This window comes from Streptomyces sp. NPDC058464, from assembly GCF_042721035.1.
In the GTDB taxonomy this organism is placed as follows: Bacteria; Actinomycetota; Actinomycetes; order Streptomycetales; family Streptomycetaceae; genus Streptomyces.
Map to the genome: position 1 here is coordinate 90,733 of NZ_JBHXMA010000024.1, position 101,340 is coordinate 192,072.

Genomic DNA, 101,340 nt, shown 5'->3' on the forward strand with positions numbered 1-101,340 from the left:
GCCGCCGACAAGATCCTGCCCGAGGTCGGCCCCAAGCTCGGCCTGTACGGCAAGGAGCACCTGGAGAGCCGCGGTGTGGAGATCTACCTCTCCACGTCGATGGACTCCTGCGTCGACGGGCACGTCGTGCTCAAGAACGGCCTCGAGGTCGACTCCAACACGATCGTGTGGACCGCCGGTGTGAAGCCGAACCCGGCGCTGGCCCGCTTCGGCCTGCCGCTCGGCCCCCGCGGCCACGTGGACACCGCCCCGACCCTCCAGGTGCAGGGCACCGACTACATCTGGGCCGCGGGCGACAACGCCCAGGTGCCGGACGTCGCCGCCCGCAAGGCCGGCGTGGAGAACGCCTGGTGCCCGCCGAACGCGCAGCACGCGCTGCGTCAGGCCAAGGTCCTCGGCGACAACGTGGTCTCCGGCATGCGGGGCTTCCCGCAGAAGGAGTACAGCCACGCCAACAAGGGCGCGGTCGCCGGTCTGGGTCTGCACAAGGGCGTCGCGATGATCGTCCTGGGCAAGACGAAGATCAAGGTCAAGGGCCGTCTGGCCTGGTACATGCACCGCGGCTACCACGGTCTGGCCATGCCGACCTGGAACCGCAAGATCCGCATCTTCGCCGACTGGACCCTCGGCATGTTCCTCAAGCGCGAGGTCGTGTCCCTGGGTGCCATGGAGAACCCCCGCGAGGAGTTCTACGAGGCCGCCAAGCCGGCGCCGGTCGCCGCTCCGAAGGCCGAGGAGAAGGCCAAGGCCTCCTGACCCCGGTCACCGGTCGCTGAACCGTCCGAAGGACCTCCCGCCATCCGTGGTGCGGGAGGTCCTTCGGCGTTTCCGGGCGCGGGGGCAACAGGGCGGCAACAGGCGGGCAGTAGAACTGGGAGCAGTGCCGGGTAGTGCATGGTGCATACAACGGTTTTGCCCAGTCGTAACTCCTTTGCGGGACTGCGCCGCTGCCCTCACGGTGTTTACGTGGTAACCGGCATCCGGGATAGACGTCTTGGAGGTGTGCGCCATGGCCGACGCCGCGTCGCGGCTGAGGAGTGTTGCCGAGCAGGTACTGGGAGTCCCGCTCCCGGTGCGGCTGCGGGCCTGGGACGGATCGCAGGCCGGACCGCCGGACGCGCCGACGCTCGTCGTGCGCAACCGCCGCGCCCTGCGCCGCATCCTGTTCAAGCCGGGCGAACTGGGCCTGGCCCGCGCCTGGGTCGCCGGCGACCTGGACATCGAGGGCGACCTCTACAGCGCCCTCGCCGCGATCTCCGGTCTGATCTGGGAGCGCGGGGAGGACGGCCGTACGGTCCTCCAGGCCCTGCGCGACCCCGCCGTACGGGCCGCCGTGGGCGAGCTGCTGAAGCTCGCCGGGCCGCCCGTGCCGCCCGCCCCGCCCCGCGAGGAGGCGCGCAGACGGAGCCACCTGCACACCCGCCGCAGCGACAAGCAGTCCATCAGCCACCACTACGACGTGGGGAACGACTTCTACGAGCTCGTCCTCGGGCCGTCGATGGTGTACTCGTGCGCCTACTGGGAGGACGACGGGAGCCTGGAGGAGGCCCAGCGCGACAAGCTCGAACTCGTCTGCGCCAAGCTCGGCCTGACCCCCGGTCGGCGGCTGCTCGACGTGGGCTGCGGCTGGGGCTCCATGGCGATCCACGCGGCCCGCGAGCACGGCGTGAGCGTCGTCGGGGTCACCCTCTCCCAGGAGCAGGCCGCGTACGCCCGTAAACGGGTCGCGGACGAGGGTCTGACGGACCGGGTGGAGATCAGGGTCCAGGACTACCGGGACGTCCGGGACGGGCCGTACGACGCCGTCTCGTCGATCGGGATGGCGGAGCACGTGGGGGCCGAACGGTACCTGGAGTACGCGGAGAACCTGTACGGGCTGCTCAAGCCCGGCGGCCGGCTGCTCAACCACCAGATCGCGCGGCGGCCGCAGCGGGACGAGTCGACGTACCACGTGGACCGGTTCATCGACGCCTACGTCTTCCCGGACGGCGAACTCGCCCCGATCGGCACCACCGTCACCCAGCTGGAGCGGGCCGGGTTCGAGGTGCGGGACGTGGAGTCGATCCGTGAGCACTACGCCCGCACCCTGCGCCGGTGGGTGGTCAACCTGGAGGCCGACTGGCCGCGGGCCATGCGGCTGACCAGCCCCGGCCGGGCCCGCGTCTGGCGGCTCTACATGGCCGCCTCCGCCCTCGCCTTCGAACACAACCGCATCGGCGTCAACCAGGTGCTGGCCGTCCGGACCCCGGAGTCGGGCGCCTCCGGGCTGCCGCTGCGCACCCGTACCTGGAACAGCTGACGGCACCCGAAAGGGGCCCCACAGCGCGCGTGGGGCCCCTTCGCCGTACCTGCTGCCGTTCGCCGCCCGCTACTCGGACTTGATCGCCGCCAGCACGTTCAGCTTCGCCGCGCGCCGGGCCGGCCACAGGGCCGCCAGGACACCGACCGTGGCGGCCAGGAGGAGGAAGACCGCCATCCTGGTCCAGGGCAGCACCAGTTCGTACGTCGGCATCCGCGAGCCGACCAGCTGACCGGCCGCCCAGCCGAAGAACACGCCCAGGCCGATGCCCAGCACCCCGCCGAAGAGGGAGATGACCAGGGACTCCAGGCGGACCATCCGCTTGACCGCCTTGCGGTCCAGGCCGATCGCGCGGAGCATGCCGATCTCCTGGGAGCGCTCGAACACCGACATGGCCAGGGTGTTGATGACCCCGAGGACCGCGACGATCACCGCCATCGCGAGCAGGCCGTAGACCATGTTCAGGATCAGCGTGAACGCCTGTGCGATGGAGTTCGACAGGTCCTGCTTGTCCTGGACCTTGATCGCCGGGTTGGAGCCGAGGGCCTTCTCCAGCCTGTCCTTGGTCGCGCTCGACGCGCCGTCCGCCGTCCTGACCATGACCTGCATGTCGGCGGGGTCGGTCACGTGCGGGGTGAGGACGGCGTTGTCGAGCATGATCCCGCGGATGAGCTCGTTGCCCTCGTAGACCGCGGCGACCGTCAGCCGCTGCGCCTTCCCGTCCTCGTAGTGCACGGTGAAGGCGGAACCGGCCTTCCAGCCGTGCGACTTGGCCGTGTCGTCGTCCACGACGACGTCCGGGCCACCGACCCTGAAGGTGCCGCTGTCCACCGTGAGGTCGGTCAGCTTCCCGATCGCCGAGCCGTCGACGCCGGTCAGGAACTCGGTGTCGCCGTCGATCCGGGAGGCCGCGTTGCGCAGCGGGCTGGAGGCGGTGACGCCGTCGGTGGCCGCGACCTTCTTCGCCACGTCGGGGGAGAGGGCGTTGCCGTTGGCCATCGAGACCACGTAGTCCGCGCGGATCGCCGCGCTCGCCATCTTGTCGATGGACTTCTGCAGGCTGCCCGCCATCACCGTCATGCCGGTGATCAGGGTCAGGCCGATCATCAGCGCGGACGCGGTGGCGGCGGTACGGCGCGGGTTGCGCACCGAGTTCTGCCGGGCGAGCTTGCCGGAGACGCCGAACCCGCGCAGCAGCGGGGCCGCGGCCGCGATCAGCGGACGGGACAGGAGCGGGGTCAGGACGAAGACGCCGATGATGAGCAGGACCGCGCCGAGGCCCATCGGGGCCTGGCCGTCGCTGCCGCTCATCGTGGTCGCCGCCAGGATCACCACCACGCCCGCCGCCGAGAACAGGGCGCCGATCGTGTTGCGCAGCACCAGCGACTTGGTGGTCGGGGCGGCGTGCAGGGCGCTCATCGCGGCCACCGGCGGGATCTTCGCGGCGCGGCGGCCGGGCAGCCACGCGGCCAGCATGGTGATGACGATGCCGACGGCGAGCGCGGCCGCGACCGTGCCGGAGGTGACGACCAGCGGGCCGTCCGGGACGGTCGCGCCGATCGAGCCCAGCAGCGAGCGCAGTCCGGCGCCGATGCCGATACCGGCGACCAGACCGGTCACGCCGGCCACCGCGCCGACCACGAGCGCCTCGATCAGCACCGAGCGGGTGACCTGGCGGCGGGAGGCGCCCACCGCGCGCAGCAGCGCCAGTTCCTTGGTGCGCTGGGCGACCAGCATGGTGAAGGTGTTGGCGATGATGAACGTGCCGACGAACAGCGCGATGCCGGCGAAGACCAGCAGGCCCGAGCGCAGGCCGCTCATGCTGCTGGAGATGGCCTCGGCCTGGTCGTCGGCGAGCTTCTGGCCGGTGGTGGTCTCCACGAGCTTCTTCGGGAGGGCCTGGTCCAGCTGGGACTTGAGGGCGGCCTGCCCGGTGCCGGACTTCGCGGTCACGTCGATCTCGTCGTACGCGCCCTTCGTGCCGAACAGCTGCTGCGCGGTCGCCGTGTCGAACAGGGCGAGGCTGCCGCCGGCCGCGACGTTGCCGTCGTCGGTGGTGAAGATGCCGGCGACGGTGGGGGTGAGGACCGGGCCGTTCACCGAGATGCGCACGGTGTCGCCGACCTTGTAGCCGGCCCGTCCGGCGGTCTTGGCGTCGATCAGCACCTCGTTCGCGCCGCTCGGCGCGTGACCGCTGGTCAGCGGGTAACGGGAGTCCTTGGTACCCCAGTAGTTGCCGCCCTCGGACTGCCAGCCGCCGCCGATCAGCTTGCCGTCCTTGTCGGCGATCGCGGTGAAGCCGGAGACGACGCCGGTGGCGGAGGCGGCCCCGGGGACCTTCGCCGCCTTGTCGAGCAGGGCCTGGGTGAGGTCGGGCGTCTTGCCGACGGTGTTGCCCTGGTCCGCCTGGCTCCTGGCGGTGACGGCCACGTCGACGCCCTTGAAGCCCTTGGCGGAGCTGTTCTGGAAGGCGTCCGAGATGGTGTTGGTGAAGACCAGGGTGCCGGAGACGAACGCGACGCCGAGCATGACGGCGAGCACGGTCATCAGCAGCCGGGCCTTGTGCGCGAGTACGTTGCGCAGGGCGGTGCGGAACATCAGCTGGTGCGGCCCTTCGCGTCGAACTGCTTCATGAAGTCCAGGACCGTCTCGGCCGTGGGCCGGTACATCTCGTCGACGATCCGGCCGTCGGCGAGGAAGACGACGCGGTCCGCGTACGAGGCCGCCACCGGGTCGTGGGTGACCATGACGACGGTCTGGCCGAGCTCCCGCACCGAGTTGCGCAGGAAGCCCAGCACCTCGGCGCCGGAGCGGGAGTCGAGGTTTCCGGTCGGCTCGTCACCGAAGATGATCTCCGGCCGGGAGGCGAGGGCGCGGGCCACGGCGACGCGCTGCTGCTGGCCGCCGGAGAGCTGCGAGGGGCGGTGGCCGAGCCGGTCCCGCAGACCGACCATCTGGATGACGGAGTCCAGCCACTGCTTGTCCGGTTTCCGCCCCGCGATGTCCATCGGGAGGGTGATGTTCTCCAGTGCGGTCAGCGTCGGCAGCAGGTTGAACGCCTGGAAGATGAACCCGATCTTGTCCCGGCGCAGCTTGGTCAGCTGCTTGTCCTTGAGGGAGCCCAGCTCGGTGTCGCCGATCCGCACGGAGCCGGAGGAGAAGGTGTCGAGGCCGGCCACGCAGTGCATCAGCGTGGACTTGCCGGAGCCGGACGGCCCCATGATCGCGGTGAACTCGGCCTGCCGGAACTCGACGGTGACCCGGTCCAGGGCGACCACCTGGGTCTCGCCCTGGCCGTAGATCTTCGAGAGGTCCGTGGCACGTGCGGCCACGGAAGTGGTCCGCCGGTCGGCGATGTGTGTGGTGGACACGGAAGGGTGCTCCTGTCGGGACGACGGCGTTCATGGGGACCGCACCATCGTCTCGGCCGAACCGGCCCGTGTAGTCAGCCGCAGTTCCGGTTCCGGGGGCCGACTGGGGTCGGACCGCGGGGGCCCCGAGTCATACCTGGGGATGACGGCCGACCCCGAGGCCGGCGATCCGGAATCACAGACTCCTGTTCGTCAAGAACGGGTGGAGCCCCCTTGTTCGGACGGTGAAATTCCGTCATTCCGCGTACGCGGTCACCCACCGCGCGTAACGCTATTGGCAAGTGCGGATGGCTCGTTCCGGGGGCTGATGCTCCCTCAGACGTCAATAAAATAAGACAACATCGGGTCGTCCGTCCGCTGTTCGGGGGACGCCTCCCGATAGGGTCGGAACCTCGTAGCGGAGCCCATGGCCTGCCCGGATGGTGGAATGCAGACACGGCGAGCTTAAACCTCGCTGCCCCTCGCGGGCGTACCGGTTCAAGTCCGGTTCCGGGCACTTCCCGCGCCTTTCGCGGGAGGCGTCGACTCACCCCTCGTAGACCGTCAGGACCGCCCCGTCGACCTCGACGCGGCGGCCCGCCCGCATGCCGTTGTGGCGCAGGGTGCGCAGGCACTCCTCGAACAGGGCGAGTTCGCCCGGGTCCAGGATGGCGGCCGCCAGGTCCAGGAGTTCGGTGACCGAGGCGTCGGTCAGCACCTCGGGCAGTTCCCCGGACAGCAGGACGACGGACTCTCCGTCGGGTTTCCGGACCACGGCCGTCGCGGGTCCGCCGTGCACGAACAACACATCTTCCCCCTGAGAGCCCGTGGTCGTGCGGCTCTCGCGGCCCGGGCAGATCGAGAGACTAGCCCTGGATCTTCACGGTTTCGTGCGGAGTCGGATTCTTTTTCCGACTTGACGGAAGAACGTCCGGGAGTGGTCCGGCCCCGGTCACTTCTCCTCGGCGGACCGGGACGGCCCGGCGGGGCGGGAGGAACGGTCCAGCAGGGACTCGACGAGCGCGGTGACATGCCGGCGGTCGTCGGCCGAGAGTTTCTGGACACTCGCGATGAGCAGCGCGACCTCGGGGTCGGCGGCGCGGGCGGCGCTGTTCGGGTCCGCGGCCGGCGAGGTGTCGTACACGTGGATCCCGCAGGCCTCGGCGGCGGCGCGGCGCACCGCCTCCAGCGGGAGTTCCAGCCCCTTGGCCAGGCCCTCCAGGGTGGTCGCCTGGGGCATCCGGACCACGCGGTCGGTGGTGGCGAGGTGGTGCACGGTGGAGCGGGGGATGCCGCCGCGCCGCGCCACGTCGCCGTAGGACCAGCCCTTGCGGTCGAGGTGCTCACGGATCAACTGCTGCAGTGCGTTGGCCACTGACCGTCACTTCCTGCTCGCCACCTGCGGAGTCCGCCATGTCGCGGCCGATTCTACGGGCGGGTCCGCGATAGGCCGAGAGGGTGATTTCCAGAAGGGGTTGCGCGGTGGGTTCCCGAGCCCGTAGTGTCCAATCTCGTTGGACAGCACGTCCGACCAGATTGGACAGAGTCCGGGGGGAACCTGACTCGGTCCGATCGGAAATGTCTATCCCTGAGGGGGAAAAGATCATGATGGACGCCCACGAGCTCGAGGCCGAGTCCGCGGAACTGCTGCCGGGTCGCGAGGCCCTCGGTCGCCTGAAGTTCGGCTTCGGCAAGACGGTCAACGTCACCAAGCACGTCGCGAACATCAGCGCCCACAACGAGTCCGCCGCGCTGAACGACCACTCGTCGTGGTCGGTGGCCGACTCCGGCGCCGGTCAGAGCATCAGCGTCACCCAGTAGCACCGCCCTGGCGCACGGCGCCGGCACCGAGATCGACCTCAACCTCATCGCACACGAAACGAAGGGACATCCGTCATGAGCATGGACATGAACGAGCTGGAGAACGAGTCCGCCGAGCTGCTGCCGGGCCGTGAGGCCCTCGGTCGCCTGAAGTTCAGCTTCGGCAAGACGGTCAACGTCACCAAGCACATCGCGAACATCGACGCGTCCAACCAGTCCGCCGCGCTGAACGACCACTCCGCCTGGTCGTCCGCCGAGTCGTCGGCCGCGCAGACGATCAGCGTCACCCAGTAGTTCCCAGGGGCGCCGCCGCCGTCGCCCCGGCGGTGGCGCCCCCGGCTGTCGGGGGGGGGAAACACCGGGCGGAACACCATGGGGACTCGGGGGGAGACCACATATGACGGTGCTCGGAGACGGGGCCGCCGCAGTGTACGACACGGGCCCGGTGCCCGGACCCGGCGGCTGGCCGGTGACCTACGAGCAGGTGGCGACGGGCAACCTGCCGGTCGTCGACCAGCCGTCGCCGGCCCCGAGGCTGAGCGCGGGGCTGCGGCTGCACGGCGAGTACCAGGGATCGGGTTTCACCGAGCCCAAGTACATCGCCCGTCGGGGGGACGGGCAGGTCGTGCAGCTGTCCAGGCTGCTGTACCTGGTGGCGTCGTCGGTCGACGGCGTCCGCGATGCCGAGGCCATCGCGCACCGGGTCAGCGCCCGCTTCGGTCGCGAGGTCAGCGGGGAGAACATCCGCTTCCTCGTCGAGAAGAAGCTGGAACCGCTGGGTGTGACGGTCCCGGAGGGCCAGGAGGACGACGAGGTCGACGCCCCGCGCTCCGACCTGCTGCTCGCCCTCAAGGGCCACCGGGTCATCTTCAACGAGCGGCGGACGGCGAAGATCGCGCGTTCGCTGGCGTGGCTGCACCGGCCGGCCGTGGTCGCACTGGTGCTGGGCTCGGCCATAGCCATGGACGTCTGGCTGTTCGGGTTCTTCGGGGCGATCGAGCCCGTCCTGGAGGTGCTCGACCAGCCGGTCCTGATCCTCGTCGTCTTCGTGCTCACCGTGGCCTCCCTCGTCTTCCACGAGTTCGGACACGCCTCGGCGTGCAGATACGGCGGAGCCCGCCCCGGCTGCATCGGGTGCGGGCTCTTCCTCATCTGGCCCTCGATGTACACCGACGTCACCGACGTCTACCGGATCGGGCGGGCCGGCCGGCTCCGCACCGACCTGGGCGGCGTCTACTTCAACGTCGTCTTCATGCTGGCCATGGTCGGCGCCTACTTCGCCACCGGGGCACAGTTCTTCCTGGCCACGGTGTATCTCGGGCACTTCGAGATCATGGAACAGCTGATGCCGGCCGTACGGCTGGACGGCTACTACATCCTCGGCGACCTGGCCGGGGTCCCGGACCTGTACGGCAAGATCAAGCCGATCCTGCTGGGCCTGGTACCGGGGCGGAGGGGGGACCGGGCCCGCCAGGAGGTCGCCGGGCTGAAGAAGTCGGCGCGGGCCATCGTCGCCACCTGGGTGCTCACCATGGTCCCGCTGATCATCGGCGAACTCGGGTACGCGCTGTGGAACCTGCCGCGGATCCTCACCACGATGATCCGCTCGCTGACCGAGCAACTCGTCGGCACCGGCTCGGCGTTCGTGGACGGGAAGATCGTCGAGGGCCTGGTCGGGACGATCGGCTGCGTGATGCTGCTCTGCCCGATGGCTGGTGTCGTCTATCTGTCCGTGAAGATCGGCGGACGCATCATCCGGGCCGCGAAGCGTTCCACGGAGGGCCGCCCCCGGCTGCGGCTGGCCGTCTGCGCCCTCGCCCTCGCCGGGCTCACCGGGCTCAGCTACGCCTGGGTGTCCGGGGTGACCCCGAAGCCGCTGCCCAAGCAGCCGCCGATCGCACCGATCCTCCAGCCGGGGGTGCCGACCGAGGAACCGCCGCCGGCGCGGCAGGCCTCGACCCCGGACCGGCCGGAGGACTCCGGTGCCCCGTCGGACACCGTGTCCGGCGTGCCGGCCGCCTCGGCCGGGGCGAGCGCCGCGCCCTCGGCCGGGGCGGCGTCGCCGGGCGCGTCCGCCTCGGCGTCGCCCTCCGCCTCGGTGCCGGGCAGCCCCGGGCAGGGCGCCAGCGCATCGCAGGCGCCGACCAGCGCGGGACCGGTCACCGCACCGGTGTCCTCGCCGCCGGCGAGCGTGCCGGAGTCCCCGACGCCCACCCCGTCGGAGAGCGTCCCGGTGTCCCCGACACCCAGCCCGTCCCCGCCGCCGGCCAGCGACTCGCCGAGCCCGGCCCCGGCCACGTCCTGACGAGCGGCAGCCAACCACTTACCGCAGCAGCACCGGAGCACAGGAGCACTCCATGAGCAGTCACCGAAAAACCCGCACCACCCCAGGTCCGCTCACCCGGCGGGCCGTCCGGATCGGCCTGTTCGCCGCCGGGGTAGCCGGGGCGGCCACCGCCGTACCCGCACAGGCGGCCACCGCCGCCCCGCACGCCGCGGTCGTCTCCGACCACGTCTTCAGCCACGCCGACCGCGGGCACCACACCCAGGCCAGGGACTCCTTCACGGTCCGCCAGTTCGGCACGGTGAACGCCACCGCCGTACGCAACCAGGCCAACGCCGTCTCGGCCGGCTGCTCGGCGGACGACCACTGCCGCTCGGTGGCCCTCTCCTTCCAGATCGTCACGGTCGCCGGGGAGCACACCCACCTGAACGCCGTGAACCTCAGCGACGCCGCCAACAAGGAGTGCACGGGCTGCCAGACCCTCGCCGGGGCCTACCAGTTCGTGGTCTCCACGCCGACCGCGCTGCGCTTCGACGACGCCACCCGGGGCAGGCTCGACGACATCCACCGCCGGCTCGACGCGCTGACCCGCTCCAGCCTGCCCGCCGCCGAGCTGCGCACGAAGGCCGACGGGCTCGCCGCCGAGGTCACCGCCGTCCTGCACGACGCGGTCGCGAAGGCGCCGAAGGGCGACCCGCAGAAGGACGTCACCCTCCACCGCCACCTGGACGGCTGGCCGGGCCGCTGACCCGTCCGACCGTCCCGTGCACCGGCCGCCGGGCCCGCGACCGCCTCCCGCGGGCCCGGCGGCCTGCGGTGTGCGCCGCCTCGACGGCCGACATCGGGTGTGTCCATTGACATCGGGTATGACCGGACGGAGACTCGACGCAACAAAGTGAAGGAAATTTCACCAGGCGAACAAGGCGACCATGCCGAGCCGGGCGAACCAGACGAACGTCGAAGGGAACGACCGATGCGCACCACCGTCGGCATCATCGGAGCCGGACCCGCCGGGCTCCTCCTCGCGCGGCTGCTGCACAACGCGGGCATCGACTCGGTCGTCCTGGAGAGCCGCGACCGCTCCTACGTCGAGCACCGCCAGCGCGCCGGGATCCTGGAGCAGGGCACCGTGGACGTGCTGCGTGCGGCCGGCGCCGGGGAGCGGATGGACCGCGAGGGCCTGCGCCACGACGGCATCGAGCTCCGCTTCGACCGGCAGCGCCACCGCGTGGACTTCCCCGGCCTCACCGGCGGCCGGTCCGTGATGGTCTACGCCCAGACCGAGGTCTGCAAGGACCTCATCGCCCTCCAGCTCAAGGAGGGCGGCCCACTGCTCTTCGAGGCGGAGGCGCTGGAGGTGGAGGGCGCCGAGAGCGGGCGGCCGCGGGTGCGGTTCCGGCACGAGGGCCGGGAGGACGTCCTGGAGTGCGAGTACGTCGTCGGCTGCGACGGCTTCTGGGGAGTCGCCCGCAACGCGTTCCCGGAGTCCCTCTCCCGGGTCTTCGAGCGGACGTACCCCTACGGCTGGCTGGGCATCCTCGCCGACGTCGCCCCCTCCCACGACGAACTGGTCTACGCCCGCCACGACCGCGGCTTCGCCCTGCTCTCCATGCGCTCCCCGTCCGTCTCCCGTCTCTACCTCCAGGTGCCGGCCGACACGGACGCCGAGGCGTGGACCGACGAGGCGATCTGGGACGAGCTGGAGCGCCGCTTCGAGACCGACGACGACTGGCGCCTGGAGCGCGGCCCGATCACCCAGAAGTCGGTCACACCGATGCGCTCGTACGTCCACGAGCCCATGCGGCACGGCCGGCTCTTCCTCGCCGGGGACGCCGCCCACATCGTGCCGCCGACCGGCGCCAAGGGGCTGAACCTGGCGGTGGGCGACGTCGTCACCTTCGCCCGCGCCCTGGTCCACGAGCGGGAGACGGGCTCGCCGGAGCTGCTCGACGCCTACTCGGCGACCTGCCTGTGCCGGATCTGGCAGGCCGAGCGGTTCTCCTACGACATGACGAGCATGCTCCACCCCGGCCCCGGCGACAGCCCCTTCGACGCCCGCCTCCAGCTGGCCCGGCTCCGCCGGATCGCCTCCTCCCGGGCCGCCGAGACCGACCTCGCGGAGGCCTACACCGGCTTCCCCCTGGACGCCTGAGGGATCTCCGGCCGATTCCGGTCGTGTTCCGGCTTCGTCATGGAATGAAGCCCTCCGTGGCCGGGAATGAGGGCTCCGCGTAGCGTGTTGCGCAGCAGGGTGAGGGAAAGATCCTCCGCAGGTAGTAGGGTCAATCTTTTGCCAATCCATTACTCTTGATGCCAAGGCCGCGCGAGGTGGCCATGGAGGAGTGAAATGAGGAGCAGCAACCCGGTCTTCTCGCGACGGGGGTTCAGCCGCGACAACGGCTACGCGGGCTTCAACACCGCGCCGCAGGCCGGGTACGCACAGGGCAACCCGTACGCGCAGAACCCGTACGCGAACAACCCCTACGCCCAGCAGGACCTCCAGCAGGGCGCCCCGCCGCAGGCCCCGGCCACCACCGGCCGGATGACCATGGACGACGTCATCACGCGCTCCGCGACGACGCTCGGCACGGTCGCCGTCGGCGCGGTCCTCGCCTGGACGCTGCTGCCGATCTCGACCACCAGCTACGGCCTGGCCGTCGGCTCCGCGATCATCGCCTTCGTCCTGGCCATGATCCAGAGCTTCAAGCGCACCCCGGTGCCCGCGCTGATCCTCGGATACGCCGCCTTCGAGGGCGTCTTCCTCGGCGTCATCAGCGAGATGTACAACAGCCAGTGGAGCGGCGCCCCGTTCCAGGCGGTGCTCGGCACCATGGCGGTCTCGGCCGCGACCCTGCTGGTCTACCGGGCCGGCTGGATCCGCGTCACCGCCCGCTACGCCCGCATCGGCATGGCCATCGCCATCGCCTTCGTGCTGGTCATGGCGGTCAACCTGCTGCTGGTCGCGTTCGGTGTCGCCGAGAACGGCGGACTGCGCAGCTTCGGCCCGCTCGGCGCGATCGTCGGCATCATCGCGATCCTGCTCGGCGCGTTCTTCCTGACCCTCGACTTCAAGCAGATCGAGGACGGCATCGCCTACGGCGCCCCGAAGAACGAGGCCTGGCTGGCCGCGTTCGGCCTCACCATGACGCTGGTGTGGATCTACATCGAGATGCTGCGCCTGGTGGCGATCTTCAGCAGCAACGACTAGCCGCGCGAGAAGAGCCTGAACCCAGAAGGGCCCCGGGGTCGTCACCCCGGGGCCCTTCGCCGTCTGTGTGCGTGCGCGCCTAGAGAAGTTTGCGCGCGGCCCTCCTCAGGTCGTACTCGTGGATCAACGCCTTCGCGTGGCCGTACGCGAGGTTGTGCTCGTGGCGGAGCCAGCTGACCTTTTCCTCGAAGCAGAAGAGGGACGGGCCTTCGTCGACGGTACGCAGCCAGTCGGACACTTCACGACCGGTGCAGTGGGGGATGCGGGCGAGCAGGTTGCGATGGGTCTCCATGGAGAAGACTTGGGACATCGGCGCCTCCGGTGCGCAAAGGGGGTTGTAGCCGGTCCTTCACGTCACCGTGCCTGAGTGTTGGCGTGTTGGCAACAGTCGTGACAAGACAGCCGGTGGCACGCGTTACGCTCACGGCGTGGTTGATACGACGCCTCTCACCCGTGCCGTGGAACACTTCGCTGACAAGCTGAGGGCGGCACCGCAGAGCCGGTTGCAGCGGGGCGCCGCCGCGGAGGCGCTGGGGCTCGCGAGGGAGTTGGCCCGGTGGGCGCAGGCCGTCGAGGAGCCGGGCACCGAGAGCCGCGAGATGCCGGACGCGGGGATGTTCGCGGTGGCCGACCAAATCACTGTGGCCGGGAACGACTTGGCCGTGGTGCTGGAGAACGAGGCCGAGGTGGGGGATGCGGTGCGGCTGGTGGAGGAGGCGCAGAAGAGGGCGGGGGTGTGAGGCGGCGGTGCGTTGCCGGGTGCGGCGCCGTCGTGGTTGCTCGCGCAGTTCCCCGCGCCCCTGAAAGCAAAAGAAGGGGCGCTGCAGTGCGCCCCTTCAGAGGCGCGGGGCTGTGTTGAATTTGCGGCTACCGCCGCGTGGGCGCGACCAGCCCCCACGCACCCGCACCCGACAACGCGCCCCGGAACCTTAGAGCGACGCTATGACCCGGTCCGCCAGGATGTAGACGTTCTCCTCGCCGCACGCGAACGTCAGTGTGTACGCGCCGGAGATCCCCGAACCGCCCAGCAGGTACGGCGTCTCACCGGCGCCCAGGGCGGCAGCCAGCCGCTCCGCCGTCTCCCGGTGCCCCGGCGTCATGCACAGGGTCGTGCCGTCGGCGAAGACGTAGACGTCCAGCGTGCCCAGCGGACCCGGGCGGACGTCGGAGAGCTCGACCTGCGACTCGGCCAGCTGCTCCAGCGCCGCGACCGTGCGCTCGTGGTCGTTCACCACCGGCGACTGCACCGGTACGAAGTCCGGGTGGGACGGGTGGCGGCGGCGGGCCGCGGCCAGCTCCGGGGACTCCCCGGTGAACTCGTCCGTCTCGGCCGCGGGCTCGGCGACCGGCTCAAGACCCACGAAGTCCGTCTGCCGGGGCAGGAACGGCTCGCCGTCCGCCAGACCCAGCAGCGACGGCGCGTCGGAGACGTCACGCGCCTCCTGCGCGGCCCAGAAGGCACGCGCCTCGGCCAGCTCCCGCTCCCGCTCCTCGGCCAGCGCCTCCGCCACGGCGGCACGTATCTCCTCGGCGGCGGCATGGCTCCGGGCCGTCGGCATGAGGGCGCGCAAGGTCGCGGCCTGGTTCTGGGCAAGCTGGGTGTGCAGCTCGGCGACCTGGCGGCGCAGCTTCAGAACGGTGCGCAGGACAGCGACGCCCACGGCGCCCGTGGCGGCCGTGGTGAGCAGCAAGGCGATCGGCATGGCGCTCACTGACGTACTCCCGGTTCAAAGTCGACCCCCGACTTCCTACATCAGCTTGAAGGGTGGACTATCAAGCTGTCAGTGCGTAACGTCACGAAACGGACAGGACTTTGGCCCTGGGGTTTACCGGGACAACGGCGCTGACCTGCGGTGATATCTCCACAGAGGGAGATAGGTCACATCCTGGGGGCGATTGGATCACAAATCGGCCCGGTGTTCGGGGTTTTCTCGAACACCGGGCCGTGGTGTCACGGTGCGTCCCGTGACGGTTACTCAGGGGCTCAGAACGCTCAGCTGAGGCGCTCGATGACCATCGCCATGCCCTGGCCGCCGCCGACGCACATGGTCTCCAGACCGAACTGCTTGTCGTGGAACTGGAGGGAGTTGATGAGCGTGCCGGTGATGCGGGCGCCCGTCATGCCGAAGGGGTGGCCGACGGCGATGGCGCCGCCGTTCACGTTCAGCTTCTCCAGCGGGATGTTCAGGTCGCGGTAGGAGGGGATCACCTGGGCGGCGAACGCCTCGTTGATCTCGACCAGGTCGATGTCGTCGATGGTGAGGCCGGCGCGGCTCAGGGCCTGCTTGCTCGCCTCCACCGGGCCGAGGCCCATGATCTCGGGGGAGAGGCCGGTGACACCGGTGGACACGATGCGGGCGAGCGGGGTCAGGCCCAGCTCGCGGGCCTTGGTGTCGCTCATGATGACGACCGCGGCGGCGCCGTCGTTCAGCGGGCAGCAGTTGCCGGCGGTGACCAGGCCGTCGGGGCGGAAGACCGGCTTCAGGCCGGCGACGCCCTCCAGGGTGACGCCGGCGCGCGGGCCGTCGTCCTTGCTGACGACCGTGCCGTCGGGCAGCGTCACCGGGGTGATCTCCCGCTCCCAGAAGCCGTTCTTGATGGCTTCCTCGGCGAGGTTCTGGGAGCGGACGCCGAACTCGTCCATGTCCTGGCGGGTGACGCCCTTGATGCGGGCCAGGTTCTCGGCGGTCTGGCCCATCGCGATGTACGGGTCGGGGAGCAGGTCGTCCTCGCGCGGGTCGTGCCAGGTGGAGCCGGTCGACGCGGCGGTGGCGGCGGTACGGGCCTGGGCCTCGGCGAAGATCGGGTTCGTGGTGTCCGGGAGGCCGTCGGAGCTGCCCTTGGCGTAGCGGGAGACCATCTCGACACCGGCCGAGATGAAGACGTCGCCCTCGCCGGCCTTGATGGCGTGCAGGGCCATGCGGCTGGTCTGCAGGGACGAGGAACAGTACCGGGTGATGGTGGTGCCGGGCAGGTAGTCCATGCCCATCTGCACGGCGACGATCCGGCCGAGGTTGTAGCCCTGCTCGCCGCCGGGGAGGCCGCAGCCGAGCATCAGGTCGTCGATGTCCCGCGGGTCCAGCTCGGGGACCTTGGCGAGGGCGGCCTGGATGATCGTCGCGGTGAGGTCGTCGGGGCGCAGGTCCTTCAGGGAGCCCTTGACGGCGCGGCCGATCGGGGAACGGGCGGTCGAGACGATGACGGCTTCGGGCATCACGGCTCCATTGGCGTACGAAGGTTGGCAGGGCCGCTTCGGAAGTTACCTGTACGTATGTCATCGGTCACCGGTGTCGGGGTGTGACACTGGCCGCACTTTCTAAGCGCTTGCTTGGCTGGTGTGCCGGGGGTGTGCCGGGGGTGCGTTGTCGGGTGCGGGCCGGTGGGGCCGATCGCGCAGTTCCCCGCGCCCCTTGGTTGGCTGCGGTTCGGGCGTTGGGAAAGTGGCCGTGCTGGTCGCGCCCGCGCGGCGGCAGCCGCAGATCGATACAGCCCCGCGCCCCTAAAAGACAAAGACATAGCTGCGGGCAGGCGTGCCGCAGGGCGGCACGGGTGGGCGCTGGGGGTCCCCCCGGCCGAAGGCTGGGGGAGGCACCCTGCCAGCGCCGGTAAGCGTCCCCGCCCCCCCGGCCCCGGCCCACCCCACCGTCCCCCTACTCGGTCGTACCGGCCCTCGACCTCGCCTCCTCGGAAGCCGAGTCGGGTGGGAGGGCGGGCGGTTCCACGTGCTGGCGCCGCCGGCGTTTCAGCAGGGCCCACGGTCCCCGCGGCCCCGTCGGCATCGCCGCCGTGACCTCCGTGCCGGCCTCGGCCGCCGCCTCCGCCGCGGCCCGCGCGACCGGCAGGAAACCCTCGCGGCGGCTGACGTCGGGGCGTTCCTCCTCCGCCGGCCAGAGGCCCAGCGCCGCGCAGACCGTCGGCAGCACCGCCATCGCCGCCGTGGCGTAGCCCTCCGCCGAGGGGTGGAAGTTGTCGGGGCCGAACAGCTCGCGGGGGTTGGCCGCGAACTCGGGGCCGAGCAGGTCGCCCAGCGACACCGTGCGGCCGCCCTGCTCCACCGTGCCGATCGTCTGGGCCGCCGCCAGCTGCCGGGAGGCCCGCCGGGCCAGCCAGCGCAACGGCTGCCGCACCGGCTCGATCGTGCCCAGGTCGGGACAGGTGCCGACCACCACCTCGGCCCCCGCCGTGCGCAGGCGGCGGACGGCCGCCGAGAGGTGGCGGACCGAGCGGGTCGGCGGCATGCGGCGGGTGACGTCGTTGGCGCCGATCATGATGACGCAGACGTCGGGGACGGGCGAGCCCGTACCCAGCACGAGGGCGACCTGGCGGTCCAGGTCGTCGGACTGGGCACCGGGAAGGGCCACGTTGCTGAGCTCCACCGGGCGTTCCGCGACCGCGGCGAGCCCGGACGCCAGCAGCGCGCCCGGTGTCTGGGCGGCGCGGTGCACGCCCTGCCCGGCGGCCGTGGAGTCGCCGAGCATGGTCAGGCGGATGGGCGGCTCACCGCAGGCGTCGTATCCGACGCCGTAGTGGCCGTCCGCCGCCGGCACCCGGCCGCCGCTGTTGCCGTTGTGCACCGCCGTCCTGGCCATCCGCACCTCGGCCAGCACCAGGCCCACCGTGGCCGCGCCCACCAGCCCGACCCCGCCGCCGCCGTACGCCGCCCCGGCCGCGATCCGCCGGGCCACCCGCGCCCTCGACATGTTCGTCATGCGTCGCCGCCACCTCCTCGTTGCCGCACATCCACTCCTTGCCCCGTACAGCCCGTGCGTCAATCTCAACGGGGAGTGAACCTCCGGAGCGGGGGCCTTAGGCTGGCGGCACCACTAGGACCACCTCTTTTGCAAGCAACCGGAGACAACGGTGCGATTCCACGACTCGATGATCAGTCTCGTCGGCAACACCCCGCTGGTGAGACTCAACAGCGTCACCCAGGGCATCCAGGCCACCGTGCTCGCCAAGGTCGAGTACTTCAACCCGGGCGGGTCCGTGAAGGACCGCATCGCGCTGCGGATGATCGAGGCCGCGGAGAAGAGCGGGGAGCTGCAGCCCGGCGGGACGATCGTCGAGCCGACCAGCGGGAACACCGGGGTGGGGCTGGCGATCGTGGCCCAGCAGAAGGGGTACAAGTGCATCTTCGTGTGCCCCGACAAGGTGAGCACCGACAAGATCAACGTGCTGCGCGCGTACGGCGCCGAGGTGGTCGTCTGCCCGACCGCCGTCGACCCGGAGCACCCGGACTCGTACTACAACGTCTCCGACCGGCTGGTCCGCGAGACGCCCGGCGCCTGGAAGCCGGACCAGTACTCCAACCCCAACAACCCCCTCTCCCACTATCACTCGACCGGCCCCGAGCTGTGGGAGCAGACGGAGGGGAAGATCACCCATTTCGTGGCGGGCGTGGGCACCGGCGGGACCATCTCCGGTACCGGGCGCTACCTGAAGGACGCCAGTGAGGGCCGGGTGCAGGTCGTCGGCGCCGACCCGGAGGGCTCCGTGTACTCCGGCGGTTCCGGGCGGCCGTACCTGGTCGAGGGTGTGGGCGAGGACTTCTGGCCCACCGCCTACGACCGGACCGTCGCCGACGAGATCGTCGCCGTGTCGGACAAGGACTCCTTCCAGATGACCCGGCGCCTCGCCAAGGAGGAGGGCCTGCTGGTCGGCGGCTCCTGCGGGATGGCCGTCGTGGCCGCACTGCGGGTGGCCGAGCGGCTCGGCCCGGACGACGTCGTGGTCGTGCTGCTGCCGGACAGCGGCCGCGGGTACCTGAGCAAGATCTTCAACGACGAGTGGATGGCCGACTACGGCTTCCTGGAGGACGAGGGCCCGAGCGCCCGCGTCGGCGACGTGCTCAGCGACAAGGCCGGAGCCACCATCCCGTCCCTCGTCCACATGCACCCGGACGAGACCGTCGGACAGGCCATCGAGGTGCTGCGCGAGTACGGCGTCTCGCAGATGCCCGTCGTCAAGCCGGGCGCCGGCCACCCGGACGTGATGGCCGCCGAGGTCGTCGGCTCGGTCGTCGAACGCGAGCTGCTCGACGCGCTGTTCAACAAGCGGGCCTCCCTGGAGGACCCGCTGGAGAAGCACATGTGCGCCCCGCTGCCCCAGGTCGGCTCCGGCGAGCCGGTCGAGGACCTGATGACGGTGCTGGGCGCGGCCGACGCCGCGATCGTCCTCGTCGAGGGCAAGCCCACCGGCGTGGTCAGCCGACAGGACCTGCTGGCCTTTCTCGCCAAGGGCGCCAAGCAGTAGCGAACGTCCGGTGAACGGCCCGTGACCCGGGGGAACTTGCTGTTTCCTATCCGAGTGGTGGACTTCGCGGAAGTGGTACGAGCGTGTCACGTGCGCGCAGCACCCGCTTAACACGGGTCCGGCAGATTAGTGGGTGTCGGCAGGGCGGGAGCGGCTCCCCGCCTCGGCCGACACCGAACGTCCAAGGACCTCCGGAGCGGCTCCCGGACCTCCATGGACGCCTGGACGCGCAAGCCCGGCCCTGACCCGGCTGCCGTCCCTCGCGGGGACCGCCGTCGTCCCGCCCCCCGGTAACGGGGGTGCGGCGGTCCCCGCGCATTACTTTTCCCGGGCTTTCCCGGACTTCCCGGTTCTCACGTCCCCCCGGCTCACGCCGTCGTCGCCCAGCTCCCCAGCAGCGCCAGTCGTTCCGCCGTCTCCGAGCCCGGCTCGGGGGTGTACGCCACGATCGTCTGGTCCGGGTCCGTCGGGACCGTGAGGGTCTCGTAGGGGAGGGTGAGCAGGCCCGCCACCGGGTGCTGGATGCGCTTCGTGCCGTACGCGCACTCCTTGACCTCGTGGTCCGCCCACAGCCGGCGGAAGTCCGCGCTCTTCAGCGAGAGTTCGCCGACCAGCGAGGCCATGCGGGGGTCGTCGGGGTGGCGGCCCGCGTCGATGCGCAGGTTGGCGACGGTCTGGGCGGCGACGGCGGCCCAGTCGGGGTAGAAACCCGCGGCGGCCGGGTCGAGGAAGACCTGGCGCGGGATGTTCCGCTCGGCCGGGGCCAGGGCGCTGAAGCCGTTCACCGCGTCGCCGAGCGCGTTCCAGGCCAGGACGTCCATCCTGCGGCCCAGTACGAACGCGGGCGTCCGCTCCATGCCGTCCAGCAGCAGCTGCACGCCGGGGCGGACGCGGGGACGGGCCGGGCGCGCGGTGTTGCCCTTCTTGTGCGGCCGGGCGACCGTCAGCAGATACGCGTGCTCGGTCTCGTCCAGGCGCAGGACCCGGGCGATCGCGTCGAGCACCGCGTCCGACACGCTCGGGCCACGCCCCTGTTCGAGACGGATGTAGTAGTCGACGCTCACGCCCGCCAGCTGCGCCACCTCCTCGCGGCGCAGGCCCGGTACGCGGCGCCGGCCGTACGAGGGCAGCCCCACCTCCTCGGGCTGGATGCGGGCACGGCGCGAGCGCAGAAAGTCTCCGAGTTCCCCGTCCATGGGTTCGATCGTAGGGGAGTCGCGTTCTTCCAACCTGGTTCTGCCAGACCCAGGAAAAGGTCAGCCCTGGGTAGGCCGCCCGGCCCCGGCGAGTGTGGAGACACGCCACCGGGGCAGGCCCGGCGGCACTCACCAGGGAGTACCTCATGTCGTACGACAACCTGTCCGGCCGTACCGCCGTCGTCACCGGCGCCGCCAGCGGGATCGGGGCGGCCGTCGCCCTGCGGCTCGCGGAGTCGGGCGCCCGGGTGGCGCTGCTCGCCCGGCGCGCGGACCGGCTGGAGACGGTGGTGGCCAAGATCCGGGCGAACGGCGGGGAGGCCCTCGCCGTGGTCGCCGACGTCACCGACGACGCGTCCGTCCAGGCGGCGGCCGACGCCGTGCACGCGGCCTACGGGAGCGTCGACCTCGTCGTCAACAACGCCGGCGTCATGCTGCCCAACCCCGTCGACGACGGCCGTATCGACGAGTGGCAGCGCATGCTCGACACCAACGTGACCGGTGTGCTGCGGGTGCTGCGGGCCTTCACCGGGGACCTGGTGGCGGCCGCGGCCGAGGGCCGTACCGCCGACCTCGTCAACGTGTCGTCCATCGGCGCGCACGTCGTCTTCCCGACCTTCGCGGTGTACGGCGCCACCAAGGCCGCCGTCACCTTCCTCTCGCAGTCCCTGCGCGCCGAGTTCGGGCCGCGTGACGTGCGGGTCACCAACGTCGAGCCGGGGCTGACGGACACCGAACTCGGCACCCACATCGACGGCGAGGAACTGCGCGAGCAGGTGGCGGGCATGTTCGACGGAATGGGCGCACTGGCCGCAGAGGACCTCGCCGACCTGGTCGGGTACGTGGTCAGCCGCCCCCGGAACGTCAACCTGCGGCAGGTCGTCGTCCAGCCGACCCGGCAGGTGTGACCCGGCCCGGTCCGGCTCTGGGGTCAGTCCTCGTGGCCGCGGTCGCCCCGCTGGAACAGGCCGGGGTTGAGGCGGACCGCCTGGGTCGTGTTGACGCCGACGATGCCGATCCAGGTGACGATGACGCCCGTCACGCCGCCGAACGCGCCGCTGATCGCCGAGAGCGGGATCGCCAGCACCAGCGAGACGATGCCGAAGCCGAAGCGCTCGCCCCAGGAGTCGGTGCCCTTCGGCCTGCGCGCCCCACGGGCCGCCTGCATCTGCTGCTCGGCCAGGCCCCGGCGCAGCCGGCGCTCCACCGCGGTGTCGATGCGCTGGTCGATCTTCTCCAGGAAGGAGTCGACCAGTTCCGACTCGTAGTCCGGCCCCAGATCCCTGCGGGCGTGCAGGGTGGCGGCGAGATCCTTCTTCAGGTCGGTGTCGTGAACGTCCGTCATGGCGTCCACCGTAGGGGCCGCGCCTGCCCGCCGCACTGGGGCAATCCCCCGCATCCGGCGGGGGGTCCGCCCTCAGGGCAGCAGCGACACCAGCCCGCTGCCGGCGTCGAACCGGGCCGCGACCACCGACGCCCCCGCGAACCCGGGGTCCGCGCGGATCGCGTCCCTTGCCCACACCGTCTGGGCCCGCATGGTGTGTTCGGCCCAGTCGCCGGGCAGCGCCCTGGTGCGCAGGGCGGCCGGTGCGATCTCCCTGGCGAGGAGTTCCAGGTGAGCGGGGACGGGCGCGCCGGTGCGCAGCCGGGCGAGGGTGGCGGCGACGGCTCCGCACCCCTCGTGGCCCAGCACCACGACCAGCGGGACGCGCAGTTCCTGCACGCCGTACTGGAGCGAACCGAGCACCGCCTCGTCCAGCACCTGCCCGGCCGTCCTTATGCTCAGCAGGTCGCCGAGACCCTGGTCGAAGACCAGTTCCGGGGCGGCTTCGGAGTCGACGCAGCCGAGCACCACCGCGAACGGGCGCGGTGCGGTGGCCGCCCGGCTCCGGCGGGCGTGGCCGGTGGCGTACCGCCGGTTGCCCTGGAGCAGTTCGTCGAGGGCGGCGCTCGCCGAGGCGGGCCCGACGGCCGCCGACGAGAGGGCGACGGCCGGCGCGCCGACGGCGGTGGCCGTCGGAAGGGCCCTGGGGTTCGAGGCCATGACGCTTCCTCAGGTGCTGGCGCTGATGGTTCTCATCACTGTACGCGGCGGAAACGTTACTCTCGGTGTCGGTTTAACGGCTCTTGGCCTGATCATCGCCCGTGCGATACCGATACCGATACCGATACCGATGCGGTGGCCGACCGGCTGGCGGCGGGCGGCGTGGTCAGGCCAGCCCGTGCTGCTTCGCGTAGGCGGCCGCCACGTCCTCCGGGTCCTTCTTGTCGTTGTCCACCTGGCTGTTGAGCTGGGTGAGCTGGTCGGTGGTGAGGACGTTGCCCAGCCGGGCGAGGGCCTTGCGGACGGTGTCGTCGGCCTTGCGGTCGGCGATCAGCGGGACGATGTGCTGGCTGGGGATCAGGTTCTTGGGGTCGGTCAGCACCACCCAGCCGTTCGCCGCGATGTCGGTGTCGGTGGTGAACAGGTTCGCCACGTCCACGTCGCCCTTCTTCAGCGCGCCCTTGACCAGCGGCCCATCCGAGTCGAGCGACTTGAACTCCTTGAACTCGACCCCGTACACCTCCTGGAGGCCGACGGCGCCCACCCGGCGCTTCTTCACCTCGGGCGCGGCCCCGATGACCAGCTTGCCGTTCTGCTTGGCCAGGTCGGCGAGGGAGGTCAGGCCGTACTTCTGCGCGGTCGCCCGGGTGACGACGAAGCAGTCGGAGTCGGCGGCCTGCCCGTACGGCAGCACCTGGAGGCCGGCCGGCAGCGCCAGGGTGAGCGCGTTCTGCATGGTGCCCGGCTCGGCCGAGGCGTCCTTGGGGGCGAGGTAGTTGAGGAGGGCGCCCTGGTACTCGGGCAGCAGGTCGATGTCGCCGGCCTTGAGCGCGGGGATCACGATCTCGCGGGTGCCGAGGTTGGGGCGGACCTTCACCTTGACGCCGGCCTTCTGGAGCACGGCCGCGTAGAGGTAGCCGAGCACCTGGTTCTCGGTGAAGTTGGCGGTGCCGATGGTGATCCCGCCCTTGCTGGAGCCGCCGCCGGCGGTCGAGCCGCTGCTCTCGTCCAGGGAGGTGATGCCGCCGGAGCAGGCGGCGAGGGCGGGGACGGATCCGGCGGCGAGCAGGCCACCGAGGAGGGTGCGACGGTTCATCTTCGGGTTCCCTAGGCAGTGCGGTGGCGGAAGAGGAAGCGCTGGAGGGTGCTCAGCAGCAGGTCGAGGACGACGGCGACGACCGCGACAAGGACCGCGCCGCCGAGCACCTGGACGAGGTCGCGCTGGGCGAGTCCGTCGAAGACGTAGCGGCCGAGGCCGCCGAAGGAGACGTACGCGGCGATGGTGGCCGTGGCCACGACCTGGATGAGCGCGAGGCGCAGCCCCGTCATGATCAGGGGGAGGGCGAGCGGCAGTTCGACCTGGAAGAGGACCTGGTGGCCGCGCATGCCCTGGCCGCGGGCCGCGTCCTTCACGTCCGGGTCGACGGCGGTCATGCCCGCGTAGGTGTTGGTGACGATCGCCGGGACGGCGAGGGCGACCAGCGCCACGTACACCGGCAGCATCGACAGGCCGCCGGCCAGGAAGACCAGCACCACCAGGCCGACGGTCGGCAGCGCGCGGCCGAAGGACGCCAGGTTGATGGCGACGAACGCGCCCTTGCCGGTGTGCCCGATCAGCAGGCCCAGCGGGAGGCCGATCGCGGCGGCGATGAGGGTGGCGAGGAGCGAGTACTGGAGGTGCTCGCCGAGCCGGTGGGCGATGCCGTCCTGCCCGGCCCACTGGGAGCCGCTGGTCAGCCAGGTGCCGAGGTTCTTGAAGAGTTCGAACATGTCAGGCTCGCCTCCGCCGCCACGGGGTCAGTACGTACTGGAGGGCCACCAGCAGGGCGTCCGCGACCACCGCGAGCAGGATCGTGAGGACCACGCCCACGATCACCGGGGTCGGGAAGTCGCGCTGGAAGCCGTCGGTGAAGAGCTGGCCGAGGCCGCCGTCGCCGATGTAGGTGGCGACCGAGACCAGTGAGATCGACATGACGGTGGCGATACGGACGCCCGCCATGATCACGGGGAGGGCCAGCGGGAGTTCGACGGTGAGGAGCGTGCGCAGCGGGCGGGTACCCATCGCCTTCGCCGCCTCCTTGGTCTTCGCGGGGACCGAGTCCAGCCCCTCGACCGTGTTCCTGAGCAGCACGACCAGCGTGTAGACGGTCAGGCCGATGACGGTCGTGGTGCGGGTCAGACCGCTGACCGGGAGCAGCAGCACGAAGATCGCGATCGACGGGATCGTGAAGAGCACGTTGGAGAGGCCGAGCAGGAAGCCGCGCAGCGGGCGGACCCGGTGCGCGACCACCGCGAGCGGCAGCGAGATCAGCAGGCCGAAGAAGACGGCGGTCATCGCGGCCTGGAGATGGGAGAGGGTGAGGCTGGTGAGGTCGTCGGTGTGGTCGCCGATCCACGACCAGTCGACGGTCATGCCGCCACCTCCCGGGCGGTGCTGTGCGCCTGACCGGCGTGGACGTGGATGTCGTCGCGGGACGAGACACCGGTGAGGACGCCGTCCGCGTCGACCCGGGCGACCAGCCCGGCCGGGGAGGCGATCGACTCGTTCAGCGCCGCGAGCAGCGAGTCGCTGTCCTTGAGCGGCCGTACGGGGAGTTCGGCGTCCTTCGAGGCCCAGTGCAGGGGCTTGCCCGCCGCGTCGAGGGCGAGGGTCCAGTCGCCGCTTCGGGGTGCCGGGCCCTGCGGGACGGCGGCGAGGGTCTGCAGGGAGAGCAGCTTCAGTCCCCGTTCCGCGCCGAGGAAGTCGGCCACGAAGTCGTCCGCGGGCCGGGCCAGGAGCTCGGCGGGCGGGGCGCACTGGACGAGGTGGCCGCCGGTGCGGAAGATCGCGATCCGGTCGCCGAGCCGGACGGCCTCGTCGACGTCGTGCGTGACGAAGACGATGGTCTTGTTCAACTCCTTCTGGAGTCGGAGCAGTTCGTCCTGGAGCTGGGTGCGGACCACCGGGTCGACGGCGCCGAACGGCTCGTCCATCAGCAGCACCGGCGGGTCGGCGGCGAGCGCGCGGGCCACGCCGACGCGCTGCTGCTGTCCTCCGGAGAGCTGGTGCGGGTACCGCTTGCCGGCGTCGGCGGCGAGACCGACGGTCTCCAGGAGTTCGGCGGCGCGGGCGCGGGCCTTCTTCCGGTTCCAGCCGAGCAGCAGCGGGACGGTGGCGATGTTGTCCAGCACCGTGCGGTGCGGGAAGAGGCCGGCCTGCTGGATGACGTATCCGATGGACCGGCGCAGTTCGGCGGCGTCCTGCTGGGTGACGTCCTTGCCGTTCACCTTGATCGTGCCGGAGGTCGGCTCGACCATCCGGTTGATCATCCTGAGGGTGGTGGTCTTGCCGCACCCGGAGGAGCCGACCAGGACGGTGACCCCGCCCTCCGGCATCTCCAGGGAGAGATCGTTTACTGCTGTCGTGCCGTTGGGGAAGCGCTTGTGGACCGCGTCGAACTGGATCATGAGATGTCCCTTGCCCGGCTGTATAACGTCATGCAGAGTTCTCGTTAGGTGAATAGGTTGTCAACGGTCTCGCGTTAATCCGAGGTAACGGATGACCGCAACGCAAGATCGGGTGTCCGGATTGAGGGGAGTTTGGGCGTGATGTCGTCTCGTATCGTGGACGCTCCCGGAACAACGCATTCCGGCCTGGTGGTCCTCGACGGCATCGGCATGGATGTCGAGGACGTCGTACGCCTCGCCGACGGCACCGCCCGCCCGGTACCGGGCACCGAGGCGATGCGCCGCGCGGAGGAGTCCTGGAACGCCGCCCGGCAGATCGCCGCGACCGGCCGCGTCTACGGCCGCTCCACCGGCGTCGGCGCCAACCGGAACGAGGACGTGCCCACCGAGGCCGCCGCCGGCCACGGACTGCGGCTGCTGCGCAGCCACGCCGGCGCGATCGGCGACGAACTCCCCGCCCGGCAGGTCCGCGCGATGCTCGCGGTCCGGGCCAACCAGCTGCTGGCGGGCGGCGCGGGGCTGCGGCCGAGTGTGGTCACCGCTCTGTGCGAGGCGCTGGAGTCCGGCGCGTACCCGGCCGTCAACGAGTTCGGCTCGGTCGGCACCGGGGACATCGCGGCCCTCGCCCAGGTGGGCCTCGCCCTGGTGGGGGAGCACCCCTGGCGAGGCTCCGGGGCACCGGAGTCCCAGCCGCTGGACAACAACGACGCCCTCGCCCTGATCAGCAGCAACGCCCTCACCCTCGGCCAGTCGGCGCTCGCCCTGCACGAGCTGCGCGGACTGATCGAGGCCACCCAGGTGGTGGCGGCCCTGTCACTGCTGGCCGTCGACGGCTCCCACGAGGCGTTCGCGGCGCCCGTGCACGCGGCCCGCCCGCACCGCGGCAGCGTCGAGGTCGCCCGCCGGATGCGGGAGCTGATCGGCGCCGCCGACCGGCCGACCCCGCCGCTCGGCCGGATCCAGGACCCCTACGGCTTCCGCTGCCTGCCCCAGATCCACGGCCCGGCCCATGACGCGGCCGACGCCTTGGAGGGGGTGCTGGCGATCGAGATCAACGCGGCCGCCGAGAACCCCCTGATCTCCGTCGAGGACCTGGCCGCCTACCATCACGGCGGCTTCTACCAGGCCCAACTCGCCCTCGCCCTGGACCACTTCCGGCTCGCTGTCACCCAGGTCGCCCGGCTGTCCACCTCCCGCCTCTCCTCCCTGAACGAGCCCGCCTTCACCCGCCTGCGCCCCTTCCTCGCCGACCAGGAGCCCGCCTCCTCCGGCGTGATGATCCTGGAGTACGCCGCCGGCGCCGCCCTCGGCGACCTGCGCGCCTTCTCCGCGCCCGCCTCCCTCGGGCACGCTGTACTCTCCCGAGGCGTCGAGGAGCAGGCCAGTTTCGCCTCGCTCGCCGCCCGTCAAACGCTGCGCGCCTGCCGTGCGTACCGTCTGGTGGTCGGCTGCGAACTCGTCGCCGCCGTACGGGCGCTGCGCCAGCGCGACCTGAGGCCCGAACCCGGGCTCGGGGCGGGCAGGGCGCTGGAGCTCGCCGAGGCGGTGCTCGACGCGGAGGTGGCCGACCGGCCGCTGACGGACGACGTGACGGAGGCGGCCGGGCTGCTCGACCGGTTCACGGACATCTGGAGGGGGAGCACGTCATGAACGTGACCGACAGCCCTGCGACTCGCTTGCAGGCGCTCTTCGAGGGGCACCGGCTCACGCCGACCCAGCGGCGCATCGCGCACAGCATGGTGCGGCGCGCCGCCGACGTGCCCTTCCTGTCCAGCGTGGAGCTGGCCGAACTGGCCGGGGTCAGCCAGCCCTCCGTCACCCGCTTCGCGGTCGCCCTCGGCTTCGACGGCTACCCGGCGCTGCGCAGGCACCTGCGCGAGGTCGTGCCCCCCGAGCAGGCGGCCGGCTCCGGTTCGTACAACGAGTACCAGCAGGCCGTCGAGGCCGAGATCGAGAACCTCCGGCACCTCGCCGAGGTGCTCGCCGACCCGCGCCCGGTGCAGCAGGCGGGGCGGCTGCTGGCCGCGTCCCGGCCGCTGCCGGTGCTCGGGCTGCGCGCGGCCGCCTCGCAGGCGTACGGCTTCGCCTACTTCGCGGCCAAGGTCCACCCGGACGTCCGGCTGCTCAACGAGGGCGGCACGATGATCCACGACCGCATCGACGCGGCCGTCCTCGCCGGTGCCTCGGCGCTGCTGTGCTTCGCGCTGCCCCGGCATCCCCGCGAGGTCGTGGACACCCTCGGCTATGCCAAGGAGGCCGGGCTGACCGTGGTCACCGTCGCCGACTCCGCCTTCGCGCCCGTCGCCAAGGTCTCCGACCTGCTGCTGCCGGCCGCCGTCGGCACCGGGCTCGCCTTCGACACGGCCTGTGCGCCGATGCTCCTCGGCCGGGTGCTCCTGGAGGCGATGTGCGACGACCTGCCGGACGCGCAGGCCCGCCTGGAGGAGTTCGACACCCGGGCGGCGGCGCGGGGGCTGTTCGTGGAGTGAGCCTTCACCACATGGTTCTTTAAGGCTCGTCTCACGTTCGCTGGTTAGCGTCCCGCCATACGGACCGGACCGGGACCGGCGAGGAGGCTGCGGACATGGCGCGTGCGGGACGAGAGGGACGAGGCGGACAGGGCCTGGCCCGGGTGGCCGTGGTCGTACGGGCCGGGGCCGCTCCGCTGTGGTGGTCCGGGGTGTTCGCCGCCGGCGTCGGGGTACTGCCCCCGGGGATCACCGGACGGCGGATCGGGGTGCTGGCCGGGGCCGCGCTGTTCGTCATCGGCGCCGCCGTCGTGGCGCTCACCCGGCGCAAGCGGTACACCGCGCTGGTGCGCGGTGCCGCCCGGGCCGGCAAGCACGACGTCCTCCAGGACCGTGCGGTCACCGTGCGGAACTGGCGCCGGGGGCACCGCTGGTGGCTGCTGCTGGCCTTCGTCGTGGCACTCGGCTCCGCCTTCGCGATGCCCGCGGCGGGCGGCATGCTGCTCGCCGGGACCGGTACCGGGCTGCGCCTGAAGGCGGCCTGGCTGGGCCGCCGGGAGAAGGCCGGCGAACAGCTGCTGTGGCTGCGCGTCGACTGGCTCGACAAGCGCGGCGGCCGCCCGGCAGGCAAGGACGTCAGGGCGTACCGCGGTACCGGCATCGCGGCGGGCGACGCGGCCCCTGGCGGAGCACGCCGCCGCACCGCGGCGCTGGTCTGAGGTCCGGTCAGACCTCCAGGTCCTCCTCGATCTTCTTCAGCTGGTGCCGGGCCATCGCCAGGTTGGCGCGGGCCTGGTCGAGCACCAGGTAGAGGAAGAGGCCGTTGCCGCCCCGGCCCTTGAGCAGCCGGATCAGGTGGTACTGGTTGGAGAGCGTGATCAGGATGTCCTCGATGTCGCCCTTGAGGCCGAGGTGCTCCATGGTGCGCATCTTGGCGCGGATCACGTCGGTGTTCCCGGCCGCGGCCACGTTCAGGTCGAAGGTCTTGCTGCCGCCCATCGTGCCCAGCGCCATCCCGCTGGTGTAGTCGACGAGCGCGACGCCGGTCGCGCCCTCGATGGAGGTGAGGCACTCTTTCAGGGCGGTTTCGGTGTTGGCCATGACTTTCTGGTTCCTTTCAACTGTCGGTTGCGGTGCGCGCGTCGGTGGTGGTGCTGGTGCGTGGCGTGCGCGTGGTTCTGGTCCGTGTGGCTGCGCTGCGGGCCGGGCGCAGCGCCTTGGCGGCGGCCTCGGCGGCGTCGACCACCTCGCCGATCCGGGCGGCGGCCCGGCGGCCCTCCAGGTGGAGCCGGCCGACGTTCACCCGGTCCTCGGCGAGCAGGGTGAGGACAGCGCTGTGACCGGCGGCATAGGTGGCGACATAGCCGTCCTCGCCGCGCACCAGCAGCTCCTTGAGCTCGCCCTTGCCGGTGGCGTCGGAGACCCGGACGGCGACGCCGAGCTCGGCCGCGGTGAGCGCGGCGAGCCCCTCCGGATCGACCCCCGGGCAGTCGTGGGCGACGACCAGGCCGTCGACACCGGCCGCCAGGGCCCCGGTGAGCTGGGGCATCCGGGTGCGTAACCGGCGCAGTTCGTCGAGGACGGCCTCTCTGTCGGAGCTGCCGGGTTCTGCCGCCATCAGCTGTCTCCTCTCGGCGGGGCGGTGCCGTTCAAAGGGCCTCCAGCGCATCCCTGAGCCTCTTCAGCAGCGCGATGTCGGGGTCGGTGACCGGGGGAAGCGGGGGTGGGGCGGGCGCGGTGTTCCTCGGGGCGAGGAGTCCGGCCGCCGCCAGCCGCCGTATGTCCACCAGCGTGTGGAAGGCCGGCCGGCCCAGCTCCCGGGCGATCCGGGTGGCGGTGCGGACACCGTCCACCCGGTCCAGGACCGCCCGCTGCCGGGGGGTGACCGGCGGCGGCGCGACCGGGTCGGCGCGGATCAGCGGGGCGACGTCCGCCGACGGGTCGGGCCAGAGGCGGTGCAGCAGCTCGCGGCGGCGCAGGGTCTCGCGCTCCAGGTCCGTGACGGGCACGGCGCGCAGCGGGCCGGCGGCGGCCGTGGTGCCGTAGCGGAACCGGCCCGGGGTGCTGCTCGGCGCCAGCGCGAAGTACCCGGCGTCGTACAGGGCGCCGAGCCGGCACAGCTCCAGGGCGCCTCGCGGGAGCAGGTCGGCGGCGAGCAGCCGGTGGACGGCCGCGGGTATGTCGTCGGTCCAGGGCCAGGCCGCCGCGTCGAGCGTGCCGTGGGCCGTGAGGAGCACGTCGAGGCCTGGGGCGAGCGGGCTCTCGGCGTGCACCACGCGGCCCTCGGCCAGGTGCAGGGTGCCGTGCTCGCGGACCAGGACACCCGTGGCCCGCTCCTCGGCGAGGCGTATCAGCATCGGTGACAGCGCCCCGGGCACTCTCTCGTGCAGGGCCGCACGGTCCCGGACCGGCAGCGGCGGCGGCGTTTCGACCACGGTCATCCCAGCACCAGCCGCTCGGCCATCTCGCCGAGCCGGATCCGGGCGAGGGCTAGATTGCCGTCCTCGCGGGTCAGCCACAGATGCAGGAACACGGTGGCGTCGAAGGACGTGACCACGAACCGCAGCAGGTGGTAGCTGTCCCGGTTGCTGACGATCACGTCCTCCACCGGAGGGCTCAGATCGGCGTCGTCCTCCGTGCTGAACGCCCCGTGCTCGGCGGCCAGCCGGGCCAGCTCGGCGGCCTCCGCGGCGGTGGTCTCGTGGTCACCGCCGGGTGCGTCCCCGACCGTGCCGAGGGCCAGCCCGCTGGTCCAGTCGACCAATGCGGCGCCCCGGGCCCCGGGCAGCCGCATCGCTTCCAGTAAGCACTCGTCGATTCCGGGCACCGTGGCTCCCCTCCCGCCGCGCGAATCTCCGGTTGAGTGACGCAGACACTACGCAACGTGCGCGGCGAGGGGTGAGTCGTTTGGCATTTTCCAGTGGAACATGCGCCCGGCAGACTAGTGTTGGTCAACTGGCCTGCTTTTCACACCAGTTGATCTCTGTTGTCCGGGGTGTCTCAACGGCTTCCGGTTGCACGCAGGGTGGTGAGCGCGTCCGCGTGCGCCCCTCCGGATTCGGCCACGACCTCTGCGACCGTCTGCGGCTCCCGTACGACGGCGAACGCCACGCCCCCGCCGCCGTCCGGAGCGAAGCCGTAAACCCCGGGCCGGGCAAGGGAGTTGTAGGAGTAGTGGCTGCCGAAGTAGTACGCCCCGGTGTCCAGCGCCGCCGCCAGGTCCCCCTGCTCCAGCGGGGGCAGCTCGCGCCCCTCGGCGAGCAGGTCGCCCGCGAAACAGGCCGGCCCCGCCACGTCCTGCACCACCGGGACCCCTTGCTTGGGCCGCCCCTTCGCGTCGTACGCGGCGATCCTGAGCGGCCACGCCCCCGGCACGTACACCGTCCGCGGCGCCACCTGCACCCCCGCGTGCGTCACCGCGATCCGCCGCCCGCCGGAGCTCTTCGCGTACTCCACCCGGGCCACCACCGTGCCGTGCCGGGCCAGCAGCGACCGCCCGAACTCCGTCACCAGCCCGTACCGCCCGTCGAACAGCCCCGGCACCGCCTCCGCCAGCAGCCGCGCGTACTGCGCGTACGTCGGCTCCGTCGCCTCCGAGGCGAAGTTGACCGAGAGTCCGCCCCCGATGTCGAGGGTGTCGACCTGCTGCCGCCCGGCGCTCGCGTTGATCTCCTCGGCCAGCGCGTACGTCTCCGCCACGCCTCGCACCAGCAGCGGCAACGGGATCCCCTGCGACCCGATGTGCGCGTGCAGCCGCGTCAGCCACGGCCGCTCCGCGAACGCCTGCACGACCCACTCCCGGGCCCCCTCGTCCCGCAGCCCCACCCCGAACTTCGAGGTTGCCGTCGCGGTGGAGGTGGCCCCGATCGACCCGGCCCCGATCTGCGGGTTCACCCGGATCCCGAGCGCCGAGGAGACGGCGCCGCTCGCGTTCACGAGGGCATCGAGGCGCCGGAGCTCCTGCGGGTTGTCCGCGTTCACGGCCACACCCAGCGCCAGCGCCTCGCGCAGTTCCGCCGCCGTCTTCGCGGGCGCGTCGAACACGATCCGCTCCGCCGGCATCCCGGCCGCCCGCGCCAGCGCCAGCTCGCCCGCGCTGGCCACCTCGGCGCCGAGGCCGGCCTCGGCCAGCAGCCGCACCACCGGGACCAGCGGGTTCGCCTTCACCGCGAAGGCGTGCAGGATCGCGGTGCCGGGCGCCGCGACCGCCTCGAACGCCCGGTGCAGCGCCACGGCCGACGCGTGGATGCCCTGCACGTCCAGCAGGCCTACGATCGGCGCGTCCGGCCCCAGCAGCCCCTGCTCCACCGCCGCTCGCACGGCGTCGTCCCGCCGCCCGACCCGCTCGCCGTCGTTGCTTCCGTCCCCGTATCCGCTCGCGTCCCCGTCCCTGTATCCGTCCATGACGCCCCCCGACATGTCATCGTCCGCACCCTTAAGGCCCATAAGTCCAGCGAAACATCCGGGACGCGGCCGCGCTGGCGGACCCAACGTATTGACTAGTTCTATTCAGCGAGCCAGGATGTGAATAACCGCAGGAATACTTCGCTGGCCGTTGATCCCTGATCCGCTAGGAGGCAGACCATGTCAGGACCCCGCCCCGTACGAGCACCGCGCGGTACGGAACTGAGCGCCCTGGGATGGCAGCAGGAAGCCGCCCTGCGGATGCTGCAGAACAACCTGGACCCCGAGGTCGCCGAGCACCCCGACAAGCTCGTCGTCTACGGCGGCACCGGCAAGGCCGCCCGCGACTGGCGCTCCTTCGACGCGATGGTCCGCACCCTGCGCACCCTCAAGCAGGACGAGACCATGCTGGTCCAGTCAGGCCGCCCGGTCGGCGTCATGCAGACCCACGAGTGGGCCCCGCGCGTCCTCATCGCCAACTCCAACCTCGTCGGCGACTGGGCCAACTGGGAGGAGTTCCGCCGTCTGGAGGCCCTCGGCCTGACCATGTACGGCCAGATGACCGCCGGCTCCTGGATCTACATCGGCACCCAGGGCATCCTCCAGGGCACCTACGAGACCTTCGCCGCCGTCGCCGCGAAGAAGTTCAACGGCACCCTCGCCGGGACCATCACCCTCACCGCCGGCCTCGGCGGCATGGGCGGCGCCCAGCCGCTCGCCGTCACCATGAACGACGGTGTTGCGATCTGTATCGACGTCGACCCGCGCGCCATCGAGCGCCGCATCGAGCACCGCTACCTCGACGTCAAGGCCGACTCGCTCGACCACGCGCTCCAGCTGGCCACCGAGGCCCGCGACGCCCGCCGCCCGCTGTCCATCGGCGTCCTCGGCAACGCGGCCGACCTGGTGCCGCAGCTGCTCGCCATGAACGCCCCCATCGACATCGTCACCGACCAGACCTCGGCCCACGACCCACTTGCGTACCTGCCGGTCGGCGTCGCCTTCGAGGACATGGCCGACGCCGCCGCCAAGGACCCGGCCGGGTTCACCACCCGTGCGCGTGAGTCGATGGCCAAGCACGTCGAGGCCATGGTCGGCTTCATGGACGCCGGTGCCGAGGTCTTCGACTACGGCAACTCCATCCGCGGCGAGGCGCAGCTGGCCGGATACGAGCGGGCGTTCGCCTTCCCCGGCTTCGTCCCCGCCTACATCCGCCCCCTCTTCTGCGAGGGCAAGGGCCCCTTCCGCTGGGCGGCCCTGTCCGGCGACCCCGCCGACATCGCCAAGACCGACCGGGCGATCCTCGACCTCTTCCCGGAGAACGAGTCCCTCGCCCGCTGGATCAAGATGGCCGAGGAGCGCGTCCACTTCCAGGGCCTGCCCGCCCGCATCTGCTGGCTCGGCTACGGCGAGCGGGACAAGGCCGGCGAGCGGTTCAACGACATGGTGGCGAGCGGCGAGCTGGCCGCTCCGCTGGCGATCGGCCGCGACCACCTCGACTGCGGCTCCGTGGCCTCCCCCTACCGTGAGACGGAGGCCATGCTGGACGGCTCCGACGCGATCGCCGACTGGCCGCTGCTGAACGCGATGGTCAACGTGGCGTCGGGAGCGTCCTGGGTCTCCATCCACCACGGCGGCGGGGTCGGCATGGGCCGGTCCATCCACGCCGGGCAGGTGACCGTCGCCGACGGTACGAAGCTCGCCGGCGAGAAGATCCGCCGGGTGCTGACGAACGACCCCGGCATGGGTGTCATCCGGCACGTGGACGCCGGGTACGACATCGCGGAGTCGGTCGCCGACGAGCGGGGGGTTCGGGTGCCGATGCGCGAGGGCGAGTCGGCGTGACGAGCGGCGACTCTTCGGTGGGGGCTGACGTCTCGTCGCCGTCCGCCGCTTCGGCCGTGCCCACCCGTTCCGCCCTGCGGAACGACTGCCCACAGCCTGTACGGCCTGAGCAGTCTGTACGGAGCGCGGCCTCCTTCCACTCCATGTGGCGTGAGCTGCTTCCCGTCGGGCGGCACGCCGGGTCCCGCGGCTACCGGCGGTTCGCCTGGACCGGGGCCGATGCCGAGTGCCGGGCCTGGTTCCAGGAGCAGGCCGAGGCGCGCGGGCTGGCGTACGAGGTCGACCGGAACGGGAACCAGTGGGCCTGGCTCGGGGACCCGGCGGCCGGGGACGCCGTCGTCACCGGGTCGCATCTGGACTCCGTGCCGGACGGCGGCGCCTTCGACGGCCCCCTCGGCGTCGTGTCGTCCTTCGCCGCGCTCGACGAACTCCGGGGAAGGGGAGCCGAGTTCAGCCGGCCCTTCGCCATCGTCAACTTCGGCGACGAGGAGGGCGCCCGGTTCGGGCTCGCCTGTGTCGGGTCCCGGCTGACCGCGGGGCACCTGACCGTCGAGCAGGCCCACCGGCTCACCGACGGGGACGGCATCACGCTGCCGCAGGCCATGGCGGCCGCCGGCCACGACCCCGACGCCATCGGGCCCGACCCCGAGCGGCTCGCGCGCATCGGCGCCTTCGTCGAACTGCACGTCGAACAGGGCCGGGCGCTGGACCTGTCCGGCGACCGGGTGGGCGTCGCCAGTGCCATCTGGCCGCACGGCCGCTGGCGGTTCGACTTCCGGGGCGAGGCCAACCACGCCGGCACGACGCGGCTGGTGGACCGACGCGACCCCATGCTGTCGTACGCCGAGACCGTGCTCGCCGCCCGCCGCGAGGCCGAACTCGCCGGTGCCGTCGCCACCTTCGGCAAGATCGCCGTCGAGCCGAACGGCGTCAACGCCATCCCCTCCCTGGTGCGCGGCTGGCTCGACTCCCGCGCCGCCGACCAGGCCACCCTCGACACCGTCGTCGGCGGCATCGAGAAGGCCGCCCGGGAGTACGCGGAGGCGCACGGCATCGATCTCGACGTCGTCCGGGAGTCCTTCACACCGGTCGTCGAGTTCGACCACGCCCTGCGGGACGAGCTGGGCCGCATCCTCGGCCGGGACACCGGTCTGACCGTGCCCGTCCTCGGCACCGGTGCCGGACACGACGCCGGGATCCTCTCGGGGAGCATCCCGACCGCCATGCTGTTCGTGCGCAACCCCACCGGCGTCTCGCACTCCCCGGCCGAGTTCGCGGCCGAGGACGACTGCGTGGCCGGGGTGAGCGCACTCGCCGACGTACTGGAAGGGCTGGCCTGCGCGTGACGACACGGACGACGTACTGGTTGGAGTACGCCTGGCTGGACACGCACGTCGAGCCGGGCGTCGCCGTGGAGGTGGCCGACGGCCGGATCACGGCGGTGCGGACCGAGGTGCCCGCGCCGCCGCCCGGGGCCGAGATCCTGCGCGGCCTCACCCTCCCCGGTCTCGCGAACGCCCACTCGCACGCCTTCCACCGCGCCCTGCGCGGCACCGTCCAGGTCGGCTCCGGGACCTTCTGGACCTGGCGCGAGCTGATGTACTCCTTCGCCGACCGGCTGACCCCGGAGACGTACCACGCGCTCGCCCGCGCGGTGTACGCCGAGATGGCGCTGGCGGGCGTCTCCTGCGTCGGCGAGTTCCACTACGTCCACCACGCCCCCGGCGGCACCCCGTACGCCGACCCCAACGCGATGGGCGAGGCGCTGATCGCGGCGGCCGCCGACGCCGGGATCCGGATCACCCTCCTCGACACCGCCTACCTCTCCTCCGGCATCCTGAGCGAGCACCGCGGCGAGCCGCCCAACGCCCACCAGCTGCGCTTCTCCGACGGCAGCGCGGAGGCCTGGGCCGAACGCTGTTCAGTTCTCAAGGAACGGGATCACGCACGGATCGGGGCGGCCATCCACTCCGTACGGGCCGTGCCCGCCGGGCAGCTGGCGACCGTGGCCGGCTGGGCCGAGCAGCGGCGGGCCCCACTGCACGTACACCTGTCCGAGCAGACGGCGGAGAACGACGCCTGCCTGGCCGCCCACGGCCGCACCCCCACCCGCCTGCTCGCCGACCACGGCGTCCTCGGCCCGCGCACCACGGGCGTCCACAACACCCACCTCACGGACGAGGACATCGCGCTGATCGGCGGCTCCGGCACCGGCACCTGCATGTGCCCGACCACCGAGCGCGACCTGGCCGACGGCATCGGACCGGCCGTAGCCCTGCAGCGCGCGGGCTCGCCGCTCTCCCTCGGCTCCGACAGCCATGCCGTCATCGACCTGCTCGAAGAGGCGCGCGCGATGGAGCTGAACGAGCGGCTGCGCACCCGCACCCGGGGCCACTGGACGGCCGCCGCCCTGCTGCGCGCCGCCGCCGCCGACGGCCACGCCGCCCTCGGCTGGGACGACGCGGGCACCATCGAGACCGGCATGCTCGCCGACCTGACGACGATCGCGCTGGACTCCGTCAGAACCGCGGGGCCGGTACCGCGGCTGGGCGCCGAGACGGCCGTATTCGCGGCGACCGCGGCGGACGTACGGCACACGGTCGTCGGGGGTCGGCACGTCGTACGGGACGGGGCGCACACCCTCGTACCCGATGTGCCTCAGGCCCTCGCACGGGCCGTCGAAGCCCTCCGCACCTGACGACCAGCCCCCACAAGGACTCCGACGAGGCCATCATGAGCAGCAGCACCGTCATCACCAACATCGCCACGCTGGTCACCAACGACCCCTCCCTCGGTGACAACTCCCCTCTCGGTCTGGTCCAGGACGCGGCCGTCGTCATCGACGGCGACCGTGTCGTGTGGACCGGTGAATCCAGCAAAGCACCCGCCACTGACAATCGGGTCGACGCGGGCGGCCGGGCGGTGCTGCCGGGCTTCGTGGACTCCCACTCCCACCTGGTCTTCGCGGGCGACCGCACCCAGGAGTTCAACGCCCGCATGTCCGGCCGGTCGTACACCGCCGGCGGCATCCGTACGACGGTGGCGGCGACCCGGGCCGCCTCGGACGAGGAACTGGAGCGGAACCTCACCCGTTACCTCGACGAGGCCCTCCGCCAGGGCACCACCACCTTCGAGACGAAGTCCGGCTACGGACTGACCGTCGAGGACGAGTCCCGCGCCCTGCGCATCGCCGCCGCCCACACCGACGAGGTCACCTACCTCGGCGCCCACATCGTCTCCCCGGACCACGCCGACGACCCGGCCGCCTACGTCGCCCTCGTCACCGGCGAGATGCTCGACGCCTGCGCCCCGTACGCCCGTTGGATCGACGTCTTCTGCGAGAAGGGCGCCTTCGACGGCGACCAGGCCCGGACGATCCTCACCGCGGGCAGGGCCAAGGGCCTGATCCCGCGCATCCACGCCAACCAGCTCTCCTACGGCCCGGGCGTCCAGCTCGCCGTGGAACTCGACGCGGCCAGCGCCGACCACTGCACCCACCTGACGGACGCCGACGTCGACGCGCTGGCGAGTGGCAGCACGGTCGCCACCCTCCTCCCCGGCGCCGAGTTCTCCACCCGCGCCGAATGGCCCGACGCCCGCCGCCTCCTCGACGCCGGCGTGACCGTCGCCCTCTCCACCGACTGCAACCCCGGCTCCTCCTTCACGTCCTCCGTCCCCTTCTGCATCGCCCTGGCGGTACGGGACATGCGCATGACCCCGGACGAGGCGGTCTGGTCGGCGACGGCGGGCGGCGCGGCGGCCCTGCGCCGGGACGACATCGGCCGCCTCGGCCCCGGCGCCCGCGCCGACCTGATCCTGCTCGACGCTCCGAGCCATGTGCATCTGGCCTACCGGCCGGGGGTGCCGCTGGTCAGCGGGGTGTGGCGGAAGGGCGTCCGGGTCGTCGGCTGACTCAGCCCGCCCCCGCCCGCCAGCGCTGGCCCGTGCCGTCGTTGACCGGGGTCAGGGAGAGCTGGTCGGCGCCGGTCGGGGTGAGGGCTGTTTCGAGGGCTGTCTCGGGGCGGATCTCGCCGTCGGGGGTCACGGTGAAGCGGAGGTTGTCGCCGTGGTCGCCGTCCACCGAGTCGCAGCTCCAGATGCCGACGCCCTTGTCGACGGAACCCCGGCTGTCCAGGCAGAAGTCGGGGTCCGCGGCGGACTGCAGGACGCCCCGGTCCGGGTCGACCCGCCAGCGCTGGGTGGCGGAGCCGGAGCAGGGGGCCGTGATCACGTCGGTGCCGTTGTCGAAGTCGCCGTCGCGGACGTCCAGGCAGCGGGCGGTGGCGAGGTTCACGACCTGGGCGTAGGCCGTTCCCGGTGGTTCGGGGGTGGGGGACGGGGACGGGGACGGAGACCGGGTGGGGGTATGTGACATAGCACTGGGCGTGGGCGTCGGCGCAGGCGTCGGCGAGGCGCCGGACGGGCTTGAGGACACGGTCGCCGTCACGGTCACCTGAGGGCTCGGTGGCAGCGGGGTCGCGGCCGCGGGGTCCGGGGCGTGCGTGTCCCGGTGGGCCAGGAGGAGCAGCAGCAGCGGTACGAGGGCCACGCCCAGTGCCGTGGAGGTGAGGAGGAGGCGCCGGGACCGGAGGCGGCGCTGCCGGGGCGGGGCAGGGTCGGAGGGAAGGGGCGGCGGGGTGTCCTGGTGTGCGTACGCCGTTCCGGCCCACGGCAGCAGACCCTCCGCCAGGGTCTCGCGCGGGGCGTCCCGGAGCGCGGTGAGATCCTCGAACGCGGCCGTGCAGTGCGGGCAGTGGGCCATGTGCGCGTGCAGGTCGGGGCTGTGGCGGGGGTTCTCCGGGCGGACCGACTCCTCGATCAGGCGACGGAAGTCCGCGCAGCGGGGGTCGTCCGAGGCGGCCAGGCGGCTGCGCAGGCAGGCCTGGGCCAGGGCCTGGACGGCGGACGGGGTGTCGTACCGGACGTCCTCGGGGGTCAGGCCCAGGTACGTGGCGGTCCGTTCGGCGGGCTCCCGGTCCAGCACGGCGTACCAGAGCAGGCCCTGGGTGCGGGACGGCAGGGACTGGAACGCCGTGAGCAGGGGCGGGGTCGGGCCGCCGGGGACGCCGGAGGAGTTCAGGACCAGCAGGAGGGTGGCGTCCAGGGCGGCGGAGTGTCCGTCGTGCGCCCAGTCGGCGGCCAGCCGGGCGGTGAGCAGGAGCAGGTGGTGGCGGAGCGGTACGACAGGTTCGGCGCCGTGCGCGATGTCGCGGGCGGCGGTGGTGAAGGTCTGCGCGGTGAGCCGGCGGGCCGCCGCGTCGCCGGCCGTGCAGAGGCGGGCGTAGGCGAGGACCGCGGGGTGGTGGCGGGAGCGGAGTTCCTGGAGGGCGGGGTAGGCGGTGGCGGTGGGGGTGCGCAGGAGTTCGGTCAGGCGTGCGTCCGAGGGCGGGTCGCCCTGGATGTCCTGGACCATCGTGCACCCCTTCTCGCGGGCCGTCCTTGCTGACGTACCGGCCAGTTTGGGGTGTGACTCGCGGTAGCGGGGGAGCTTTGGCCAAAGACGCGGCGGGCCGGGGCGGGGGGATTCCCTTCGCCCCGGCGGCGGGGCGGTCCGGCCGGGGCTATTCCTCCAGTGTCAGCGCCCTGCGCAGCTGTACGAGGGTGCGGGACAGCAGGCGGGAGACGTGCATCTGGGAGATCCCGAGTTCCTCGCCGATCTCCGACTGGGTCATGCCCGCGACGAAGCGGAGGGAGAGGATGGTGCGGTCCCTGGGCGGGAGTCCGGCGATGAGGGGCTTCAGGGACTCGATGTACTCGATGCCCTCCAGGCCGTGGTCCTCGTAGCCGATGCGGTCCGCCAGGGCGCCCTCGGACTCGTCCTCCTCGGGCTGCGCGTCCAGGGAGGAGGCCGTGTAGGCGTTGGAGGCCGCCATGCCCTCGACGACCTCGTCGTGGGAGAGGCCGAGGCGTTCGGCGAGTTCCGCGACGGTGGGGGCGCGGTCCAGTTTCTGGGCCAGTTCGTCGCCCGCCTTGGCGAGGTCGAGCCGGAGCTCCTGGAGGCGGCGCGGGACGCGTACCGACCACGACGTGTCACGGAAGAAGCGCTTGATCTCGCCGATGATCGTCGGCATCGCGAAGGTGGGGAACTCCACGCCCCGGGAGAGCTCGAAGCGGTCGATCGCCTTGATCAGGCCGATGGTGCCGACCTGGACGATGTCCTCCATCGGCTCGCTGCGGGAGCGGAAGCGGGAGGCGGCGAACCTGACCAGCGCGAGGTTCAGTTCGACGAGGGTGTTGCGGACGTACGAGTACGCGCGGGTGCCTTCCTCCAGCGACTCCAGCCGCTCGAAGAGGGTCTTGGACAGGGCTCGCGCGTCGACCGCGTCGACCTCGTCGTACGGGGGGATCTCCGGGAGTCCGAGTTCCGCGAGGAATCCCTCGATGGCATCCAGTGGTTCCGGTGGGGGTGTCGACGTCGCGGTCGGGGTGTGCGAGGCGTCGAGCCGGGGTGACATGGTGTCCTCCATCGTTCTCGGCGATGAGGCTGCCGAAGCCGTGCGTGCACTGCGGTGTGCGGCGCCTCCAAAGCCGGCCGTGTCGGTTGCGTGTCCCTACTAGCCCTACCGGCTGCGCCGAGCCACTCGCAAGTCCGTTCTATTACCATGTGTCATGTTTTGGGAGGTTGTTCGGGTGTCGGGTTGCGTGCAGAAGGCGTAATGTTCGAGGGCGTCGCCAGGGCGTTCGGCGGACATGGGCGGGCATCGTCGGACATCGGTCCGGACGGTGGCGGAAGCGGTCACGACCTCGGGAGAGAGACGGCAATGGACCACGGGACGGTCGGCAGCGCACAGTCGGGCCGGCTGCTGGTGGAGGTGCGGGAAGCAGGCTCCAGCGCCGTGGTGACTCCGGCGGGTGAGCTCGATCACCACACCGCCGACCTGCTGCGCGAACCGCTCGACCATCTCCTCGGCAAGGGGTTCGCACGCCTTGTCGTCGACTGCTCACGCCTTGAGTTCTGCGACTCCACCGGGCTGAACGTGCTGCTCGGCGCCCGGCTGCGGGCCGAGGCCGCCGGGGGCGGGGTACACCTCGCCGGGATGCTGCCCGTCGTCGCCCGGGTCTTCGAGATCACCGGGGCCGAGGCGGTCTTCACCGTCCACGACTCCGTCGAGGCTGCGCTGGCGGACGAGGACGGCGGGTCCGGCGCGTCCGGCGGGTCCGGCGGCACGGGCTGAGCCCGGCCCGCCCGGCGTCCGGAACCGGAGGGTGTTCCGGGGGTGTTCCCGGGGATCGCTCGGGCAGGAGAGATTCTGGATCTGCCGGTGCCCGACCCGGCCACGTCTGAGTGGAGCGCGCCGACCGGCCCGTACCAAACTGCAGCAACGCGAACTTTTGAATCGTGAACCGGTGAAACGGTGAGGTGAAGCGCTGATGAGCACCACCCGGCCTTACCCGCCGGGCGACCTCGGCCCGGAGCCCGGCGGCGCTTCCGGGATGTCCGGGGAGGCGGCGTCCGACGAGCCGCCCGCCTCGACGGGGGGTCGTCAGGTCCGCAGGCTGCGCCTGCACGGCGAGAGCGGGGTCGTACCGCTCGCCCGCGACTTCGCCCGCGAGGCGCTGTACGCGTGGGGATGGCTGCCGGCCGCGACCGCCGACCGCAGGGCCGCCGCCGAGGACGTGCTGCTCGTCGTCTCCGAGCTCGTCACGAACGCGTGCCTCCATGCGGAGGGGCCGGAGGAGCTGTTCCTGGCCTGCGACCGGAAGGTGATCCGGGTGGAGGTGTCCGACCGGGGGGCCGGGCAGCCGGCGCCGCGGACGCCGCATCGGGCGGGGCGGCCGGGGGGACACGGGATGTTCATCGTGCAACGGCTGTGTCTGGACTGGGGGGTTGTGCGGACGCCGGGGGCGGCCGGGAAGACGGTGTGGGCGGAGTTGGGGGCGCCTGCCTGAGGGGGTGCCGCCCTGTACCGGTTCGCAGCTGCGGGTCGTGAGTGGTTGCTCGCGCCCACGCGGCGGTAGCCGCATATCAAACACAGCCCCGCGCCCCTGAGGGGCGCTGTGGGCGCGCCGGCATCCCCACACTTCCGCCACGCCCTTTCTCTTCCCTCCTCATGGGCCCCGGCGTACCTTGACGGCCGAATCTGATACCTCGTCAGTAGCGAATGGGGTGGACCGACCGTGTCGTCGTACCCGAAACGTACCGCCGTGCTCGTGTCCGCCGCCGCCCTGGCCGGGTCGGCGGTGCTGCTCGGCGCCCCGGCGGCGCACGCCACCGTCGTGAACGTCAACTACCACTGCAAGACGCCGATCGGGGACAAGAGCGCCGTCTCCCCGATCGACATCACGGGCGTCAAGAGCGGCAGCGGCTACAAGATCACGATGTCCTGGCAGAAGGGCGTCTCCTCCAGCCCCGTCGAACTCGGCAAGGGCGCGATGAACCCGAGCGCCACCATCAAGCTCGGCGGCGCCGACAGCGGCACCCTGAACGTCACCGGCAGCGCCAACCAGGCCGCGATCCCCGCCAACACCCCCATCAAGATCAACGACTTGAGCGGCACCTACACCCCGGAGAAGTCCGGCAAGGTGACGTTCACGGCGGGCACGCTCACCATCAAGGCGCTCGGTACGACGACCACCTGCACCCCCACCAACAACCCCGGCCCGTCCCTGACCCTGGACGTGACCGCGGCGGGCGGCGGTTCGAGCAGTTCCGGCAGTTCCGGATCGTCGTCGACCGGCAGCACCGGCACCGACTCCGGAGGCACCCTCCCGAAGACCGGCCCCGAGGACTCGTTCGTCGCCCTCGGCACCCTGGGCGGCACCGTGCTGCTCGCGGGCGCGGCCGGCACGCTCTGGCTGACCCGGCGGAACCAGACCGTACGCCGCTGACCCTCCGGGTCCGACCGCTGGAGCCGCCCATGCCGTCCGCCCAGACCGCCGCCCGTGTCCTCGGCGTCACCGTGCTGACCCTGTTCGCCACCGCCCCGCGCGCGTCGGCGGCCACGGGCTGGTCCCTCGCGCCCGCGGGCGACGGGCGCCCCTCCTTCTACGCCGAGGGCGCCCCCGGAGCGGTCCTCCAGGACACCGTGTCGGTGACCAACCCCGGCGGCCACCCGGTCACGGTACGGCTGACAAGCATCGGTACCGGCGTCCCCGTGACCTTCGCCGAACCGGCCGTCCGGGTCCCCGCCCGCACCCGCGCCGACGTCCCCTTCACGGTGACCGTCCCGACGGGCGCGGCCCCCGGCGACCGCTCCGGCACGCTCGTCGCGAAGGACGCCGACGGCCGCACCGCCACCGTCCGGGTCCGGCTGCGCGTCGGCGGCCCCGCGCTCTCCGCGCTGACCGTCGAACACGTCGCCGTCCACGGTGACCGCATCACGTACGAGCTGGTCAACCGGGGTACGACGGTCCTGGTACCGAAGCTGGCCGTGCACGCCGAGGGAGTCTTCGGCCGTGACCTCCTGGACCGGGCCCCGCGCACCCTCCCCGTCCGCCTCGCCCCCGGCAGCCGCACCGCACTCAGCGAGCCCTGGCCCGGCCACCCGGCCCTGGACGCGGTCGACGTCCGCCTGACGGCGACGGCGGCGGGCGGTGCCCAGGACACGGCGAGCACGCGGGCACGGTTCGTGCCCTGGGGCGCGGTGGCGGGAACCGCGGGCACGCTGACGGCAGGCGCTGCCGTGACGGTCGTACGACTGAGCCGGCGCCGTGCCGGCAACGCGGCCGAACCCCTTTCCACGAAAGCCGAGTTGACGGGAGCGGTGAGGTGAGGGTGCGGGCGTTCCTGATACTGACGGCGGTGTTCTCGCTGTTCCTGGCGGCGCCCATGGCGACAGCCGCCGGCGGGCCGACCGTCAGGGTCTCCAAGTCCCAGGCCGGCACCGGCGGTTCGGTCACCGTCAGCGGCACCGGCTGGCGGCCGCACACCCTGCTGATGATGCTGGTCTGCGGCCAGTCCAGCCCGTCCCGGGGTGTGATCGGCGGCACCAACTCCTGCGCCAACGCCGACGGACGGGCCGTCACCACCGACGCGAACGGCGGCTTCAGCAAGGAACTCCCGGTCTCCGAACCGCCGGTGCCCTGCCCCTGCGTGGTGCACGTGGCCACCGTCACCGGCGCGACCGCCACCGCGGACGCCGCCTTCAAGGTCGCCGGACACCCCGTCAAGGCGCTGCCCGCCGAGTCCACCGGCGGCCGCCTGTCGATGCTCACCGACACCCGTCTCGACGGTTCCTCGGGCCTGCTGACCTGGTTCGGCGCGCCCCCCTCCCGCACCCTCGTCTTCACCATCGGCAACGCGGGCACCTCCACCCTGAAGGACCCCGTCTTCCAGGTCGGCACCGCACACGGCGTGTTCGCCCCCCAGTGGGACGAGCAGCAGTGGCACGGCACCCTCGCGCCCGGCAAGAAGGCACAGGTCAAACTGCCCGTCGAACTCTCCGCCGGGGCGCACGGCGACTACAACGTCTCCCTCAGGTACGACGGCAAGGTCCTCGCCGAGCAGCCCTGGGGCGTCGGCCGCCCCTGGGGCGTGACCCTCTTCTGGCTCCTGCTCTGCGTGGTCGTCCCGGCCGCGGTCTTCCGCATCGGCATGGCGGTGGTGGACCGGGTACGGCCGCCCCGCGCCGGCGGTGTCCGCCACCGGGGACTGCCCCGCCCGGTCTTCCGGGCGCCGCACCTGCGCACCCCCGAGCCCGCGCCCTCGACGACCGCCACGACCTCCACCCTGCCGTGGTTCACCCCGGACTCCGATCCGGGCGCCACGGCCGGCCGGCTCTCCGCACCGCACGACGACAGCTCCACGAGTCCCACGACTCCGACCACGAAAGGACCCACGTGATCATGCGAAGGAGAGTGACACCGGTCAGAGCGGGTGCGGCGGCGGCCGCGCTGGTCCTCGCCGGGGCCGGCGCGCTGCTGGGCGCGGCCGCCGGCCCGGCCCAGGCGGCCGAGGTGTCGTTCGCGACGCACTGCGTACCGCCCGCCGGGGTCGCCGACCCGATCGACGGGACCACGAAGGTCGAGATCACCGCGCCCGCCACGGCGAAGGTCGGCGACACCGTCGACATCACCTGGAAGTTCGTGCAGGCCGCGTCCAAGAACCCGGACATCATCGACCTGCCCGCGAACACCGTCCAGCCGTCCGGCACGCTCAAGGCGGCCGGCGCCCAGACCGCCGACATCGCCATGCAGGGGCCGCGCGAGAACCCGGCGATCCCCAAGGGCGGCGACATGGTGCTGTCCGACATGACGGGCACCCTGAAACTGACGTCTCCCGGCGAGGTGACGCTCACACCGGACGCGTACACGGTCAACGCCTACGGGACGGACACGGTGTGCACCCCGACGGGGACGGTGCCGAAGGCGGCGACGATCGAGGTGACCGGAACCGGTTCGAGCGAGTCGGCGTCCCCGTCGGACAGCACCTCGGCCTCGGCCTCGGCGTCCCCCTCCGACTCGGCGTCGGCGTCGGCCTCCGCCTCCACGTCGGCCTCCGCGTCCGCGTCCGCCTCCGACGGCACGGGCAGCGGCCAGACCGACTTCACGGGCAAGGAGGTCGAGATCCCCTACGCCTGCAAGACGCCCATCGGCGACAAGAGCGCGACCTCGCCGGTGCAGATCAACGCCAAGAAGGACGGCGGCAGCTTCGACCTCACCGTGCAGTTCAACGGCTCGGTGATGGACAGCCCCGCCGACATCCCGGCGGACTCGGTGAAACCGTCGATGGAGGTGGTCCTGGGCGGCGCCGACACGGGCACGGTCCATGTGGAGGGCCCCACCAACTCCTCCGCGATCAAGTCCGGCGACCCGATCGAGATCCCGGACCTGACGGGCACGTACAAGCCGGGGGCGAGCGGCGAGTCGACGCTGTCGCCGGGCGTCCTGACGGTCGAGGCCCTCGGCACGACGACGACGTGCACGCCGACGAAGACGGCCGTCTCCCTGACCCTGGACACGACCGAGCAGGCGAGCGGGGCGTCGGGTTCGACGACGTCGGGCGGTTCATCCAGCAGTTCGAGCAGCAGCGGCGGCCTGGCGGAGACCGGTGACAGCAGCAACGGCGCACTGAAGGCGCTGGGCCTGGTGGCAGGAACGGCGATCCTGCTGGGCGGCGCGGTCTTCACGTTCATGCCTCGAAAGAGGACGAGGTGATCCGCTGCTTCTGCTGACACGACGAGGGCCACCAGGATCCCAAAATCCCGGTGGCCCTCTGTCGAAGACGCTAGTGAACGTCTCCCATGAGCTCCCGAACCTTCTTCCGGTACAGCCACACAGCCGCACCGGCGACCACGGCCAGCGCCGCCTGGAAGGTCACGATCCCCGTCTTGTTCAGGTCGACACCCGCGATGGACAGCAGACCGGTCGTCGCGTCACCCGCGGTGACCGCGAGGAACCACACACCCATCATCTGGGACGCGTACTTCGCCGGAGCCATCTTGGTCGTCACGGACAGACCCACCGGGGACAGCATCAGCTCACCCACGGTCTGCACGAAGTAGATCCCGACCAGCCACATCGCCGCGGCCTTGTGACCGCCGTCGGCGATCGACAGCGGCGCGAGGAACAGGAAGAACGACGCACCGATCAGCACCAGACCACCGGCGAACTTCACCGCGGTGCTCGGCTCCTTGCCCCGGCGGGCCATCGCCAGCCACGCCCAGGCGAAGACCGGCGCGAACGCCATGATCATGACCGGGTTGACGGACTGGTACCAGGAGACCGGGAAGTTCCAGCCGAAGACGGTGTTCTTGGCGGAGGCGTCGGCGAACAGGGAGACGGTCGAGCCGCCCTGGTCGTAGATCATCCAGAAGACCGCCGCGGCCACGAAGAACCAGATGTAGGCGCTCATCTTGCCCTGCTCGGCGCGGTCCAGGTCCTTGTCGCGCTTGATGCGGGCGATGACGACGACCGGGATCACCAGACCGGCGATCGTGATCGGGACCAGCAGCCAGTTCAGCGTGTAGACGCCGGACACACCCACGACGACGTAGAAGACCGCGGCGACGGCGGCCCAGAAGCCGGCCTTCGTCAGCGTGGCCTTCTTCTCCGCGGCGGACAGCGGCGTCGGGACGATGTCCGAGCGCGAGCTCAGGTGGCGCGTGCCGAGCAGGAACTGGGCGAGACCCAGCGCCATGCCGACCGCGGCCAGCGCGAAGCCGAGGTGCCAGTTGTAGTTCTCGCCGACCGTGCCGATGACCAGCGGCGCGGCGAACGCGCCCAGGTTGATGCCGATGTAGAAGAGCGTGAAGCCACCGTCGCGGCGCGGGTCGTCCGGACCGTCGTACAGGTGGCCGACCATCGTGGAGATGTTGGCCTTCAGCAGGCCTGAGCCTATGGCGACCAGGCCGAGGCCCGCGAAGAAGGTGCCGGAGCTGGGCAGTGCCAGCGTCAGGTGGCCGAGCATGATGATCGTGCCGGCGACGGCGACCGTCTTGCGGGGGCCGAGGACACGGTCGGCGAACCAGCCGCCCGGCAGGGCGAGCAGGTACACGAGCGACAGGTAGACGGAGTAGATCGCCGTCGCCGTGGCCGCGGTCATGTGCAGGCCGCCGGGAGCGACCAGGTACAGCGGGAGCAGGGCCTTCATGCCGTAGTAGGAGAACCGCTCCCACATCTCGGTCATGAAGAGAGTGGCCAGTCCGCGGGGGTGGCCGAAGAAGGTCTTCTCGGAACCGGGGGTGCCCGGTCGGACCGAGTCCTTCGTCAGGCTGGACGCCATGGGTCGTTCCTTGCTGGTCGGGACGCGCGGTGGGGCTGTGCGCGCCCGTGGGGGGAGCGGCCGGCACCGGCGGGTCGGACCGTCCACCCCACGCCCAGGGGAGTCCACTCCGGATCACGGAGCGGCGGACGGCGACCACCGGGATCCACGCCCCGTGACGCTGTGTCGCGTCCGGAGCCCGGCCAGAGGTCATTCCTTTCAAGGCTGGCCAGGCCAGCCCGCACACAAAAGAGACCTTCAGTGCGACATTCCCACCAAAGGTCACCGGGTGTACTGCAGGCGTTCACGTCACTGTACGTCAGGACACTGCCGGATATGGAAGGACTTGAGACAGGGATCACAGGTGTCGGCGGAACCTCGCACCCGGTTTCGAAGGTCCCTCCTACGATCGCACCTCTCGCCCATAGGTTCGTACCACTGTGCCCCAAGGTAAGAATCCCTGGTGCCGATCACACTCCAGTACTGCGCGTAATCGGACTACCATCACCCCATGACCCGTGTACTGCTCGCCGAGGACGACGCGTCCATCTCGGAGCCGCTGGCCCGCGCACTGCGCCGGGAAGGTTACGAGGTGGAGGTGCGCGAGGACGGACCCACCGCGCTCGACGCCGGAATGCAGGGCGGCGTCGACCTGGTCGTGCTGGACCTCGGGCTGCCCGGCATGGACGGCCTGGAGGTGGCGCGTCGGCTGCGTGCCGAGGGCCACACCGTGCCGATCCTCATCCTGACCGCGCGGGCCGACGAGGTGGACACCGTCGTCGGTCTCGACGCGGGCGCCGACGACTACGTCACCAAGCCGTTCCGGCTCGCCGAACTGCTCGCCCGGGTCCGGGCGCTGCTGCGGCGCGGTGCCTCGGAGCCGGCGCAGCCGCCGGCCACGCACGGGGTGCGGATCGACGTGGAGTCGCACCGGGCGTGGATGGGCGACGAGGAACTCCAGCTCACCGCGAAGGAGTTCGACCTGCTGCGGGTGCTGGTGCGGGACGCGGGGCGGGTCGTCACGCGGGACCAGCTGATGCGGGAGGTCTGGGACACGACGTGGTGGTCGTCGACCAAGACGCTCGACATGCACATCTCGTGGCTGCGCAAGAAGCTCGGCGACGATGCGGCGAATCCTCGGTACATCGCTACCGTGCGTGGTGTCGGGTTCCGTTTCGAAAAGAGCTAGGTCGGCTACGCGCGTCGTGCCGTGGGTGGCTGGTGTGGTGTGCGCGACTGGCCGTCGCCGTGGGCTGGTCGCGCCCACGCGGCGGAGCCGCACATGTCTACGTCCCGCGCCCCTGAAGGGGCACTGAAGTCGCCGTTTCTCGGAGAATGCCGTGCGCCGTCGTCTGATTCAGTCCACCTTGGCTGTCGTTCTCGTCGTCATCGCCGTGTTCGGCGTCTCGTTGGTGATCGTCGAGTCGCGCACCATCAGCAACAGCGCGCAGGAACGCGTCGACTCCGAGGCGCTCCGTCTCGCCAGCATCGTCGACAGCCGGATCCTCGGGGACGAGGACGTCACCGCCGAGATACTGCGGAGCCAGGTCGGCAAGGAGCAGTACGCCGTCATCCGGATCCCGGGCAAAGCGGCGATCGAGCTCGGGGTCAAGCCCGAGGGCGATGTCATCCACTACACGGCCGACGGTGAGGAAGGCGAGACGGTCACCGTCCAGGAGCCGCGGTCGACGGTGACCCGGGAGGTCGGCCGTACGCTGCTGATCATCGGGGCCGTCGCGCTGCTCGCCGTGATCGCCGCCGTGCTGCTCGCCATCCGGCAGGCCAACCGGCTCGCCTCCCCGCTCACCGACCTCGCCGAGACCGCCGAGCGGCTGGGATCCGGTGATCCGCGGCCCCGCCACAAGCGGTACGGCGTACCCGAGCTGGACCGGGTCGCGGACGTGCTGGACTCCTCCGCCGAGCGGATCGGGCGGATGCTCACCGCGGAGCGGCGGCTGGCAGCCGACGCCTCCCACCAGCTGCGCACGCCCCTGACCGCGCTGTCCATGCGTCTTGAGGAGATCACCCTCACCGACGACCCGGACACCGTGAAGGAGGAGGCGAACGTCGCGCTGACGCAGGTGGAGCGGTTGACGGATGTGGTGGAACGGCTGCTGACGAACTCCCGCGACCCGCGCACCGGCTCCGCCGTCTCCTTCGACCTGGACGAGGTCATCCAGCAGCAGCTCGCCGAGTGGCGGCCCGCCTACCGCAGTTCCGGCCGGGCGATCGTCAGCTCCGGCAAGCGGCATCTGCGGGCGGTGGGCACACCGGGCGCGGTGGCGCAGGTGCTGGCCGCGCTGATCGAGAACTCGCTGATGCACGGCGGCGGCACGGTCGCCCTGCGGACCAGGGTGACCGGCAACCAGGCCGTGGTGGAGGTGACGGACGAGGGGGCCGGGGTGCCGGCCGATCTCGGCAACCGCATCTTCGAGCGGACCATCAGCGGCCGGAACTCCACCGGGATCGGGCTGGCCGTCGCGCGTGACCTCGCGGAGGCCGACGGGGGCCGCCTGGAGCTGCTCCAGGCCCAGCCGCCGGTGTTCGGCCTGTTCCTGTCCCGCACCCCGCCGGCGCACAAGCCGGACGACGACCTGCCCATGGTGCGCTGAGGCGCCCTAGCGGACCCGCTGCCTGGGCTTCTCGGTGTCGGCGGCCCGCTCCAGGATCGCCTCCGCGTCCGCGACCGTCTCGCGGGCCGGCAGCGCCTTGAACACCCAGGTGCGGTACGACCAGAAACGGAACAGCGTCGCCACGCCGATGCCGACGAACTTGAAGACGTTGCTCTGCAGCGGGCTGTCCCAGCCGAAGCCGTAGGTGGCGAGATACAGCAGGCCGTTCTCGATCACCAGGCCGACCGCGCTGAACAGCAGGAACAGGGTGAGTTCCTTGGTGCGGCCGCTCTTCTCGCGGTCCCGGTACGTCCAGTAGCGGAAACCGAGGTAATTGAAGATGATGGCGACGACGGTCGCTATGACGCTGGCCCGCACCACCGGCAGGTCGGTGACGTGCCGGACCACGTTGAAGACGCCGAGATTGACGAGAATGCCGGCCCCGCCGACCGCGCCGAATTTGGCGACCTCGCGTACGAGCCGTTGCAGCCCCGAGGAACCACGTTCCATGGTTGTGAGGGCTCCCGTCCGTAGGTATTGCGACCCAGCCACTCTAACGACCCAGTATGTCCCACGCCTGTGGATGGCGACACAGGTCGGGAACGGCTTGGAAAGAGCACCGGAAAAGCGGGGCAAGAGGCGGCGAAGCGGCAGGTAAGAGCCGTGGTCGAAGGCACGGAAACCGGCCACCCTGGCGCGGCCGATACCCTAGGGGCGTGACGTTCCCGGTAGTCGGCATGGTCGGCGGTGGCCAGCTCGCTCGTATGACACACGAGGCGGGCATCCCGTTGGGCATCAGGTTCAAGCTCCTCAGTGACACCCCTCAGGACTCGGCGGCCCAGGTGGTGAGCGATGTCGTCATCGGCGACTACCGCGACCTGGACACGCTGCGCGCCTTCGCGCAGGGCTGCGACGTGATCACCTTCGATCACGAGCACGTGCCCACCGAGCACCTGCGGGCCCTGGAGGCGGACGGCATCCCCGTGCGCCCCGGTCCCGACGCGCTGGTGCACGCCCAGGACAAGGGCGTGATGCGGGCGAAGCTCGACGCGATCGGCGTGCCGTGCCCGCGGCACCGCATCGTGACCGACGCGGAGGACGTGGTCCGCTTCGCGGCCGAGGGCGACGGCTTCCCCGTCGTCCTGAAGACCGTGCGCGGCGGCTACGACGGCAAGGGCGTGTGGGTCGTGGAGACGGCCGAGGAGGCCACCGACCCCTTCCGGGCGGGTGTGCCCGTCCTCGCGGAGGAGAAGGTCGACTACGTCCGCGAGCTCGCCGCCAACGTCGTGCGCTCCCCGCACGGCCAGGCCGTCGCCTACCCGGTGGTCGAGTCCCAGCAGGTGAACGGCGTCTGCGACACGGTCATCGCGCCCGCTCCCGACCTCGACGAGTCCCTGGCCCTGCAGGCCGAGGAGATGGCCCTGCGGATCGCCAAGGAGCTGGGCGTGGTCGGCCACCTGGCCGTCGAGCTGTTCCAGACCCGCGACGGCCGCATCCTCGTCAACGAGCTGGCGATGCGCCCGCACAACTCCGGGCACTGGAGCCAGGACGGTGCGATCACCAGCCAGTTCGCCAACCACGTCCGGGCGGTCCTCGACCTGCCCCTGGGCGACCCGCGCCCGCGCGCGAAGTGGTCGGTCATGGTCAACGTCCTCGGCGGCGACTACCCGGACATGTACTCCGCGTACCTGCACTGCATGGCCCGCGACCCCAAACTGAAGATCCACATGTACGGCAAGGACGTGAAGCCCGGCCGCAAGGTCGGCCACGTCAACACCTACGGCGACGACCTGGACGACGTTCTCGAGCGCGCACGTCACGCTGCCGGCTACCTGAGAGGCACGATCACCGAATGAGCCCCCTTGTTGGCATCGTCATGGGTTCGGACTCCGACTGGCCCGTCATGGAGGCCGCCGCCCAGGCCCTCGACGAGTTCGAGATCGCGTACGAGGTCGACGTCGTCTCCGCGCACCGCATGCCGCGCGAGATGGTGACGTACGGCGAGCAGGCCGCCGAGCGTGGTCTGAAGGTGATCATCGCGGGTGCCGGGGGAGCGGCTCATCTCCCGGGCATGCTCGCCTCCGTGACCCCGCTCCCGGTCATCGGCGTGCCCGTCCCGCTGAAGTACCTGGACGGCATGGACTCGCTGCTCTCCATCGTGCAGATGCCGGCCGGTGTCCCGGTCGCCGCGGTCTCGGTCGCCGGTGCCCGCAACGCGGGCCTGCTGGCCGCCCGGATCCTCGCCGCGCACGACGAGGACCTGCTGCAGAAGATGCGCGACTTCCAGCAGGACCTCAACGACCAGGCCACCGAGAAGGGCAAGCGGCTGCGGGCCAAGGTCGACGGTGGGTCGAACGGCTTCGGCTTCGGCAAGTAGGACTCCGGGAAGCAATACGCAATGACCTCTCTCGACGAAGCCCGGTCCCTGCTGCGCGAGTTCCCGGTCGTCGACGGCCACAACGACCTGCCGTACGCACTGCGCGAGCAGGTCCGCTACGACCTCGACGCCCGTGACATCGCCACCCACCAGAACGCGCATCTGCACACCGACATCCCGCGTCTGCGCGAGGGCGGGGTGGGTGCGCAGTACTGGTCGGTGTACGTCCGCTCGGACCTGCCGGGCGCGGTCCCGGCGACCCTCGAACAGATCGACTGCGTACGGCAGTTGATCGCCCGTTACCCGGCCGACCTGCGGGCCGCGCTGACCGCCGCGGACATGGGGGCGGCGCGCGCGGAGGGCCGTATCGCCTCGCTCATGGGGGCGGAGGGCGGCCACTCCATCGACAACTCGCTGGGCACCCTGCGCGGTCTGTACGAGCTGGGTGTGCGCTACATGACGCTCACCCACAACGACAACAACGACTGGGCGGACTCGGCGACCGACGAGCCCAACGTGGGCGGTCTGTCGGCCTTCGGCCGCGAGGTGGTGCGGGAGATGAACCGCCTCGGCATGCTGGTCGACCTCTCCCATGTGGCGGCCACGACCATGCGCGCCGCCCTCGACACGTCCACCGCACCGGTGATCTTCTCCCACTCCTCCTCCCGGGCCGTCTGCGACCACCCCCGCAACATCCCGGACGACGTCCTCGAACGCCTCCCCGGCAACGGCGGCATGGCGATGGTGACGTTCGTGCCGAAGTTCGTGCTCCAGGCGGCGGTCGACTGGACGGCGGCGGCCGACGACAACATGCGCGCCCACGGCTTCCACCACCTCGACACCACCGAGGACGCGATGAAGATCCACCGGGCCTTCGAGGAGAGCCACCCCCGCCCGATCGCCACCACCGCCACGGTCGCCGACCACCTCGACCACATGCGCGAGGTCGCCGGCGTCGACCACCTCGGCATCGGCGGCGACTACGACGGCACCGCCTTCACCCCCGACGGTCTCAACGACGTCTCCGGCTACCCCAACCTCGTCGCCGAACTGCTGGACCGTGGCTGGTCCCGGTCCGACCTGGCCAAGCTGACCTGGCAGAACGCGGTCCGGGTGCTGGGCGCGGCGGAGGACGTGGCCCGGGACCTCCAGGAGACGCGGGGACCGTCCCACGCGACCCTCTCCGAACTGGACGGCTGATCGGCGGACCGGTCGATCGACCGATCGTGAGGGCGGGGCAGCCGGTGCGGCCGGCGGCTCCGCCCTCGTGCGTGCGGGGGCACGACCGGGCACCGCGGCACGACCGGGCACCGCGGCACGGCGGGGGACAGGCGTACCCCCGAACGCCCCGTCCACCAGGAACCCTCCCGGGCAGCCGTGCGACGGTGGGCTACAGCCCCTTCACGACGTAGGTCACAGCGACGTACGGAGCCCTTCATGGCCGACCTCCAGCACGACATCCACACCACGACCGAGGTCGGCAGGGAGGACTGTCTCCCGGACGACCCGTTCCCGGTGGAGTCCGGCGCCGCGTTCCTGGAACGGGCCCACGCGCTGCTGGAGGCGCATCCGGTGGCGGACGGCTACAGCGGGCTGCCCCGGGCGCTCGCGCGGCTGCCCTGGTACGACCTGGAGCTGGGCGAGGCGGCCGTGGACACGGACGTGCCCCGGCTGCGCGAGGGGCACGTGGGCGCGCTCTTCTGGTCGCTGCAGGTGCCGGAACGGGAGCGGGGCGACCGGGCCGTGGGCGCCACCCTGGAGCAGCTGGACCTGGTGCGCCGGGTGGTCGAGGCACACCCGGAGGGGCTCCGGCTGGTGCGCACCGCCGGGCAGGTCATCGACGCCCGCAACTGCGGCCGGGTCGCCGTGGTGCTCGGCCCGGCCCCCGCCGCCGCCCTCGACGACTCCCTGGGCATCCTGCGGGTCCTGCAGTCCCTGGGCCTGCGGGTGCTCTCCCTGGCCGGTGCCGCCTGGGCGGGGGAGACGGGGCTGACCCGGTTCGGCGAGGAGGTGGTCCGGGAGATGAACCGGCTCGGGGTGCTCGCCGACCTGTCCGGCGCCCCGGAGGCCGCGCTCGCCCGGGTGCTCGCGCTCTCCAAGACACCGGTCCTGTGCACCCGCTCCGCCGCCGCGGCCGTACGCCCGCACCCCGCCAACCTCTCCGACGAACTGCTCGCGCGGCTGGGGGAGCAGAAGGGCGTCTGCATGGTGCCGCTGACGGCCGAGCAGACCGGGCCGTCCGTCCCGGACGTCGCCGACCACCTCGACCACGTCCGCATGGTCACGGGCCCCGAGTGCGTCGCCCTCTCCGGCACCTACGACACCGGCGTCGCCCACCCCCGCGACCTCGCCGACACCTCCCGCTACCCCCACCTGATCGCCGAGCTGCTCCGACGCGACTGGTCGGAGACCGAGCTCTCCCTGCTGACCTGGGGCAACGTCCAGCGGGCCCTGCGCAGCGCCGACTTCACCGCCCGAGCGACCCAGCGCCGCAGGGAAGCGAGCCCGCCCCGGCCGGCCGACACCGAGGCCTGACCGGCGGGGCCGTACGGGACCTGCTCGGCCGGGACCGTCCGGGGCCGTCCGGGACCTGCTCGGCCGGGACCGTCCGGGACCTGCTCGGCCGGGACCCGGTGTCGGCCGGTCAGCCGGTCAGTCGATGCGGCAGAGGCAGAACGGATGCCCGGCCGGGTCGGCGAACACCCGGAAGTCCTCCGCCACGGGGTCCTCCTCCCGCCGCAGCAGCCGCGCCCCCAGCGCCAGCACCTTCTTCTCCGCCGCGTCGACGTCCTCCCACGTCGGACCCGCGTCGAGGTCGAGATGGAACTGCTGGGAGCCGTGGTCGGCCCGCGGCCACTCGGGCGGTGTGTACCCCTCCGCGAGCTGGAACCCCAGCCGCAGCCCGTCCGGCAGCCTCAGTACGACCCAGTCGTCCTCCTCGGCCACCAGGGTGCCGCCGACGACGGCGGCGTAGAAGGCGGCCAGCGCGCGCGGGTCGGGACAGTCGATCACCACGTTGCGCAGACGGGCGACGGACGCCATGGGTCCTCCTTCTCTCAGCAGGCACAGAGACAGAAAGGGTGCCCGGCCGGGTCGGCGTACACACGGAAGGTGCGCTCCCGGTCCGCCGCGTCCAGCGGCTTCGCGCCCAGCTCCAGCACCCCCTTCTCGGCCGCGTCCAGGTCGTCCACCACCAGGTCCAGGTGGAACTGCTGCGAGTCCTCGGGCGCGGGCCACTGCGGCGCGACGAACCCCGGCGCCTTCTGGAACGCCAGCGCCTGCCCGCCGGGCACCGCCAGGTCCACCCAGTCCCCGTCCCCCTCGGCACTGCCGCCCAGCACCCCGGCGTAGAAACCGGCGAGCGCGGACGGGTCGGGACAGTCCAGGACGACGACACCGAGCTTGGCGAGAGCCATGACTTCCTCCTCGAAGGCGGAGTTACCTGTAAAGCCGGTCAACCAGTAACTTCGGTTACCGCATGCTCCCGCACTGGAGGTAACGTCGCAACCGGATTGGGGAGGTAACTTGCAGAGATGAGTGAGAGATCGCCCGCGCCGGGCGGCCTGGCCCTGGTCGAGGCCCTGGTGAACACGCTGGACCTGGAGTCGGGCGCCGACGCGCTCGACACGGCGGACGGCAGGGCGCGCCTCGGTATCACGGAGGCCGAACTCCCACCGGCCCGCGTCCTGCGCGAGTCCCTGCGCGCCGCCCTGCTCGCCCACGCCGGGCACCCCCCGCACCGCGAGGTCACTCCCCTGGGCGAGCTGCTCGCCGAGGCCCGGCTGTACGTCGCCGTGGACCCCGCCGACGGCTCGGCGCGCCTCCTGCCGGCCGACGAGGACGGGCTGCTCGCCCGCACGGCGGCGGCCGTCGCCACCGCCGCGATCGAGGGCACCTGGACCCGCCTCAAGGCCTGCGAGGCCGACACCTGCCACTGGGCGTACTACGACCGCAGCCCGGCCGGCCGCGGCCGCTGGTGCTCGATGCAGGTGTGCGGGTCGCGCCAGAAAATGCGCCGCTACCGGGCCAAGGACCGGTAAGGCACAGCCGGTTCACCGGTCACGCATGTGCCGCGTGGTGCAGAATGCAACTAGACACCGGTTCGGCCGACTGAGCCTCGGCCGAACCGGTGTCGTCTTTTTTCGTTTGGGCGGATGCCCTGTGACGAGGCGCCCCGAACCGAGGCGCCCCGAAAGGGGCGCGGGGCTGTATCTGATATGCGGCTCCGCCGCGTGGGCGCGACCAGCCCCCACCCGCCCGCAGACTCACGCGGTCGGACGCCCCATGGCGCGATACGTCCACCCGGCCCGCCGCCAGACCTCCGGCTCCAGCGCGTTACGTCCGTCGAGGATCACCCTCTTCGCGGCCACCTCTCCCAGCGCCGCCACATCCAGCTCCCTGAACTCCCGCCACTCGGTGAGGTGCAGCACCACGTCGGCCCCCCGCACGCACTCCTCGGCGCTGACGGCGTAGCCGAGTGTCGGGAACAGCCGCCGCGCGTTGTCCATCCCCTTCGGGTCGTACACCGTCACCTGGCCGCCCTGCAGCTGGATCTGCCCGGCGACGTTCAGCGCCGGCGAGTCGCGCACGTCGTCGGAGTCCGGCTTGAACGTCGCGCCGAGGACCGCGACCCGGGTCCCGAGGAAGGACCCGCCGCCCAGCGCCTCCCGGGCCATCTCGACCATCTGGCCCCGGCGCCGCATGTTGATGGAGTCGATCTCACGCAGGAAGGTCAGCGCCTGGTCGGCACCCAGCTCACCGGCCCGCGCCATGAACGCCCGGATGTCCTTCGGCAGGCAGCCGCCGCCGAACCCGATCCCGGCGCGCAGGAACTTCTTCCCGATCCGGTCGTCGTACCCGATCGCCTCGGCGAGCTTGGCGACGTCGCCGCCCGCGGCCTCGCAGACCTCGGCCATGGCGTTGATGAAGGAGATCTTGGTCGCGAGGAAGGAGTTCGCGGACGTCTTCACCAGCTCGGCGGTCGGGAAGTCGGTCACCACGAACGGCGTGCCCTCGCCGACCGGCGTCGCGTACACCTCGCGCAGCAGCTTCTCGGCCCGCTCGCTGCGCACCCCGACCACGATCCGGTCGGGGTGCAGCGTGTCCTGGACGGCGAAGCCCTCGCGCAGGAACTCCGGGTTCCAGGCCAGCTCGGCATCCGCCCCGGCGGGCGCGTTCTCCGCGAGGTAGGCGGCCAGCCGCTCCGCCGAGCCGACCGGCACCGTCGACTTGCCGACGACGAGGGCGGGCCCGGTCAGATGCGGGGCCAGCGACGCGATCGCGGAGTCGACGTACGACATGTCGCAGGCGTACTCGCCGTGCTTCTGCGGGGTGTTCACGCAGACGAAGTGGACGTCGCCGAAGGCGCCGACCTCGGCCCAGTCGGTGGTGAAGCGCAGCCGCCCGCTGGACCCTTCGAAGCCGGCCACGTGCCGGCGCAGCAGCTCGTCGAGACCCGGCTCGTACATCGGCGTCTCGCCGCGCTCCAGCATCGCGATCTTCTCGGGCACGACGTCCAGCCCGAGCACCTCGAAGCCCAGCTCGGCCATGGCCGCGGCATGGGTGGCGCCGAGATAGCCGGTGCCGATCACAGTGATCTTGAGGCTCATGAATGCTCCAGCTCGGGGACGTCGGTGCGGGCTGCGGCCCGAGCATAACCGGGCCGTCTTCCGGGCAACTTTCCCGCTGTCGCCAAGCTCACGTGACCTATCCGTGGGCCGCGTTCTAAACTTTGAGTTACTTAACGGTAATTAGCGTCAGCACCACTGCGTCTGGAGTGAGGGACCTTGGCCGGATCGGCTGACTTCGACCTGTACCGCCCGTCCGAGGAGCACGACATGCTCCGTGACGTCGTCCGCGCGCTGGTCGAGGCGAAGATCGCCCCGTACGCCGCCGCGGTCGACGAGGAGGCCCGCTTCCCGCAGGAGGCGCTCGACGCGCTGGTCGCCAACGACCTGCACGCCGTGCACGTCCCCGAGGAGTACGGCGGTGCCGGCGCCGACGCGCTCGCCACGGTCATCGTGATCGAGGAGGTCGCCCGCGCCTGCGTCTCCTCCTCCCTCATCCCGGCCGTGAACAAGCTGGGCTCGCTCCCGGTGATCCTCTCCGGCGGCGAGGACCTGAAGAAGAAGTACCTGACCCCGCTCGCCAAGGGCGACGCGATGTTCTCGTACGCCCTCTCCGAGCCGGACGCGGGCTCCGACGCGGGCGGCATGAAGACGAAGGCGGTCCGCGACGGCGACCACTACGTCCTCAACGGCGTGAAGCGCTGGATCACCAACGCGGGCGTCTCCGACTACTACACGGTGATGGCCGTGACGGACCCGGAGAAGCGCACCAAGGGGATCTCCGCCTTCGTCGTCGAGAAGGCCGACGAGGGCGTCTCCTTCGGCGCCCCGGAGAAGAAGCTCGGCATCAAGGGCTCGCCGACCCGCGAGGTCTACCTCGACAACGTCCGCATCCCCGCCGACCGCATGATCGGCGCGGAGGGCACCGGTTTCGCCACCGCGATGAAGACCCTGGACCACACCCGGATCACCATCGCCGCCCAGGCCCTCGGGGTCGCCCAGGGCGCCCTCGACTACGCCAAGGGCTATGTCCAGGAGCGCAAGCAGTTCGGCAAGCCGATCGGTGACTTCCAGGGCATCCAGTTCATGCTCGCCGACATGGCCATGAAGATCGCCGCCGCCCGCGCCCTCACCTACCAGGCCGCGGCCGCCTCCGAGCGCGGCGACGCCGACCTCACCTTCCAGGGCGCTGCGGCCAAGTGCTTCGCCTCCGACGTCGCCATGGAGGTCACCACGGACGCCGTCCAGCTCCTCGGCGGCTACGGCTACACCCGCGACTACCCGGTCGAGCGCATGATGCGCGACGCGAAGATCACCCAGATCTACGAGGGCACCAACCAGGTCCAGCGGATCGTCATGGCCCGCAACCTGCCGTAACCGCACCGGCATCCGACGAGAAGGCGCCCTTCGGGGCGCCTTCTTCGGCTTCGGCGCCGAACGCCGCTGCCGAACTTCGCTGCCGAATGCCGCTGCCGAATGGCACTACCGGACGGTCGGGCTTAGGACGAGAACCAGACGGGGAACACCCCGGACCCCGCACCCCCCACCCTGGAGGAGCCATGACCCAGACCGGACCCATGACGGCCATGTCCAAGCAGATGCAGGACTGCGTCAACATGTGCATGGCCACCCACACGATGTGCGAGGAGACCATGAGCTCCTGCATGTCGATGGAGGGCGGCCAGGCCCACATGCGCATCATGCGCGCGCTGATGGACTGCTCCGAGGCGACCCGGATGTGCGCCGACATGATGATGCGGCGCTCGCCGCTCTCGCCCGAGATGTGCGCGATGTGCGCCAAGGCCTGTGACATGTGCGCCGAGGCGTGTATGACCATGCCGGACGACCCGCAGATGAAGCGCTGTGCGGAGGCGTGTCGCCGCTGCGCCGAGATGTGCCGCTCGATGGCGGCCATGCCCATGTGACACGCCGATGGGGAAGGGCGCCTGGCCCTTCCCCATCTCGCGTTGCCCGCCGTCGGGACGGCCCGGCCGTCGGGTCAGTTGCCGGAGACGGTGACCTTCTCGTCGTTCTTCAGCTCGTCGACCAGGGTCTTGACCTTCGTCTTGTCCCAGACGAGGTTGCCGCCCGTGGAGCCGGAGATCGGCATGTTCATCGAGACGCCGTCGCCGCCGTTGACGTCCTTCATCGCGAAGAACATCGACGCCAGGTCCCACAGGCTCATGTCCTTGTCGACGGTGAGGGAGTCGAGGCCCGCGCCGAGGGTGGGGTAGAGCTTGAAGGGGTTCAGGACCGTCGACGGGGTGGCCACCTGGTGGGCCAGAGCGGCCAGGAACTTCTGCTGGTTCTTGGTGCGCTGCAGGTCGGACGCGGCGAAGGCGTGCCGGGTACGGACGAAGGCCAGGGCCTCCTCGCCGTTCAGGGTCTGCTTGCCCGCCTTGAAGTTCGCGCCCGAGTAGCTGTCCTTGAAGCCCTTGTCGATGGTGATCGTGACACCGCCGACCGCGTCCACGATGTCCGCGAAGCCGGCGAAGCCGATCTCCACGTAGTGGTCGATGTGCAGACCGGTGTTGTACTCGACGGTGCGGACGAGGAGGGTCGGGCCGTCCTCGGCGTAGGCCGCGTTCAGCTTCGTGTGGCGGCCGGTGCCCTTGTAGACCTTGCCGGACGTCGACCCCTGGTAGGACGGGATCTCCACGTCCGAGTCACGGGGCAGGGAGATCAGCGTGTCGCCGTTGTCGCCGACGTGCAGGATCATCATCGAGTCGGTGCGCTGGCCCTCGGCCGACCCCGTGTGCAGCTTCTTCTTCTCCTCGGCCGACATGCCCTTGCGGCTGTCGGAACCGACGATCAGGTAGTTGGTGCCCTTGCCCGCCGCGGGCCGGTCGATCACCTTGGACAGGTCGACGTCCCGGTGCAGCTTGGAGTCGGCCCAGAAGTAGGTCGAGACGGATGTGACGATCAGCACGCTCAGGACGACGATCGCGGTCCACTTGATCCGCTTGCGCCAGTTCGGAGCCGGCCGCGGCCCGCGCTCGGGCGTACCGGCGGGACCACCGCCCCCGGGGCCGCCGCCGTAGACCTGGCCGGTGTTGTAGCCGCTGTCGTAGCCGTCGTACCCGCCACCGCCACCGCCACCGTCTCCGTACCCGCCGCCGTACGGCTGCTGCTGCGGGACCCCGGCGTACCCGCCGCCGCCCTGCTGCGGGGCACCGTACGGCGGTGCCGACGGCTCTCCACGCCGTACCTGGCGCATCACGCGGGCGCCCTCAGGCTGCGCGCTTGCGCTACCGCGTCCGTACTGGTTGCCGCGGTTGTCGTTCGACCGCCCCTCGGGCCATTCGTTCATGGGCCCCAGTGTGCAGGCAGCGGCCATGCCTCTTACAAGGGTCGTCGGAAAATCAGGGCACCGCTGTTGCGAACCCGACACAAATTCCGCGATTGTCCCTCGGCATAAGGTGGGGGCCATGACAGACCAGGCCCCCGAGGCGGAATCCGATATACCCGGCAAGCCGACGTCCGCGTCCCGGACCACGCTGAGCCACATCATGACCCACAGCGACACCAACCTCCTCGGGACGGTGCACGGCGGTGTGATCATGAAGCTCGTGGACGACGCGGCGGGCGCGGTCGCCGGCCGCCACTCGGGCGGTCCCGCCGTCACCGCGTCCATGGACGAGATGGCGTTCCTGGAGCCGGTCCGCGTCGGCGACCTGGTCCACGTCAAGGCCCAGGTCAACTGGACCGGCCGGACGTCGATGGAGGTGGGGGTGCGGGTCCTCGCCGAGCGCTGGAACGAGTCGACTCCCGCCACCCAGGTCGGCTCGGCCTACCTCGTCTTCGCGGCGGTGGACGCCGACGGCAAGCCGCGCCGGGTACCGCCGGTCCTGCCGGAGACCGACCGGGACCGCCGGCGCTACCAGGAGGCCCAGATCAGGCGCACGCACCGGCTGGCGAGACGGCGGGACATCAGGGAGCTGCGCGAGCGCAGGGTGGCGGAGGGGTACGCCGACTAGGACAGTGCCGCGCCGTCGTGGCTGGTCGCGCAGCTCCCCGCGCCCCCAAGAGAAGGGGCGCTGCAGGGCGCCCCTTCAGTGGTGCGGGGAACTGCGCGACCAGCCCCCACGCACCCGCGGCCGAGACACGACCCTCAGCAGACCTTCTCGTCCCCCCGGATGACGGGAGCCTCCACCTTCGGCGGCACCGGCGCAGCCACCCGCACCGTCCGTACCGCCCCCTTGAAGTCCGCCCCCACCGTCACCCGCAGCACCGGCCCCTGCCCCGGCACGGCCCGCAGCACGCTGCCCGGCAGGGCCGCCGCCAGCGAGCGGGCCGAGCGGTCCCACCGCGGGTCGAAGGAGATCACCGTCCGCCCCAGGTCACGGTGGGCGGCGGTCACCGGCCGGTGGTTCGTCGCGAAGCCCGTCGCCGCCAGCGCCGCGTCCATCCGCCGCGCCAGCCCCGCCGTACCCGTGCCGTTCTCCACCTGGACCCGGATCGTCGCGGGCGCCACCTCCACCGTCACCGGCGCCGGCCCCCGTGCCCCCTGCGGCCTCGGCGCGAGAGAGGGGGAGGGCGAGGGCGAGGGCGTCGGCGTGGCCGCGTGCGTGGGCGCCGGCGTCGCTGCCGCGAGCGGCTTGTCCTCGCGCAGGGACTGGAACAGGCGGTCCGCTCCGGCCCGGTCCCACTTCAGCGTCGAGCCGATGCCCTTCACCACGTACCCGAGCTGCCCGATGGGGACGGTCGTGAACTCGGAGGAGGACGGCGAGAAGTTGCGCATCGCCCGGCCGAGGTCGAGCAGCTCGTCCGTGCCGAAGCCGGTGTCGGCCCGCACCGACCCCAGCACCGCCCGCGTCACGTCCCGGAACCTGATCGGGTTGAGCAGCACCCCGTTCGACGTCGCCCGCTCGATCAGCGCCGCCAGGAACTGCTGCTGCCGCTTCATCCGGCTCAGGTCGCTCGCCGCGTCGACATGCCGGGAGCGGACGTACTGCAGGGCCTGGCCGCCGTTCAGGGTGTGCGTGCCGGGGGAGAGGTGCAGGCCGGTGTAGGAGTCCTGCAGGGGCTGGGCGGTGCAGATCGGGACCCCGCCGAGCACGTCCACGGTCCGCATGAACGTGATGAAGTCGACCTCCAGATAGTGGTCGATCTTCAGGTGGGTCATGTCCTCGACGGTGCGGACGGTCTGCTGCGGGCCGCCCTCCGCGTAGGCCGCGTTCAGCTTGATGGGGTGCGCGGGGTGCGTCCGGCCCGTCGCCTCGTCGACGTGCGACGGCACCTCGGCGTACGAGTCGCGCGGCAGGCTGACCACGGTCGCCCGCTCCCGGTCCGCCGAGATGTGCACGATCATGATCGTGTCGGTGCAGTGGCAGGGCGCCCCGCCCAGCCGGTACTTCCGCCGCTCGTGCTCGGTGATCTGGTCGCGGCCGTCGGTGCCGACCAGCAGCACGTTCATGCCGTGGCCCGGGGCGGGACGGTTCTTCATGTCCTTGAAGGGGTCGACCCGGGCGATGTCCGCGTCCAGGCCGGCCATCACCGAGTGCCCGATCCCGGCCGACGCCAGCACCACGACCGAGAGCGTGGTCACCGCCCGCATGGCCCAGCGCGGCCGCCGGGGCCTCCTGGGTCGTACCGGCGGCCGCGGGGCCTGACGGGTGGGCTGCGGTCGGCGCTGCGGCCGGACGGGCCGGGCGGGGGACCGGGGCGGGCTGGCGGACAAAGGACACCTCCGGACGAGGCCGTACGTGGGATCCGTGAGCACCGTAGGCCGATACGACCTTCAGCCCGCCCCACCGCCCATGCGGCGCGCACCGGTGTCCCCCGTTCGCGGTAACGTGAGCCCCCTATGAACGCCAAGCCCGACGTGCGGCACCCCGCAGTTTCTGTGATCATGCCCGTCCTCGACGAGGAGCGGCACCTGCGCGGGGCCGTCCAAGCGATCCTCGCGCAGGAGTACGCCGGCGAGCTGGAGGTCGTCATCGCCCTCGGTCCGTCCAAGGACCGCACGGACGAGATCGCCGCCCAGCTCGTGGCCGAGACTGCGTCATCCGAGAACAAGCGCGTGCACACCGTGCCGAACCCGACCGGGCGCACCCCGGCCGCGCTGAACGCCGCGATCAAGGCCTCCCGGCACCCGATCGTGGTCCGTGTCGACGGCCACGGCATGCTCTCCCCGAACTACATCGCCACCGCGGTACGGCTCCTGGAGGAGACCGGCGCGATGAACGTCGGCGGCATCATGCACGCCGAGGGCGAGAACGCCTGGGAGGACGCGGTCGCGGCTGCCATGACCTCGAAGATCGGCGTCGGGAACGCGGCCTTCCACACGGGCGGCGAGGCCGGGCCCGCCGACACGGTCTACCTCGGTGTCTTCCGGCGCGAGGCGCTGGAGCAACAGGGCGGCTACAACGAGGAGTTCATCCGCGCCCAGGACTGGGAGCTGAACTTCCGGATCCGCGAGGCCGGCGGGCTGATCTGGTTCTCGCCGGAGCTGAGGGTGTCGTACCGGCCGCGGCCCAGCGTGAAGGCGCTCGCCAAGCAGTACAAGGACTACGGCCGCTGGCGGCACGTCGTCGCCCGCTACCACGAGGGCTCCATCAACCTGCGCTACCTCGCCCCGCCGACGGCGGTGTGCGCGATAGCCGCGGGGATCGTCGTGGGCGCGCTGGTCACCCCGTTCGGGTTCCTCGTGCCGGGCGGCTACCTCGCGGCGATCGTCGCCGGGTCCCTCCCGGCCGGCAAGGGGCTGTCGCTGAAGGCACGGCTGCAGATCCCGGTCGCCCTCGCCACCATGCACATGTCGTGGGGGTACGGCTTCCTGACCAGCCCCAAGGCCCTGGCGAAGCGGGTCATCGCGTCCCGCCGCCCGGCGGTGCTCAGCTCCACCGGCAGCTGAGCACCCCCGCGAGACCGGCCCGGGCTACCAGGTGTAGTCCGGGTCGACGTGCATGCACGCCTTGGTGTCCGAGGCGTTGAGGGCGCTCGCCGACGCCGGGGTGGTGTCATCGTCGTCGGCGGTGTACTTGGTGCCCGAGCGCCAGTCGGCGCCCACGACCACCGTGACCCCGTCCACGGCCGTGGACTTCTTCACCTGGCTGGTGGGGATGCCCAGGACCTTGGCGACCCGCTGGGCGTCGCCCGCCAGGTCCGCGCTCGGATAGCGCACCAGCGTCTGGTCCTCGCTCAGCAGCGCCGAGGAGTCGGCGGCCGCCTTCGTGAAGCCCTTGCCGACCAGCAGCTGGGTGACGGCGGCGGCCCGGCCGGTGACGGCGGTCTCCGTGCTGCTCTTCGTGCCGTTCTGCACCTGCACGGCGATCTTGTCGTCGGCCGCCGCCTTGTCGGTGACCTTCGTCGTGGTCGTCGTCTTCTTCTTGTCCTTGCCGTCCAGCGCGATGTCCTCGCGGACCAGCCGCCACAGCTTGGCCGCGTCGGTGGGCTTGGGCAGGACCCGGTTGCCGTCGGAGGAGTACACGAACGGCATCGTCGTCATGGTGATCCGGTTCGTGGGGACCTTCTTCAGTTCCTTGCTCAGGTCGTAGAGCTTGGTGACCGTGCCGAGGCCGGTGTCGACGGTGAGCGCCTTGGTGGCCGTCTCGGCGAGCCCCAGGAGCTTGTCGGGGTTGCTGAGGGTGGCGTTGGAACGCAGCTGCCGGACCATCGAGTTCATGTACATGTGCTGGGCCTTGGTCCGGGCTATGTCACTGCCGTCCTCGAAGCCGTAGCGGGTGCGCAGCCACTGCAGGGCCTGCTTGCCCTTGACGGAGGTGGTGCCCTTCTTCAGCTTCAGGCCGGAGCCGTGGCCGGTGGAGGTGTGCGAGTAGATGTTGGCGTCCACGCACACCGGCACCCCGCCGATCGCGTCCGCCATCGACACCACGCCGGAGAAGTCGACCATCATGAAGTGGTCGATGTGGATGCCGGTGAGCTTCTCCCAGGTGGCCACCGTGCAGCCGGGCCCGCCGCGTTCCAGGGAGGCGTTGGTCATCGTGTCGTCGGTGGCCGCGTACACCTTGCCGGTCTTGGCGTCGGTGCACTTGGGGATGGACACCAGGGTGTCGCGGGGCATGGACACCACCGACATGTTGGTGCGGTCGGCGGACACGTGCAGCAGCATCTGGACGTCGGCCCGGGCGGCGGTGCCGATGTCCTTGGCGCCGCCCAGCTTCTGGTTCTCGGCGGTGTCCCGGGCGTCGGAGCCGATCAGCAGGATGTTGAGCGGGGTCTGACCGGCCGCGTTCGCCTTGGACGCGGTCGCGCGGTCCTTGGCGTCGGCGTTGTTCAGGTTCTCTTTCTTGATGTTGCCGTTGAGGTGCTCGTAGTACAGGTATCCGGCGGTGGCGGTACCGGCCATGGCCAGCACCAGGATCGAGGCCGACCAGCGGACGATCCGGCGTCGGCGGCGCTTTCGGTCGCCGTCCGTACCGCGTCTGCCCTGTCGGCCGCCGCCACCGTCCTGGGGCGTGAGAGACATGGTGTCCTCGACCGCGGACACCACGTCGGACACCTCCCCCCGCACACTGCTGTGCACCACCTTGCCCGCCCTCCCGCTCACACCTGCCGCCACACCCGGAACTCCCGGGCACCTGAAGCACGGCGGCAGTGTCGTGCAGCCGTTTAGGAGTTGCCTGTGCTTACCTGTGCGGACCTGTGTGTGAAGAGACCGTGCCGCCTGTAATGACCCTGTACGGGAACCTTGTACGACCCCTGTGCAAGACCGGCGGCACGGCCCGCTACCAGCGGTAGGGCGCGTACACGTCCATGCACTGCTTGGTGTCCGAACCGTTGATGGCGTCGGCGTTGTCCGGCAGGTCACCGGCCTTCGGCGTGGACTGCTTCGGGTAGGCCGTCCCGTCCCGCCAGTCGGCGCCGACGACGAGCGTGACACCCGACACATTCGTGGTCTGCTGCACCTGACCGGTGGGGATCCCCAGTGCCTTGGCGACCGCCTGGGCGTCGCCCTGCAGGTCCGCGCTCGGGTACTGGACCACCGTCTTCTCCACCGACTGCGCGGCCGCCGAGGTGTCCGCCGCCGCCTTCGTGTATCCCTTGCCGGCCAGCACCTGGGCCAGCGCCCGCGCCCGGCCGCCGACCGCGGCCTCGGTGGCGGTACCGGTGGCGTTCTGCACCAGCACGCCGAGACTGCCCGCGGAGACGGACGGTTCCTTGGTGGGCGTGGCGCTCGCCGTGGTCTTCTTCTTGCTCTCCTCGGCGCCGCCGTTCTTGTCGAACGCCACGTCGTCGCGGAGCATCTGCCACATCTTGGCGGCGTTGGCGCCGTCCGGCACGAGGTGGTCCCGGTTCTGCGGGTCCTGGACGTTCGGCATGGTGAGCGAGGTGATGCGGTCCGTCGGCACCGACTTGAGCTGCATGCCCAGGTCGTAGAGCTTCTTCGGGCTGCCGATCTCCTCCGAGACCGTCAGCGACTTGGTGGCCGCCTCGGCCAGGTCCATCAGCCTGCCGGTGTCGGTGAAGACGTTCTGCCCCTTCAGCGTCCGGATCATCGAGTTGAGGTACATGTGCTGGGCCTTGGCCCGCAGCGGGTCACTGCCCCAGGCGTGCCGGGTGCGCAGCCACTGCAGGGCCTGCTCGCCCTGCACCTTGTGCGTGCCGGCCGTCATCTTCAGCCCGGAGCCGCCGGGCACCGCGGCCGTCGGCCGGTCCCACACGTTCTGCTTCACACAGACGTCGACGCCGCCGATGGCGTCCGCCATGTTCACCACGCCCGCGAAGTCGATCGTGATCCAGTGGTCGATGTAGACCCCGGTGAGGTTCTCCCAGGTGGCCAGCGTGCAGCCGGCGCCGCCGCGGGCCAGCGACTCGTTGATGATGGCGTTGGTCGCCGCGTACACCTTGCCGGTGTCCGGGTCCGTGCACTTGGGGATGTCGACGCGGGTGTCCCGGGGGATGCTCACCATCGCCGCGCTCTTGCGGTCCGCCGACAGGTGGATCAGCATCTGCACGTCGCCGAGCGGCGGGCTGCCCCGGTCGTACTTGGCGCCGCCGAGTTTCACGTTCTCGTCGGAGTTACGGCTGTCGGAGCCGATCAGCAGGATGTTCAACGGCGTCTGGCCGGCCGCGTTCGCCGCGGTCTTGCGCGCCTTGGCGTCGCCGATGTCGCGCTGGCCCTTGTGGATGTTGCGGTTCAGGTGCTGGTAGTAGAGGTAACCGGCACCGGCCGTGCCGAGGACCACCACCGACAGCACGGTCGCCGACCAGCGCAGCACCCGCCGTCCGCGCCCGCCGCGCCTGCCCCGGCCACCGTCCGGGCCGCCGTTCGGGCCGCCGGGCGAGTCACCGCCCGAGCCGGCCTTCGCGCCGCCCCCGCGAGGTTCTCCGGGTCTGCCCGGCGCCCGGGGTGCCTTCGGTGCGAGGGACATCGTGTCCTCGACCGCAGGCACCTCCTCCCCCCGCACATCGCTCTGCGTCAACTCCCTGCCCTCCCCACCCTGCGCCCTGCGCACATGGGCCCGCCGCCACGCCCCCCATCGGACGCCACACGGACCACACGGGTCCGCCCCGCGCCCGGTTAGACGCGTGACGGACCCATAGGGTTACCTGCTTATTCGCTGTTACTTGGCGGTCGCCGGGCGTAACTCTTCGTCGCGCCGGTCTACTTGGCCTACTTGGCGCAGGTCACCTTGTCCGCCGTCGTCTTGCTGTCCACGTCCGGCGCCTTTGTCGGTGTGGTGAGGGAGACTCCCGCCCCCTGGAAGTCCTTGCCCAGCGTCAGGGTGATCGCGGGCAGGCCCTGGGAGTTGATCACGCTCTTCCCGGGCTTCATCGCGGAGCCCGACAGCCCCATGAGGCTGGCCAGTTCACGCGCCTGGTCGGCCTGGTTGGGCGCGTACTCCAGGGTGGTCTTGCTCACTGCGGCGTCCGCGTTGCCGGCGTTCTCCGACTTGAGGACGCCCTCCTGGTTCTGCAGCCAGCTGAGGGTCTCCTGGGCGCTGCCGGCCGGGGCCCCGCCGTTGAGGATCCGCACCCGCACCTCGGAGGCCGCCGACTTGGAGCCCTTCAGACGGGCGGCGGCCGCGTCCTTGCTGGCCTGCGCCTGCTTCTTCTTGACGGCCGTGAAGGAGACGTCGTCCTTGATCGCCTGGAAGACGGCGGGGGCCTTCGTCTCGTTGAGCACGACGGTCGCCTTCACCTTCTCCGCCGGGTTGTCCAGCACCGGGATGGTGGTGAAGGTCAGGTTCTTCGGGTTGAGCTTGCCGAGCTCCAGACCGAGGTCCTTCAGCTTGTAGATGCTGTCCAGCTTGGAGTCGACGGTGAGCGCCTTGGTGCCGACCTCGGCCAGCTTCAGCAGCTTGGTCGGGCTGGTGAGCGTCGAGTTGGAGCTGAGCTTGCGCATCAGGGCGCTGAGGAACTGCTGTTGGAGCTGGATCCGGCTCAGGTCACCGCCGAAGCCGACCGAGTGCCGGGTGCGCACGAACGCCAGCGCGGTCTCGCCGGAGATGTTGTGGGTGCCCTTGGACAGCTTCAGGTGCGAGTCCGAGTCGTCGATGTCCTTGGCCAGGCACACCTCGACCCCGCCGACCGCGTCGGTCAGCGTCTTGACCGCGTTGAAGTCGGCCACCATGAAGTTGTCGGCCTGGATCCCGGTCAGCTCGGTCACCGTGCGCACGGTGCAGCTGGCGGTACGGCCGTCCTGGCCGAGGCTGGTGTTGAACCGGACGTTCTCGGTGCCCGCGATGACCTTCTCGCTCCCGTCCGACTGCTGTGTCTGGCAGTCGGGCACGTCGACGATGAGGTCACGCGGGATGCTCAGCGCGGTGGCGTTCGAGCGGTCCTTGGAGATGTGCAGCAGGATCGTGGTGTCGGCGTGCCCGACGCTGCCGGCGTCGCCGTAGCCCTCGTTGCCCGAGCCCGTCCGCTTGTCGGTGCCGATGATCAGCAGGTTGATCGCCTTGTCCTTGCTGAAACCACCGGTGCTCGCGCCGTCGTCGGAGACCGACGTGATGTTGTCGTTGAGGTGCTTGATGTACAGGTAGCCGGCGGCCGAGGCGGCGACCAGCACGAAGGCCATCGTCCCGCCGGTCCACAGCAGGACCTTCTTCGCCTTCGACTTCTTCTTCACCGGCTGCCGCCGCGAGCGCCGCCCCGCCGGCGGCTCGGGCTCGCTGCGGCGCCTGCGCTGCCCCGGCACCTCCGGGCTCGCGGTCTCCCGCGCACCGCCACCGCCCGCGGCGGCGCCCGGCGAGGCGGGCCTGCGCGGTCCGGGTACCGACGACTGCGGTGCGGAAGGCGCCAGTCGCAGTTCGTATTCGCCGGTGTTCGGATTGAGTACCCACTGGTCTGCGGGATCGATGTTGTCCGCCCGCCCACGGCCTTGCGCGTCCACGGTTGTCCGAATCCTCCGTCGGGGCCACGCGGCGCCTTCCCCCCACCAAGGCGCTCGGTCACGTTTCGCGGTGCACGACCCCAGGACGGACCTCGCGGCCGGGTGCACCGGAGCGCTCACACTATCCGCCCAGTTCAGCGTCGAGTGACGCCAGTGACAAATTCATCCTCCCTACAAGCGGGCAATCCGTCTCATTTAACTGACAATGAACGGCGCGGAAGTTCGCCGCCTTGGCGTGTGCTTTACGTGCACCTGTCCTCGGCGGCGGTGTTACCGCGAAACGTGGGCGTCGTGGAGTTTCCGTCGGAGGGATCGTCCTTCTCGCCCGTGACGTAGTCGGCGACCTTCACGGGCGCGTCGGCCCGCAGCAGTGCGAACAGCGCGTCCGCCTTGGCCGCCTTGAGCTGATCGCGGTTGGAGTCGTACACATACGGCTCGCGCGGGACGGTGAGGAACTGCACATGCTCCGTGGGGATGCCCCGCAGCCCGCGTACGAGCTGGTACAGGCCGCGCAGACTGGCCAGTTCGGGATCGGTGGTGAGGGCGGAGGTCGCCGAGTCCAGCAGCGGATAGAGCTTCGCCGGGTTCAGCAGCACGTCACTGCTCTGCACCTTGTTGACGAGCGCCCCCAGGAACTGCTGCTGCCGGTCCATCCGCCCGGTGTCACTGCCGTCCCCGAGCGACTTGCGCGCCCGTACGTACCCCAGCGCCTGCTCCCCGTCGAGCGTGACCCGCCCGGCGGGCAGCCGCAGCTTCGCCGCCTTGTCGTCGATGGGCTTCTTCAGGCACACCGTCACCCCGTCGATCGCGTCGACCATGTCCTTGAACCCGCTGAAGTCGACGACGGCGTAATGGTCGACACGGATGTCCGTGAGTTTCTCCACCGTTCGCACGGTGCAGGCCGAACCCCCCACCTCGAACGACGAGTTGAACAGCGTGAACGAGGGCTCGCTGCGCCGCCCGTCGCCGCGCAGACAGCCGGGCACGTGCACCATCAGGTCCCGGGGCAGCGAGACGGCGGTGGCGCTGCGCCGGTCGCGGGCGAGATGCAGCAGGATCGTGGTGTCGGACCGCTGGGTGCCCGAATCCTTGCCGTAGCGACGGTTCCCGTCCCCGGCGCGGCTGTCCGACCCGATGAGGAGGATGTTCTGCGCGCCCCGCACCAGCTCGGTGGGCCGCTCCCGCTCGTACCGGGCGAGCTCGGCGGCGGCCGCGTCGTCGGCCGTGATGTTGTGACTGAGCTTCGCGTAGAGGGCCCAGCCGCCACCGACGGCCCCGAAGAGCAGCACCCCGGTCCCGAGGGCCACCCCCCGTATCCAACGCCGCCGCCTCCGCCGGGCAAGCCCGTGCCCGGTGGCGGATGCCCCTACGACGTCGGTCACCCCTCAACAGTGCCTCGGGGCGAGGGCGGGGGCGGCGGCAACTACTCCAGGCGGGTGAGTGGTCCCACCAAGGGGCAGTGACTGCTTACGCGGGACGAGTGGTCCCACCAAGGAGCAGTGACTGCTTACGCGGGGCGAGTGGTCCCACCTTCTTGGGGGCGCGGGGCCGTATCGATCTGCGGCTCCGCCGCGTGGGCGCGACCAGCCCCCACTCAGCCGCACCCGACGAACGACCTCACCGCGCCGACGCGGTCACCCGCTCACTCTCGATCCGCTTCGCGATCCCTTCCTCCCCCAGCTCCCCCAGATGCCGGCACAGCACCACCGACCCCCCGACCGCGAGCGGCGCGTACAACCCCGCGCTCAGCCCCTCCCACGTGTCGTACCCCAGCCCCGACAGCAACCGCGACCCCGGCCCGGTCAGGTCCAGCCCCGCCGCATCCCCGAGCGCCCGCTCCACGACCTCGGCCCCGCTCAGCTCCGCCCCCGCCACGATCAGCGCGGGCTCCTCCGGATCCACGGGCGAGAACGGCACGAACCGGTCCCCCTGGCTCGGCACCTCGACGGCGTAGTCGACGAACCCCTCCGGCGGCTGCGGGAACCGCCCGCCCAGCGGCCGCAGCGCGAGAGCGACCCGCTCCCCCCGGCACGCCCGCGCCGCCTCCAGCGAGTCCGGCCCGCTGACGACGACGTCGGCCGCCGCCGGGTCCCCGGCCACGTCGGCGATCACGCCCACCGACGAACAGGCCAGCAGCCACACCGCCGTCTGCCAGTGCGCCGGCAACAGCAGAGCGACCCGGTCACCCGGCCCCGCCGCCAGGTCGCCCTGCAGCAGGTTCGCCGTCTTGGCCACCCAATTGGCGAAGGTGGCCACGGACAATTCGACGCGCTCGCCCGTCGCGTCGTCGTAGAAGGTCACCAGGGGGCGTCCGGGATCCGCGGCGAGCGCGGAACGCAGCAGGTCGGCAGGGGTGCGATCGGTGGCGTTCACCCGCGCAAGGGTACGCCGCGCCCGCTGCCCGCACCGCCTGGCGGGGCCACCGGTTCGGCGTAACCGGACCCGACGGACCGTCAATTCCCCGATGGGCAGGTTTGTCTGACTGTGTTCAATATCAGGGGCATGCGTGGATTCCTGACTTGCTCGATCGGCGTCACCTGCGCGGCGGCTCTCACCCTCCCGCCGGCCGTGCTCAACGCGCCGTCCGCGTCCGCGGCCGCCGCACCGGCGGACCGGACCACGACGGCGGCCCTCCCCGGCAGCACCCAGTCGCTGCCCCTCGCCCCCCGCGCCCGTGAGCGCGTCCTCGGCCGGGCCCCCGAACAGGGCGCGTACAGCACCGACGTACGCCACTTCTCACTCGTCGGCGTCGTCTGGGACAACCCCGGAGCCGAACTGCACGGCCAGGTCCAGGTGCGCACCCGGTCCGCCGCCACCGGCGACTGGTCGGGCTGGCAGGACATCGACACGCACAACGCCGACCACGGCGCCGACCCGGACACGGCGGAGGCCGCCTCCGGCCGGGTGCACGGCGCCACCGCGCCCCTGTGGGTGGGCGACTCGGACGGAGTCGACGTACGGGTACGCGCAGACGCCGACGCAGACGCAGACGGGGACACCAACGCAGACGGGGACACCAACGCAGACGGGGACACCAACGCAGACGGGGACGCCAACGCAGACACCAACGCAGACGCAGACACCAATGCAGACATCAACGCAGACACCAGCGCAGACCTGGACGCCGACCTGGACGCCGACACCGGCGACGACTCCGCCCCGCGCGACAGCGGCCCCGGCCCCGGGCCCGGTGTCGGACGCGACCTGCTCCCGGCGGGCCTGCGCCTCGAACTCGTCGACCCGGGCGAGGCGATCCCGTCCCAGGGCCCGCCGGCCGACAGCCCCCGTACCGACACCGCGGCCGACGCGGCGGCCGCGGTCAACGCCGACCTCGTGTCCTTCGCCGCCGCCGAGATCCCCGCGCTGAGCCGGGAGGACACCGAACGCGAACTCGGTCAGCTGAGCGGCGCCGAAGCCCCGCTCGCGAAGCCGTACATCGGACCGCGTCCGAGGATCGTCACCCGCCACGGCTGGGGCGCCGACGAGTCGCTGCGCGAGAAGGGGTTCGTCTACACGGGGAAGATCAAGGCGGCCTTCGTCCACCACACCGCCACCGGCAACGGCTACCGCTGCTCCGAGGCCCCGTCCGTCATCCGCAGTATCTACCGCTACCACGTCGTGAGCATGGGCTGGCGGGACATCGGCTACAACTTCCTCGTCGACAAGTGCGGAACCATCTACGAGGGCCGCGCCGGGGGAGTGGCGAAGGCCGTCAGAGGCGCCCACACGCTCGGTTTCAACAATCACAGCATGGGGATCGCGGTGATCGGTACCTACGGCTCGCACAAGCCGTCCGCGGCCGCCGTGACCGCCGTCGCCAAGCTCACCGCGTGGAAGCTCGGACTCTTCGGTGCCAATCCGAAGGGAAAGACATATCTGAAGTCCGGGGGTGGCAATCTCTACCCAAAGGGGAAGAACGTACGACTGAACGTGATCTCCGGCCACCGGGACGGGTACGCCACCGAATGCCCAGGCGCCAAGCTCTACGCCAAGCTCGGCTCGGCCCGGACCAGCTCCGCGCACCTGCAGGGACGCTGAGAACACGTCTGCAGGGACGCTGAGTACGGGGGCCGCGTTCATCGCCGTCGGGGGCAGTCGGGGGAAACCGCACACCCATGCCGCGTGGCATCGCGCGGCCGTCGAGGGCGCCGTCGCACGGTCTGCATACACTGGCCGGCCGACAGAGAGTTCGGCCGGTCCCGGCAGGAAGCAGAGACGACAGGTGACAGAAGCGATCCTCCTGGTCGGCGGCAAAGGCACCCGGCTGCGCCCGCTCACGGTCCACACGCCCAAGCCGATGGTCCCGGCGGCCGGCGTGCCGTTCCTGACGCACCAGCTGGCCAGAGCCAGAGCGGCGGGCGTGGAGCACATCGTCCTCGCGACGAGCTATCTGGCGGACGTCTTCGAACCGTACTTCGGCGACGGCGCGGCGCTCGGCCTGCACATCGAGTACGTCACCGAGGAGGAACCCCTCGGCACCGGCGGCGCGATCCGCAACGTGGCCGCCCGGCTGCACTCGGGCCCCGACGACCCGGTCCTGATCTTCAACGGCGACATCCTGACGGGCCTGGACATCGGCGCCCTGGTGGCCACGCACGAGTCGACCTCGGCGGACATCTCCCTCCACCTCACGCAGGTGACCGACCCTCGCGCGTACGGCCTCGTCCCCACCGACGGGACGGGCAGGGTGCTGGCCTTCCTGGAGAAGCCCCAGACCCCCGAGGAGATCGTCACCGACCAGATCAACGCCGGGGCGTACGTCTTCCGCCGCTCGGTCATCGACACGATCCCGGCGGGCCGCCCGGTGTCGGTGGAGCGCGAGACCTTCCCCGAGCTGCTCGCGGCCGGCGCCCATCTCCAGGGCATGGTCGACTCCACGTACTGGCTGGACCTCGGCACGCCCGCGGCCTTCGTGCGCGGCTCGGCGGACCTCGTCCTGGGCCGCGCCCCGTCCCCGGCGGTCCCCGGCCGCTGCGGCGACCGCCTCGTCCTCCCCACGGCCCGGGTGGCGGCGGACGCGAAGCTGACGGGGGGCACGGTGGTGGGCGAGGGTGCGTTCGTGGCGGAGGGCGCGCGGGTCTTCGGCTCGACGATCCTGCCCGGCGCCGTGATCGAACCCGGCGCCGTCATCACCGACTCCCTGATCGGCAACCGCGCCCGCGTCGGCGAACGCTCGGTCCTCACGGGCACGGTGATCGGCGACGGCGCGGTCATCGGCGCCGACAACGAACTGCGGGAGGGCGCCAGGGTGTGGTGCGACGCGATGATCCCGGCGGGGGCGGTGCGGTTCTCCTCGGACCAGTAGGGGGTGGTTGCCGGAGTCGTCCGGCTGCGGGCGCGTGGGGGTTGCTCGCGCAGTTCCCCGCGCCCCTTACGGGGCGCTTCACAGCCACCCAGCTGCGGGCAGGCGTGCCGCAGGGCGGCACGGGTGGGCGCTGGGGGTCCCCCGGCCGAAGGCTGGGGGAGGCACCCTGCCAGCGCCGGTAAGCGTCCCCACCCCCCGCCCCACCGCCCCGCACATCACAACCGCCCGATATCCCCCCGCGGCATCCGCGGCGCCCGCCTCGCCGGCGTATGCCCACTCAGCAGAATCAACCGGGCCGCCCGATGCCGCTGCCCCGCATACGGCTCGAGCAGCCGCAGCATCACCTCGTCGTCGGCATGCCGGTCCCCGGCCAGCGCCCACCCCACGATCCCCGGCAGATGCAGGTCCCCGACCGTCACCGCGTCCGCCGCCCCATGACTGCGCTGTACGGTCTCCGCCGACGTCCACGGCCCCACCCCCGGCACCACCTCCAGCCGCGCCTGCGCCGCCTCCGCCGTCATCCCCACGGCCTGCTCAAGCCGCGCAGCGACCCGTACCGCCCGCAGAATCGTCGAGGCCCGCTTGTCGTCGACCCCGGCCTTGTGCCACTCCCAGGAAGGAATCAGCGCCCAGGTGCGGGGCGTCGGCATCACCCACATCGGCCGCTCACCCACCCCCGCGGGGCCCGGCGCCCGCTCCCCGAACCTCCGCACCAGCAACCGCCAGGCCCGGTAGGCCTCGTCGGTCGTCACCTTCTGCTCCAGGACCGACGGAACCAACGACTCCAGCACCAGCCCGGTCCGCGTCAGCCGCAGCCCCGGCCGCCGATGCAGGGCCGCCGCCACGACCCGGTGCCGGGGCACGAACGCGGACGGGTCGTCGGCGGACCCGAGCATCTCCGGCAGCTGCTCCAGCAGCCAGTCGGCCCCCGGCCCCCAGGCCTCCCCGCGCGCCTCACCGCCGTAGACGGCGACCCGCAGCGTCCCCGGCCCGGCGGGCGTCAGACTGGCCCGCCACACGGACCCGTCACGGGTGGCCCGGAAGGTCGGATCCCCGGGCCCCCGGCGCAGTGGCCCCAGCACGAGCCCCAGATCAAGAGCCCCGCCCGGCTTCCACACCCGAACCCGCCCGGGCGCGACAGCCTGCCGAGGCACGCCGGCAGGCACGACAACCTGCCCACCCCGCACAGTCACACGCGTGGGCCGAGGAGCAAACCGACCAGCCATCCAAGGAATCCTAGGCCTCAAGCGCCCTGTTTTGAGGGGCGCGGGGAACTGCTTTCAGGGGCGCGGGGAACTGCGCGACAAGCCACACTCAACCGGCACCCGCCCGCCTACGCGTCCTCCCGGACCGGTAGGCGCACAAAGTCACCGCACCTCGATGAAGTCCCCCACCTTCCTCTCGGCCCTCTCCCGCGGCTCCTCCGCAGCCTTCCCCACCGCAACCGCCCCCATCGGATCCCACCCCGCCGGAAGCGCGAGCACCTCCCGCACCACATCCCGGCAGAACATCGTCGACGACACCCACGCCGACCCCAACTGCTCCCCGGCCAAGGCCACCAGCAGGTTCTGCACCGCGGCCCCCGCCGCGACCACGAACATCTCCCGCTCGGCCGCGTCGCGCCGCGGATCCCCGTACGTGTGCGACCCCTCCATCACCAGGCACGGCACGACCAGGTACGGCGCGTTCCGCAGCACATCGCCCCGCCGTACCCGCTTGGCGATGGACTCCTCCGACTTGCCGTCCTTCCTCAGGTCGGCGATCCACGCGTCCCGCATCGCGTCCAGCAGCCCGACGCGGGCCTCGGCCGACTCCAGCAGCACGAACCGCCACGGCGTCGTGTGATGCGGCGCCGGCGCGGTCACGGCCGCGGCGACCGCCCGCCGTACCGCTCCGGGGTCGACCGGGTCGTCGGTGAAGGCCCGCACCGTCCGCCGCAGGGTCACCGCCTCCCGGACCGCCTCGGACGTCCCGAGCCGGAACATGTCGCTGCCCGCGTCCCGGACCAGCGCCCGCGCGCCGTCCTCGTCCTCGTCGCCGGCGTCCGCCACGACGTGCGCGAGGCCCCGCACCACGGCGACCGGCATCCCCGTCGCCTTGCCCTTCACCAGGTCGCCGGCGGCGGCCAGCTCGTCGGCCGTGGCGACGACCGTCGCGACCAGCGGATTGCCGTACGCGTCCACGCCCCCGCGCAGGTCGTCCAGCACGTCCACGCCGGCGGCGCCGATGGTGACGTCCGTGAGCCCCGAGCGCCAGGGTCGCCCGAAGGTGTCCGTGACGATCACGCCGACGTTGACGCCCAGCGCGTCCCGGAGGCCCGCGCGGACGGCCCGGGCCGAGGCGTCGGGATCCTCGGGCAGCAACAGCACGGTCCCGGCCGGGGTGTTGGACGCGTCCACGCCCGCCGCGGCCATGACCAGGCCCTGCCGGTTCTCCACGATCCGCAGGGGCCCGCGGCGGGCGACCACCCGCACGGTCTCGGCGTCGATCGCCGCCTCCCGGTCGGCCGCCTCGACGATCCGGCCCTCGGCCTTGGAGACGATCTTGGAGGTGACGATCACCACGTCCCCGTCGGCCAGCCCCGGCTCCGCCGCGGCGATCAGCTTGGCCAGGTCGTCGCCCTGCTGGACCTCGGGGATCCCGGGCAGCGCCCACACCCGGTACGCGGGCACCGCGTCGGCCGCGTCGGCCGCGCCCGCGGTTTCGGTCGTGCCGGTCGTGCCGGTCGCGTCGGTCATGCCCCGCGCACCTCCTCGGCCAGCGCCAGCGCCTCCCGGGCCATCTGCGCGGCCGCGTCCAGGTCGGTCATCATCAGCGGTACGGCCCGGCAGCGGATGCCGGCCGCCTCCACGCGCGCGACGCTGCCCTCGTCCACGGAGTCGACGAGCCAGCCGTCCAGCAGCCCGGAGCCGTAGTGCTCGGCGACCGCCGCCGCCGTCGACTCCACGCCCACCGCCGCGAGCACCTTGTCGGCCATCCCGCGCACCGGCGCGTCCCCGACGATGGGGGAGAGGCCCACCACGGGCACCCCGGCCGCGGCGATCGCCTCCCGGATGCCGGGCACCGCGAGGATCGTGCCGACGGAGACCACCGGGTTGGACGGCGGGAAGAGGATCACGTCCGCCTCGGCGACGGCCTCCAGGACGCCGGGCGCCGGCTTGGACTGCTCGGCGCCGACGGGCACGACCGCCTCGGCGGGGACGCCGGCCCGCAGCCGTACCCAGTACTCCTGGAAGTGCACCGCCCTGCGCTCGCCGTCGACCTCGACGGCCACATGGGTCTCGACCCGGTCGTCGGTCATCGGGATCAGCTTCACGCCCGGCTTCCAGCGGTCGCACAGTGCCTCGGTCACCGCGCTCAGCGGATAACCGGCGCCCAGCATCTGGGTGCGCACGATGTGCGTCGCGAAGTCCCGGTCGCCGAGCCCGAACCAGTCCGGCCCCACCCCGTAGGCGGCGAGCTCCTCCTTGAGGTGGAAGGTCTCGTCGGTCCGTCCCCAGCCCTGCTCCTCGTTGATGCCGCCACCGAGCGTGTACATCACCGTGTCGAGGTCCGGACAGACCTTCAGCCCGAAGAGGTGGATGTCGTCCCCGGTGTTGCCGATGACGGTCACGTCGGCGTCCGGCACGGCCTGCTTCAGACCGCGCAGGAACCGGGCACCGCCGATACCGCCTGCCAGAACCACAATGCGCATGCGCCAAGTCTTGCAGGCGGGTCCGACAACGCGTCACGCAGTCACGGGACGGGCCTCGCAGGCCGCGGCGGCCGCCGCGTGCATGGGCATCTCGGTCAGGCCCGGGTAGTAGACGTGCAGGCTCACCGCCGGCTCCAGCGCGTCGTTCACGACCTCGTGCACGTACCCCGGCGCGAACACCCGTTGTGCACCGGCGCCCAACGCGCGCGTGCCGCGCTCGGTGCGTTCGGTGAGCGTGCCCTCCAGGACGGTCAGCACGCCGGAGGAGCGGCCGTGGTCGTGCAGCCCGCTGCCCTGTCCGGGCACCCAGGACAGCAGCCACACCTCGTAGCCGGGGCCGGTGCGCAGCCGGTGGTACCAGCGGCTGGTCGCGTCGTACTCGACGAGGTGCGCCCACTGCGCGCGGTCGGCGGCGATCGCGCGGGCCAGGCCGACGAACTCGGCCACGGTGACCGGGTGCTCGCGCGGGGGCTGCAGCAGGTGCTGCACCTCGAGGATGTCGCCGGCGATCTGGAGGTCGTTGTCGCTGTTCATGGGGGTGCGGTGGTTCCTCAGTGAAGAAGGTCAGCGGGGAACGAAAAGCAAAAACCGAGTCCGGGGGACTCGGTCTGCGGCTGGAGCGGGAGCGGTCGGATACGACTACGACTGCGGCTCAACAGCTGCGACAGCAACAGCTACAGCGTGCGCGGGCAGCACCGTGGGACCCGGCGGTGCGGGTCGAGGTGAGCGCCAAGTTCGCGAGCATGCCCACAAGGACATCGGTTCACACCTCCCGTGTCAACTCGGCGCCCGGTATGTGGGACATGGTTCACCTCATCCGGTTCATCTCGCTGCCGAAAGGTTTGTTCAGTAAGCGCCCGGGACACATGGCGCACAACCGGGCGCGCGAGCCACTTCGGAACGCGATCGAACATCTGGGCGTCCTTCTCCGTACAAGCTCTGTATGGGGTCGGGTGCCCGCGCGGGGCGTCGTCTGCGTGTCAAGGTTTATGGCGATTTGAACACTTTCCGCTTGGCCTTGGTTCCGCAGAGTGAATAACGGGCCCAATAGCAGATCTCGGCTTGACTCGCCCGGAGCAGCACACTTGTAATTTCACTCGTGTCGTTCAGCCGAAATCGGCAACGGCCACGCACGGGGACGTGAAAGACAGACGAGGGGCGCACATGACCGAGCTGGTGCAGCAACTGCTGGTCGACGACGCGGACGAGGAACTCGGCTGGCAGGAGCGCGCGCTGTGCGCCCAGACCGACCCCGAGTCCTTCTTCCCCGAGAAGGGCGGCTCCACCAGAGAGGCCAAGAAGGTCTGCCTCGCCTGCGAGGTGCGCTCCGAGTGCCTCGAGTACGCCCTCGCCAACGACGAGCGGTTCGGTATCTGGGGCGGGCTCTCCGAGCGGGAGCGCCGCCGCCTCAAGAAGGCCGCCGTCTGACCGGCGAGGGCTGCGGTCCGGAGCGGACGTCCATCCAACGCACACATCTGAGCTGCGCGAACGGCCCGTCGCCGGTGGGTTATCCACAGGCGGCGGGCCGTCGACATGCCCAGCCGATAGTGTGGGCGCTCGTCCGAGACGCCTCGCCGCCACCAGCGGGCGCAGGAGTCCACCGCAGTCCATCGAACCGGGGCCCGTACCTCGATGTCCGTGCACAGCCACACGGCAGCCCAAGACACGGCTGCCACAGCGGGGTTTGACCCGACCCGCCCGCCCGAGTTCCCGCGTCACGTGGTGACCGCGGTCCTCGTCTCCCACGACGGTGCCCGCTGGCTGCCCGCCGCGCTCGCCGGGCTGCTCGGCCAGGAGCGCCCCGTCCAGTACGCGGTCGCGGCCGACACCGGCAGCGCGGACGACTCCGCCCAGCTGCTCACCGAGTCCCTCGGTGACGCCAACGTCCTGCATCTCGCCCGCCGCACCGGCTTCGGCCAGGCCGTCGAGGAGGCGAGCCGCACCGCGCCCGTCCTCACCCCGGACGACCTGCCGTACCTGAAGCGGCCCAGCGGCTGGGACCCGGTCACCCGCCAGTGGCGCGACGACGCCTACGACATGCCCGAGCTGCCGTACGGCGAACCGGTCCAGTGGCTGTGGCTGCTGCACGACGACTGCGCCCCGGAACCCGGCGCCCTGACCCAGCTGCTCCGGGTCGTCGACAACGAGCTGGAGCTGGGCCGCGACGACGTGGCGGTCGTCGGCCCCAAGCTGCGCGGCTGGTACGACCGCAGGCAGCTGCTCGAGGTCGGCGTCACCATCGCCAACTCCGGGCGGCGCTGGACCGGCCTGGACCGCCGCGAGCAGGACCAGGGCCAGCACGATCACGTGCGGCCCGTGCTCTCCGTCTCCACCGCCGGCATGCTGATCCGCCGCGACGTCTTCGAGGAGCTCGGCGGCTTCGACCGCAGGCTGCCCCTGATGCGCGACGACGTCGACCTGTGCTGGCGCGCGCACAACGCGGGACACCGCGTCCTGGTGGCCCCCGAGGCCGTCGTACGGCACGCCGAGGCCGCCTCCCGCGAGCGCCGCGCCGTCGACTGCGCCGGCCGCACCACCGCCTCCCCGCACAAGGTCGACAAGGCCGGCGCGATCTACACCCTGCTGGTCAACGCCCGTACGGCCACCCTGCCCTGGATCATGCTCCGCCTGGTCCTCGGCACCCTGCTGCGCACCGTCGCCTACCTCGTCGGCAAGGTCCCCGGACAGGCCCTCGACGAGATCCGCGGTCTGCTGGGCACCCTGCTGCGGCCCGAGCGGATCATCGCCGGGCGGCGCAGGCGCGGCCGCTCCCAGCTCGACAAGGGCGAGCTGCGCCCCCTGTTCCCGCCGCCCGGCGCCACCGTCCGGGCCACCGTCGAGCAGGTCGCGGGCAACCTCTTCGGCGGCGACGAGGAGATCTCCGCGGCCGGCCGGCACGGCGGCGCGGTCGAGTCCGGGCCCGGCGGCGACGACGCCGACTTCCTGGAGATCGAGCAGTTCGCCCGCCTCAAGCGCATCGCCCGCAAGCCGGGCCCGGTGCTCTTCCTGGTGCTGCTGCTGATCTCGCTGGCCGCCTGCCGGGCCCTGCTCGGCTCCGGCGCGCTCGCGGGCGGCGCCCTGCTGCCCGCCCCGGGCACCGCGAGCGAGCTGTGGTCGCGCTACCTGGACGCCTGGCACGCGGTCGGCGCCGGCGGCACCCCGGCCGCGCCGCCGTACCTCGCCATCGTCGCCGCGCTGGCCTCCCTGCTGTTCGGCTCCACCGGGCTCGCGGTCACCGTGCTGCTGGTCGCCTCGGTACCGCTGGCCGGGTTCACCGCCTACTTCGCCTCCCGCCCGCTGGTCACCTCGCGCCTGCTGCGCGCCTGGGCGGCCATCGCCTACGCCTTCCTGCCCGCCGCCACCGGCGCCCTCGCGGGCGGCCGCATCGGCACCGCCGTCCTCGCGATCCTGCTGCCGCTGATCGCCCGCGCGGGCGTCGCGGCCGGCGGCCTCGCGAGCTCCTCGGGAGCGCGCGGAAGCTGGCGCGCCACCTGGGCGTACGCCCTGCTGCTCACCATCACCACCGCGTTCACGCCGATCGTCTGGCCGATCGCCCTGGTCCTCGGCCTCGCCGTGCTCGCCGTCCGCCGCGCCGACCTGGTCGCCTCCGGCCTGCGGCTGCTGATCCAGCTCGGCACCCCGCTGCTGGTCCTCGCCCCCTGGTCGCTGACGCTGCTGCCGTTCGGCTTCTTCAAGGAGGCCGGGCTCGAGTACGGCTCCTCGGCCGCCTCCGCCCTCGACCTGCTCGGCGCCAGCCCGGGCGGCCCCGGCACGGTCAACGGGCTGATGCTCGTCGGCGTCGTCCTGGCCGCGCTCGCCGCCCTGCTGCGCTCCGAGCGCCAGTCGGCCATCCGCACCGCCTGGGCGGTCGCCCTGGTCGGCCTGGTCTTCGCGGTCCTGTCGAACAAGTCCACCTGGGCGGGCCCCGCGACCCTCGTCTACGCCATCGCGATCCTGTCCGCCGCCGCGCTCGGCGCCGACGGGGCACGTTCGCGCGTCGCCGAGCAGAGCTTCGGCTGGCGCCAGCCGGTGGCCGCCCTGATCGCCTTTGCCTCCGCCGCCGGCCCGCTGCTGCTCGCCGCCGGCTGGATGATCGCGGGCGCCGACGGCCCGGTCGAGCGGCGCGACCCCGCCCAGGTGCCCGCCTTCGTCGCCGAGGACAGCACCACCACCGACCAGGTCCGCACCCTCGTCCTGGACAGCGACAGCACCGCACGCGTGTCCTACATGCTGGTGCGCGGCTCCGGTGCCCGCATGGGAGACGCCGAGGTCACCGCCGCCGACGGCGAGAACGCCACGCTCGACAAGGTCGTCGCCAACCTGGTCGCCGGCTCCGGCGCCGACCAGGCCGACCAGCTCGGCGGGTTCGCCGTGCGCTACGTCCTCGTCCACAAGGGCGCACCGCGCGACATCACCCGTGTGCTCGACGCCACGCCCGGCCTGTCCCGGCTCAGCCAGCAGAACGGCGGCGCCCTGTGGCGCGTCGACCAGCAGGTCTCCCGCGCGACCATCGTCTCCGCGAACGGCTCCGGCACCCCCGACTCCGTCGCCGCCGGACCCGTCGACATCCACACCACCGTCCCGACCGGTGCCGACGGCCGCATCCTGCGCCTGGCCGACTCGGCCTCCGAGGGCTGGACGGCCACCCTGGACGGCAAGCCGCTCACCCGCACCACCGTCGACGGCTGGGCCCAGGGCTTCGAGCTCCCCTCCTCCGGCGGGAAGCTGGACGTCACCTACGACACGCCGTTCACCCACACCGCCTGGCTGTGGGCACAGGGCGCGCTCGCCGTCGTCCTGGTCGTCCTCGCCCTGCCCGGCCGCCGCCGCGACGTCGACGACGACCTCCCCGAGGAGCAGCCGGTCACCGCCCAGGCCGCCGAGGGCGAGGGCCGCCGCGCCCGCCGCCTGCGCGCCCAGGCGGAGGCCGAGGAGGAGGCACAGGAGGGGCACCAGGAGACCCCGGAGGACACCGGCTTCCCGGCGGCGGAGGAGGAGGAGTCCCCGGCCGCGGTCCCGCACCAGCAGTCGTACGACGAATGGGACCCCGCCTCCTACCCGGCGGCCGACGGCTACGACACCGGCTACGCCGACCCGTACCAGGGTGCCGACGCAGGCACCGGCCAGTACCGGACCGGCGGCTACGACCAGCAGACGTACGACCCCTACCAGACCGGCCAGTACGACCCGTACGCCTACGGCGGGCAGCAGGGGCAGGGCGGGTACGACCCGACGTACCAGCAGGGCTACGACCCCGCCTATGACCCGGCCGCCCAGCACCCCGACGGCACCGGCGGCGAGCACCACGACGGGAGCCAGCAGTGAACCGCACCACCCTGTCCCTGCTCGCCGGCACGGCCGCCCTCGCGGCGGTCACCGGGTTCGCCGCGCTCGACCCGCCGGCCACCACCCCCGCGCACACCGCGGAGGCGGCCGCCCAGCTGCCCGTGGAGCGCACCACACTGCTGTGCCCGGCGCCCAGCCTGTCCGACATCGCCGACACCTCGTACACGTCGTTCACGCCCGTCACCAAGGGCGCAACGAGCGACGGAAAGGCCGAACTCCAGGCCGCCACCGAGCAGTCGGCGGACGGGACGGGCGGCGGCAAGAAGAAGGCGGCGAAGCCCGTCCTCACCCCGAAGACGCCCGGCACCCCGGCCACCGGGGACACCTCGGGCGCCGACGGGCCCGCCTACGTCGGCACCGCCGAGGGCAAGTACGCCCCCGGCTGGACGGTCCAGGAGACCACCGAGGTCGCCGCGGGCACCGGGCGCGGCCTCCAGGGGGTCACCTGCACGACGGCCGACACCGACTTCTGGTTCCCCGGCGCCAGTACCGCCGCGAGCCGTACCGACTACGTGCACCTCACCAACCCGGACGACGGCGCAGCCGTGGTCGACATCGAGCTGTACGGCAAGGACGGCCAGCTCAAGTCCACGGTGGGGGAGGGCATCACGGTCCAGCCGCACGCCAGTGAGCCGGTCCTGCTGTCCACGCTCACCGACGAGCGGCAGACCGACCTGACCGTGCACGTGAGCGTGCGCAGCGGCCGGGTCGGCGCGAGCGTGCAGGCCCTGGACGACAAGACCGGCGGCGACTGGCTGGCCGCCTCCGCCGACCCGTCGGGCAGCCTGGTGCTGCCCGGCATCCCCAAGGACGCCACCGACGTCCGGCTGATCGCCTTCACCACCGGCGACAACGACGCGGACCTGAAGGTGCGCCTCGCCTCCCCGGACGGCACGATCACCCCGGCAGGCAACGAGACGCTGCACGTGAAGTCGGGCATGACCACCGCGACCGACCTCGGCGACGTCACGCGCGGCGAGGCGGGGTCGCTGATCCTCACGCCCAGCGACCAGTCCGTCCCGATCGTGGCCGCCCTGCGCGTCACCCGCGGCAAGGGTGCCAACCAGGAGACCGCGTACATCCCGGCGACCGCGCCGGTCGGCACGCGCGCGACGTCCGCCGACAACAGCGGCAAGGGCACCACCCTCTCCCTGACCGCCCCCACCGCGACCGCCCAGGTCAAGGTCACGGCGTCGGCGGGCAGCGGCGGCGGCACGGCGGTCTCCAAGACGTTCACCATCAAGTCGGGCACCACCCAGAACGTCGACGCCCCGGTCCCGTCCGGCCTGAAGGGCACCTACGCCCTGACCGTGGAGACGGTCTCCGGCGGCCCGGTCTACGGCGCCCGTACCCTGGCGGCCACCGAGGACGGCGTCCCGGGCTTCACGATCCAGACCCTCCCGGACGACCGCGGCACGGTGGCCGTACCGGAGGCGGACCAGGACGTGTCGGTGCTGCAGAAGTAGGTGCGAGGTCGCCGGGTGGGCTCGGTGGGAGGGGGCTCAGTCCTCGCCGTACCGGGGATCGACCGTCTCCGGGGTGAGGCCGAGCAGCTCGGCGACCTGCTCCACGACGACCTCGTGCACCAGCGCGGCCCGCTCGTCGCGCCCCTTGGTGCGGATCTCGACCGGCCGCCGGTAGACGACCACCCGCGCCCGGCGTCCCTCGCGCGCGGGAATGATGCCGCCCAGCGGCACCGCCTCGTCGTCCCAGCTGTCGCCGTGCCGATCCTGGAGCCGGGGTACTTCGAGGACCAGGAAATCGATGTCGGCGAGCTGTGGCCAGCGCCGCTCCAGTCGCTCCACGGAGTCCTGCACCAGGTCCGCGAACACGTCGGCGCGGCTCGCGGCCAGCGGCACCTGAGGTGGTGCGATCGGCCCGCGCATGCCCCGACCGTGGCGATCGCGTCGACGAGGCCCGGGGCCGGCGGCACGGGGCGGTACACGGTTGTCCATCACTGGTGAAGCGTAGTCCTCGCGGGCTTCGGCCGCGCCGCCCCACGCACCGGGACCGCCCGGTACGGCATGTCGCAGGATGACCATTCCAGCCAAGGTTGGGCTCGTTTCCATATCTTCACGAGACCGGCGAGCTCAAGGCAATTGACGGTGTTTGTACAGACTCGTGACCGGATGCGGCGCCGACCATGACCCCGGACGACCCCTTCCGCGCAGGTCAGCAGGGCGTGTCCGGAGGGGTGTGTGGGGCGTTTCACAGTCCGACACGGTGGAGTGACCTGGGGGAGAGTCGTCGCGGCCCGCTCAAGAGTGCGGTACCGTCCAACGTCGTGAGCCCTGTACGTCGCTGTTCGCGAACCGCCTGCGGCCGACCCGCCGTCGCGACGCTGACGTACGTCTACGCCGACTCGACCGCGGTCCTCGGCCCGCTCGCCACCTACGCCGAACCCCACTGCTACGACCTGTGCGCCGAGCACTCCGAGCGCCTCACCGCCCCGCGCGGCTGGGAGGTCGTCCGGCTCCTCGACAGCTCCGCTCCCGCACGTCCGAGCGGGGACGACCTGGAAGCCCTCGCGAACGCGGTGCGCGAGGCGGCTCGCCCCCAGGAGCGGGCGGCCGGAGCGGGCGGCGGCGGTCGCGGGGCGGACCCGATGGAGGTCGCGCGCCGCGGCCACCTGCGGGTGCTGCGGTCGCCGGACAACTGACGTCTCCCCGGGCCCACCGCTCATTCTGTCGCCTTCCGGTTGTTTTCCGATTGCCCTCCGGTTGCCTTTCATGCGCGCGCATTCCCGTGCTGCACACCCATTGACGCGCGCTTGTCATGGACGCGACCATTCCGGGTGACCGTCGGCGGGAAATCGCTTTCCGCATGCCGGAACCCGGGGAGGCGCCCGTGTACGTCCAGGAACTGGAACCCGTCGCCGACTCGCTCGGCCTGTCCGCCCTCGTCGCGGCCCTGCCGCTGCTGATCGTCCTGGTCCTGCTCGGCGGGGTCCGCGTGAAAGCGCACCTGGCGGGCCCGAGCGGCCTTCTCGCGGCCGTACTCGTCGCGCGGCTCGCCTACCGCATGCCGCTGGACCAGACCCTCTCCAGCGCCGCGCAGGGCGCCGCGTTCGGCCTGTTCCCCATCCTGTGGATCGTCGTCAACGCCCTGTGGGTGTACCGGATGACGGTCCGCACCCGCCACTTCGACGTCCTGCGCCGCTCGTTCGGGCGACTTTCCGACGACCCGCGCATCCAGGCCCTCGTGGTCGCCTTCTGCTTCGGCGCCCTCCTCGAGGCGTTGGCCGGATTCGGTGCCCCGGTCGCGATCTGCTCGGTGATGCTCGTCGCCCTCGGCTTCGACCCGGTCCGCGCGGCCGTGGTCTCCCTGGTCGCCAACACCGCCCCGGTCGCCTTCGGCGCGATGGGCACCCCGGTGGTGACGCTCGCTCAGGTCACCGGTCTGCCCCTGGACTCGGTCGCCTCCGTGGTCGGCCGCCAGACCCCGCTCCTCGCCCTGGTGGTGCCGCTGGTGCTGGTCGGCCTGGTCGACGGCGTACGCGGGCTCCGAGAGACCTGGGTGCCGGCCCTGGCGTGCGGAGTCGCCTTCGCCGTCGCCCAGTTCGCCGCCTCCAACTACCTCTCCGCCCAACTCGCCGACATCTGCGCCGCCCTGGCAGGCGCGGCCGCCCTCCTCGCCGTACCGCACGCGCGCGTACCGGCGACCGAGGAGGTCCGCGTGGCCGTCCTCACCGGCGCCCGCAGCGCCGACCTGGACGTGCGCGACGAACGGCCCCAAGTCCTGCGCGCCTACGCCCCGTACGCCCTGATCATCGCGGTCTTCTCGGTCGCCCAGATCCCGCCGGTCAAGGACTGGCTGACGAAGGCGAACCGGGTCTACGACTGGCCCTTCCTGGACGTCGTCAACCCCAAGGGTGAACCGGTCGGAGGAAATCTCTTCACCTGGCCGATCGTCGCCACGGGCGGCACGCTGGTCCTGTTCGCCGGCATCGCCACGGCGGCCGTCCTGCGCGTGCACGCGCGCGTGGTGGTCGCGGAATGGGCGGCGACCGTACGGGAGTTGCGGTACGCCATCCTCACCGTGACGTCCGTCCTCGCCCTCGCCTACGTCATGAACCTCTCCGGACAGGCCGCGACGATCGGCCACTTCGTGGCGGCGGCGGGTGTGGGTCTGGCCTTCCTCTCCCCGGTCCTCGGCTGGTTCGGCGTCGCCGTCTCCGGCTCCGACACCTCGGCCAACGCTCTCTTCGGAGCCCTCCAGGTGAGCGCCGCCCACGAGTCGGGCCTCTCCCCGGAACTCCTGGCGGCCGCCAACAGCTCCGGCGGCGTGCTCGGCAAGATGGTCTCCCCGCAGAACCTCACGATCGCCTGCGCGGCGGTGGGCCTGGCGGGCCGGGAGGGGGACCTGCTGCGCAGGGTGCTGCCGTGGAGCCTCGGACTGCTGCTGGTGATGTGCCTGATCGTGGTGGCGCAGAGCGGGCCGGTGCTGAGCTGGATGCTGCCGTGAGCCACCGGCTTCGACCGACCGCAACCGACTTCGACCGACCAGACCGACCAGACCGACTATGACCGACCACGACCGACCGCAACCGGCTTTGACGCACCGCATCGGCTTTGACGCACGGCGACCGGCTTCGGCCAAGGGCAATCGGCGTCGACGGAGGGCTTCCGGCATCGACGCACGGCTTCCGGCATCGACGCACGGCCCCGGCTTCGACGCGCGGCGACCGATATCGACGCACGGCGATCGGCTTGCGCGCGGCAACCGGTATCGACGCGCGGCGACCGGCTTCGACGCGCGGCGACCCGCTTCGACCCACCGAGACCGGCTTCGACCCACCGAGACCGGATCGCCGCAGATCACAGCCAGGAGGCCGCCGGGCATCCGCCGCGCGTCCGCCGGGGGATCCCGCGTCGGCCCCTCACCCGGAACAGGTAGTTTGGGGCGACCGAGAGGATTTCAGGAGGGTTGGCCAGTGGCTGTTGCTGATCTGTCGCAGATCGTGAAGGCGTACGACGTGCGCGGGGTGGTTCCGGACCAGTGGGACGAGGCACTCGCCGAGCTGTTCGGCGCCGCGTTCGTCCAGGTGACCGGTGCCGCCGCGATCGTCGTCGGCCACGACATGCGGCCCTCCTCGCCCGGTCTGTCCCGCGCCTTCGCGCGCGGTGCCGCGGCCCGGGGCGTCGACGTCACCGAGATCGGCCTCTGCTCGACCGACCAGCTCTACTACGCCTCGGGCGCACTGGGCCTGCCGGGCGCGATGTTCACGGCCTCGCACAACCCCGCGCAGTACAACGGCATCAAGATGTGCCGTGCGGGAGCCGCGCCGGTGGGTCAGGACACGGGCCTGACGGAGATCCGGGAGCTGGCCGAGCGCTGGATGCAGGAGGGCGCCCCGGAGCCGGCCGCCGCGCCGGGAACGATCACCACCCGGGAGACGTTGTCGGACTACGCGGCCCACCTGCTCTCGCTCGTGGACCTGACCTCCATCCGCCCGCTGAAGGTCGTGGTCGACGCGGGCAACGGCATGGGCGGCCACACGGTCCCGACGGTCTTCGAGGGCCTGCCGCTGACCCTGGTGCCGATGTACTTCGAGCTGGACGGCACCTTCCCGAACCACGAGGCCAACCCGCTCGACCCCGCCAACATCGTGGACCTCCAGGAGCGCGTGCGCGCCGAGTCCGCCGACCTCGGCCTGGCCTTCGACGGCGACGCGGACCGCTGCTTCGTCGTGGACGAGCGCGGCGAGCCGGTCTCCCCGTCGGCGATCACGGCCCTGGTGGCCGTGCGCGAGCTGGCGAAGAACGGCGGCAAGGGCACGGTCATCCACAACCTGATCACGTCCTGGACCGTCCCCGAGGTGGTCCGGGAGAACGGCGGCACCCCCGTCCGCACGCGCGTCGGCCACTCCTTCATCAAGGCCGAGATGGCGAGGTCCGGCGCGATCTTCGGCGGCGAGCACTCGGCCCACTACTACTTCAAGGACTTCTGGAACGCCGACACGGGCATGCTGGCGGCCCTGCACGTGCTTGCCGCCCTCGGCGGCCAGTCCGGCCCGCTGTCCTCCCTCGTCGCCCAGTACGACCGCTACACCGGCTCCGGCGAGATCAACTCCACCGTCGCCGACCAGCGGGCCAGCCTCGCGGAGATCCGCGCGGCCTACGGCGACCGCGACGACGTCACCCTGGACGACCTCGACGGCCTCACCGTCACCGCCGCCGACTGGTGGTTCAACGTCCGCCCCTCCAACACGGAACCGCTGCTGCGGCTGAACGCGGAGGCAAGGGACGAGGCGACGATGACGAAGATCCGCGACGAGGTCCTGGCGATCATCAGGGCGTGAGCCCGGCTCCCCGACCGAGCCACCCTGCACCCCGGGTTGCTCTCGGCCTACCGAGCCACCCTGCACTCCGGGTTGCTCTCGGCCGGCCGAGTCACCCTGCTCGCCCTGCCTTCGCTTCTCGGTCGGCCGAGCCACTTCGCCCTGCCATCGCTTTGCGCCTCACCGAGTCACTTCGTCCTCGCCATCGCTTTGCGCCTCACCGAGTCACTTCGTCCTCGCCCTCGCTTTGCGACTCACCCGAGTCACCTGGCCTCGCCCTCGCTTTGCGACCCACCCGAGTCACCTCGCCCCGCCCTCGCTTCTCAACTTGCCGAGTCGGGTGGTGGGTGGGCGAGGGTCTCGGGGGTCCAGGGGGCGGAGCCCCCTGGGCGGTCACCCCGGCGGACGGCCACCCGTCACCGACGGCCAGCCCAACCCACCCCACCGGCGGTAACCTGACCGCACGCGAACATCCACCCCCGAAGGGAACCCCCATGCCGCTCGAAGCCGGCCTCCTGGAGATCCTCGCCTGCCCGGCCTGCCACGCCACCCTCAAGGAGCAGGACGCCGAGCTGATCTGCACCGGCCAGGACTGCGGCCTGGCGTACCCCGTCCGCGACGACATCCCCGTCCTCCTCGTCGACGAGGCCCGCCGCCCCGCGTAAGCAGTAGGCAGTAGGCAGTAGGCACCACAACCGCGGAACACCAGAACATCAGGACCCCGGCAACCGGAGGCCGCTCCATGCTCGACGAATCGCTGCTCGACACCCCGGAGGGCCTCGCCGAGGCCGACCGCCGAGGTCTCCTGCGCGGCGCAGCCGAGGCCGGCGCCCGCGTCCGTACGGCCGCCCGGCACGCCACCGAGGCCGGTGTCCAGGAGCTGAAGCCGGACGGCCGCCCGCGTGCCGTACTGATCGCGGGCCCCGGCGTCGCCGCCACCCACGCCGCCGACCTCCTCGGCACGCTGGCCGGCCCCGGCAGCCCCGTCACCCGCCTGGCCCCCACCGGCGTCGCCCCGGCCGCCGGCGCCCTGCGCTGGGAGCTCCCCGGCTGGGCCGGCTCCGTGGACCTGCTGCTGATCGCCACCCCGGACGGCACCGAACCCAGCCTCTCCCTCCTCGCCGACCAGGCCTACCGGCGCGGCTGCTCGGTCGCCGCCGTGGCCCCCGCCGGCACCCCGCTGGAAGAAGCGGTGGCCGGCGCCCACGGCCTGTTCATGCCGATGGCGACGGCCCCGTACGACCACGGCGAGCCGCTCGCCGGCTCCTCCCCGGGCGTCCTGTGGGCGCTGCTCACCCCGCTGCTCGCCCTCCTCGACCGGATCGGCCTGGTCACCGCCCCGCCGGAGGACCTGGAGAAGGTCGCCGACCGCCTCGACCGCATCGCCGAGCGCTGCGGCCCGGCCATCGTGACCTACAGCAACCCGGCCAAGACCCTCGCCGCGGAACTCGCCGACGCGCTCCCCGTGGTCTGGACGGAGGGCGGCTCGGCAGGCCCGGCCGGCCGCCGCTTCGCCGCCGCCCTCGCCGAACTGGCCGGCCGACCCGCCCTGGTCGCCGAACTCCCCGAGGCCCTGGCGGCCCACACCGCCCTGCTCGCCGGACCGCTCGCCGCCAGCGCCGACCCCGACGACTTCTTCCGCGACCGCGTGGACGAGGCACCCGCACTGCACGCGCGCGTGGTGCTGCTCCGCGACCGCCCCATCGGCGGCCTCACCGCCGCACCCGCCGCCCGCGACCTCGCCCTCAGCCACGACACCCCGATCAGCGAGCTGGAGCCCGAGGCGGGCGACGAGCTGGAGACCCTGGCGGAACTGATCGCCGTCACGGATTTCGCCGCCGTTTACCTGACGCTCGCTTCGGGGGCCTGAGGTGGACACCGACACCGGGCCCGCCGTACGAAGGACGACCTGAGGGGCGTACCGAGGCGAACCGGTAGGGGAACACGAGGTGAACACCGCCGCCGCCGTGCGCCCCCGCACGACCTTGTTCGCCCTTGCCCGCAGAGAACCGGCAGAGAGAAGTCATGGATCTCCTCGACAACACCATCCGCCCCTACGCCTGGGGTTCGACGACCGCCATCCCGAAGCTGCTCGGGGTCGAGCCCAGCGGCGAGCCGCAGGCGGAGATGTGGATGGGTGCACACCCGGGTGCCCCCTCGCGCACCGCGCGCGGCACGCTCGTCGAGGTCATCGACGCGGACCCGAAGGCCGAACTGGGCGAGGCGGCCGTGGGCAGGTTCGGCCCACGCCTGCCCTTCCTGCTCAAGATCCTCGCCGCCGGCGCCCCGCTCTCCCTCCAGGTGCACCCCAACCTGGAACAGGCCAGGGAGGGTTACGAGGACGAGGAGCGGCGCGGCATCCCGATCGACGCCCCGCACCGCAACTACAAGGACGCCAACCACAAGCCCGAACTGATCTGCGCCCTCACCGAGTTCGACGGCCTGTGCGGCTTCCGTGACCCGGAGCGGACGGCCGAACTCCTCGACGGGCTCGGCGTGGACTCCCTCAAGCCGTACGTCGACCTGCTGCGCGCCCACCCCGAGGAAGCGGCCCTGCGCGAGGTTCTCACCGCGATCCTCAGCGCCGACCGCGAGGAGATGGCCCACACGGTCGCCGAGGCCACGGCCGCCTGCACCCGCCTCGGCGGCGACTACGCGCCCTACGCCGACATCGCCCACCACTACCCCGGCGACCCCGGCGTGATCGCGGCCATGCTCCTCAACCACGTGCGCCTGCAGCCCGGCGAAGCCCTCTTCCTCGGCGCCGGCATCCCGCACGCCTACCTCAACGGCCTCGGCGTCGAGATCATGGCCAACTCCGACAACGTCCTGCGCTGCGGCCTGACCCCCAAGCACGTCGACGTCCCCGAACTCCTGCGCGTCGTCCGCTTCGAGGCGGGCGACGCGGGCGTGCTGCGCCCCGAGGCCGCCCCGGACGGCGAAGAGGTCTACGAGACGCCGATCGACGAGTTCCGGCTCTCCCGGTACGTCCTGCCCGAGGGCACCGCCGCCCACGACCTCACCCTGCAGACCCCGCAGATCCTGCTCTGCACGGCCGGCACGGTCCGCGTCGGCGAGTACGACCTGGCCCCCGGCCGGTCGGTGTTCGTCCCCGCGGGTGAGAAGGCGGAGGTGTCGGGCGCCGGCACGGTCTTCCGTGCCACGGTGATCGTCTGAGGGGGTCCGTATCTCTCGCCGAGGGGGCTGCAAGAATGACCCTCCGGCAAAGCACGGGCAAAGACGAGTACCGGCGTAGACGGACGACGGCGAGAACGAGAAGGGACAACGCGAACACATGAGCGCGTCAGGCGGCACCAGGGCGATCGTGGCGGCACTCGGAGCCAACCTCGCGATCGCGGCATCGAAGTTCGTGGCGTTCGCGTTCAGCGGTTCCTCGTCGATGCTCGCCGAGGGCGTCCACTCGCTCGCCGACTCCGGCAACCAGTTCCTGCTGCTCATCGGCGGCAAGAAGGCCCAGCGCGAGGCGACCCCGCAACACCCCTTCGGCTACGGCCGCGAGCGGTACATCTACGCCTTCCTCGTCTCCATCGTGCTCTTCTCGGTCGGTGGCATGTTCGCCATCTACGAGGGCTACGAGAAGATCAACCACCCCCACGAAGTGGAGCACTGGTACTGGCCGGTGGGCGTCCTCCTCTTCGCGATCATCGCCGAGGGCTTCTCCTTCCGGACGGCCATCAAGGAGTCCAACGAGCTGCGCGGCAAGCTGTCCTGGTCGCAGTTCATCCGCCGGGCCAAGGCCCCCGAGCTGCCGGTCGTCCTCCTCGAGGACTTCGGCGCACTCATCGGCCTCGTCCTCGCCCTCCTCGGCGTCGGCCTCGCCCTGATCACCGGCGACGGCGTCTGGGACGGCATCGGCACGGTCTGCATCGGTGTCCTGCTCGTCCTGATCGCCCTCGTCCTGGCCGCCGAGACCAAGTCCCTCCTGCTCGGCGAGGCCGCGGGCGTCGAGGAGGTCGAGAAGATCGAGGCCGCCATCGTCGACGGCGACACGGTCACCGGCATCATCCACATGCGCACACTCCACCTCGGCCCCGAGGAACTCCTCGTCGCCGCCAAGATCGCCGTCCAGCACGACGACACGGCCGCCGAGGTCGCCAGGGCCATCAACGCCGCCGAGGCCCGCATCCGCACCGCGGTCCCCATCGCCCGGGTGATCTACCTGGAACCCGACATCTACAACGAGGCAGAGGCCGCCAAGGGCCCCGACCCGGAAGCCACCCCGGGCGGCCCGAACCCCCACCCTGCCGACCACTGATCCCCTCCGCGCGACAGCACGGGCCCGGGCCCGCTCCCCTCGACCCGCCAGGGAGCGGGCCCGCCGTCATCCGCCGCCCGGACACCACATGCCCCGTGCGCGCAGGGCCGACCGGATCGACCAGGCCGATCCCCCGACACCCTCGCCACCCAAGGCGGCGCAGCCCCCGCGCACCCCCGCCGGCACTCCCACCGACCACGCTCACCCTCCTCGAACGGCGTGATCTGTTCGGAGGCGGACTGGGGACGGCCCGCTCCTCCGGTGTAGCTTGGGACGGAGCCAGACGTCGCTGCTGATGGCGGTCGGGCGGTTCCACATGGACCGTCCGAGGGAGAGAGGGCCTCCGACGGACTGCGCTGCGCGTACGTGGGCATGCCTGTGTCCTCCTTTCGGGCACCCCTGTGTCCGCCGCCGCGCAGACCAGCCGTAACCACCCTCGACCCAACCCGAGGAGCAGCTCGCAATGACGACTGTCGACAACCGACAGGACTTCAAGGTCGCCGACCTCTCCCTGGCCGCCTTCGGCCGCAAGGAGATCACCCTCGCCGAGCACGAGATGCCCGGCCTGATGGCGATCCGCAAGGAGTACGCCGAGACCCAGCCGCTGGCCGGGGCTCGCGTGACCGGCTCCCTGCACATGACCGTGCAGACCGCCGTCCTGATCGAGACCCTGGTCGCCCTGGGCGCACAGGTCCGCTGGGCGTCCTGCAACATCTTCTCCACCCAGGACCACGCGGCCGCCGCCATCGCCGTCGGCCCCGACGGCACGGTGGACAACCCGCAGGGTGTCCCGGTCTTCGCCTGGAAGGGCGAGACCCTGGAGGAGTACTGGTGGTGCACGGAGCAGGCGCTGACCTGGCCGAACAGCCCCACCGGCGGCCCCAACATGATCCTCGACGACGGCGGTGACGCCACCCTCCTCGTCCACAAGGGCGTCGAGTACGAGAAGGACGGCAAGGTCCCCGGCCTGGAGACCGCCGAGTCCGACGAGCACCGCGTCATCCTCGAACTCCTGCACCGCACCATCACGGACGGCTCGCAGAAGTGGACTCAGCTCGCGTCCGAGATCCGCGGCGTGACCGAGGAGACCACGACCGGCGTCCACCGCCTGTACGAGATGCAGCGCGACGGCGTCCTCCTGTTCCCGGCGATCAACGTCAACGACGCCGTCACCAAGTCGAAGTTCGACAACAAGTACGGCTGCCGCCACTCGCTGATCGACGGCATCAACCGCGCCACCGACGTCCTGATCGGCGGCAAGACCGCGGTCGTCTGCGGCTACGGCGACGTGGGCAAGGGCTGCGCGGAGTCCCTGCGCGGACAGGGCGCCCGCGTGATCGTCACCGAGATCGACCCGATCTGCGCCCTGCAGGCCGCGATGGACGGCTACCAGGTCACGACCCTCGACGAGGTCATCGACAAGGCCGACATCTTCGTCACCACGACGGGCAACAAGGACATCATCATGGCCTCGGACATGGCCAAGATGAAGCACCAGGCCATCGTCGGCAACATCGGCCACTTCGACAACGAGATCGACATGGCCGGCCTCGCCAAGGTCCCCGGCATCGTCAAGGACGAGGTCAAGCCGCAGGTCCACACCTGGACCTTCCCCGACGGCAAGGTTCTCATCGTCCTCTCCGAGGGCCGCCTGCTGAACCTGGGCAACGCCACCGGCCACCCCTCGTTCGTGATGTCCAACTCCTTCGCGGACCAGACCCTGGCCCAGATCGAGCTGTTCACCAAGCCCGACGAGTACCCGGTCGGCGTCTACACGCTGCCCAAGCACCTCGACGAGAAGGTCGCCCGCCTGCACCTGGACTCGCTCGGCGTGAAGCTGACGACGCTGCGCCCCGAGCAGGCCGCGTACATCGGCGTGGAGGTCGAGGGTCCGTACAAGTCGGACCACTACCGCTACTGAGCCCGGGCCCTGCCCACCGGGAAGCGCACCCGTGCACCGACGCGCTCTCCCGGCGGCAGGTCCTCCGGTCCGCCGAGGCAGGCCCCCGCACCCCCGTGCCGGGGGCCTGCCCCTTTGGCCCGTCGACCGCCCGCGCGGCCGTACCGCGGGTCCGGGTGCCGGACCCACACCCCGTCAAGCCTCAGGACCCCCATGCCCCGCGGCCGCTATTCGCTCCACGATCCGCACGATCACACCCCCCTCGGCGAAGAACACTTCCAGTGCGCCCCCGGCCCCTCCGGCTGGCGTTATGTCTCCCAAGTGACCACCCCCTCCGGTGACCACGGCGGCTCGGTCGATCTCGCCCTCGACGACCTCGGCCGACCCATCCGCCTCGAACTCCACGCAGGGGGCTGGCAGGTGCGCGGCGCCGCCCTGGACGGCGTCACCTGGGTCCGCACGGACCCCACCGGCATCCATGCCACCGAAGGCAATGTGCGCGCCCATGCCTTCACCGGCACGTCCCCCGCGTTCCTGGTCGCCACCGCCCGTCTGCTGCGCCTCACCCCCTCCTCCGCCGCGACCCGGGTACGCCTCGTGGCCTTCACGGACCCGGTCCTCGCCCCCCGCACCGTCGACCAGTCCTGGGCCTTGATGGAAAGAGAAACACACGCCACTGACAACGGCCCTCTGACGGTGGACGAATACCAGGTCACAGCCCTGGACACGGGCGAACAGCACCTGGTGCACCTCGCCGGAGACGTGGTCCTGGCAGCCCCCGGAATCGAGCTGGAGGACCTGCAGTCACCGCCGTCGGTCTTCAAGGACCCCGACGACTGAACAGCGGGCCGACGAACCGGTGGGCCGACGGGCCGAACCGCGCCTACGCCGGCGGCACGAATCCGGTGGCGGGCCGCTCGGTCGCCGCCGCGGGAGGAGCGACGGGCGCGGCCGGCGGCTGAGGGACCGGGGCAGGCACAGGGCCAGGAGGCATACCGGATACCGGGGGCATACCGGGTGCCGGAGGCGTACCGGGTGCCGGAGGCGCGTACCCGGCGGGGGCACCGGAAGACGGAGGAGCATGGTCGGCGAAGGCCCGTCGGGCTTCGCGGGCCTGCCGTTCCTGCACCACCGCCGCCAGATATGCGGCCGGCGGAATGTCCGGTGGCGCCGGAGTCCCCGTCCGGCTCGCGAGATCGCCGGCGAGCTGCGCGGCCATCGTCCACGAGACCTGCGGATCGAGCTGCTGCATCCGCGTCAGGTACTGCCGGACCGCGAGCCACAGCCCGTCCGGAACGGCCGACAGGTCCAGCCCGGCGAAACGTCCCGCGAGCCAGGGCGGAGGCGGCGGAACGAAACGGGTCTGCCCGACGGGCACCCGCTCCCGCACGACCAGGGTCCCCGCGAACACGTCCCCCAGCCGCCGCCCGCGCGCCGAGACCAGCGAGGCGATGCAGGCGACGACCCCGAACGTCGCCAGAATCTCGACCACGCCGAGAGCGCCCCGCACCAGCGCATGCCGGAACCGGATGGGCCCGCCGTCATCCCGCACGACCCGCAGTCCGCACGCCATCTTCCCGAGCGAGCGGCCGTGGCTCAGCGTCTCCACCGCGATCGGCGCACCGACCAGCACCAGCAGGAAGGCCGCGATCGCCAGGGCGATCTGCGCGGCGTCGTCGAGCGAGGCCGTGGCGGCCGCCAGGCCTATGGAAACGGCGATGTACACGGTGAAGGCGACGATCAGGTCGAGCAGCACGGCCAGCGCCCTGCTGGGCAGCCTCGCAGGACGCAGTTCGAGCGCCACCGCCTCACCGGTCACCAGCTCACTCACGCCCGCCGCCTTCCCCTGGTCTGCCCTGTACAGCGCAAGTCTGCCAAGCTGAGCACACATCGCGCCGCAGTACGACAAGCTGACAGCTGCGACATTGCTACGACAGGCAGTCGACGACCAGCCGAGGAGCAGGCAGACCCGATGGACCTCGACGTCTTCGTCTCCGCACACCGCGCCGAGTGGGACCGCCTCGACGCGCTCCTCCGCCGCCAGCGACGCCTCAACGGAGCCGAGGCCGACGAACTCGTCACGCTCTACCAGCGCACCGCCACCCATCTCTCCCTGATCCAGTCCAGCGCTCCCGATCCACAGCTCACCGGGCGCCTCAGCCAGCTCGTGGCACGCGCGCGCAGCGCGGTGACAGGCACCCGCCGCGCGTCCTGGCGCGATGTCGCCCGCTTCCTCGGACAGGGATTCCCGGCTGCCGTCTACCGCTCCCGCCACTGGTGGGTCCCGACCGCGCTCATCTCCACCGCGGTAGGGATCCTGCTCGGCTGGTGGATCGGCACCCACCCGGACGTGCAGTCGACCATCGCGGCCCCCAGCCAGCTGCGCGAGCTGACCCGCCCCGGCGGCGAGTACGAGACCTACTACTCCAGCCATCCCGCGGCTTCCTTCGCGGCCCAGGTGTGGACGAACAACGCCAGAGCCGCCGCGATGTGCCTGGTCCTGGGCGTCTTTCTCGGCCTTCCGGTCCTCTGGATCCTCTTCGAGAACATGCTCAACCTGGGCGTCGGCTTCGGCCTGATGTCCTCGGCCGGCCGCCTCGACACCTTCCTGGGCCTGGTCCTCCCGCACGGGCTGCTGGAACTCACCGCGGTCTTCGTGGCCGCGGGAACCGGACTCCGCCTCGGCTGGACTCTCATAGACCCCGGCCCCCGCAGCCGTCGTACGGCCCTGGCGGAAGAGGGCCGCGCCGCCGTGGGCATGGCGATAGGCCTGGCCCTGGTCCTGTTCGTCTCCGGCGCCATCGAAGGCTTCGTCACCCCGTCCGGCCTGCCGACCTGGGCACGCATAGGCATCGGAGTAGTGGCTGAGCTGGCCTTCCTGGCGTACGTCTTTGTCCTCGGGGGCCGTGCCGCTCGCGCCGGTGAGACGGGTGACCTCGAGGAGACCGAGCGCAGCGCGTTCGTCCCAACGGCCGCCTGATGTGCGGACCCCTCCCGTGAGCTGCTAGTCTCCTCTTCGTCCCGGAAGACCTGTTGACACGGGTTGGCCGGGGAGGTAGATTCAAACAGTTGCCTAGAACTGGACAGGTTCAGGGCCGATCGTTAGAATCGATCTGCTTCACAACGGAGAGTTCTCTCCGAACATCGAAGCCACCCTCCGATTTACTCAGAAATGAGTGGCCGGTCAGACCGGCCAAGAACTTCTGATAAAGTCGGACTCGCCGAAAGAGAGCCGAAAGGCAATCGAACAGGCAAAGGCCCTCCAACGGCCACCGGAAATGGATTCCGACCGGAAACGGAACGGAAAACGGATCTGGTAAGGTTGGAAACACCGAAGGGAAGCCCGGAGGAAAGCCCGAGAGGGTGAGTACAAAGGAAGCGACCGTTCCTTGAGAACTCAACAGCGTGCCAAAAGTCAACGC

The 101,340-nt window shown here is 71.5% G+C and carries 91 protein-coding genes and 1 tRNA gene (1 of these 92 only partly in view); 51 read left to right on the forward strand and 41 right to left on the reverse strand.

What is annotated here, in order from left to right; genetic code table 11:
* Window positions 1-756: the 3' portion of an NAD(P)/FAD-dependent oxidoreductase gene (locus ACFWPQ_RS29270; protein ID WP_089102266.1), read on the forward strand. The gene continues 624 nt to the left of window position 1, outside the view; only the last 756 of its 1,380 coding nucleotides appear in the window; its start codon lies off the left edge, out of view; it ends in the stop codon at window positions 754-756.
* A gap of 253 nt (window positions 757-1,009) precedes the next feature.
* Entirely contained in the window at window positions 1,010-2,299 is a 1,290-nt protein-coding gene (locus ACFWPQ_RS29275; protein ID WP_384041052.1) for a class I SAM-dependent methyltransferase, read from the forward strand.
* Window positions 2,300-2,368: 69 nt separating this feature from the next.
* On the opposite strand, the gene ACFWPQ_RS29280 is transcribed toward ACFWPQ_RS29275, so the two are convergent.
* On the reverse strand, window positions 2,369-4,897 hold the full coding sequence (locus ACFWPQ_RS29280) for an ABC transporter permease (RefSeq protein ID WP_384041055.1): 2,529 nt from the start codon (window positions 4,895-4,897) through the stop codon (window positions 2,369-2,371).
* Entirely contained in the window at window positions 4,897-5,670 is a 774-nt protein-coding gene (locus ACFWPQ_RS29285) for an ABC transporter ATP-binding protein (RefSeq protein ID WP_384041057.1), read from the reverse strand. Before ACFWPQ_RS29285 ends, ACFWPQ_RS29280 begins: the two co-directional genes overlap by 1 nt.
* Before the next feature lie 413 nt (window positions 5,671-6,083).
* On the opposite strand from ACFWPQ_RS29285, the gene ACFWPQ_RS29290 reads away from it, so the two are divergent.
* Window positions 6,084-6,166 (forward strand) — tRNA-Leu (locus ACFWPQ_RS29290).
* Between the two features lie 30 nt (window positions 6,167-6,196).
* Here the strand turns inward: ACFWPQ_RS29290 and ACFWPQ_RS29295 are convergent.
* Together ACFWPQ_RS29295 and ACFWPQ_RS29300 are read right to left on the reverse strand one after the other, a co-directional pair.
* The gene (locus ACFWPQ_RS29295; protein ID WP_384041060.1) at window positions 6,197-6,448 is read right to left on the reverse strand and encodes a hypothetical protein; all 252 of its coding nucleotides are present in this window, start codon (window positions 6,446-6,448) and stop codon (window positions 6,197-6,199) included.
* Between the two features lie 153 nt (window positions 6,449-6,601).
* Window positions 6,602-7,024, reverse strand: a complete 423-nt coding sequence (locus ACFWPQ_RS29300; RefSeq protein ID WP_384041063.1) for a helix-turn-helix domain-containing protein — start codon at window positions 7,022-7,024, stop codon at window positions 6,602-6,604.
* 230 nt (window positions 7,025-7,254) lie between these two features.
* On the opposite strand from ACFWPQ_RS29300, the gene ACFWPQ_RS29305 reads away from it, so the two are divergent.
* From ACFWPQ_RS29305 to ACFWPQ_RS29330, 6 genes are all read left to right on the forward strand, one after another.
* Window positions 7,255-7,470: a hypothetical protein gene (locus ACFWPQ_RS29305; RefSeq protein WP_361286946.1), complete on the forward strand. Its 216-nt coding sequence runs from the start codon at window positions 7,255-7,257 to the stop codon at window positions 7,468-7,470.
* 75 nt (window positions 7,471-7,545) lie between these two features.
* A complete protein-coding gene (locus tag ACFWPQ_RS29310; protein ID WP_189268007.1) occupies window positions 7,546-7,764 on the forward strand; it encodes a hypothetical protein in 219 nt (72 codons plus the stop codon).
* Between the two features lie 103 nt (window positions 7,765-7,867).
* The gene (locus ACFWPQ_RS29315) at window positions 7,868-9,775 is read left to right on the forward strand and encodes a hypothetical protein (RefSeq protein WP_384041065.1); all 1,908 of its coding nucleotides are present in this window, start codon (window positions 7,868-7,870) and stop codon (window positions 9,773-9,775) included.
* Between the two features lie 52 nt (window positions 9,776-9,827).
* Window positions 9,828-10,502 (forward strand): hypothetical protein, encoded by a 675-nt coding sequence (locus ACFWPQ_RS29320; RefSeq protein WP_384041068.1) that lies wholly within the window; start codon window positions 9,828-9,830, stop codon window positions 10,500-10,502.
* Window positions 10,503-10,727: 225 nt separating this feature from the next.
* The gene (locus ACFWPQ_RS29325) at window positions 10,728-11,906 is read left to right on the forward strand and encodes a 4-hydroxybenzoate 3-monooxygenase (RefSeq protein WP_384041071.1); all 1,179 of its coding nucleotides are present in this window, start codon (window positions 10,728-10,730) and stop codon (window positions 11,904-11,906) included.
* Window positions 11,907-12,101: 195 nt separating this feature from the next.
* Window positions 12,102-12,962 (forward strand): Bax inhibitor-1/YccA family protein, encoded by an 861-nt coding sequence (locus tag ACFWPQ_RS29330; protein WP_384041074.1) that lies wholly within the window; start codon window positions 12,102-12,104, stop codon window positions 12,960-12,962.
* A 79-nt stretch (window positions 12,963-13,041) separates the two neighbouring features.
* On the opposite strand, the gene ACFWPQ_RS29335 is transcribed toward ACFWPQ_RS29330, so the two are convergent.
* Window positions 13,042-13,272 carry a DUF4287 domain-containing protein gene (locus ACFWPQ_RS29335; RefSeq protein WP_189268002.1) on the reverse strand — a complete coding sequence of 77 codons (231 nt, stop codon included), beginning with the start codon at window positions 13,270-13,272 and terminating at the stop codon, window positions 13,042-13,044.
* 118 nt (window positions 13,273-13,390) lie between these two features.
* Here ACFWPQ_RS29335 and ACFWPQ_RS29340 point away from each other — a divergent pair, with 118 nt between their 5' ends.
* A complete protein-coding gene (locus tag ACFWPQ_RS29340; RefSeq protein WP_384041077.1) occupies window positions 13,391-13,702 on the forward strand; it encodes a hypothetical protein in 312 nt (103 codons plus the stop codon).
* 189 nt (window positions 13,703-13,891) lie between these two features.
* Here the strand turns inward: ACFWPQ_RS29340 and ACFWPQ_RS29345 are convergent, their stop codons facing one another.
* From ACFWPQ_RS29345 to ACFWPQ_RS29355, 3 genes are all read right to left on the reverse strand, one after another.
* The gene (locus ACFWPQ_RS29345; protein WP_384041080.1) at window positions 13,892-14,674 is read right to left on the reverse strand and encodes a hypothetical protein; all 783 of its coding nucleotides are present in this window, start codon (window positions 14,672-14,674) and stop codon (window positions 13,892-13,894) included.
* A 281-nt stretch (window positions 14,675-14,955) separates the two neighbouring features.
* On the reverse strand, window positions 14,956-16,176 hold the full coding sequence (locus ACFWPQ_RS29350; protein WP_351716887.1) for an acetyl-CoA C-acetyltransferase: 1,221 nt from the start codon (window positions 16,174-16,176) through the stop codon (window positions 14,956-14,958).
* Between the two features lie 436 nt (window positions 16,177-16,612).
* Entirely contained in the window at window positions 16,613-17,671 is a 1,059-nt protein-coding gene (locus ACFWPQ_RS29355; RefSeq protein ID WP_384041084.1) for an SGNH/GDSL hydrolase family protein, read from the reverse strand.
* Window positions 17,672-17,822: 151 nt separating this feature from the next.
* Between ACFWPQ_RS29355 and ACFWPQ_RS29360 the strand changes: the two genes are divergently transcribed.
* Window positions 17,823-19,214: a cystathionine beta-synthase gene (locus tag ACFWPQ_RS29360; RefSeq protein WP_384041087.1), complete on the forward strand. Its 1,392-nt coding sequence runs from the start codon at window positions 17,823-17,825 to the stop codon at window positions 19,212-19,214.
* A gap of 368 nt (window positions 19,215-19,582) precedes the next feature.
* On the opposite strand, the gene ACFWPQ_RS29365 is transcribed toward ACFWPQ_RS29360, so the two are convergent.
* Complete coding sequence (locus tag ACFWPQ_RS29365) at window positions 19,583-20,410, reverse strand: helix-turn-helix transcriptional regulator (protein WP_384041089.1); 828 nt, start codon at window positions 20,408-20,410, stop codon at window positions 19,583-19,585.
* Window positions 20,411-20,556: 146 nt separating this feature from the next.
* On the opposite strand from ACFWPQ_RS29365, the gene ACFWPQ_RS29370 reads away from it, so the two are divergent.
* Entirely contained in the window at window positions 20,557-21,318 is a 762-nt protein-coding gene (locus ACFWPQ_RS29370; protein WP_384041092.1) for an SDR family oxidoreductase, read from the forward strand.
* Window positions 21,319-21,341: 23 nt separating this feature from the next.
* Here the strand turns inward: ACFWPQ_RS29370 and ACFWPQ_RS29375 are convergent, their stop codons facing one another.
* The 6 genes from ACFWPQ_RS29375 to ACFWPQ_RS29400 all read right to left on the reverse strand — a co-directional run bounded on the left by ACFWPQ_RS29375 (window position 21,342) and on the right by ACFWPQ_RS29400 (window position 25,901).
* Window positions 21,342-21,755, reverse strand: coding sequence for a hypothetical protein (locus ACFWPQ_RS29375; protein ID WP_384041095.1), 414 nt, complete (start codon window positions 21,753-21,755; stop codon window positions 21,342-21,344).
* 72 nt (window positions 21,756-21,827) lie between these two features.
* Window positions 21,828-22,454: a carbonic anhydrase gene (locus tag ACFWPQ_RS29380; RefSeq protein ID WP_384041098.1), complete on the reverse strand. Its 627-nt coding sequence runs from the start codon at window positions 22,452-22,454 to the stop codon at window positions 21,828-21,830.
* Window positions 22,455-22,620: 166 nt separating this feature from the next.
* The gene (locus ACFWPQ_RS29385) at window positions 22,621-23,550 is read right to left on the reverse strand and encodes an ABC transporter substrate-binding protein (RefSeq protein WP_384041101.1); all 930 of its coding nucleotides are present in this window, start codon (window positions 23,548-23,550) and stop codon (window positions 22,621-22,623) included.
* A gap of 11 nt (window positions 23,551-23,561) precedes the next feature.
* On the reverse strand, window positions 23,562-24,224 hold the full coding sequence (locus ACFWPQ_RS29390) for an ABC transporter permease (RefSeq protein WP_384041104.1): 663 nt from the start codon (window positions 24,222-24,224) through the stop codon (window positions 23,562-23,564).
* 1 nt (window position 24,225) lies between these two features.
* The gene (locus tag ACFWPQ_RS29395; RefSeq protein ID WP_365707663.1) at window positions 24,226-24,867 is read right to left on the reverse strand and encodes an ABC transporter permease; all 642 of its coding nucleotides are present in this window, start codon (window positions 24,865-24,867) and stop codon (window positions 24,226-24,228) included.
* Window positions 24,864-25,901: an ABC transporter ATP-binding protein gene (locus ACFWPQ_RS29400; RefSeq protein WP_384041107.1), complete on the reverse strand. Its 1,038-nt coding sequence runs from the start codon at window positions 25,899-25,901 to the stop codon at window positions 24,864-24,866. Before ACFWPQ_RS29400 ends, ACFWPQ_RS29395 begins: the two co-directional genes overlap by 4 nt.
* A 141-nt stretch (window positions 25,902-26,042) precedes the next feature.
* Here ACFWPQ_RS29400 and ACFWPQ_RS29405 point away from each other — a divergent pair, with 141 nt between their 5' ends.
* From ACFWPQ_RS29405 to ACFWPQ_RS29415, 3 genes are all read left to right on the forward strand, one after another.
* Window positions 26,043-27,551: an aromatic amino acid ammonia-lyase gene (locus ACFWPQ_RS29405; RefSeq protein ID WP_384041110.1), complete on the forward strand. Its 1,509-nt coding sequence runs from the start codon at window positions 26,043-26,045 to the stop codon at window positions 27,549-27,551.
* A complete protein-coding gene (locus tag ACFWPQ_RS29410) occupies window positions 27,548-28,390 on the forward strand; it encodes a MurR/RpiR family transcriptional regulator (RefSeq protein ID WP_384041113.1) in 843 nt (280 codons plus the stop codon). The genes ACFWPQ_RS29405 and ACFWPQ_RS29410 overlap by 4 nt, the downstream gene beginning before the upstream one ends.
* A gap of 95 nt (window positions 28,391-28,485) precedes the next feature.
* Window positions 28,486-29,088 carry a hypothetical protein gene (locus ACFWPQ_RS29415; protein ID WP_384041116.1) on the forward strand — a complete coding sequence of 201 codons (603 nt, stop codon included), beginning with the start codon at window positions 28,486-28,488 and terminating at the stop codon, window positions 29,086-29,088.
* Between the two features lie 7 nt (window positions 29,089-29,095).
* On the opposite strand, the gene ACFWPQ_RS29420 is transcribed toward ACFWPQ_RS29415, so the two are convergent.
* The 5 genes from ACFWPQ_RS29420 to ACFWPQ_RS29440 all read right to left on the reverse strand — a co-directional run bounded on the left by ACFWPQ_RS29420 (window position 29,096) and on the right by ACFWPQ_RS29440 (window position 32,773).
* Window positions 29,096-29,470, reverse strand: coding sequence for a hypothetical protein (locus ACFWPQ_RS29420; protein ID WP_361286890.1), 375 nt, complete (start codon window positions 29,468-29,470; stop codon window positions 29,096-29,098).
* Between the two features lie 16 nt (window positions 29,471-29,486).
* Entirely contained in the window at window positions 29,487-29,987 is a 501-nt protein-coding gene (locus tag ACFWPQ_RS29425; RefSeq protein ID WP_384041120.1) for a roadblock/LC7 domain-containing protein, read from the reverse strand.
* A gap of 31 nt (window positions 29,988-30,018) precedes the next feature.
* On the reverse strand, window positions 30,019-30,810 hold the full coding sequence (locus ACFWPQ_RS29430; RefSeq protein WP_384041123.1) for a transcriptional regulator: 792 nt from the start codon (window positions 30,808-30,810) through the stop codon (window positions 30,019-30,021).
* Complete coding sequence (locus tag ACFWPQ_RS29435; protein WP_384041124.1) at window positions 30,807-31,196, reverse strand: hypothetical protein; 390 nt, start codon at window positions 31,194-31,196, stop codon at window positions 30,807-30,809. Before ACFWPQ_RS29435 ends, ACFWPQ_RS29430 begins: the two co-directional genes overlap by 4 nt.
* 173 nt (window positions 31,197-31,369) lie before the next feature.
* Window positions 31,370-32,773: a diaminopimelate decarboxylase gene (locus ACFWPQ_RS29440; RefSeq protein WP_384041127.1), complete on the reverse strand. Its 1,404-nt coding sequence runs from the start codon at window positions 32,771-32,773 to the stop codon at window positions 31,370-31,372.
* 180 nt (window positions 32,774-32,953) lie between these two features.
* On the opposite strand from ACFWPQ_RS29440, the gene hutU reads away from it, so the two are divergent.
* The 4 genes from hutU (at window position 32,954) to hutI (ending at window position 38,530) form a co-directional block, all read left to right on the forward strand.
* Window positions 32,954-34,618, forward strand: coding sequence for a urocanate hydratase (gene hutU / locus ACFWPQ_RS29445; protein ID WP_384041131.1), 1,665 nt, complete (start codon window positions 32,954-32,956; stop codon window positions 34,616-34,618).
* Between the two features lie 143 nt (window positions 34,619-34,761).
* Complete coding sequence (locus ACFWPQ_RS29450; protein ID WP_384041134.1) at window positions 34,762-35,964, forward strand: allantoate amidohydrolase; 1,203 nt, start codon at window positions 34,762-34,764, stop codon at window positions 35,962-35,964.
* Window positions 35,955-37,316 carry a formimidoylglutamate deiminase gene (locus ACFWPQ_RS29455; protein WP_384041264.1) on the forward strand — a complete coding sequence of 454 codons (1,362 nt, stop codon included), beginning with the start codon at window positions 35,955-35,957 and terminating at the stop codon, window positions 37,314-37,316. Before ACFWPQ_RS29450 ends, ACFWPQ_RS29455 begins: the two co-directional genes overlap by 10 nt.
* Window positions 37,317-37,351: 35 nt before the next feature.
* Entirely contained in the window at window positions 37,352-38,530 is a 1,179-nt protein-coding gene (hutI, locus tag ACFWPQ_RS29460) for an imidazolonepropionase (RefSeq protein ID WP_384041137.1), read from the forward strand.
* Between the two features lies 1 nt (window position 38,531).
* Here the strand turns inward: hutI and ACFWPQ_RS29465 are convergent, their stop codons facing one another.
* Together ACFWPQ_RS29465 and ACFWPQ_RS29470 are read right to left on the reverse strand one after the other, a co-directional pair.
* A complete protein-coding gene (locus tag ACFWPQ_RS29465) occupies window positions 38,532-40,031 on the reverse strand; it encodes an RICIN domain-containing protein (RefSeq protein ID WP_384041141.1) in 1,500 nt (499 codons plus the stop codon).
* A gap of 148 nt (window positions 40,032-40,179) precedes the next feature.
* Window positions 40,180-41,073: an RNA polymerase sigma factor SigF gene (locus ACFWPQ_RS29470; protein WP_384041144.1), complete on the reverse strand. Its 894-nt coding sequence runs from the start codon at window positions 41,071-41,073 to the stop codon at window positions 40,180-40,182.
* A gap of 306 nt (window positions 41,074-41,379) precedes the next feature.
* Here ACFWPQ_RS29470 and ACFWPQ_RS29475 point away from each other — a divergent pair, with 306 nt between their 5' ends.
* The 6 genes from ACFWPQ_RS29475 (at window position 41,380) to ACFWPQ_RS29500 (ending at window position 46,714) form a co-directional block, all read left to right on the forward strand.
* Window positions 41,380-41,793, forward strand: a complete 414-nt coding sequence (locus tag ACFWPQ_RS29475) for an STAS domain-containing protein (RefSeq protein ID WP_384041147.1) — start codon at window positions 41,380-41,382, stop codon at window positions 41,791-41,793.
* Window positions 41,794-41,989: 196 nt separating this feature from the next.
* Window positions 41,990-42,508 (forward strand): ATP-binding protein, encoded by a 519-nt coding sequence (locus ACFWPQ_RS29480; protein WP_384041149.1) that lies wholly within the window; start codon window positions 41,990-41,992, stop codon window positions 42,506-42,508.
* Between the two features lie 255 nt (window positions 42,509-42,763).
* Window positions 42,764-43,447 carry an LPXTG cell wall anchor domain-containing protein gene (locus ACFWPQ_RS29485; protein WP_384041152.1) on the forward strand — a complete coding sequence of 228 codons (684 nt, stop codon included), beginning with the start codon at window positions 42,764-42,766 and terminating at the stop codon, window positions 43,445-43,447.
* Between the two features lie 29 nt (window positions 43,448-43,476).
* Window positions 43,477-44,331, forward strand: coding sequence for a hypothetical protein (locus tag ACFWPQ_RS29490; protein WP_384041155.1), 855 nt, complete (start codon window positions 43,477-43,479; stop codon window positions 44,329-44,331).
* Window positions 44,332-44,387: 56 nt separating this feature from the next.
* Window positions 44,388-45,401, forward strand: coding sequence for a hypothetical protein (locus ACFWPQ_RS29495; protein WP_384041267.1), 1,014 nt, complete (start codon window positions 44,388-44,390; stop codon window positions 45,399-45,401).
* A 2-nt stretch (window positions 45,402-45,403) separates the two neighbouring features.
* Window positions 45,404-46,714 (forward strand): hypothetical protein, encoded by a 1,311-nt coding sequence (locus tag ACFWPQ_RS29500; protein ID WP_384041158.1) that lies wholly within the window; start codon window positions 45,404-45,406, stop codon window positions 46,712-46,714.
* A 70-nt stretch (window positions 46,715-46,784) separates the two neighbouring features.
* On the opposite strand, the gene ACFWPQ_RS29505 is transcribed toward ACFWPQ_RS29500, so the two are convergent.
* Window positions 46,785-48,281 (reverse strand): oligopeptide:H+ symporter, encoded by a 1,497-nt coding sequence (locus tag ACFWPQ_RS29505; protein ID WP_384041161.1) that lies wholly within the window; start codon window positions 48,279-48,281, stop codon window positions 46,785-46,787.
* Window positions 48,282-48,771: 490 nt separating this feature from the next.
* Between ACFWPQ_RS29505 and ACFWPQ_RS29510 the strand changes: the two genes are divergently transcribed.
* Together ACFWPQ_RS29510 and ACFWPQ_RS29515 are read left to right on the forward strand one after the other, a co-directional pair.
* Entirely contained in the window at window positions 48,772-49,449 is a 678-nt protein-coding gene (locus tag ACFWPQ_RS29510; RefSeq protein ID WP_384041164.1) for a response regulator transcription factor, read from the forward strand.
* 151 nt (window positions 49,450-49,600) lie between these two features.
* Window positions 49,601-50,872 carry an ATP-binding protein gene (locus ACFWPQ_RS29515; RefSeq protein WP_384041167.1) on the forward strand — a complete coding sequence of 424 codons (1,272 nt, stop codon included), beginning with the start codon at window positions 49,601-49,603 and terminating at the stop codon, window positions 50,870-50,872.
* 6 nt (window positions 50,873-50,878) lie between these two features.
* On the opposite strand, the gene ACFWPQ_RS29520 is transcribed toward ACFWPQ_RS29515, so the two are convergent.
* Window positions 50,879-51,382, reverse strand: coding sequence for a GtrA family protein (locus ACFWPQ_RS29520; protein WP_361286840.1), 504 nt, complete (start codon window positions 51,380-51,382; stop codon window positions 50,879-50,881).
* Window positions 51,383-51,588: 206 nt separating this feature from the next.
* Between ACFWPQ_RS29520 and ACFWPQ_RS29525 the strand changes: the two genes are divergently transcribed.
* The 4 genes from ACFWPQ_RS29525 to ACFWPQ_RS29540 all read left to right on the forward strand — a co-directional run bounded on the left by ACFWPQ_RS29525 (window position 51,589) and on the right by ACFWPQ_RS29540 (window position 55,784).
* On the forward strand, window positions 51,589-52,728 hold the full coding sequence (locus ACFWPQ_RS29525; RefSeq protein ID WP_384041170.1) for a 5-(carboxyamino)imidazole ribonucleotide synthase: 1,140 nt from the start codon (window positions 51,589-51,591) through the stop codon (window positions 52,726-52,728).
* Entirely contained in the window at window positions 52,725-53,249 is a 525-nt protein-coding gene (purE, locus tag ACFWPQ_RS29530) for a 5-(carboxyamino)imidazole ribonucleotide mutase (protein WP_361286834.1), read from the forward strand. The genes ACFWPQ_RS29525 and purE overlap by 4 nt, the downstream gene beginning before the upstream one ends.
* Window positions 53,250-53,270: 21 nt before the next feature.
* Window positions 53,271-54,449 (forward strand): dipeptidase, encoded by a 1,179-nt coding sequence (locus tag ACFWPQ_RS29535; protein WP_384041172.1) that lies wholly within the window; start codon window positions 53,271-53,273, stop codon window positions 54,447-54,449.
* A 237-nt stretch (window positions 54,450-54,686) separates the two neighbouring features.
* On the forward strand, window positions 54,687-55,784 hold the full coding sequence (locus ACFWPQ_RS29540) for a dipeptidase (protein ID WP_384041174.1): 1,098 nt from the start codon (window positions 54,687-54,689) through the stop codon (window positions 55,782-55,784).
* Window positions 55,785-55,901: 117 nt separating this feature from the next.
* On the opposite strand, the gene ACFWPQ_RS29545 is transcribed toward ACFWPQ_RS29540, so the two are convergent.
* Both ACFWPQ_RS29545 and ACFWPQ_RS29550 read right to left on the reverse strand, forming a co-directional pair.
* Entirely contained in the window at window positions 55,902-56,291 is a 390-nt protein-coding gene (locus tag ACFWPQ_RS29545) for a VOC family protein (protein WP_384041177.1), read from the reverse strand.
* Window positions 56,292-56,305: 14 nt separating this feature from the next.
* Complete coding sequence (locus tag ACFWPQ_RS29550; RefSeq protein ID WP_384041180.1) at window positions 56,306-56,665, reverse strand: VOC family protein; 360 nt, start codon at window positions 56,663-56,665, stop codon at window positions 56,306-56,308.
* Between the two features lie 117 nt (window positions 56,666-56,782).
* Here ACFWPQ_RS29550 and ACFWPQ_RS29555 point away from each other — a divergent pair, with 117 nt between their 5' ends.
* Window positions 56,783-57,289: a CGNR zinc finger domain-containing protein gene (locus ACFWPQ_RS29555; RefSeq protein WP_384041183.1), complete on the forward strand. Its 507-nt coding sequence runs from the start codon at window positions 56,783-56,785 to the stop codon at window positions 57,287-57,289.
* A 225-nt stretch (window positions 57,290-57,514) separates the two neighbouring features.
* Here ACFWPQ_RS29555 and ACFWPQ_RS29560 read toward each other — a convergent pair whose 3' ends face one another.
* Complete coding sequence (locus tag ACFWPQ_RS29560; protein ID WP_384041186.1) at window positions 57,515-58,858, reverse strand: UDP-glucose dehydrogenase family protein; 1,344 nt, start codon at window positions 58,856-58,858, stop codon at window positions 57,515-57,517.
* 177 nt (window positions 58,859-59,035) lie between these two features.
* On the opposite strand from ACFWPQ_RS29560, the gene ACFWPQ_RS29565 reads away from it, so the two are divergent.
* On the forward strand, window positions 59,036-60,193 hold the full coding sequence (locus ACFWPQ_RS29565) for an acyl-CoA dehydrogenase (protein WP_384041189.1): 1,158 nt from the start codon (window positions 59,036-59,038) through the stop codon (window positions 60,191-60,193).
* A gap of 182 nt (window positions 60,194-60,375) precedes the next feature.
* Window positions 60,376-60,741: a four-helix bundle copper-binding protein gene (locus tag ACFWPQ_RS29570; RefSeq protein WP_384041192.1), complete on the forward strand. Its 366-nt coding sequence runs from the start codon at window positions 60,376-60,378 to the stop codon at window positions 60,739-60,741.
* Between the two features lie 74 nt (window positions 60,742-60,815).
* Here the strand turns inward: ACFWPQ_RS29570 and ACFWPQ_RS29575 are convergent, their stop codons facing one another.
* Window positions 60,816-62,126 (reverse strand): LCP family protein, encoded by a 1,311-nt coding sequence (locus ACFWPQ_RS29575; protein WP_384041194.1) that lies wholly within the window; start codon window positions 62,124-62,126, stop codon window positions 60,816-60,818.
* A 118-nt stretch (window positions 62,127-62,244) separates the two neighbouring features.
* Between ACFWPQ_RS29575 and ACFWPQ_RS29580 the strand changes: the two genes are divergently transcribed.
* Entirely contained in the window at window positions 62,245-62,793 is a 549-nt protein-coding gene (locus ACFWPQ_RS29580; RefSeq protein ID WP_089102336.1) for an acyl-CoA thioesterase, read from the forward strand.
* A gap of 134 nt (window positions 62,794-62,927) precedes the next feature.
* Here the strand turns inward: ACFWPQ_RS29580 and ACFWPQ_RS29585 are convergent, their stop codons facing one another.
* A complete protein-coding gene (locus tag ACFWPQ_RS29585; RefSeq protein ID WP_384041197.1) occupies window positions 62,928-64,373 on the reverse strand; it encodes an LCP family protein in 1,446 nt (481 codons plus the stop codon).
* 249 nt (window positions 64,374-64,622) lie between these two features.
* On the opposite strand from ACFWPQ_RS29585, the gene ACFWPQ_RS29590 reads away from it, so the two are divergent.
* Window positions 64,623-65,672, forward strand: a complete 1,050-nt coding sequence (locus ACFWPQ_RS29590; protein ID WP_384041200.1) for a glycosyltransferase family 2 protein — start codon at window positions 64,623-64,625, stop codon at window positions 65,670-65,672.
* 24 nt (window positions 65,673-65,696) lie between these two features.
* Here the strand turns inward: ACFWPQ_RS29590 and ACFWPQ_RS29595 are convergent, their stop codons facing one another.
* From ACFWPQ_RS29595 to ACFWPQ_RS29615, 5 genes are all read right to left on the reverse strand, one after another.
* Window positions 65,697-67,247, reverse strand: a complete 1,551-nt coding sequence (locus tag ACFWPQ_RS29595; RefSeq protein WP_384041269.1) for an LCP family protein — start codon at window positions 67,245-67,247, stop codon at window positions 65,697-65,699.
* Between the two features lie 259 nt (window positions 67,248-67,506).
* Window positions 67,507-69,153, reverse strand: a complete 1,647-nt coding sequence (locus tag ACFWPQ_RS29600; protein WP_384041272.1) for an LCP family protein — start codon at window positions 69,151-69,153, stop codon at window positions 67,507-67,509.
* A 242-nt stretch (window positions 69,154-69,395) separates the two neighbouring features.
* The gene (locus tag ACFWPQ_RS29605; RefSeq protein ID WP_384041203.1) at window positions 69,396-71,117 is read right to left on the reverse strand and encodes an LCP family protein; all 1,722 of its coding nucleotides are present in this window, start codon (window positions 71,115-71,117) and stop codon (window positions 69,396-69,398) included.
* Between the two features lie 242 nt (window positions 71,118-71,359).
* Complete coding sequence (locus ACFWPQ_RS29610) at window positions 71,360-72,433, reverse strand: LCP family protein (protein ID WP_384041275.1); 1,074 nt, start codon at window positions 72,431-72,433, stop codon at window positions 71,360-71,362.
* A 301-nt stretch (window positions 72,434-72,734) separates the two neighbouring features.
* Entirely contained in the window at window positions 72,735-73,490 is a 756-nt protein-coding gene (locus ACFWPQ_RS29615; RefSeq protein WP_384041206.1) for a TIGR03089 family protein, read from the reverse strand.
* Window positions 73,491-73,619: 129 nt separating this feature from the next.
* On the opposite strand from ACFWPQ_RS29615, the gene ACFWPQ_RS29620 reads away from it, so the two are divergent.
* Entirely contained in the window at window positions 73,620-75,155 is a 1,536-nt protein-coding gene (locus ACFWPQ_RS29620) for an N-acetylmuramoyl-L-alanine amidase (RefSeq protein WP_384041209.1), read from the forward strand.
* 184 nt (window positions 75,156-75,339) lie between these two features.
* Window positions 75,340-76,422, forward strand: coding sequence for a sugar phosphate nucleotidyltransferase (locus ACFWPQ_RS29625; RefSeq protein ID WP_384041212.1), 1,083 nt, complete (start codon window positions 75,340-75,342; stop codon window positions 76,420-76,422).
* A 215-nt stretch (window positions 76,423-76,637) separates the two neighbouring features.
* Here the strand turns inward: ACFWPQ_RS29625 and ACFWPQ_RS29630 are convergent, their stop codons facing one another.
* The 4 genes from ACFWPQ_RS29630 to ACFWPQ_RS29645 form a co-directional block, all read right to left on the reverse strand.
* On the reverse strand, window positions 76,638-77,648 hold the full coding sequence (locus ACFWPQ_RS29630; RefSeq protein WP_384041215.1) for a DNA-3-methyladenine glycosylase family protein: 1,011 nt from the start codon (window positions 77,646-77,648) through the stop codon (window positions 76,638-76,640).
* 141 nt (window positions 77,649-77,789) lie between these two features.
* On the reverse strand, window positions 77,790-79,160 hold the full coding sequence (locus tag ACFWPQ_RS29635) for a coenzyme F420-0:L-glutamate ligase (RefSeq protein ID WP_384041217.1): 1,371 nt from the start codon (window positions 79,158-79,160) through the stop codon (window positions 77,790-77,792).
* Window positions 79,157-80,116, reverse strand: a complete 960-nt coding sequence (cofD, locus tag ACFWPQ_RS29640) for a 2-phospho-L-lactate transferase (RefSeq protein WP_384041220.1) — start codon at window positions 80,114-80,116, stop codon at window positions 79,157-79,159. The genes ACFWPQ_RS29635 and cofD overlap by 4 nt, the downstream gene beginning before the upstream one ends.
* A 33-nt stretch (window positions 80,117-80,149) precedes the next feature.
* Entirely contained in the window at window positions 80,150-80,650 is a 501-nt protein-coding gene (locus ACFWPQ_RS29645; protein ID WP_384041222.1) for a cysteine dioxygenase, read from the reverse strand.
* A gap of 630 nt (window positions 80,651-81,280) precedes the next feature.
* Here ACFWPQ_RS29645 and ACFWPQ_RS29650 point away from each other — a divergent pair.
* The 3 genes from ACFWPQ_RS29650 (at window position 81,281) to ACFWPQ_RS29660 (ending at window position 86,928) form a co-directional block, all read left to right on the forward strand.
* Entirely contained in the window at window positions 81,281-81,544 is a 264-nt protein-coding gene (locus ACFWPQ_RS29650) for a WhiB family transcriptional regulator (RefSeq protein WP_003975777.1), read from the forward strand.
* A gap of 204 nt (window positions 81,545-81,748) precedes the next feature.
* Window positions 81,749-85,441, forward strand: a complete 3,693-nt coding sequence (locus tag ACFWPQ_RS29655; RefSeq protein WP_384041224.1) for a glycosyltransferase — start codon at window positions 81,749-81,751, stop codon at window positions 85,439-85,441.
* Window positions 85,438-86,928: a DUF5719 family protein gene (locus tag ACFWPQ_RS29660; protein ID WP_384041226.1), complete on the forward strand. Its 1,491-nt coding sequence runs from the start codon at window positions 85,438-85,440 to the stop codon at window positions 86,926-86,928. The genes ACFWPQ_RS29655 and ACFWPQ_RS29660 overlap by 4 nt, the downstream gene beginning before the upstream one ends.
* Before the next feature lie 36 nt (window positions 86,929-86,964).
* Here the strand turns inward: ACFWPQ_RS29660 and ACFWPQ_RS29665 are convergent, their stop codons facing one another.
* Complete coding sequence (locus ACFWPQ_RS29665) at window positions 86,965-87,417, reverse strand: metallopeptidase family protein (RefSeq protein WP_361287333.1); 453 nt, start codon at window positions 87,415-87,417, stop codon at window positions 86,965-86,967.
* 278 nt (window positions 87,418-87,695) lie between these two features.
* Here ACFWPQ_RS29665 and ACFWPQ_RS29670 point away from each other — a divergent pair, with 278 nt between their 5' ends.
* From ACFWPQ_RS29670 to ACFWPQ_RS29710, 9 genes are all read left to right on the forward strand, one after another.
* Window positions 87,696-88,121, forward strand: a complete 426-nt coding sequence (locus ACFWPQ_RS29670; protein WP_217550991.1) for a DUF3499 domain-containing protein — start codon at window positions 87,696-87,698, stop codon at window positions 88,119-88,121.
* 188 nt (window positions 88,122-88,309) lie between these two features.
* The gene (locus tag ACFWPQ_RS29675; protein ID WP_384041279.1) at window positions 88,310-89,926 is read left to right on the forward strand and encodes an L-lactate permease; all 1,617 of its coding nucleotides are present in this window, start codon (window positions 88,310-88,312) and stop codon (window positions 89,924-89,926) included.
* Window positions 89,927-90,395: 469 nt separating this feature from the next.
* Complete coding sequence (locus ACFWPQ_RS29680; RefSeq protein WP_384041229.1) at window positions 90,396-91,763, forward strand: phosphomannomutase/phosphoglucomutase; 1,368 nt, start codon at window positions 90,396-90,398, stop codon at window positions 91,761-91,763.
* A gap of 473 nt (window positions 91,764-92,236) precedes the next feature.
* Window positions 92,237-92,407, forward strand: a complete 171-nt coding sequence (locus ACFWPQ_RS29685; protein WP_089102354.1) for a Trm112 family protein — start codon at window positions 92,237-92,239, stop codon at window positions 92,405-92,407.
* Window positions 92,408-92,484: 77 nt separating this feature from the next.
* A complete protein-coding gene (locus tag ACFWPQ_RS29690) occupies window positions 92,485-93,612 on the forward strand; it encodes an SIS domain-containing protein (RefSeq protein WP_384041232.1) in 1,128 nt (375 codons plus the stop codon).
* A gap of 155 nt (window positions 93,613-93,767) precedes the next feature.
* Window positions 93,768-94,919, forward strand: coding sequence for a mannose-6-phosphate isomerase, class I (manA, locus tag ACFWPQ_RS29695; RefSeq protein WP_384041236.1), 1,152 nt, complete (start codon window positions 93,768-93,770; stop codon window positions 94,917-94,919).
* A 118-nt stretch (window positions 94,920-95,037) separates the two neighbouring features.
* Complete coding sequence (locus ACFWPQ_RS29700) at window positions 95,038-96,018, forward strand: cation diffusion facilitator family transporter (RefSeq protein ID WP_384041239.1); 981 nt, start codon at window positions 95,038-95,040, stop codon at window positions 96,016-96,018.
* Between the two features lie 463 nt (window positions 96,019-96,481).
* Window positions 96,482-97,939, forward strand: coding sequence for an adenosylhomocysteinase (gene ahcY / locus ACFWPQ_RS29705; protein ID WP_384041242.1), 1,458 nt, complete (start codon window positions 96,482-96,484; stop codon window positions 97,937-97,939).
* A 192-nt stretch (window positions 97,940-98,131) separates the two neighbouring features.
* Window positions 98,132-98,758 carry a hypothetical protein gene (locus tag ACFWPQ_RS29710; protein ID WP_384041245.1) on the forward strand — a complete coding sequence of 209 codons (627 nt, stop codon included), beginning with the start codon at window positions 98,132-98,134 and terminating at the stop codon, window positions 98,756-98,758.
* 43 nt (window positions 98,759-98,801) lie between these two features.
* Here the strand turns inward: ACFWPQ_RS29710 and ACFWPQ_RS29715 are convergent, their stop codons facing one another.
* Window positions 98,802-99,749, reverse strand: a complete 948-nt coding sequence (locus ACFWPQ_RS29715) for an RDD family protein (RefSeq protein ID WP_384041248.1) — start codon at window positions 99,747-99,749, stop codon at window positions 98,802-98,804.
* Between the two features lie 141 nt (window positions 99,750-99,890).
* Between ACFWPQ_RS29715 and ACFWPQ_RS29720 the strand changes: the two genes are divergently transcribed.
* The gene (locus ACFWPQ_RS29720) at window positions 99,891-100,898 is read left to right on the forward strand and encodes a stage II sporulation protein M (RefSeq protein WP_384041251.1); all 1,008 of its coding nucleotides are present in this window, start codon (window positions 99,891-99,893) and stop codon (window positions 100,896-100,898) included.
* A 109-nt stretch (window positions 100,899-101,007) separates the two neighbouring features.
* On the opposite strand, the gene ACFWPQ_RS29725 is transcribed toward ACFWPQ_RS29720, so the two are convergent.
* Window positions 101,008-101,340 (reverse strand): hypothetical protein (locus tag ACFWPQ_RS29725; RefSeq protein ID WP_384041255.1); only part of this gene is annotated, 333 nt, incomplete at its 5' end.

Coding starts and splice junctions, on each gene's coding strand:
- ACFWPQ_RS29465 (WP_384041141.1), bottom strand. CDS start 40,031: ATGGTCCAGGACATCCAGGGCGACCCGCCCTCGGACGCACGCCTGACC.
- ACFWPQ_RS29505 (WP_384041161.1), bottom strand. CDS start 48,281: ATGGCGTCCAGCCTGACGAAGGACTCGGTCCGACCGGGCACCCCCGGT.
- ACFWPQ_RS29280 (WP_384041055.1), bottom strand. CDS start 4,897: ATGTTCCGCACCGCCCTGCGCAACGTACTCGCGCACAAGGCCCGGCTG.
- ACFWPQ_RS29540 (WP_384041174.1), top strand. CDS start 54,687: ATGGCCGACCTCCAGCACGACATCCACACCACGACCGAGGTCGGCAGG.
- ACFWPQ_RS29305 (WP_361286946.1), top strand. CDS start 7,255: ATGATGGACGCCCACGAGCTCGAGGCCGAGTCCGCGGAACTGCTGCCG.
- ACFWPQ_RS29535 (WP_384041172.1), top strand. CDS start 53,271: ATGACCTCTCTCGACGAAGCCCGGTCCCTGCTGCGCGAGTTCCCGGTC.
- ACFWPQ_RS29710 (WP_384041245.1), top strand. CDS start 98,132: ATGCCCCGCGGCCGCTATTCGCTCCACGATCCGCACGATCACACCCCC.
- ACFWPQ_RS29545 (WP_384041177.1), bottom strand. CDS start 56,291: ATGGCGTCCGTCGCCCGTCTGCGCAACGTGGTGATCGACTGTCCCGAC.
- ACFWPQ_RS29495 (WP_384041267.1), top strand. CDS start 44,388: ATGGCGACAGCCGCCGGCGGGCCGACCGTCAGGGTCTCCAAGTCCCAG.
- ACFWPQ_RS29620 (WP_384041209.1), top strand. CDS start 73,620: ATGCGTGGATTCCTGACTTGCTCGATCGGCGTCACCTGCGCGGCGGCT.
- ACFWPQ_RS29450 (WP_384041134.1), top strand. CDS start 34,762: ATGTGGCGTGAGCTGCTTCCCGTCGGGCGGCACGCCGGGTCCCGCGGC.
- ACFWPQ_RS29685 (WP_089102354.1), top strand. CDS start 92,237: ATGCCGCTCGAAGCCGGCCTCCTGGAGATCCTCGCCTGCCCGGCCTGC.
- hutU (WP_384041131.1), top strand. CDS start 32,954: ATGTCAGGACCCCGCCCCGTACGAGCACCGCGCGGTACGGAACTGAGC.
- ACFWPQ_RS29700 (WP_384041239.1), top strand. CDS start 95,038: ATGAGCGCGTCAGGCGGCACCAGGGCGATCGTGGCGGCACTCGGAGCC.
- ahcY (WP_384041242.1), top strand. CDS start 96,482: ATGACGACTGTCGACAACCGACAGGACTTCAAGGTCGCCGACCTCTCC.
- ACFWPQ_RS29430 (WP_384041123.1), bottom strand. CDS start 30,810: ATGACCGTGGTCGAAACGCCGCCGCCGCTGCCGGTCCGGGACCGTGCG.
- ACFWPQ_RS29490 (WP_384041155.1), top strand. CDS start 43,477: ATGCCGTCCGCCCAGACCGCCGCCCGTGTCCTCGGCGTCACCGTGCTG.
- ACFWPQ_RS29315 (WP_384041065.1), top strand. CDS start 7,868: ATGACGGTGCTCGGAGACGGGGCCGCCGCAGTGTACGACACGGGCCCG.
- ACFWPQ_RS29580 (WP_089102336.1), top strand. CDS start 62,245: ATGACAGACCAGGCCCCCGAGGCGGAATCCGATATACCCGGCAAGCCG.
- ACFWPQ_RS29380 (WP_384041098.1), bottom strand. CDS start 22,454: ATGGCCTCGAACCCCAGGGCCCTTCCGACGGCCACCGCCGTCGGCGCG.
- ACFWPQ_RS29370 (WP_384041092.1), top strand. CDS start 20,557: ATGTCGTACGACAACCTGTCCGGCCGTACCGCCGTCGTCACCGGCGCC.
- ACFWPQ_RS29595 (WP_384041269.1), bottom strand. CDS start 67,247: ATGTCTCTCACGCCCCAGGACGGTGGCGGCGGCCGACAGGGCAGACGC.
- ACFWPQ_RS29635 (WP_384041217.1), bottom strand. CDS start 79,160: ATGACCGACGCGACCGGCACGACCGGCACGACCGAAACCGCGGGCGCG.
- ACFWPQ_RS29555 (WP_384041183.1), top strand. CDS start 56,783: ATGAGTGAGAGATCGCCCGCGCCGGGCGGCCTGGCCCTGGTCGAGGCC.
- ACFWPQ_RS29415 (WP_384041116.1), top strand. CDS start 28,486: ATGGCGCGTGCGGGACGAGAGGGACGAGGCGGACAGGGCCTGGCCCGG.
- cofD (WP_384041220.1), bottom strand. CDS start 80,116: ATGCGCATTGTGGTTCTGGCAGGCGGTATCGGCGGTGCCCGGTTCCTG.
- ACFWPQ_RS29325 (WP_384041071.1), top strand. CDS start 10,728: ATGCGCACCACCGTCGGCATCATCGGAGCCGGACCCGCCGGGCTCCTC.
- ACFWPQ_RS29570 (WP_384041192.1), top strand. CDS start 60,376: ATGACCCAGACCGGACCCATGACGGCCATGTCCAAGCAGATGCAGGAC.
- ACFWPQ_RS29520 (WP_361286840.1), bottom strand. CDS start 51,382: ATGGAACGTGGTTCCTCGGGGCTGCAACGGCTCGTACGCGAGGTCGCC.
- ACFWPQ_RS29410 (WP_384041113.1), top strand. CDS start 27,548: ATGAACGTGACCGACAGCCCTGCGACTCGCTTGCAGGCGCTCTTCGAG.
- ACFWPQ_RS29475 (WP_384041147.1), top strand. CDS start 41,380: ATGGACCACGGGACGGTCGGCAGCGCACAGTCGGGCCGGCTGCTGGTG.
- ACFWPQ_RS29655 (WP_384041224.1), top strand. CDS start 81,749: ATGTCCGTGCACAGCCACACGGCAGCCCAAGACACGGCTGCCACAGCG.
- purE (WP_361286834.1), top strand. CDS start 52,725: ATGAGCCCCCTTGTTGGCATCGTCATGGGTTCGGACTCCGACTGGCCC.
- ACFWPQ_RS29720 (WP_384041251.1), top strand. CDS start 99,891: ATGGACCTCGACGTCTTCGTCTCCGCACACCGCGCCGAGTGGGACCGC.
- ACFWPQ_RS29310 (WP_189268007.1), top strand. CDS start 7,546: ATGAGCATGGACATGAACGAGCTGGAGAACGAGTCCGCCGAGCTGCTG.
- ACFWPQ_RS29480 (WP_384041149.1), top strand. CDS start 41,990: ATGAGCACCACCCGGCCTTACCCGCCGGGCGACCTCGGCCCGGAGCCC.
- ACFWPQ_RS29500 (WP_384041158.1), top strand. CDS start 45,404: ATGCGAAGGAGAGTGACACCGGTCAGAGCGGGTGCGGCGGCGGCCGCG.
- ACFWPQ_RS29275 (WP_384041052.1), top strand. CDS start 1,010: ATGGCCGACGCCGCGTCGCGGCTGAGGAGTGTTGCCGAGCAGGTACTG.
- ACFWPQ_RS29470 (WP_384041144.1), bottom strand. CDS start 41,073: ATGTCACCCCGGCTCGACGCCTCGCACACCCCGACCGCGACGTCGACA.
- ACFWPQ_RS29320 (WP_384041068.1), top strand. CDS start 9,828: ATGAGCAGTCACCGAAAAACCCGCACCACCCCAGGTCCGCTCACCCGG.
- ACFWPQ_RS29575 (WP_384041194.1), bottom strand. CDS start 62,126: ATGAACGAATGGCCCGAGGGGCGGTCGAACGACAACCGCGGCAACCAG.
- ACFWPQ_RS29395 (WP_365707663.1), bottom strand. CDS start 24,867: ATGACCGTCGACTGGTCGTGGATCGGCGACCACACCGACGACCTCACC.
- ACFWPQ_RS29585 (WP_384041197.1), bottom strand. CDS start 64,373: ATGCGGGCGGTGACCACGCTCTCGGTCGTGGTGCTGGCGTCGGCCGGG.
- hutI (WP_384041137.1), top strand. CDS start 37,352: ATGAGCAGCAGCACCGTCATCACCAACATCGCCACGCTGGTCACCAAC.
- manA (WP_384041236.1), top strand. CDS start 93,768: ATGGATCTCCTCGACAACACCATCCGCCCCTACGCCTGGGGTTCGACG.
- ACFWPQ_RS29550 (WP_384041180.1), bottom strand. CDS start 56,665: ATGGCTCTCGCCAAGCTCGGTGTCGTCGTCCTGGACTGTCCCGACCCG.
- ACFWPQ_RS29420 (WP_361286890.1), bottom strand. CDS start 29,470: ATGGCCAACACCGAAACCGCCCTGAAAGAGTGCCTCACCTCCATCGAG.
- ACFWPQ_RS29440 (WP_384041127.1), bottom strand. CDS start 32,773: ATGGACGGATACAGGGACGGGGACGCGAGCGGATACGGGGACGGAAGC.
- ACFWPQ_RS29630 (WP_384041215.1), bottom strand. CDS start 77,648: ATGGCTGGTCGGTTTGCTCCTCGGCCCACGCGTGTGACTGTGCGGGGT.
- ACFWPQ_RS29405 (WP_384041110.1), top strand. CDS start 26,043: ATGTCGTCTCGTATCGTGGACGCTCCCGGAACAACGCATTCCGGCCTG.
- ACFWPQ_RS29350 (WP_351716887.1), bottom strand. CDS start 16,176: ATGCCCGAAGCCGTCATCGTCTCGACCGCCCGTTCCCCGATCGGCCGC.
- ACFWPQ_RS29335 (WP_189268002.1), bottom strand. CDS start 13,272: ATGTCCCAAGTCTTCTCCATGGAGACCCATCGCAACCTGCTCGCCCGC.
- ACFWPQ_RS29590 (WP_384041200.1), top strand. CDS start 64,623: ATGAACGCCAAGCCCGACGTGCGGCACCCCGCAGTTTCTGTGATCATG.
- ACFWPQ_RS29330 (WP_384041074.1), top strand. CDS start 12,102: ATGAGGAGCAGCAACCCGGTCTTCTCGCGACGGGGGTTCAGCCGCGAC.
- ACFWPQ_RS29400 (WP_384041107.1), bottom strand. CDS start 25,901: ATGATCCAGTTCGACGCGGTCCACAAGCGCTTCCCCAACGGCACGACA.
- ACFWPQ_RS29385 (WP_384041101.1), bottom strand. CDS start 23,550: ATGAACCGTCGCACCCTCCTCGGTGGCCTGCTCGCCGCCGGATCCGTC.
- ACFWPQ_RS29425 (WP_384041120.1), bottom strand. CDS start 29,987: ATGGCGGCAGAACCCGGCAGCTCCGACAGAGAGGCCGTCCTCGACGAA.
- ACFWPQ_RS29560 (WP_384041186.1), bottom strand. CDS start 58,858: ATGAGCCTCAAGATCACTGTGATCGGCACCGGCTATCTCGGCGCCACC.
- ACFWPQ_RS29600 (WP_384041272.1), bottom strand. CDS start 69,153: ATGTCCCTCGCACCGAAGGCACCCCGGGCGCCGGGCAGACCCGGAGAA.
- ACFWPQ_RS29665 (WP_361287333.1), bottom strand. CDS start 87,417: ATGGACAACCGTGTACCGCCCCGTGCCGCCGGCCCCGGGCCTCGTCGA.
- ACFWPQ_RS29355 (WP_384041084.1), bottom strand. CDS start 17,671: ATGACGAACATGTCGAGGGCGCGGGTGGCCCGGCGGATCGCGGCCGGG.
- ACFWPQ_RS29510 (WP_384041164.1), top strand. CDS start 48,772: ATGACCCGTGTACTGCTCGCCGAGGACGACGCGTCCATCTCGGAGCCG.
- ACFWPQ_RS29390 (WP_384041104.1), bottom strand. CDS start 24,224: ATGTTCGAACTCTTCAAGAACCTCGGCACCTGGCTGACCAGCGGCTCC.
- ACFWPQ_RS29650 (WP_003975777.1), top strand. CDS start 81,281: ATGACCGAGCTGGTGCAGCAACTGCTGGTCGACGACGCGGACGAGGAA.
- ACFWPQ_RS29645 (WP_384041222.1), bottom strand. CDS start 80,650: ATGAACAGCGACAACGACCTCCAGATCGCCGGCGACATCCTCGAGGTG.
- ACFWPQ_RS29375 (WP_384041095.1), bottom strand. CDS start 21,755: ATGACGGACGTTCACGACACCGACCTGAAGAAGGATCTCGCCGCCACC.
- ACFWPQ_RS29690 (WP_384041232.1), top strand. CDS start 92,485: ATGCTCGACGAATCGCTGCTCGACACCCCGGAGGGCCTCGCCGAGGCC.
- ACFWPQ_RS29365 (WP_384041089.1), bottom strand. CDS start 20,410: ATGGACGGGGAACTCGGAGACTTTCTGCGCTCGCGCCGTGCCCGCATC.